Here is a 113,307-nt window from a genome sequence, read left to right on the forward strand (position 1 = left end):
GAACTGCGCAGCATCCGCGAATCGCTGCTCACGCTGGTGGACCGTTGCCACGGCGACGATCGACCGGACTGTCCCATCCTCGAATCGCTGGCGACACCCACGTCGGCGGAGCATTGCGCCTGACCCATGGCCTCTTCCAAGTCCAAACCGTCGAAACCGCGGCGCGCCCGGCCGAGATCCCTGCCCAGGGGAGTCGCGCTGAGGGCGCTCGGCGGCCGCATCAGGCCGGTGGCCCTGGCCGCCGCGGCGATCGCCGCCACGTTCGGAGCCGGCGCGATATTCGGCTTCGTGTACCGCCACGAGCCGGAGCGCCCCCCGGCACAGGTCGCGACCGTCCGTCCCGCGCCGGTGCGTCCGACCGCTCCGCGGATCGAGACGCCGCCGGTCGAACCTCCCCGTCTTTCCACGCCCGCGGAGGCCGTTCCGCCCGAGTCCCCGCCGCCGGCCCAGGCGGTCAAGCCGGTTCCGGCGCCGGCCATCCTGGCCTCCGTGCTGCCGCCGCCCATGGCGCCCGCCGTGCCGCCCGCCCAGGTGGCTCCCGGGACGCCCGCGTGGCTGAAGAACGCCCTGCCGTTCACGGTGCCCCATTCGGGTCCGATGATCGCGATCGTGATCGACGACATGGGGCTCGACCGCAAGAGGAGCGCCCGCGTCGTCGGGCTGCCGGGGCCGCTGACCCTGGCGTGGCTGCCCTATGCCAACGACCTGCCCCGGCAGACCCGGGCGGCCCGCGCGGCCGGGCACGAGTTGATGGTCCATATCCCGATGGAGCCCCAGGGCGGCGACATAGATCCCGGGCCGGGCGCCATGACGGTGAGCGCCGGCAGCGGAGAGCTGCTGCGGCGGCTCGAACAGGGCCTGAAGGCGTTCGACGGGTATATCGGCATCAACAACCACATGGGCAGCCGGTTCACCGAGGACCGGCCGGGCATGCGTACCGTCCTGTCGGAGCTTCACCGGCGCGGGCTGATGTTCCTGGACAGCCGCACCACGACGCGTAGCGTCGCCTCCGGCATCGCCCGCGAACTGCAGGTGCCGACCGTCGGCCGGGATGTCTTCCTGGACCACGACATGAGCCCCGCGTCGGTGCGGGCCAGCCTCGCGAAGGTCGAGGCCGTGGCCAGGCGGCAGGGCTACGCCGTCGCGATCGGCCACCCGCACGACGCCACGGTCGACGCGCTGGCGCAATGGCTTCCGGCCGTCGCTGCGCGCGGCTTCGCGCTGGTGCCCGTGAGCGCCGTCCTGAAGCACCGCCAGCCCAACGGCTGAAGCCCCACGGCTGAAGCGATGTCCACTATCCAACCAGAAGCACCGAGGAGAGAACCATGAGCACGACGTACAAGGTATCCGGAATGACCTGCGGCGGCTGCGCCCGGTCGGTCACCAATGCCATCATCGCCAAGGACGGGCAGGCGAAGGTCGAGGTCGACCTGGCGGCCGGTACCGTCGCGGTGGACGGCAGCCTGTCGGCGGACGCCGTCAAGGACGCTGTCGAAGGCGCCGGGTTCGATTTCGACGGCGTGGCGTCGGCGGCCTGACCGCCGTCGCCCGCTGCGCCGGGAGGAGCGGCCGGCTTCCCGCCGGCCGCGTCACCGCGATGGTCACCGCGACGAGGCGAACCTGACGGCCTCTTCCGCCGCACGGATCAGCGCGCGGGACTTGTTCACCGTTTCCTGGTACTCGGATTCCGGATCGCTGTCGGCGACCACGCCGCCGCCGGCCTGGACATGCATCACGCCGTCCTTCAGCACGGCGGTGCGCAGCGCGATGCAGGTATCCATGGCGCCGTTCGCGCCGAAATAGCCGACGCAGCCGCCATAGACCCCGCGCCGGGCCTTCTCCAGCTCGTCGATGATCTCCATGGCCCGCACCTTGGGCGCTCCCGATACCGTACCGGCGGGAAATCCTGCGAACAGCGCGTCCAGCGCGTCGTATTTCGGGTCGATCGTTCCTTCGACGTTCGAAACGATGTGCATGACGTGGGAGTAGTACTCGATCACCATGCGTTCCGTCACCGTCACGGAGCCGATCTCGGCCACGCGCCCGACATCGTTGCGGCCCAGGTCGAGCAGCATCAGGTGCTCCGACAGTTCCTTGGGATCGGACAGCAGGTCTGCCGCGAGGGCCTTGTCCTCCTCCGGCGTGGCGCCACGCTTGCGGGTGCCGGCGATCGGGCGGATCGTCACCTTGCCGTCCCGCAGCCGCACCAGGATCTCCGGGCTGGACCCGACGATGCTGAGATCCTCGAAATCCAGGTACAGCAGGAACGGCGACGGGTTCAGCCGCCGCAACGCCCGGTACAGGCTGAAGGGCGGCAGCTCGAACGGGACGCTGAACCGGTGCGAGGGCACGACCTGGAACACGTCGCCGGCCCGGATGTACTCCTTCGCCCGCTCGACGATCGCGTGATATTCCTCGCGCGTGGTGTTCGACACCGGCTCCGGCAGGGCCCGCGTCACCGCCGTCGCCTCGCGCCGGTAGGGCAGGTTGCGCTCCAGGTCCGAGATGGCGTCGCCCAGCCGCTCCAGGGCCAGGTCGTAGGCGGCCTCGGCATCCAGGCCGGCAGACGGCCAGACCGGCGTGACCAGGGTGATCTGGTTCTGGATCCCGTCGAACACCGCGATGATGGTCGGCCGCATCAGGATCGCGTCCGGAATGCCGAGCATGTCCGGGTTGTCGTCGGGTAGCCGCTCGATCAGCCGGACCATGTCGTAGCCCAGATAGCCGAACAGCCCGGCCGCCATGGGCGGCAGCTCGGCCGGCAGGTCGATCCGGCTTTCCGCCAGCAGTCCGCGCAAGGCCTGGAGCGGCGGCTCGCCGGTCGGCTCGAACGCCTGGGCGTCGAACCGGGCTCGCCGGTTGATCTCCACCTTGTCGCGCCGGCACCGCCAGATCAGGTCCGGTTTCAGCCCGATGAAGGAATATCGGCCGCGTACCTCGCCGCCGGTCACCGATTCCAGAAGGAAGCAGTTCTTCTGGCCATCGGCCAGCTTGATCATGGCCGAGACCGGGGTTTCGAGGTCGCTGACCAGCGTGGTCCAGACGACCTGGGGACGGCCGGCCCCGTAGGTTTCGACAAAGCCGGGACGGGCGGGCAGGGCCTTCATGGTGGATCAGTTCCGCTGGAACAGGGAGTCGACGGTGGACTGGTGGATCGACACCGCATGGCTCTGACGCAGCGCGTCGGTGAACTGGGCCAGAAGGTCGCCCGCGACGGCCTGCTGGACGCCCTGGCGGAGCTGCGCCACCTGCGGTTCCGACGCGGCCGGATCGGCCTGCTGGATGTCGCGGAGGCGGATAACCAGCTGCCCGTCCTGGGTCGGCGCCACCGCGACCTCCCCCTGGGCCATCTCGAAGAGCTGCTGGACGGAAGCGGGCGGCAGGCCGCCGGTTTCGCGGCCGGCCCGGGTCAGGGGCGGGGTCACGCCCTCGATGGCGCCCGGCACCAGGGATGCCGCCTCGGTGGCCGGCGTGCCGGCCCGCAGCCGCTCAGCCACTTCCTCGGCGCGCTGGGCCGCCAGCTTGGAGCGTTGCTCGGCCTGCCAGGCGGCGACCACCTCGTCGCGGATGGCGTCGAGCGGCCGGAGCGCCGCCGGGGTGATGGCGTCGACCCGGGCGATGAAATAGTCGCCGCCCTGGATCTCGGTCAGATTGCCGGTTCCGCCCTGCTGAAGCGCGAAAGCCGCCTGGGCGATCTGCTGGGCGCCGGGCAACCCTTCCACCGCGCCGCCGTCCGGCCGCCGGCCGGTCGCGTCGATCGCCTCGACCTGGGTCACGCGGAGGCCGAGCCGCTGGGCCGTGTCCTCGATGCTGGCACCGCCGGCCAGCTCGTCCTCGACCTTGTTGGCCAGTTCGTAGACCTGGTCCACCGCGCGGTCGCGCTTCAGCTCGGCCAGGAGAGTGTCCCGCACCTGCTCGAAGGTCTGCACGCTGCCCGGCTCGACATCCTTGACCCGCATGACATGCCAGCCGAGAGGGCTCTGGATCGGAGCGCTGACCGCCCCTTCCTGGAGGGCGAACACCGGTTCGGCCAGTTCGCCGAGCAGATCCTCGCGGGCGAGGCCGTTGAGCGTCAGCACCTCCGCACCGGCGCCCGCCGCCGCCTCCTCGAGGGTCTGGCCCTGGCCGAGGGACGTTTCGATCTTCCGCGCGGTCTCTTCGTCCTGGACCAGGACCTGGTCGACGGTCCGGCGCTCGGGCGTCTGGAACTCGGCGGCCCGGGCATCGTAGGCGGCCCGCAGGTCCTCGTCGGAAACGGCGATCTCGCCGGCGACGTCGTCGGCCGTCAGCAGGGCGACCGTCAGCTTGCGGTACTCCGGCGCGGTGAAGCGGACCGCCTTCTCCTGATGGAAGGCGGCCAGGGCGGCATCGTCGGGCACGCCGACGTCGCCCATGGTGGCGTTGGGCACCAGGATCGTCTCGGCGACCCGACGCTCGGCCTGCCGGCGGAACAGGTCCTCGACCAGCGGCGCCGGGGCCTGGGCGCCCGCGGCCACCGCGCCGACCAGCTGGGTCCGCTTGATCTCCGAGCGCAGGATCTGGACGTAGCCTTCCTCGGTCAGCTGATTGGCGGCCAGGATGCGGCGGAACTGGTCCGGATCGAACTGGCCGAGCTGGTTGCGGAACGCCGGCTCCTCGCGCAGTTCGCTCAGCACGAGCTGGTCGCTGACCCGCAGCCCGGCCTCGTCGGCCGCCTGGCTCAGCAGGGTCCGCTGGACGAGCTGCTCCAGCGTCTGGTCGACCAAGCCCAGCTGGCGGGCCTGCTCGGCGTCGATCTGGCCGCCCAACATCTGGCGCAGCCTGTTCAGCTCCTGGCGGAAGGCGTTGTCCAGTTCCTGGGTCGAGATCTTCACGTCCCCGACCTCGGCCACGGTGGTGTCGGTCCGGCCACGGAAGATGTCGCCGATGCCCCATACCGCGAAGCTGAGGATCAGGAGGACGAACAGGATCTTGACGACCCATGAACCGACGGTGCTGCGCAGGGCTTGAAGCATGTTCCAACGTCTTGAAAGCGGGGCCGGTCGGACCGGCAATTATGACTACGTTGCGACGGCGCCGCCGCGATGGCGCGGCATCATAGGTGCCGGTCCCCATAGCGGCAACAGAGGATTTCCCGGGGCACCCCCCCCCGCCGGGACCGCCGGCGGATGCGCGCCGGTGTGGAATTGCGCGCCCGCGCTTGCTAGACAGCGTCCCACATTCGCTGCAACCCACGACGAGATGGAGCCCATGCCCGCACGCCGCAAGCTGATCGCCGGAAACTGGAAGATGAACGGCCTCCACGCCGCCGGGCTGGAACTGGCGACCGACCTGGCCCGCCGGCTGGCCTCGGCCGGGACGGTCGGTTTCGACATGCTGGTCTGCCCGCCCGCCACCCTCGTCCATCCTGTCGCCGGCGCCGTCGCCGGTACGCCTCTCGCGGTCGGCGGCCAGGACTGCCACCCGAAGGAATCGGGCGCCCATACCGGCGACATCGGCGCCCCGATGCTGGCGGACGCGGGCGCCGGATTCGTCATCGTCGGGCATTCCGAGCGGCGGCAGAACCATGGCGAGGACGACGCCCTGGTCGCGGCCAAGGCGGCGGCCGCCCATGCCGCCGGTCTGGTCGCCATCGTCTGCGTCGGCGAGACGCTGGAGCAGCGGGAAGCGGGGCAGGCGCTGGCCGTCGTGGCCTCCCAGGTGGCGGGATCGCTCCCGGCGGGCGCCGACGCCGCGAACACGGTCATCGCCTACGAGCCGGTCTGGGCCATCGGCACGGGCAAGACCGCGACGGCCGCCGACGTGGCCGAGGTGCACGCCCATATCCGCGCCACCCTCGCCGGCCGGGCCGGGAAGCCCGACGCGGTGCGCATCCTGTACGGCGGTTCGGTGAAGCCGTCCAACGCCGCGGAACTGATGGCGGTCGAGGACGTGGACGGTGCCCTGGTCGGGGGCGCCAGCCTGGTGGCCGACGATTTTTGGGCGATCGCGGAAACTTGCCGCTAGCGAAACCGGCGACGAGTTAGTAAATATCGGCCGGAGGCGCGCCATGCCCATCCGAAAGGGGCGGCTGGCGCGCTTATCGGTTTTTGAGAATGGTTTTCTTTTCAGAGAAGGTTTCCGAACCATGGAAGCAGTGGTTCTGGTCGTGCACCTGCTGATCGCGATCTCGCTGATCGGCGTGGTGCTGGTGCAGAAATCGGAAGGCGGCGGGCTGGGCATCGGCGGCGGCGGTGGCGGCGGCATGATGTCGGCCCGCGGCACGGCGAACCTGCTGACCCGCACCACCGCGATCCTGGCGGGCTGCTTCATGCTGACGAGCCTTGTCCTGGCGGTGATGGCGGGCAGCCATTCCAGCCCGCGGTCGATTATCGATTCGATGCCGCCGGCGCCCCAGCAGTCGGCTCCCCCGGCGGACGCCCCGCCGGCACCTCCCGCCGCACCGTCGGCGCCCGTCTCCCAGTAGGCGGCAGGGGCCCGGAAGCAGGGCCGGGCATCAAGTGGTCGGGAGGCGGCTGGTCGGCCGCCTCTCTCATTTCAGGCACAGTGTTCACTCCCGGATCGGCAAGGCACCATGACTCGGTACATTTTCATTACCGGCGGCGTCGTCTCCTCGCTCGGCAAAGGCCTCGCCTCGGCGGCCCTCGGCGCGCTGCTCCAGGCGCGCGGCTTCAAGGTCCGCCTGCGCAAGCTCGACCCCTACCTCAACGTCGATCCGGGCACCATGAGCCCGTACCAGCACGGCGAGGTCTACGTCACCGACGACGGGGCGGAGACCGACCTCGATCTCGGCCATTATGAGCGATTCACCGGCGTCTCGGCCCGCCGGAGCGACAACGTCACCACCGGGCGGATCTATTCCACCGTGATTCAGCGCGAGCGGCGCGGCGACTATCTGGGCGCCACCGTCCAGGTCATCCCGCACGTGACCGACGCCATCAAGGAGTTCATCCGGGCAGACATCACGGACGAGGACTTCGTCCTGTGCGAGATCGGCGGCACCGTCGGCGACATCGAGAGCACGCCCTTCCTCGAGGCGATCCGCCAGTTCGGCAACGAGGTCGGGACCGACCGCGCGCTGTTCATCCACCTGACGCTGCTGCCTTACATCCCGTCGGCCGGCGAGCTGAAGACCAAGCCGACCCAGCACTCGGTGAAGGAACTGCTGAGCGTCGGGATCCAGCCGACGATACTGCTGTGCCGCGCCGACCGGCCGATCCCGGAGAGCGAGCGCCGGAAGATCGGCCTGTTCTGCAACATCCGGCAGGAGAGGGTGATCGCGGCGCTCGACGTGGACACGATCTACGCGGTTCCGATCAGCTACCACGAGCAGGGCTTCGACGTCCAGGTGCTGAGCTATTTCGGCCTGCCCCACGACGGCGAGCCGGACCTGAGCCGCTGGCGCCGGATCGTGCAGACGGTCCGCCAGCCCGAGGGCGAGGTGACCATCGCCGTGGTCGGCAAGTACACCAGCCTGCTCGACAGCTACAAGTCGCTGGCCGAGGCGCTGATCCACGGCGGCATCGCCAACAATGTCCGGGTCAAGCTGGACTGGATCGACGCGGAGATCTTCGAGTCCGACGACGCGGTCCAGCATCTGGAGCATGTCCACGGCATCCTGGTGCCCGGCGGTTTCGGCGAGCGCGGCTCGGAAGGCAAGATCCGGGCGGTGCAATTCGCCCGCGAGCACAAGGTGCCCTATTTCGGCATCTGCTTCGGCATGCAGATGGCGGTGATCGAGGCGGCGCGGCACATGGCAGACGTGCCGAACGCGGGCTCGACCGAGTTCGGCCGCGACGTCGTCCCCGTTGTCGGCCTGATGACCGAGTGGCAGCGCGGCAATCAGACCGAGTTCCGCACCGGCGGCGACGACCTGGGCGGCACCATGCGGCTGGGTGCCTATCCCTGCCGTCTGGTCGAGGGATCGAAGATCCGCGAGATCTATGAGTCGGAAACGATCAGCGAGCGGCACCGTCACCGCTACGAAGTCAACATCAACTTCCGTGGCCAGCTGGAATCGGCGGGCCTGCTGTTCTCTGGCCTGTCGCCCGACGGGACCCTGCCGGAGATCGTCGAGCTGCCGGGCCACCCCTGGTTCGTCGGCGTTCAGTTCCATCCCGAGCTGAAGTCGAAGCCGCTGAACCCGCACCCGCTGTTCACCGACTTCATCCGGGCCGCGATCGAGCAGAGCCGACTGGTCTGATCCGTCGTGTCGGAGCGGACGATCCGCGCGGGCAGCCTCACGGCTCCCGCAGGCTCTCGTCCAACAGCCGGAACACCGGGTAAAGCAGGTAGGAGAGGACGGTCCGGGTCCCGACTTTTATCTCCGCCTCGGCGACCATGCCCGGTCCCGGCCGCCGGTTTTCCGGTACGCCGCGAAGCTTGTGGGTCAGCAGGCGGATGCGGGCCCTGAAATAGGCGCCGCCCTGAACCCCTTCCACGCCGGCCCGCCCATGGAACGCGTCGGCGCTGATCGTGCGCACCTCGCCTTCCAGGGTGCCGTGGCGCTGGAACGGAAACGCCTCCAGCTTAACCCGCACGCGGGCGCCCGGTTCGACCATCCCGATGTCCCGGGCGGGAATATCGGCCTCCACCTCCAGCGGCACGCCGAGCGGGACCAGGGTCACCAGCGGTTCGGCGTCACGGACGACCGATCCGACGGACAGGCGCGCCAGTTCCAGCACCACCGCGTCGACGGGAGCGATCAGTGCGACGAGGCTGCTGCGCCGCTCGGCTTTCGCCAACCTTTCCGCGATGTCGGCGCGCTCGCGGCGGCTCTCGACCAGTTCCTCGGAGATATGGCGGTGCCATTCGCCGACATAGGCGATCCGCTCGGCCTCTATTTCGCGCTGCTCATGGAGCAGTTCGGCCTCGCGGTTCCGCAGGTCGTTGATCTGCCCGCGCAGCGCAAGCGCCTGGCTCGTCGCCTCCAGCAGCTGGAGCCGCGATCCGGTCTGCCTGTCGTACAGGTCGCGTCTCATGGCTTCGATCTCGGCGAAGACCGCGAGGCGGCCCGCGAGATCCTGCTGGCCGGCCCGGTTGGTCGCCAGCGCCGCCGCTATGCGGGATGCCCGCTGCTCGAAGGCGTCGAGCCTGGCTCGGCGCTCGGCCCGCTGGCGCTCCAGGATTTCCGCCTGGATCCGGCCTTCCGGCCCGGTCGGCGCCGTCGGTGCCGTGTCCGACGCCGCCGCTTCAAGGCGGCCGATCTGCGCTTCCAGGCTTGCGAGCCGGACGCGCAGGGTCGCGGCGTCGGCCTCCGCGAAGGTCGGGTCGAGCGTGGCGACCACGGTACCCGCCCGCACGACGTCGCCTGGGGAGACGTCGAGCGTGCGGATGATCGATGTTTCCAAGGGTTGTACGACGACCAGGGGCTGAGTCGTCACGAGGCGCCCGGGGGCCGCGACCACCCGGTCGATCCTGGCCCACGCGGCCCAGCCGATCCCTCCTGCGATGCAGGCGGCCAGGACATGGAGCATCAGCCGGGCCGGGAAGGGCGCGGGGCGCAGTTCGAGCGCCAATGCCGCCGGACGGGTGGTCGCGACCGCGTGCCTTGCCCCGGTACCGGTCATGCCGAGGCTATCCGGCTGGTCTGCTGGGTCCAGAGCTGCCGGTAAAGCGCGCACCTCTCGACCAGATCGTCATGCCGCCCGCTGTCGATGATCCGGCCGTGCTCGAACACCAGGATCAGGTCGGCGTCGCGAAGCGTGGTCAGCCGATGGGAAACCAGGAGTGTCGTCCGGCCGCGGGCGATCCGGTGAAGGTTGGCCTGGACCTCGGCCTCGCTGTCCGGGTCAAGCGCGCTGGTCGCCTCGTCCAGGATCAGGATGGGCGGCCGGCGGAGCAGGGCACGGGCTATCGACAGCCGTTGCTTCTGGCCGCCGGACAGGTTGACCGCCCCTTCCTCCAGCATCGTGTCGAACCCGTGCGGCAGCCGCTGGATGAATTCCGCCGCCCCGGCCAGCCCGGCCGCCTCCGCGACCTCGCCCGGGGGGGCATCCGGCCTGGAAAGCGCTATGTTCTCCCGGATGGTGCCGCGGAACAGGAAGGCGTCCTGCGGCACCACGCCGATGCTGCGGCGAAGGTGGGCCAGGTCGATCTCCCGGATGTCGTGGCCGTCCAGCAGGATCAGCCCAGCCTCGGCCGCGTGGAACCCCTGGATCAGCCGCGCGAAGGTGGTCTTGCCCGATCCGCTTCGGCCGACCACGCCGACGAACTGACCTGCCCGGATCGTCGCGGAGACGTCGGCGAGCGCCGGTTCCGGCGTTCCCGGATCCCGGCCCGGATAGCGGAAGGTGACTCCGCGGAACTCGATCCCTCCGGCGAGGTCCGGCCGCAGGCCTTCCGCCGAACCGCGCTCGGGCGGCGCGTCCATGATCTCTCCCAGCATGCGAACCGACAGGGCGGCCTCCTGGTACTCGTGTACCAGCGAAACGATCTGGACCAGCGGCGCGCTGACCCGGGAAGCCAGCATCTGGAAGGCGACCAATTCGCCCACCGTCATTCGCTGGTCGATCACCGCGAGCGCGCCCAGCCAGACGATGGCGACCGTCATCAGCTTCTCCAGCAGGGCTGACGCCGTGCGGGCGACCACGCCGATCCTTCCGACTTCGAAATGATGCGTGACGGCGTCCGCGGCGCCATCCTCCCAGGCGCGGCGGCGCTCCGGTTCGAGGCCCAGCGCCTTCACCGTCGCCATGCCGTGGATCGTCTCGACCAACAGGGCCTGCCGCTCGCCCTCGGCCCTGTAAAGCCGACGGAGGCGGCGCTGGTAGGGAACGATGAGCACGCCGACCGCCGCCGCCATGGTGGCGGAGAATCCAAGCACCACGGCGGTCAGGTGCGGGCTGTAGAAGGCGAGAACCGGCAGGAACACCATCAGCACGGAAGCATCCAGCAGCGTCAGCATCATCCGGCCCGTCAGGAACTCCCGGACGCGTTCGGCCTGCTGCATGTGCTTCGCGAGCACCCCGGCGGCCGATGTCTCGAAGAAGGCGGGCGACAGGGACAGCAGATGGGCGAAGGTCCTGGCCGCGACCCGGATATCCACTTTGGTCGTGGCGTGGAGCAGCAGCGTCCCGCGCAGGAATCCCAGTACGGCCTCCACCAGGATCGCCGCGACGATCCCGACGCCGAGCACCGCCAGGGTGGAGAAACCCTCGTGGACCAGCACCTTGTCGACGACGATCTGGAAGAAGACCGGCACAGCGAGCGCGATGGCATGAATCATCAGGGCGGCCAGGACAACGTCGCCCATGAGGGCGCGCTGCCGCAGCAGTTCGGGCACGAACCAGCCCAGTCCGAACCGGCGCTCTCCGTCACGGTCCGCCGGCGGGGACGGACGGGACGCCGCCGGCGGCAGTATCAGCACGGCCACGCCGGTCCATGCGGCTTCGAACCGTGCTCGCGGCAGCACCAGCGGCGCAGGGCGATCCGCCAGGGGGTCCAGCACCACGGCGGTACCGCCGTCCGCCGCGATGCCATGGACGACGACCGCATTGCCGTTCCGCAGCATCGCGATGACGGGTGCCGAGGAAGCAAGGGCGCGGAGGCGTTCCCAATCCAGCCCGACGTGCGATGAGGCTTCAAGACCGGCCGTCCGGGCGGCGCGGACGAGTTCTCCGGCCGAAGGCTCGCGACCCGGCATCAGGGTTCGAATGACCCGGTCGACATCGGCACCGGCCCCATGCAGGCGTGCCACCAACAGGAGGCACCGGACGGCGGTCGGGACTGGAACGTCCGTTCCGCCCTCCGCGCGTGCTGCCACCGGAGCTGTCATGGCACGGCGGCGGTGCGGATCAAGGGAAGTTTCTTGACGTGGCCGGCGGGGGCGCGATCCGGCCCTCCTCCATCAGCTTGCGGGTGGTTCGCTCCAACGGCCCCAGCGAGTGTACGAAGCCTTCGACGGGCATGACGATGCGCTGCCGGAACACCGGCACGGGCCGGCCGTCACCATCCTTCTCGGTCGGAGACAGGCTTACGAGGTCGATCCTCACGACGGAACCGGTCAGGGTGATCTCGCCGATGCCGTCGCAGAAGGTCTCTGGAGACACGATGCGGTTCCTTTGTTCGGGATGCTCCCAGGAAGCATTCCTCAGTTCCGTTATCGGCCGGTTAATGGTTGTGGAGGGAAGCGGTTCACGGTCAGTGCGGCATATTGCCTTGGACTCCGCTCCGGATTCGTGTGCGGCCATGATACCGTGATACTGGAGCATGATTTTCTGAGAGCGGTGCAATTTTTAATGCACCGTTGGCTGCCGGCACGAGGTAGTTCATGGCCTTGTTTGGCTCCGGGTGGGAAAGCGGCCCGTCCGACTCTCGGCTCCCGCCGGTCGGCGTGGATTTCGGTCCCGCAGCCGGTTCACCCTGCGGCTGCGCGATGTGCGACCCGTCTTCGGCCTGGTCCTCGGACGGGCAGGGGTCGGCTGGCTATCCGGTTCCGGCGGCGGCCGGAAGCTATCCGGTCTCGACCCTGCTGCCCTCGAACATGCCGCGCTGGAACAAGGATTCGCCGCTGGGTTCGCCGGTGACCGTCACCTTCAGTTTCACCGCGGCGGTGCCCTGGTACGCCGGATACGGGGAGCGCTATGGTTTCCAGGCAATGTCCGAAACCCAGAAAAGCGCAGCGCGCGCGGCCTTGTCGACTTGGGCCGAGGTCGCCGACATCCGCTTCGTGGAGGTCCCCGACGGAGGCAGCACGGAGGATGGCGCCCAGATCCGATTTGGAACAAACTATCAAGGCAGCAGCACCGCCTATGCCTACTACCCGGGTTCGCTGAGCGGAGGCGACATCTATGTCGCCAATAACGTTTCGGCGAACAGCAGCCCGGCGGCAGGCGACCACGGCTTCCTTGTCCTTGTGCACGAGATCGGCCACGCCATCGGGCTGAAGCACCCGGGGAACTACAATTCGACGGGCGGCGGGACGGAGGGACCCTACCTTTCGAACCTCGAGGACACCAACCGCTACTCGGTCATGTCCTACAACCATCAGAACTTCAGAGACTACAACACCTATGTCGCCGCACCCGCGCTTTACGACGTGGCTGCGGTCCAATACCTGTACGGCGCCAATCTGAACGTCCGGTCGGGCAACGACACCTATACGATGGACAACACTGACTCGCCATTCACCAGGGTGATCTGGGACGGCGGGGGCACCGACACCATCGATGCGGGCGCCCAGACCCGGCGCGTCGTCATCGACCTGCGCGGCGGCAAGTTCAGTTCGATCGGAACCAGCGGTTATCGGTCCAACACTTGGTGGTCCGGCTATTCCTACGGGGACGCCATCGACAACGTTTCCATCGCCATGGGCGCCGTCATCGAGAACGCCACCGGCGGCAGCGGCGCCGACATCCTGACCGGCAATGATTCAGCCAACCATCTGAGCGGCGGCAGCGGCGGCGACATCCTCAACGGCGGCGCGGGCGACGATACCCTGGTCGGTGGCACCGGCTCGGACACCCTCGACGGCGGGACCGGCACGGATGCCGCCGTCTGGTCCAGACCGCGCCGCGCCTGCACGGTCACCCTGAGACTGGATGGCGCCGACACCGTTTCGGACGGTTCGGGCACCGATACGCTGGTGGGCGACACCGTGGAGGTGCTCCGGTTCTCCGATGGGCACTACGTCACCGGATCGACCAGCGTTGCCGCCCAGGTCTATCGTCTTTACAACGCGGCGCTGGGCCGGACGCCCGATGCCGGCGGCATCAAGAACTGGACCGGCGCCCTCGAAGCTGGGCAGATCACCCTGACCACTGCGGCGGCGGGCTTCATCGGCTCGCCCGAGTTCATCCAGCGGTACGGGCAGCCGAGCAACGCCGGCTTCGTGACCTTGCTGTACCGCAACGTCCTTGACCGTACGCCGGACGCTTCCGGCCGTGCCGCCTGGCTCGGCGCCCTCGACGCCGGCATGACCCGGGCCGACGCGGTACTGGGATTCTCCGAATCTGCCGAGAATATCACGCGCCATCAGGCCACCATCGGGCAGGGGATCTGGATGCGCGACGATGATGCGGCGGCGGTGGCGCGGCTCTATTACGCGGCGCTGAACCGGATGCCGGATTCGGGGGGACTTTCCGTGTGGACGGGTGAGCTGAAAAGCGGCCGCACGGTCGTTGACGTGGCACAGGACTTCATCACCTCGGCCGAGTTCACCCAGCGCTATGGATCGACCAGCAACCGGCAGTTCGTGACGCTGCTCTATCGCAATGTCCTGAGCCGGGATCCGGACAGCGGCGGCCTCGACGCGTGGCTGGCGGCGCTGAATGCCGGGACCGCGCGCGCCGGAGTGGTCGCGGGCTTTTCCGAGTCCGAGGAACACCGGCTGAGACGGAGCGCCGCCGTCGACGACGGCATCCACCTGTCGGACGCGCCGTCGGCGTTCGCCCTGGCCGCGGCTCCGGAAACGGGAGTCGGGATGCTCGCCGCGGCGTCGGCGGGTGCGGGTCTCTTCACCCCCACCTGACCCACCGGCCTCACCCTGCCGCCTTGCTAACCCCCCGCATGGCCTTTATGACTTGCTCCGCAACGAAGCCCACAAAGCCACCTCGGGGTTAATCATGTCCGTCATCACCGACATCCACGCGCGCGAGATTCTCGACAGCCGCGGCAATCCGACCGTCGAGGTCGACGTCACCCTCGAATCCGGCGCTTTCGGCCGGGCGGCCGTCCCGTCGGGAGCCTCGACCGGCGCCCATGAGGCGGTCGAGCTGCGCGACGGCGACAAGGGCCGCTACGGCGGCAAGGGCGTGCTGAAGGCGGTCGATGCCGTCAACGGCGAGATCTTCGACGCGCTGGCGGGCATGGAAGCCAGCGAGCAGGGTGCCGTGGACGCGCTGATGCTCGACCTGGACGGCACGCCCAACAAGGGCAGGATCGGAGCCAACGCGATCCTGGGCGTCAGCCTGGCGGTCGCCAAGGCCTCCGCGCAGGAAGCCGACCTGCCGCTCTACCGCTATGTCGGCGGCGCCTTCGCCAACATGCTGCCGGTCCCGATGATGAACATCATCAACGGCGGCGCCCACGCGGACAACCCGATCGACATCCAGGAATTCATGATCATGCCGGTCGCGGCGGAGAGCTGCGCCGATGCGATCAGGATGGGCGCCGAGGTCTTCCAGTCCCTGAAGAAGAAGCTGAAGGACGCTGGCCACAACACCAATGTCGGCGACGAGGGCGGCTTCGCCCCCAACCTCGCCTCGACCGACGACGCGCTGGGCTTCGTGATGAAGGCGATCGAGGCCGCCGGCTACAAGCCCGGCGAGGACATCATGCTGGCGCTCGACGCCGCCTCGACCGAGTTCTTCAAGGACGGCAAGTACGACCTGGCGGGCGAGGGCAAGGTGCTCGACGCCGAGGCCATGGTCTCCTACTGGACCGACCTGATCGGCCGCTACCCGATCATCTCGATCGAGGACGGCATGGCCGAGGACGACTGGGACGGCTGGGCGGCGCTGACGGCGGCGATCGGCGGCAAGGTCCAGCTGGTCGGCGACGACCTGTTCGTGACCAACCCGGCCCGCCTGACCGACGGCATCGCCAGGGGCGTGGGCAACTCGATCCTGGTGAAGGTCAACCAGATCGGCAGCCTGTCGGAAACGCTCCACGCGGTGGAGATCGCCCATAAGGCCTCCTACACCGCCGTCATGTCCCACCGCTCGGGCGAGACCGAGGATGCGACCATCGCCGACCTTGCCGTGGCGACCAACTGCGGGCAGATCAAGACCGGATCCCTGTCCCGCTCGGACCGGCTGGCCAAATACAACCAGCTGATCCGGATCGAGGAACAGCTCGGCAGTTCGGCGCGGTTCGCGGGAAAGAGCGTCATTCGCGGGTAACGCTGCAACATTTGCGGCGCCCGTTGCCCAATCGATAGTTTTCGTTTGACGCGATGGAAATCTTCGTGATTCCATCGCGTCATGACTGCAATAGATCATGTAAAAGACGCCATGGGCCGCGCCCTGCGTCAGACGGTCGGCCCCGCGATCGGTGCCGCCATCGTCGGCTATTTCGCGTATCACGCGGTCCAGGGCGACCGCGGGCTGATCGCGCTTTCCCATCTCCAGAACGAAATCCAGCAGGCCCAGGCCACCCTGGCCCAGGTCAGCGAGCAGCGCATCGAGCTCGAGAAGCGCGCGTCGCTGCTGCGGCGTGATCATCTCGATCCGGACATGTTGGATGAACGCGCCCGGGCGGTGCTGAACTACAGCCACCCGGACGACGTTATCATTCTCGTACCGCGTAGCAGCGTTGCGCCGCCGGTAACCGCCGGTCAGCCCTGATCACCGAGGCGCTGAAAAGCATTGCATTGCCATGAGCTTAACTGAATCCAGGTTAAGGCCAAATTCACGTTAGATTACAAGGTATTGCGAGAAATGCTGTTGCGCTGTGAGCGGTACGGCGTTAGTTCTATCCCAAGCAAGAGCCTGGGCGGGAAGGGACGGACCCCTTCCGCCTAACATCGGGAGGAGCACTTGGCTACGTCCAGACGTCGCAAGCCGCAGGCTGACGAAACCCCTCAATATTCACCCGAGGAACTGCTCAAGTACTACCGCGAGATGCTGCTCATCCGCCGCTTCGAAGAGAAGGCCGGCCAGATGTACGGCATGGGCCTGATCGGTGGCTTCTGCCATCTGTATATCGGCCAGGAAGCGGTGGTCGTGGGCATGCAGAGCGCCCTGATCCCCGGCGACAGCGTCATCACCAGCTATCGCGACCACGGCCACATGCTCGCCACGGGCATGGACTCCAAGGGCGTCATGGCCGAGCTGACCGGACGCCGCGGCGGCTATTCCAAGGGCAAGGGCGGGTCGATGCACATGTTCAGCCGCGAGAAGAAGTTCTTCGGCGGCCACGGCATCGTCGGCGCCCAGGTGCCGATCGGCACCGGCCTCGCCTTCGGGCACAAGTATTCCCGGGACGGCAACATCAACGTCTGCTATCTCGGCGACGGCGCCATCAACCAGGGGCAGGTTTACGAGAGCTTCAACATGGCGGCTCTCTGGAAGCTCCCGGTCGTCTACGTGATCGAGAATAACAAGTACGCCATGGGCACGTCGCAGCATCGCGCGTCCGCCGGCGAGCTGTGCGAGCGCGGCAGCGCCTACGGCATCCCCGGCCATGTGGTCGACGGCATGAACGTGCTGGCCGTCAAGGAGGCGTCCGAGGACGCGGTCGCCCATGCGCGCGAGGGCAACGGTCCGGTAATCCTCGAGATGAAGACCTACCGCTACCGCGGCCACTCCATGTCCGACCCTGCGAAGTACCGCACCAAGGAAGAAGTCACCAAGATGCGGACGGAGATGGACCCGATCGACAACCTCAAGAAGCTGCTGCTGGAGAACGGCACGGCGGACGAGGATGCGCTCAAGGGGATCGACCGGGACATCAAGAACATCGTGGCCGAGGCCGCGGAGTTCGCGACGCAGAGCCCGGAACCCGACCCCGCGGAGCTTTGGACCGACGTCCTGGTCGACGCTTAAGCCGCAACATCAGCTTGAGGCCACCCCGGGGCGCCGCCGCCATGCCGGCGTCCCCCTCCCGTTGCCGCCCGAAGAAGGCGGTGCGAGGAACCGGTGCCGGAGGAACTGCAATGCCGATTGAAATTCTGATGCCAGCGCTGTCGCCGACCATGACGGAAGGCAAGCTGGCCAAATGGGTCAAGCAGGAAGGCGACGACATCAAGTCGGGCGACGTCCTGGCGGAGATCGAGACCGACAAGGCGACCATGGAGGTCGAGGCGGTTGAAGAAGGGAAGCTGGGCAAGATCCTGATCGCGGAAGGCACCGAGGGCGTCGCCGTCAACACCCCGATCGCCCTCCTGATGGGCGAGGACGAGGACGCCAGCAAGCTGGAGACGCCGGAAGTCTCGGACAACACCCCCCAGACCGTCGCGCTCCAGAAGGTCAAGGGCGAGGACGAGACCAAGCCGACCCTGCCGGTCTCCCCCCCGGCCGGCGCGAAGGCCGCTCCGCCTGCCAGCGATGAGGACAAGTACTTCGAGAAGACCGTCAAGCTGACGGTGCGCGAGGCGCTCCGCGACGCCATGGCCGAAGAGATGCGCCGTGACGACAAGGTCTTCGTCATGGGCGAGGAGGTCGCGGAGTACCAGGGCGCCTACAAGGTGACCCAGGGCCTGCTGGCGGAGTTCGGCGACCGCCGCGTGATCGACACCCCGATCACCGAGCACGGCTTCGCGGGCCTCGGCGTCGGCGCTGCCTTCCACGGGCTGAAGCCGATCGTCGAGTTCATGACGTTCAACTTCGCCATGCAGGCGATCGACCACATCATCAACTCCGCCGCCAAGACCCTCTACATGTCCGGCGGCCAGATGGGCTGCCCGATCGTGTTCCGCGGTCCGAACGGCGCCGCGTCGCGGGTCGCCGCCCAGCACTCGCAGGAATATTCCAGCTGGTACGCCCATGTGCCGGGCCTGAAGGTGGTGGCGCCCTATTCCGCGTCCGACGCCAAGGGCCTGCTGAAGTCCGCGATCCGCGACCCCAACCCGGTCGTGTTCCTCGAGCATGAAATCCTGTACGGCCACAGCTTCGACGTGCCGGAGGACCCCGAGTTCACCATCCCGATCGGCCGCGCCAAGATCCTGCGGGCCGGCAAGGACGTGACGATCACCGCCTTCTCGTTCATGGTCGGCCATGCGCTGGCCGCCGCCGAGCGTCTGGCGGAGCAGGGCATCGAGGCCGAGGTGATCAACCTCCGCACGATCCGGCCGCTCGATACGGAGACGATCGTCAACAGCGTCAAGAAGACCAACCGCCTGGTCTCGGTCGAGGAAGGCTGGCCCTTCGCCGGCATCGGCGCCGAGATGTCCGCCCTGATGATGGAGCAGGCGTTCGACTATCTGGATGCCCCGGTCTATCGGGTTCACGGCGTGGACGTGCCGATGCCGTACGCCGCCAATCTGGAGAAGCTCGCCCTGCCGCAGCCCGAGGACATCGAAAAGGCTGCCAAGGCCGTTCTGTACCGGAGCTGACGCGACAACAAGACGGCGCGCCGGCACTGCTTCCGGCGCGCCCTCGGGGGGACACTAGATGCCGATTGAAATCACCATGCCGGCGCTGTCGCCGACGATGACCGAGGGCAACCTCGCGAAATGGCTCAAGAAGGAAGGCGACAAGGTCGAGTCCGGCGACGTCATAGCCGAGATCGAGACCGATAAGGCCACGATGGAAGTCGAAGCGGTCGATGAAGGCACGCTGGGCAAGATCGTGGTCCCCGAAGGCACCCAGGGCGTCGCCGTCAACGAGGTGATCGCGTTGCTTCTGGAGGAGGGTGAGGACGCTTCCGCCCTGGACGGCGGCGGCAAGCCCGCGCCGAAGCCGACGGACAAGCCCGCCGACGGCGGCGCCCCCGCGGCGCCGGCTGCAAAGGCCGATGCCGCGCCGGCACCGGCCGCCCAGCCCGCCCCGGCCCATGGCGGCACCCCGGACGGCGCCCGCATCTTCGCCAGCCCGCTCGCCAAGCGCATGGCGGAGCAGGCCGGCCTGGACCTGGCGCAGATCCAGGGCAGCGGTCCCAACGGCAGGATCGTCAAGCACGACGTCGAGGCCGCGGTTTCCGGCGGCACGGCCAAGAAGGGCGCCAAGCCCGCCGCGGCGGAAGGCGCGAAGGTCGAGACTCCGAAGCCGGCTCCGTCCGCGGCAGCCGGGCAGGCGGCCAGCCAGTCTCCCGCAGCGGTCCAGTCGGCGCAGAAGCCCGCCGGCGTCGACGCCCGGGACTTCTCGACCAAGCTGGGCATGAAGTTCCGCGAGATCCCGAACTCGGGCATGCGCAAGGTCATCTCGCGCCGCCTGACCGAGGCCAAGCAGACCGTCCCGCACTTCTACCTCACGATCGACCTCCAGATCGACCAGCTCCTGAAGACCCGGGCCGAGCTGAACGGCCGGTCGGACGAGTACAAGCTGTCGGTCAACGACTTCGTCATCCGGGCCTCGGCGCTCGCGCTGAAGAAGGTGCCGGCCGCCAACTCCGCCTGGACCGACGACGCGATCCTCCAGTACGAGAACGCCGACATCTCGGTCGCGGTCGCGACGCCGACCGGCCTGATCACGCCGATCATCAAGGCGGCCGAGACCAAGGGCCTGGTCGAAATCTCGAACTCCATGAAGGACATGGCCAAGCGCGCCCGCGACGGCAAGCTGAAGCCCGAGGAGTTCCAGGGCGGGACCTTCTCGATCTCCAACTTGGGCATGTTCGGCATCCGCGAGTTCGGCGCGATCATCAACCCGCCGCAGGGCTGCATCCTGGCGGTCGGTGCCGGCGAGCAGCGGCCGATCGTCAAGGACGGGGCGCTCGCCGTCGCGACCATGATGAGCTGCACGCTGTCGGTCGACCACCGCGTGGTGGACGGCGCGGTCGGCGCCGAGTTCCTGGCCGCCTTCAAGAAGCTGATCGAAGATCCGCTGTCGATGCTGCTCTAAGGGGAGAACAAGCCTGTGGCTGATACTCAATTCGACCTCATCGTCATCGGCGGCGGACCCGGCGGCTACGTCGCCGCCATCCGGGCGGCCCAGCTCGGCATGAAGACCGCCGTCGTCGAGCGCGAGCACCTGGGCGGCATCTGCCTGAACTGGGGCTGCATCCCGACCAAGGCGCTGCTGCGCTCGGCCGAGGTGTCGCACCTGCTGCACCACCTGGACGAATACGGGTTCTCCGCCAAGGAGGTCAGCTTCGACCTCCAGAAGGTGGTCAAGCGGTCGCGCGGCGTCGCCTCCCAGCTCTCCGGCGGCGTCAAGCACCTGCTGAAGAAGAACAAGGTCACCGTCATCGACGGCCATGCCACCCTGCTCGGCAAGGGCAGGATCAAGGTCGAGAAGGACGGCACCACCACCGTCGGCGAGTTCCAGGCCAAGCACATCATCATCGCGACCGGTGCCCGCGCCCGCGAATTCCCGAACATGAAGGCCGACGGCAAGCTGGTCTGGACCTATCGCCACGCAATGGTCCCGGACACCATGCCCAAGTCGATCCTGGTGATCGGTTCGGGCGCCATCGGCATCGAGTTCGCCAGCTTCTACCTGAACATGGGCGCCAAGGTCACGGTCGCCGAGATGGTCGACCGCATCCTCCCCGCGGAGGACGAGGAAATCAGCGCCATGGCCCGCAAGTCGTTCGAGAAGCAGGGCATGAAGATCTACACCGGTGCCAAGGTCGGTGAGTTCCAGAAGGGCGCCGACAGCGTCACGACCACCATCGAGGCCAACGGCAAGACCGAGACCATCACGGTGGACCGGGTCATCCTGGCGGTCGGGATCGTCGGCAACGTCGAGAACATCGGCCTCGAGAACACCAAGGTGAAGACGGAGAAGTCGCACATCCTGGTGAACGAGTGGCTGGAGACCGACGAGCCCGGCCTCTACGCGATCGGCGACGTGGTCGGCGCTCCCTGGCTGGCCCACAAGGCGAGCCACGAGGGCGTGATCTGCGTCGAGCACATCGCCGGGATCAAGGAAGCCCACCCGATCGACGTCCGCAACATCCCGGGCTGCACCTACTCGCACCCGCAGGTGGCCAGCGTCGGCCTGAGCGAGGCGAAGGCGAAGGAAGCGGGCTACGAGGTCAAGGTCGGCCGCTTCCCGTTCATCGGCAACGGCAAGGCGATCGCTCTCGGCGAGCCCGAGGGAATGGTCAAGACGGTGTTCGACGCCAAGACGGGCGAGCTGCTGGGCGCCCACATGATCGGCGCCGAGGTGACCGAGCTGATCCAGGGTTACGGCATCGCCAAGACCATGGAGACGACCGAAGCCGAACTGATGCACACCATCTTCCCGCATCCGACGCTGTCGGAGATGATGCACGAGTCCGTCCTCGCCGCCTACGGCAGGGCGATCCACTACTGACGGCCCGTCGCCGTGCCGCGGCCCCGCGGTACGGCGCCTCCTTTCGAAGGAGTTGGGTCAATTTGCACCTTGATGTCCGTGCCGGTGCGTTACACTTCTGGCACAGGCATATGGAGCTTGAAGAAATCATGACCGCATCCCCCCCGATCGACCGCGTCCGCCATCCGGAAAAGGCCCACCGGCCGGACAACCCGGTGCAGCGCAAACCGGATTGGATCAGGGTCAAGGCACCCGTTTCCGCCGAGTATGCCGAGACGCGGCGCCTGATGCGCGGCCTGAAGCTGAACACCGTCTGCGAAGAGGCGGCCTGCCCGAACATCGGCGAGTGCTGGAAGAAGAAGCACGCGACCTTCATGATCCTGGGCGCCGTCTGCACCCGCGCCTGCGCCTTCTGCAACGTGGCGACCGGACGGCCGGACCTGCTCGACCCGCACGAACCGAATAACGTCGCCGAAGCGGTCGGTTCGCTGGGGCTGGAGCATGTGGTCATCACCTCGGTCGACCGCGACGACCTGGACGACGGCGGCGCCGACCATTTCGCCCGCACGATCCTGCGCATCCGCGAAACGGCACCGGGCACCACGATCGAAATCCTGACGCCCGACTTCATGCGCAAGAAGGGTGCCGTGGAGCATGTCGCCGGGGCCCGGCCGGACGTGTTCAACCACAATCTGGAGACCGTGCCCCGGCTCTATCCGACGATCCGTCCCGGTGCCCGTTACTTTACGTCCCTCAACCTGTTGTCCCGTGTGAAGGAGCTGGAACCCGGCATCTTCACGAAGTCCGGCATCATGGTCGGGCTTGGCGAGACCAAGGAAGAGGTGTTGCAGGTGATGGACGACCTCCGGGCAGCCGACGTGGATTTCCTCACCATCGGCCAGTATCTCCAGCCCACGCCCAAGCATGCCGCGGTGGACCGTTTCGTCACGCCGGACGAGTTCGCCAGCTACGCGGCGATCGCGCGCGGCAAGGGCTTCCTGATGGTTTCCAGTTCGCCGCTGACCCGCTCGTCCTACCATGCGGGCGACGATTTCCGACGGATGCGCGATGCGCGTGACGCCAAGCTTGCCGCGGCCGCCTCCTAAGGAAACCTGATGCCGACACACGCAGAGAAGCGGGTACTGCCGTACAAGCCTGAGCAGATGTACGACCTCGTGGCCGACATCGAGCGTTATCCGGAGTTCCTCCCCTGGTGCCTGGCGGCGCGGATCCGCAAGCGGGAAGGGGACGTGATCTACGCCGACCTGATCATCGGCTTCAAGATGATCCGGGAGCGCTTCACGTCCCGCGTGACGCTGAGCCCGCCCGACCGGATCGACGTCTCCTACACCGAAGGCCCGTTCAGCTACCTGAACAACCACTGGATCTTCCTACCCACGGAAGACGGCGGCTGTCTGATCGACTTCTACGTCGATTTCGAGTTCCGCTCCAAGATGCTCCAGAAGATCATCGGCGTGCTGTTCAACGAAGCCGTCCGCCGCATGGTCGCTGCCTTCGAGGGTCGGGCGCGCCAGCTCTACGGCGACGGCACGGCCACCGCGGGCACAACGACCTCGACGCCGGCCTGAGCGGCTGCGCTGGACTTAAAGTCAATCAGCTGCGGGTCCAGGCATGCCGAAAAGAATCTCACAGGCTCCCGCCTTGCGTCGCTTCGGTCCCTCCACTGGTCTTCAGCCTCAGCGCGTCGTGCAGACGCCCCGGCCGATCGAGGACTATGCCGGCCGCAGCGGGTATGACCCGTCGTTCGTGGATGCGGCGCAGCCGCTCCCCTTGCCCGGAACCGGAGCCTGGGAGGTCGCCGGCGTCGATCCCGCGGTCCTGTCGGACGGCGACGATCCCCACGAACTCAAATACACCCATTTTTCCGTCAAGGTCTCGACGCAGCGGCGGCTGCCGCTGTTCAGCGCCGTCAACATCGATGGCGCCAAGTCCGACCGGACGGTCAAGCGCACGAATGTCTGGCGGTTCGATCCCCGCATCGGGCGGGAGCTCCAGATCCTGGACGGCGTCTACGGCGGCGACAAGGAAGGATTCTTCAGCCGCGGGCACATGACGCGGCGGGAGGACCCGAACTGGGGGGACAAGAAGACCGCCAAGCAGGCCGACGCCGACACCTTCCATGCCACCAATGCCTGCCCACAGCGGCAATTCCAAGACTCGCAGGTGAGCATCGCCGGCCTCTCCGAGGATACCGGATTGGACTTCGGCGCCTACGTTCCCTTCGACGTGCTCGAAAAGGGCGATCCCGGCATGCAGATCGCCCTGTCCAGCGTCAAGGACCTCTACCTGTCGCCCTGAGACGCCGCCCCTGCCGCCAGTTCCAGGGCGACCATCACCGCCGCCCGCCGAACCGCGGACCGGTCGCCCTCGAACACCCGGCGCTCGTGGCGGAGTGCGCCGCCGCGCCGGGCGACCCCGAAATAGACCAGGCCGACCGGCTTGCCCGGGGTGGATCCTCCCGGCCCGGCGATGCCGGTGACGGCGACCGCCGCATCCGCCCGGGAATGGGCGACCGCGCCGGCCGCCATAGCCTCCGCCACCTCGGGGCTGACGGCGCCGACGCGGCCGATCAGGTCGGACGGCACGCCCAGCAGTTCCGTCTTCGCTTCGTTGGAGTAGGTCACGAAGCCTCGCTCAACCACGCTGGACGAGCCGGCGATCTCCGTCAGGGCGCCGGCGATCAGGCCGCCGGTGCAGGACTCCGCGGTCGCCAGCTTCAGCCCCGCCGCATCGTAGGCGGCGAGGACGGCTCGGGCGCGGTCCAGGACGTCGTCGGGAAACATCGGCGCGTCCTCCCCTCAGGTCGCCGGCAGGCGGATGGTGGCCACCGCCTGCGCCGCGATCCCTTCGCCCCGGCCGGTGAAACCCAGACGCTCGGTGGTGGTCGCCTTGACGCTGACCCGGTCGGGCGCGATCTCCAGCAGCTCGGCCATGCGGGCGACCATCGCCTCCCGGTGCGGGCCGATCTTCGGGCGCTCGCAGATCAGGGTCACGTCGGCGTGGGCGATCACGCCGCCGCGCGCGCGGACCATCCCGACCGCGTGGCGCAGGAACAGGGCGCTGTCGGCACCGCGCCACTGCGGGTCGCTGGGCGGAAAATGGCTGCCGATGTCGCCGGCGGCCAGCGCGCCCAAGATCGCGTCGGTCAGGGCATGGAGCCCCACGTCGGCGTCGGAATGGCCTTCCAGCCGCGCCTCGTGGGGCACCCTCGCCCCGCACAGCACCACATGGTCGCCGGGCGAGAACCGGTGGACGTCATAGCCCATACCGATCCGCACGTCCTGCGGCAGGGAGGGGAGGCAGGCGTTCATCAGCATGGCGGCCTGCGCCAGATCATCGCGATTGGTCACTTTGAGGTTTTCCGGGTTGCCTTCCACCAGAGCCACATCCAGTCCCGCCCGCTCCGCCACTGCCGCGTCGTCGGTCAGTTCCGCGCCGGCCAGTTCCCGATGCGCCCGCAGGATTTCGGGGAAGCGGAAGCCCTGCGGAGTCTGGGCCCGCCACAGGCCGGCACGCTCCACGGTGCCGCTGACCAGGCCGCCGGTGCCCCGCTTCAGCGTATCCGTCACGGGAACGGCGGCGATCGCGGCGGGGACCTCGTCCAGCCTGTCCCGGACCGCCTTGATCGTGGCCCCGCTCACCAGCGGCCGGGCGGCGTCGTGGATCAGCACGAAGTCAGGCGCCGGGTCGCGCGCAGCCAGCCGTTCCAGCCCTAGACGGACCGATTCCTGGCGGGTCGCGCCCCCGGCGACGGGTTCGGGCAGGTCGAGGCCGGCGACCGCGGCATCATAAAGCTCGCGGTGGCCCGGTTGGATCACCACCTGGACGTCATCCACGTCAGGGTGCTCCAGGAAGATGCCGACCGTATGGCGGAGCACGGCGCTCCCGCCCAGTGTCTGGTACTGTTTCGGCCGGTCGCCGCCGAAGCGCTCGCCAACGCCCGCGGCGACGATCAGCGCCACACATGAAGTCATATTCTGGTCCGGAATGTCTCGACAAGCATGCTGCTCAATGCCTGTCGCAGCCTAGCCCGTCGTGGCCGCTGCGCCAAGCGATCCTGATGGGGCAGGTCCGGTGCCGCCTGCCCCAGTCACGGCTGGCGGTCGTCCGCCACCCGTGTCACCTCGACCTGCTGGGGCATTCCACTGGTGCCGACAAAGGCTGCAACCTGGGCGTCGAGCGCGCCGGCTGCAGCGGCTTCCGCTGACAGGTTCAGGCGAAGCTTGGCGACCGGCGACTCGGACCACGTCCCCCAGGGCTCGGGCCGGGACCAGCCTTCGCGCAACGCCGCACCGCCACCGGCGGCCATGGTGAAGAACAGGGGCGCACCCCTCCCGACGAGCGGAGCCGGCCCGCCGTCTGGCAGCAGCGCCGAAAACTTGATCCGGTTTTCCGGCGATTCGCGAAACGGTGCGAGCACCGATTCAGGCAGGATGCCGGGCGCCGCGCCGGATTTTTCCAGCATCCAAACCAAGCTGTAAGCGGCCGTCCCACCGTGCACATGACCGTCCCAGACGACGGTGCGCGGCAGCATCAGGCTCAGCAGGAAGGCTGCGGAGGCCAGCCATGTCAACGACGGTGCCGCTCCGCGGCGGATTGCCAGAACCAGCAGGGTGACCAGCACCGGCCAGGAGAGCAGCCCGAAGACCCTGGTGGAATCGAGCGTTACTGCGGTCACGCCCATGCAGATCAAAGCCGCGATGACCAACCGGGGCAGGGGTCGGACGGTGACCCCGGTCTCCTCCAGGCTCCTGTGCCGGATCGCCATCGCGGCCGGCACGACCAGTAGCCAGCCGGCGCCGAAGAAGGACCAGAAGAGCATCTGCGGATTCCGCACCAACTGCGTCAGCTGGATGTCGATCCCGACCTGAAGCATGTAGTCGAGCCGGCTACGCTCCACCACGATCGCAGAACAGCGCGAAGGTATGGGAAGTCGCCGCTGCCCCGAACAGCCAAGCAAGCGACGGCGTCAGCCAGGAGGTCAGCAGCCAGTCGGCATCGGCGCTGGCGGGGAAAGGGTCGCGCGTGATGTCCGACGCGATCATCCAGACCGCGTTCAGGGCCGGCGTAGTCCATACTCCGCTGACCGCGACCGCCGCCCCAGCCGCGGCGAGGCACAGCCAGACATAGGGCAGGGCGGACAGGCTAGCCACCGAACGATCCAGCAGGCGACGCAAGGAAATCAGTGCGGCGGCGGCGGGGTCGGCCGGGCGAACAGGCTGGTCCATAAGATCGAGGCCGGATTCCGGAGAGGCGCGCAAGGCGGCGGGCTGCTTAAGTGAACGCGCATGATATCACCGGGTCGGCGGAATAGCAGGTAAAGTTCACGCTCAGGCGTGTGGGAGGTTGTATTAAGCGGATGCAGTCCTGAGTTTTATGGCCGTGGCGGAACGCCGGGCCTATCCTGCGGCCGGGCGGTCCGGATGCGAAGCCGGAGATGCAAGCCCGGAATGCCGTTCCGGGATAGTCCGGGGATGAAGATCGGAAGACAATGTTGCAGAACGTCCTATTCAGCCTCACCGCCCTGCTGGCCCTGATGCCGGCCTCGCTGCTGGCGTACGTGCGCGACGGGTTCCGGCAGGGCAGGGGGCCGGACGCCGTGTTCTGGGCGGTCCTGTTCGTGGCCGTCGCCGGCCCGCTCGCCTGGGCGGTGGTCCAGCTCGACGGTACATGGCGCACGGGACTGTCCACGACGCTGTGGGTCAGCATCGCCGCCTGCATGGTGCTGTATTCCGGCCTGTGCCTGACCACCCGCTCCGGCTGGCGGCTGATGCCGCTGCTGCTGCCTTATCTGTTGCTGGTCGGCCTGTTCGCGACCGCCGCCACCGAGGCGCCGGACCCGACGCTGAGCGCCTCCGCCCCGACGGTCTGGGTCGACCTGCATATCGGGGTTTCCGTCACGACCTACGCCCTGCTGACCCTGGCCGCGGTCTCGGCCCTGGCGGCCTTCCTGCAGGAGCGGGCGCTGAAAGCGAAGCGCCCGACGGCGCTGACCCGCATGCTGCCGCCCATGGCCGATAGCGAGCAGTTCCAGGGGCGGCTGCTGGTCGCGTCGGAGATCGTGCTCGGCCTCGGCCTGGCGACCGGCATGTCGGTCCTGTACTTCGAGCAGGGGGTCCTGTTTCGAGTCGACCACAAGACAGTCCTTTCTGTCGCCACCTTTATCGTCATCGGCGGGCTTCTGATCGCCCATGCCGCGACCGGCGTGCGGGGCAGGCGGGCCGCCCGCTTTGTACTTCTTGCTTTTCTTCTGCTCACATTGGGATATCCCGGCGTCAAATTCGTCACGGATATTTTAATTTCCTGAGGTAATCGGGATCAGGCGGCATCCGGCGGGTCGGTTCGCGCCCGGCCACGAGCCAAGCAATGGTTTCATCGGCATTCTTCGCGCTTGCGATATTTTCCGGATGCGTGCTAGCCTGCACAAAATGACAGCATTACAGGGAATTGCCCAAAAGATGGGCATCAACATCGGATCCATCAGGATTGACGACCCCGTTATCCTGGCCCCCATGTCGGGCGTTTCGGACATGCCGTTTCGCCGTCTGGTCAAGCGAGCCGGCGCCGGCCTCGTCGTGTCGGAGATGATCGCAAGCCAAGCGATGATCCGCGCGTCGCGCCAGACCATGAAGATGGCGACCAACTGCGCCGAGGAATTTCCCATGGCCGTGCAGCTCGCCGGATGCGAGCCGGCGGTCATGGCGGAAGCGGCCAGGCTGAACCAGGACCGGGGCGCCGCGCTGATCGACATCAATTTCGGCTGCCCGGTCAAGAAGATCGTCAACGGGCATGCCGGATCGTCGCTGATGCGGGACGAGGTCCATGCCGCCCGCATCCTGGAGGCGACGGTCAAGGCGGTCGACGTTCCGGTCACGCTGAAGATGCGGCTGGGCTGGGACGACACGAACCGCAACGCGCCCAATCTGGCGCGGATTGCACAAGAATGCGGCATCCGGATGGTCACGGTCCACGGGCGCACCAGGTGCCAGTTCTACACCGGCACCGCCGACTGGAAGGCAATCCGCCAGGTGAAGGAGGCCGTCTCGATCCCGGTGATCGCCAACGGCGACATGACCACCTTCGAGGACGTGACCCGCTGCCTGGCGGAGTCGGGCGCGGACGGCGTCATGATCGGGCGGGGGACCTATGGTCGCCCTTGGTTCATCGGGCAGGTCATCCATTACCTGCGCACCGGCGAGTGCCTGCCCGACCCACGGCTCGAAGTTCAGCTCGCCACGCTTCTCGAACATTACGAGGCCATGCTGGAACACTACGGCACCGATGCCGGCACCAAGATCGCCCGCAAGCATGTTTCCTGGTACAGCAAGGGTTTGCCGGGCTCGGCCGAGTTCCGCGCCGAGGTCAATCGCGTTTCCGATCCGGCCGTCGTGCTCGGCATGATCCGGTCCTTCTATTCCCCCGAGATCGAACGGATGGCAGCGTGATGGCGCGCGCGGTAACCCCCCTGCGGCGGAAGGCGATGCGGCAGGAAATCGACCCCTCCGGAATCCTCAATGCCCTGCCCGACCCGGTTCTGGTGATCGGCGAACGGAACGAGATCCGGTACGTCAACCTGGAAGCCCAGGAGTTCTTCGAATGCGGCGCAGCGGCCCTGATCGGGCAGCCGCTGACCGACCTGCTGCCGGCGGACAGCCCGGTCTTCTTCCTGATCGAGCAAGCGCTGGCCGGCGGGGCCAGCATGTCGGAATACGGCGTGACCCTCGACACGCCCCGGATCGGCATCCATCTGGTCACGGTCCGCGTGGCTCCGCTGGGCGAGCCCGCGGATTGCGTGGTGATGTCGCTTCACGAGAAGTCGATCACCCGCAAGATCGACAACCAGCTTACCCACCGGAACGCCGCCCGCTCGGTCACGGCCATGGCCGCGATGCTGGCCCACGAGGTCAAGAACCCGCTGTCCGGCATCCGCGGCGCCGCGCAGTTGCTGGAACAGAACGCGTCCGAACCCGACCGGGAGCTGACCCGGCTGATCTGCGATGAGTCCGACCGCATCGTGGCGCTGGTCGACCGGATGGAAGTGTTCTCCGACAAGCGGCCCCCGGAGCGGACGGCGGTCAACATCCACAGCGTGCTGGAGCATGTCCGCAAGGTCGCCCAGAGCGGCTTCGCCAGGACGGTGCGCTTTACCGAGCGCTACGACCCGTCCCTGCCGGACGTGTATGGCAACCGCGACCAGCTGATCCAGGTTTTCCTCAACCTGATTAAAAATGCGGCAGAAGCTGTTCCTGAACAGGGCGGTGAGATCATCTTGAGCACAGCCTACCAGCACGGTGTCCGCCTGGCGGTTCCCGGCACCGACAGCCGCGTTCACCTGCCGTTGCTGATCAGCGTGCAGGACAATGGCAACGGCATACCGGAGGATCTCCGTTCGCATCTGTTCGATCCGTTCGTCACGACCAAGCGGAACGGAACCGGCCTGGGTCTTGCATTGGTTGCGAAACTGATTGGCGACCATGGCGGGGTCATCGACTTCGAGACGCTGCCGCGCCGAACCGTATTCAAGGTATCGCTACCCATGTATGCCGATTTCGAACAGCCTCTGGAGCCGTCGTAATGCCGTCATCGACGATCCTGGTCGCCGATGACGACCGCGCGATCCGCACGGTGCTGAACCAGGCCCTGATCCGGCTGGGCCATGACGTGCGGACCACGGGAAACGCGTCGACCCTGTGGCGCTGGGTCGCCGACGGGCAGGGCGACCTCGTCATCACCGACGTGGTGATGCCGGACGAGAACGGGCTCGACCTGATCCCGCGCATAAAGAAGATCCGTCCCGAGCTGCGCGTCATCGTGATGAGCGCGCAGAACACGCTGATGACCGCGGTCAAGGCGGCCGAGCGGGGCGCCTTCGAGTACCTGCCGAAGCCGTTCGACCTGAAGGAACTGGTCAGCGTGGTGGAGCGCGCGCTCAGCGCGCCGCAGCCGCTCGCCCTCAACGGCAACAGCGTCCTCGACAATGCCGAGACCGAGGAGCAGCTCCCCCTGATCGGCCGCTCGGCGGCGATGCAGGAGATCTACCGGGTGCTGGCCCGGCTGATGGGCACCGACCTGACGGTGATGATCACCGGCGAGTCCGGGACCGGCAAGGAACTGGTCGCCCGCGCGCTCCACGAGTACGGCAAGCGCCGCAACGGCCCCTTCGTCGCGATCAACATGGCCGCGATTCCGCGCGAGCTGATCGAGTCGGAGCTGTTCGGCCACGAGAAGGGCGCCTTCACCGGCGCCACCACCCGCTCCACAGGCCGGTTCGAGCAGGCCCAGGGCGGCACCCTGTTCCTGGACGAGATCGGCGACATGCCGCTGGAAGCCCAGACCCGGCTGCTCCGCGTCCTGCAGGAGGGGGAGTACACGACGGTCGGCGGCCGCACGCCGATCAAGACCGACGTCCGAATCATCGCGGCGACCCACCGGGACCTCCGCACGCTGATCCGCCAGGGCCTGTTCCGCGAGGACCTGTTCTACCGGCTCAACGTCGTGCCGATCCGCCTGCCGCCGCTCCGGGAACGGAGCGAGGACATCCCGTCGCTCGTCCGCCACTTCCTGACCCTGACGTCCGCCCAGGGGCTGCCGATCAAGAGCATCGACGGCCCGGCCATGGACCGGCTCAAGCGCTACCGCTGGCCCGGCAACGTGCGCGAACTGGAGAACCTGGTGAGGCGCCTCGCGGCGCTCTACAGCCAGGAGGTCATCGGGCTCGACGTGATCGAGTCAGAACTGGCCGACGCCGCGCCCGCCACGCCCCAAGTCGAGGAGCACCAGAACGAGGGCCTCAGCTCGGCGGTGGAGCGGCACCTGAAAGATTATTTCGCGGCCCACAAGGACGGCATCCCGGCGGCGGGCCTTTACGATCGCGTTCTTCGGGAAATCGAGCGCCCGCTGATCTCCCTCAGCCTGTCGGCGACGCGCGGCAACCAGATCAAGGCTGCACAGATGTTGGGACTTAATCGGAACACCCTCAGAAAGAAGATTCGCGAACTGGATATTCAGGTCATCCGTGGGCTAAAATAACACACCCTGCATCGGTCTCGTGACATCCTGGTCACAGGACGGGTTCAGGGTGAGCCCGGTGCGACGAGACAGATGACCAGTGAACCCGCGGGTATGCCGCAATCCTTCTGGAATCAGTTCCTGATCTGGGCCAGCCGCGTCGGGCTGGCCGGCAAGCTCGCCGTCGCGCTGGCGGTAGCCGCCATCGGCGCCGGCTTCGCGACCTACGCGGCACTGACCGCGACGCCGCCGTTCGGGAACGATCCCAATACGGTCAGCCTGCTGCTGACGCTCGACCTGGCGCTGCTGCTGCTGCTCGGCGCCATCATCGCGCGGCGCATCGTCGGGCTGTGGATCGAGCGCCGCCGCGGCCTGGCCGGGTCACGCCTGCATGTCCGGGTGGTCGCGACCTTCAGCCTGCTGGCGGTCATGCCTGCGATCATCGTCGCAGCCTTCTCCGCCATCTTCTTCTATGTCGGCGTCCAATCCTGGTTCAGCGAGCGGGTGCGCACCGCGATCAACGAGTCGCGCGCCGTCGCCCAGGCCTACCTTCACGAACACCAACAGGTGATCCGGGCCGACGCGCTGGCCATGGCCAACGACCTGAACCGGGAGGCGGCGCGCCTGCTGACCGACCCGGGCCGGTTCGCCCAGGTGGTCGCGACCCAGGCCGCGCTGCGGGCCTTGACCGAGGCGATCGTGTTCGACGGCAGCGGCAGGATGCTGGCGCGTTCCGGCCTCTCCTTCACGCTGGAATTCGAGCCGATCCCGGAGAGCGCCCTGGAGCGCGCCCGGCAGGGCGAAGTCGTCCTGATGGTGACCGACACCGACGACCGGGTCAGGGCGCTGGTCCGGCTGGACCGCTTCGTCGATACTTTCCTGTTCGTCGGCCGGCTGGTCGAACCGCGTGTGCTGAACCACATGGAGTCGGCCCAGGAGGCGGCCAGCGCCTATGCCGAGCTGGAAGGCAAGCGCTCCAGCCTTCAGATCACGGTGACGCTGATCTTCGTCGTGGTGGCGCTGCTGCTGCTCCTGGCCGCGGTGTGGATCGGCCTCAATTTCGCGACGGCGCTGGTGGCGCCGATCGGCTCGCTGATCGGCGCCGCCGAGCGGGTGAGGGCAGGGGATCTGGGGGCCCGCGTCCCCGAGTTGCTGCCGGAGGACGAGCTTGGCACCCTGAGCCGGGCCTTCAACCGCATGACCAGCCAGCTGGAGAGCCAACGCCGGGAGCTGATCGAGGCGAACCGCCAGCTCGACCTGCGCCGGCGCTTCACGGAGACCGTGCTGGCCGGCGTCTCCGCCGGAGTCGTCGGCCTAGACCACGAGGGCCGCATCAACCTGCCCAACCTGTCGGGCGCCCATCTGCTGGGCGTGGACGACCCGGAGATCCTGATCGGACGCAAGCTGGTCGACGTGGCGCCGGAGATGGGGGAGCTGATGGGCATGATCCGTCGCCGCCCGGCCAAGCTGATGGAAGCCCAGGTCCAGCTCCGCCGCGCCGGGACCACGCGGACGCTGCTGGTCCGGGTCGCCGCCGAGTCGGTCGGAAGCGACATCCGGGGCTTCGTAGTGACGTTCGACGATGTCACCGAACTGCTCTCGGCGCAACGCAAGGCTGCCTGGGCCGACGTGGCGCGTCGCATCGCGCACGAGATCAAGAACCCGCTGACCCCGATCCAGCTCTCGGCCGAGCGATTGCGCCGAAAATACCTCAAGGAAATCACCAGCGATCCCGAGACGTTCCAGATGTGTACCGATACCATCGTACGCCAGGTGGACGATATCGGCCGGATGGTTGACGAGTTCTCCGCCTTCGCGCGGATGCCGAGCCCGGTGATGAAGCCACAGAACATCAACGAGCTGTGCCGCCAAGCCGTGTTCCTCCAGTCCAGCGCCCATCCCGCCATCAAGTTCACGGCCGACCTGCCGCCGGGGCCGCTCACCGTGCCGTGCGACGGCCGGCAGATCTCCCAGGCGCTGACCAACCTGCTCCAGAACGCGGTGGACGCGATCGACGGCCGCCCCGCTCCCGACATCGGGACGCTGCCACCGGGGCAGGTGGATCTCGGCCTCGAAGTCCACGACGACCGCGTGTCGATCGTGATCGCCGACAATGGCAAGGGACTGCCGCACGAGGAGCGCGACAGGCTGACCGAACCCTACGTCACCACGCGGGCCAAGGGCACCGGGCTGGGGCTCGCCATCGTCAAGAAGATCATGGAGGACCATGGCGGCGAGCTGGTGCTCGAAGACAGGGCTTCCGGCCCAGGCGCCCAGGTCCGCCTCGTGATCCCCAAGACCGAAATCGCCGCGCCGGCCGTGGCCGCCGAAGAAACGCAGCAGAAACAGAGTCGCTATGGCGCATGACATTCTGATCGTCGATGACGAAGCGGACATCCGCATGCTGATTGCGGGTATCCTTGAGGACGAAGGCATGAAGACCCGGCAGGCCGGCGATGCCGACCAGGCCATCGCCGCGGTCGGCGCCCGAAGGCCGAGCCTGGTGATCCTCGACATCTGGCTCCAGGGCAGCCGGCTCGACGGCATCCAGATCCTCGCCGAGCTCAAGCGCGAGCATCCGAACCTGCCGGTCATCATGATCAGCGGCCACGGGACGATCGAGACCGCCGTGTCCGCGATCAAGCAGGGCGCCTACGACTTCATCGAGAAACCGTTCAAGGCCGACCGCCTGCTGGTCCTGGTCGAGCGCGCGATCGAGGCCGCCCGGCTCAGGCGCGAGAACGAGGAGCTGAAGCTCCGGACCGGCGGCCAGATCGAGCTGATCGGCAAGTCGTCGGCGATCAACCATGTGCGCCACTCGATCGAGAAGGTGGCGCCGACCGGCAGCCGCGTCCTGATCACCGGACCGGCCGGGTCCGGCAAGGAGGTCGTCGCCCGCCTTCTCCACGCCCGCTCCCGCCGCGCCGACGGCCCCTTCGTCGGGCTCAACTGCGCCACCATGCGTCCCGACCGGCTGGAGGTCGAGCTGTTCGGCACCGAACATGGCCAGGACGGCCTGCCGCGCAAGGTCGGCACCTTCGAGCAGGCCCATGGCGGCACCCTGCTGCTGGACGAGGTGGCGGACATGCCGCTGGAGACCCAGGGCAAGATCGTCCGCGTGCTCCAGGAGCAGACCTTCGAGCGGGTCGGCGGCAGCGCCAGGGTCGAGGTCGACGTCCGCGTGATCGCGTCGAGCAACCGCGACCTGCCGTCGGAGATCGAGGCCGGGCGGTTCCGGCAGGACCTGTTCTACCGCCTCAGCGTCGTGCCGATCCGGGTTCCGCCGCTGACCGAGCGTCGCGAGGACATCCCCCTCCTGGCCCGCCACTTCATGATCCGCTCGTCCGAGACGGCGGGCCTGCCGGCCCGCGACTACGGCGAGGACGCGATGGCGGCGCTCCAGGCCTATGACTGGCCGGGCAACGTGCGCCAGCTGCGTAACGTGGTGGACTGGCTGCTGATCATGTCGACCGGCGACCCGCGCGAGCCGATCCGCGCCGACATGCTGCCGCCCGAGATCGGCGCCATCACCCCGACGGTCCTGAAGTGGGACAAGGGCGGCGAGATCATGGGCCTGCCGCTGCGCGAGGCCCGCGAAGTGTTCGAGCGCGAGTATCTGCTTGCCCAGGTGACCCGGTTCGGTGGCAACATATCCCGCACGGCCGCGTTCGTGGGAATGGAGCGTTCCGCCTTGCACCGCAAGCTGAAATCCTTGGGCGTGCACGGTAACGACAAGCCTCCCCACAAGCTGGCCGGGGATTGAGCTCATGAAGGTCACCGGTCCATGAAGGTCATCGTCTGCGGCGCCGGCCAGGTCGGCTCCAACATCGCGCGCTATCTCGCGACCGAGAACAACGACGTCACCGTGATCGACCAGTCTCCGGAGCTGATCCAGAAGATCAGCGACACGCTGGACGTCCAGGCCATGGTCGGGTTCGCCTCCCACCCGAACGTGCTGGAGCAGGCGGGTGCCGCCGACGCCGACATGATCATCGCGGTCACCTTGGCCGACGAGGTCAACATGGTGGCCTGCCAGGTGGCGCACTCGCTGTTCAACGTGCCGACCAAGATCGCCCGCGTCCGAAACCAGAGCTACCTGGCGCCGATCTGGGCGGACCTGTTCTCGCGCGAGCACATGCCGATCGACGTGATCATCTCGCCCGAGATCGAGGTGGCCCGGGCGGTCGCCCGCCGGCTCCAGGTGCCGGGCGCGTTCGACATGATCCCGCTGGCCGACGGCAAAGTCCGCGTCATCGGCGTCATTTGCACCGACAATTGCCCGATCCTGCACACGCCGCTGCGCCAGCTGACCGGCCTGTTCCCCGACCTGAACCTCGAGGTCGTGGCGATCGTCCGCAACGACAAGCCGATCATCCCCGGCGGCGACGACCAGATGCTGCCGGGCGACGAGGTCTACTTCGTCGCCGACACCCGGCACCTGGGGCGGGCCATGGCGGCCTTCGGCCACGAGGAGACCGAGGCCCGCCGGATCATCATCCTGGGTGGCGGCAATATCGGCCTGTGCCTCGCCGAGGAACTGGAGGCGAAGCACCCGCAGGTCAGCGCGCGGATCGTCGAGGTGGATCGCGGCCGGGCCCAGTACATCGCCCAGCGGCTGAACCGGACCATGGTGCTGCACGGCGACGGCCTTGATCCGGAGATCCTGGAGGAAGCCAACGTCCGGGCGGCCGAGACGGTGGTCGCCGTGACGAACGACGACGAGGGCAACATCCTCGCCTCGCTCCTCGCCAAGCGCTACGGGTGCCAGCGCGCCATCACCCTGATCAACAAGACGACCTACTCGCCGCTGGTCACCACTCTCGGCATCGACGCCGTGGTCAGCCCGCGCACCATCACGGTCTCGACCATCCTCCAGCATGTCCGGCGCGGCCGGATCCGTGCGGTCCACAGCCTGCGCGAAGGCTTCGCCGAGGTGATCGAGGCGGAGGCGCTGGAGACCTCCAGCCTGATCAACACGCCGCTCCGGGAGATCAAGCTGCCGACCGGCGTGATCGTCGGCGCCATCGTGCGCGGCGAGGAGGTGATCATCCCCAGGCCCTCCACGGTGATCAAGCCGCACGACCGGGTCATCATCCTGGCCGCGGTCGGGCAGGTGAAGAAGGTCGAGAAGATGTTCGCGGTGCGGCTCGAGTTCTTCTGAGCCCCCCGCTGTCCCGTCCCGTCCCACGATCCCGAAAAGCTCATCCAAAGAAGCGGAAAGCATGGCTCGATACGCATATGTCAACGGCCGGTTCGTTCCCCACGGCGAGGCCATGGTCCATGTCGAGGACCGCGGCTTCCAGTTCGCCGACGGTGTCTACGAAGTCGTCACGATCATCGGCGGCAGGCTCGTCGACGAGCAGGGGCACCTGGATCGCCTGGCACGGTCGCTGAACGAACTGCGGATCGCGTGGCCGGTGGCCCCCCATGTGCTCAAGCTGCTGATGCGCCGGCTTATCGCCCGCAACCACGTGACACAGGGGACCATCTATCTCCAGATCACGCGCGGCGTCGCCCCGCGCGACTTCAAGTTCCCCAAACACTCCCGCAGCAGTCTGGTCATGACGACAAAGCGCGCGACCGCCTTCGCGACTCCGGAACAGTTGGAGAACGGGGTCAAGGTGATCTCGATTCCCGACATCCGCTGGCTGCGCCGGGATATCAAGTCGGTAGCATTGCTGCCGCAGGTGTTGGGCAAGCAGCAGGCGGTGGAGGCCGGTGCGTTCGAGGCGTGGCAGCTCGACCCCGACGGCAACGTGACCGAGGGCTGCTCCAGCAACGCCTGGATCGTCACCGCGGACGGCACCCTGGTGACCCGCTACGCCAACAACCTGATCCTGAACGGCGTGACGCGGCTCTCGATCGTCCGGCTGGCCAAGGAAGCCGGCATCCCGTTCGAGGAACGCGCCTTCTCGCTGGAGGAAGCCTACCGGGCGCGGGAGGCCTTCGTTTCCAGCGCCAGCACCTTCGTGATGCCGGTCACCCGGATCGACGACCGCACCGTCGGGAACGGCAAGCCGGGCTCCCTGGGTGAGCGCCTGCGGCAGGCCTATCTGGAATACGCCCGGACGGCGGGCGCCTCGTGATGCCGGAACACGACCTTGCCACCCCCGGTCCCGGCGACGGGAAGCCGTCGCGGCTGCCGCGCGCGGTCCTGTTCGATTGGGACAATACCCTGGTGGACAACTGGGGCTGCATCCATGCCGCGTTGAACGCTGCCCTGGTCGCCCACGGCCTGCCGCCCTGGACCCTGGAGGAGACCCGCATCCGCGTCCGGCAGAGCCTGCGCGACAGCTTCCCGCGCCTGTTCGGCGACCGCTGGACCGACGCGCGCGACATCTTCTACGACCATTTCGGCCGCCACCATCTCGATTACCTGAAGCCGCTCCCGGGTGCCGAGGGGCTGCTGTCGGCGCTGGCCGGGCAGGGCGTCTATCTCGGGGTGGTCAGCAACAAGACGGGCCGCTTCCTGCGGGCCGAGTCGGCCCAACTCGGTTGGGACCGCTACTTCGGCAAGCTGGTCGGAGCGGGAGACGCGCCACAAGATAAACCTGCGGTTGACCCCATCCACATGGCCCTTGAGCCCGGCGGGTTGATTGCCGGTCCCGACGTCTGGTTCATCGGCGACGCAGACGTGGATATGCAGTGCGCCCATGCCGGGGGATGCGTTCCGATGCTGATCGGGAACAGTCCGGACGACTTCGGGAATTTTCCGCCTGCGCACCGGTTTGACACTTGCGATATAGTATCCGACTTGGTGCGGCGCCTCGGCGCCCCCATATCGCTGGAGACTCCAGTCGAACAACGAAAATAGCCCAACAAAAGGGTTATGGAATGTTATCCGGGCTCTGGGATGGGGCCCCAAGAACCATCACAACGGGGCGATTGCATATGTCCGAAAAAAGTCAAAATGTTCAGGACGTTTTCTTAAACCACGTCCGAAAGAACAAGACCCCGGTCACCGTGTTCCTGGTGAACGGTGTCAAACTCCAAGGCATCATAACGTGGTTCGACAACTTCTCCGTCCTGCTGCGACGCGATGCGCATAGCCAACTGGTCTACAAGCACGCAATCTCGACCGTGATGCCTGCCCATCCTATTCAACTTTTCGAGCCGCCCAAGGAAGGTGAAGGTACCTAACGCACCCGATCAGGGCACCGGCCGGTCCGCCATGGGCACCGGCCGCGCCCTCGTGATCCATCCGATCCTGCGCGAGTCCAAGATCGACGACGGCATGCGCAGCCCCGAAGCGCGCCTGGACGAAGCCGTCGGACTGGCCGCCGCGATCGAACTGGACGTCGCCCACGCCGAAGCCGTCAAGGTCAACCGGCCACAGCCTTCGACCCTGCTCGGGTCGGGCACGGTGGAGCATTTCGCCGACCTGATCCGCGACGCGGAAGAGAGGGGTGAACCGATCGATCTTGTCGTGATGGACCACGCCCTGTCGCCCGTCCAGCAGCGCAACCTGGAACGCGGTCTTCATGCCAAGGTCATCGACCGCACCGGCCTGATCCTGGAGATCTTCGGCGCCCGGGCACGCACCCGCGAAGGACAGTTGCAGGTGGAACTTGCCGCGCTGAGCTACCAGCGCTCGCGGCTGGTCCGGTCCTGGACCCACCTGGAGCGCCAGCGCGGCGGTTTCGGCTTTCTCGGCGGTCCCGGCGAAAGCCAGCTCGAGATCGACCGCCGCCTGATCGGCGACCGGATCATCAAGCTGAAGCGGGAGCTGGACGAGGTCCGGCGCACCCGCGACCTGCACCGCAAGGCGCGGGACCGGGTGCCCTATCCTGTGGTGGCCTTGGTCGGCTACACCAACGCCGGCAAGTCGTCGCTGTTCAACCGGATGGCCGGCGCCGACGTGTTCGCCAAGAACCTGCTGTTCGCGACGCTCGACCCGACCATGCGCGGGATCGAGCTGCCGACCGGCCGCAAGGTGATCCTGTCCGACACGGTGGGCTTCATCTCCGACCTGCCGACCCACCTCGTGGCCGCCTTCCGGGCGACCCTGGAGGAGGTCCAGGCGGCCGACATCGTCCTGCACGTTCGGGACATCGCCCATCCCGACACGGAGGCCCAGAAGGCCGACGTCGAGGCGGTGCTGCGCGACCTCGACATCGATCCGTCCCAGGACGGCCGCGTCGTCGAGGTGCTGAACAAGATCGACCTGCTCGACGTCGCCACGCGGGACGCCCTGCTCGCCCAGGCGGCACGCAACGACCACATGCAGGCGGTCTCGGCCCTGACCGGCGAGGGCCTGCCCGAACTGTTCGGGCTGCTCGACCGCCACATGACGATGGACCGCCAGACGGTCGATCTCACGGTGCGGATCGACGACGGCGCGGCGCTGGCCTGGCTCTACCAGCGGGGCGACGTACTGGAGCGGCGGGACGACGAGTCATTCGCCCATCTCCAGATCGCCTTGGATCCCGCCGACCTCGCCCGTTTCGAACGGCGCTACGACTACCATCCCGCCAGCTGACGCGGATCCGTCCGCATTGCGCACGCTCCGGGCCGGTACCCTCCAGGGTGCCGGCCTTCCTTTTGCCTCCGGGAAAATGAACCGCTACCCCTGGTGTAAATTGGGCGAGGCCCCATCTGCCGGGGTGAAATGCTTGACGGCCGGGAAATCTGCCGTTATACGGCTGGCACTCCCTGGCCTTGAGTGCTAACACCCAGCGCTGACACCACAGCCGGCACCAAGGCCGGCGACAGACATCTCGGAGAGATCCCATGAAGTTCAGGCCTTTGCATGATCGCGTCGTCGTGAAGCCGACCGAGCAGGAGAACAAGACTGCCGGCGGCATCATCATTCCGGACACCGCCAAGGAAAAGCCGATGCAGGGCGAAGTCATCGCCGTCGGCCCCGGTGCCCGCGGCGAGGACGGCAAGGTCACCGCGCTCGACGTCAAGGCGGGCGACAAGGTGCTGTACGGCAAGTGGTCCGGTACCGAGGTCAAGATCGAGGGCGACACGCTTCTGATCATGCGTGAGTCCGACCTGATGGGCGTCCTCGAGTAAAAACCCCGCGTCAACCGCCATATAGGAGATCCAGGGCATGGCTGCCAAGGAAGTTAAGTTTTCGGTCGACGCCCGCACCCGCATGCTGCGCGGCGTGGACATTCTGGCCGACGCCGTCAAGGTGACGCTGGGCCCGAAGGGCCGCAACGTGGTGCTGGAGAAGAGCTTCGGCGCGCCGCGCATCACCAAGGACGGCGTGACGGTCGCCAAGGACATCGAGCTGTCCGACAAGTTCGAGAACATGGGCGCGCAGATGGTGCGCGAGGTCGCCAGCAAGACCAACGACCTGGCGGGTGACGGCACCACCACCGCGACCGTCCTGGCCCAGGCGATCGTCCGCGAGGGCGTCAAGTCGGTCGCGGCCGGCATGAACCCGATGGACCTGAAGCGCGGCATCGACCTCGCGGTCGAAGCCGTCGTCAATTCCGTCAAGGCCTCCTCCAAGAAGATCAACACCAACGCGGAGATCGCCCAGGTCGGCACGATCTCGGCCAACGGTGAGCGCGAGATCGGCGAGATGATCGCCCGCGCCATGGAGAAGGTCGGCAACGAGGGTGTCATCACCGTCGAAGAGGCGAAGTCGCTTGAGACCGAACTGGAAGTGGTCGAGGGCATGCAGTTCGACCGCGGCTACCTCAGCCCCTACTTCGTCACCAACGCCGAGAAGATGACCACCGAGCTGGAGAACCCCTTCATTCTCCTGCACGAGAAGAAGCTCTCCGGCCTGCAGGCCATGCTGCCGGTCCTCGAGGCCGTCGTCCAGAGCGGTCGTCCGCTGCTGATCGTCGCCGAGGACGTCGAGGGCGAGGTCCTGGCCACCCTGGTGGTCAACAAGCTGCGCGGCGGCCTGAAGGTCGCTGCCGTCAAGGCCCCCGGCTTCGGTGACCGCCGCAAGGCGATGCTGGAGGACATGGCCATCCTGACCGGCGGCCAGGTCGTCAGCGAGGATCTCGGCATCAAGCTCGAGAACGTCAGCCTGGAGATGCTCGGCACGGCCAAGCGCGTCCTGATCACCAAGGAAGAGACCACGATCGTCGACGGCGCCGGTGCAGGTGCCGACATCGAGGCCCGCTGCACCCAGATCCGTCGCCAGATCGACGAGACCACCAGCGACTACGACCGTGAGAAGCTGCAGGAGCGGCTGGCCAAGCTGGCCGGCGGCGTCGCGGTGATCCGCGTCGGCGGCGCCACCGAGGTCGAGGTGAAGGAGCGCAAGGATCGCGTCGACGACGCGATGCACGCGACCCGCGCCGCGGTCGAGGAAGGCGTGGTTTCGGGCGGCGGTGCGGCCCTGCTGTACGCCATCAAGTCCCTGGACAACGTGCAGGTGACCAACGACGACCAGCGGGTCGGCGTCGAGATCATCCGTCGCGCCCTGAAGGCTCCGGCCCGTCAGATCGCCGACAACGCCGGTGCCGATGGCGCCGTGGTGGTCGGAAAGCTGCTCGAGTCGACCGATCCGTCCTACGGCTACGATGCCCAGAACGGCGTCTTCGGCGACATGTTCAAGGCCGGCATCATCGACCCGACCAAGGTCGTGCGCACCGCCCTGCAGGATGCGGCCTCGGTCGCCGGCCTGCTGATCACCACCGAGGCGATGATCGCCGACAAGCCGGAGCCCAAGGGTGGCCCGGCCATGCCGCCGGGCGGCATGGGCGGCATGGGCGGCATGGGCGACATGGGCTTCTAAGCACCGGTCGTCCGGCCGATCCGGCTGGAAGTGGAGAAGGGAAGGGGCCGCAGCTTCGCGCTGCGGCCCTTTTTCCGTTCCCGGGTCCGAGAGGCATCGATGGGCAGACAACCCGTCTCATCCGAAGGTCATATGGGGAACGTCGATCAGATTGCCCCAATGGATGCATGCAACGGCGCCTAGAAGCCCGTGCGACGGGTCTGCCGACAAAGACCGAACCGGAGGAACGACAATGTTGATGCGTACTGCCCTTTCCCTGCTCGTGATGTTTCTGCTGGTGAACGCGGTGCTGGAACTGTTCCCCGAAAGCTGAAGGCGGGTCCGGTCCAGCGGCAGGGCAGGGGAATTCCGGTGCCGGCAATCAGGTTTTGCAAAATCGTGACGGCTTCCAATATATCCGTTAGAAGCACTCCGCAGAGCTGACCTGGATTTTCCCTGTATGCTGCCAGATACCGACCGCGTTTCGACCATCATCCGAGAGGTGGCCGAAGCCGAGATCCTGCCGCGATTCCGCCGTTTGGCGACTTCCGATATCCGTGAGAAAGGCCCCGGCGACCTCGTCACCATCGCCGACGAGTCGAGCGAACGGGAGCTGGCCCGCCGCTTGCGCGACCTGCTTCCCGGCTCGGTGGTGATCGGCGAGGAGGCCGCAGCCGCCGACCAAGCGGTGCTGCAGCGGATCTTCAACGAGGAGCCGGTCTGGATCATCGATCCCGTGGACGGCACGTCCAATTTCGCTTCCGGCAAGCCCCAGTTCGGCGTGATCGTAGCATTGGCCGGCGGAGGCGAGACGCTCGCGGGCTGGATCCACGATCCGCTCGGCCGACGCACGGCCGTCGCCGTGAAAGGCGAGGGGGCCTGGCTGGACTCCACCCGTCTGCGGACCGCTGGGACGGCCCCCCTGGCCGACATGACCGGCGTGCTGTCGTCGCGCTATTTCGATCCGTCGATCCGGGAACGGCTGGAGGATCGCCGCCACCGGTTCGCCCACACCTTCTCGCTCCGCTGCGCGGCCCACGAATATCTGAGCCTGACCAGCGGCGAGACCCATTTCTCCCTCTACCGCCGCATCATGCCGTGGGACCATGCCGCCGGGACCCTGATGCATGCCGAGGCGGGCGGTTACCATGCCCGGCTCGACGGCAGCCCCTATGCTCCGACCGAGCAGACCGGGGGCCTCCTGTTGGCCCCCGACCGCCGGAGCTGGGCGGAACTGCGCGACCTCCTGTTCCAGGACTGATCCGGAAGCGTCACTTCGAGCGGTGGATCGCCAAAGGCCCGAAAGCCTGGGTGGTCGGCATGATCTCCAGTCGGTTGACGTTGAAATGGGGCGGCAGCGTCGCGGCCCAGAAGACTGCCTCGGCTACGTCGTCGGCGGTCAGCGGCGTCGTGTCCGCATAGACCTTGCCCGCCTTCTCGGCATCCCCCTTGAAGCGCACCAGGGAGAAGTCGGTCTCGACCATGCCGGGCTCCACGTTGGTGACCCGCACGCCGGTGCCCTGGAGGTCCGCCCGCAGGGCCAGCGAGAATTGCTTCACGAAAGCCTTCGAGGCGCAGTAGACATTGCCGCCGGGGTAGGGATAGTTGCCCGCGGTAGACCCGATGTTCACCACATGGCCGCGCCCGCGCTCGATCATGCCCGGCAGCAGCGCTCGGGTGCAGAAAACCAGCCCCTTGTCGTTGGTGTCGATCATGGTTTCCCAGTCGTCCGGATCGGCCTTCTGGGCGGGATCGGCGCCCAGCGCCAAGCCGGCATTGTTGATCAACGTCTCGACCTCTTTAAAGCCGGCGGGCAGGGAGCCGAAAGCCTGCTCGATGGCGGAGCGGTCGCGCACGTCAACTTCGACGGTATGGACCTCCGTCTTCAGCTCGTCGCGGAGCGCCTTGAGCCGGTCAGCCCGGCGCCCGGCCAGCACCAGCTTCGACCCGATCGCGGCGAATCGGCGCGCGAAGGCGCTGCCGAACCCGCCGGTGGCTCCGGTGATCAGCACTAGGCCGGGCTTGTGCGGGGCGTTGTTGGCATAGGTCATCGTCTCACTCCTCGTTCTTGTTGTTCCTGCAGTCCGGCAGGCCGTCCGGTCCCAGCGCCGTCTCCTCGCGCTTGGCCCGTTGCCAAAGCGTTTCCATCTCGGCCAGGTCCGACTGCTCGGGCCCGCGGCCGGCCTCGGCCAGCCAAGTTTCGATCCGGCGGAAGCGGCGCTCGAACTTGGCGTTCGTGCCGCGCAGGGCTGTCTCGGGATCGATGTCCAGCCGCCGCGCCAGGTTGGTGACGGCGAACAGCAGGTCGCCCAGTTCGTCCTGAAGCCGGGCGCGGTCGGCTTCCCGCAGTTCCGCCCTGAGCTCGCCGATCTCCTCCTCGATCTTGTCGAGGATGTCGGCCGTCTCCGCCCAGTCGAAACCGACGCGGGCCGCCCGCTTCTGGAGCTTGATCGACCGGGTCAGCGCCGGCAGGCCGCCGGTCACGCCGTCCAGCACGCTAGGAACCCTGCCTTCGGCGGCGGCCTTGGCCTCGCGCTCGGCCGCCTTCTGGTCCTCCCAGCGGACGACCATGGCATCGGCGCTCTCCACCGTCACGTCTCCGAAGACATGGGGGTGCCGCCGGATCATCTTGTCCGAGATGGCCCCCGCGATCGCCTCGAAGTCGAATTGGCCGGCCTCGCGGGCCATCTGGGCATAGAAGACCACCTGGAACAGCAGGTCGCCCAATTCGTCCTTGAGCGCCGGCATGTCGTCCTGCTCGATCGCGTCGGCGACCTCATAGGCCTCCTCGATCGTGTGGGGCGCGATGGTTCGGAAGGTCTGCTCCAGGTCCCACGGGCAGCCGGCGTCGCGGTCGCGCAGCCGGGCCATGATGTCGAGCAGGCGGTCGATGTTTCGGGACATGGGGATACGATCTGTCACGGAGAGAGAAAGCCAGACTTTAACCCAGGGGATGGATGGAGCAAGCGGGCAGGGGACGGTTTTCCGGCAGACGGCTCATGTGCAGCGATTGACTTCCACGCTGAGATGCCTGATGCCGAGGTCGTCGGGAATCAGCTCCCGGTAATATTCCGGCGGATGCGGGTCGTGCGTCACGATGCTGACGATCGCGGCATGGACGCCCGGTCCGACCGACCAGACATGCAGGTCGGCGATCCGGTCGCCGTCGCCGCGCTCCAGGATGCCGCGCAGCCGCCGGCGCAGCGATTCCGGCGCCTGGTGGTCCAGCAGGACGCCGGTCGTGCTGCGCAGAAGCCCGCGCGACCAATTGGCGACCAGCACGGCGCCGACGATGCCCATCACCGGATCGAGCCAGCCCGCGTCGAGATACTTCGCCCCGAGAAGCGCCAGGATCGCCAGCCCCGAAGTCAGGGCATCGGCAAGGACATGCAGGTAGGCCGAACGCAGGTTATGGTCCTCACGGTGGTGCCCATGACCGTGATGATGATGCTCATGGTCATGGTCGTGACTACGCTTGTGGTCGTGACCATGCCGGTGGCCGCCGAGAATCACGACGCTCGCCGCATTCACGACCAGCCCCAGAATCGCGACCATGATCGCCTCGTCGAACGCGATTTCCCCGGGGGCGAGCAGGCGGCCGGCGCTTTCCCACGCCATTCCCAACGCCACCACGGCCAGCAGCAGCGCACCGGTGAAGCCGGCCAAGGCATTGACCTTGCCGGTCCCGAAGCTGAAGCGGGGATCATGGGCATGCCGGCGCGCATAGACATAGGCGAAGACCGTGATGCCCAGCGCCAGCACATGGGACGCCATGTGGACGCCGTCGGCCAGCAGCGCCATCGACCCGGTCCACAGGCCGGCGACGACCTCGATCACCATGGTCACGGCCGTGATCAGGACCACCAGGATCGTGCGCCGTTCGCCGGCCGCCGCGCGATCCTGGCCGAAGCTGTGGTCGTGCTGCCAACGATGAAGGGAGTCACTGTGCATTCCGGGGATCCTCCTGGAATCATGAACAGGCGGGCAGGGCCGTCGGCACCGTACGGGAAAACGAACACCGCGGGCGCAAGGATCGCTCCCGCTCCATACCACGACAAGAACGTCATAATTTATATTATGGAAATGATACTCCGTATACAACGGTATGTGGGTTGACGATAACCCTCATATCGCTTAGCTTCACCGCATTCGGAATTCTGAATTCCGAAAAACCATGCCCGAGCGACGGACCCATGAAGCCGATATCCTCCCAGCCGGTTCTGATCGACCAGGTTTACGAATCCCTCGTCAAGGCGATCGCCGACGGCAGTTTGCCGGCCGGCAGCCGAATCCGCCAGGAGGAACTTGCCGAACGGCTCGGCGTCTCCCGCCAGCCGGTCAGCCACGCTCTCCAGCTCCTCAAGCGCCAGGGCCTGCTCGTGGAAAGCGGCAAGCGCGGCCTGACGGTGGCGCCGCTGGATTCCGCCCGCATCCTGGACCTGTACCAGGTCAGGACATCGCTCGACGCCCTCGCCGCCCGTCTGGCCGCCCAGCGGATCGCCGCCGGCACCGCCGGTCCCGCGGCACGCCGCGAGCTCGAAGACGCGCTTCAGCGCGGCGCATCGCTGGACCCGGACCGGCCTGCCGCCGCCTTCATCCAGGCCGACGTCGAGTTCCATACCGCGATCTACCGCCTGTCGGGCAACACGGCGATCGAGGAAACCGTGGCACCGCAATGGCCGCATCTCAAACGGTCCATGGGCGTCGTCCTCAATGATCCCGGGCACCGTCCCAAGGTCTGGAACGAACACGCCGTCATCGCCGGCTTCATACTGGCCGGCGATGCCGCCGGTGCCGAAGCCGCGGCGCTCAAGCACACCGACCGCGCCGGCACCGAGACGTCCCAAAGGCTGGCTGCCATAAACCAGGCCGCCTGAACCACGACAAAGGAGGAAGCGACCCATGAAACTGACCCCGGAACAGCTCGCCGAATTCGCCGATCAGGGCTACATCTTCCTGCCGGAAGCCTTCACGCCCGAGGAGGTCGAGGTCCTGCGCCGCGAGGCCGAGCAGATCTACCGCTCCGACCGGCCGGAGGTCTGGCGCGAGAAAAGCGGCGCGCCGCGCACCGCCTTCGCCGCGCACACCTACAACGAGGCCTTCCGCATCCTCGGCGCCCATCCCCGCCTGATCGAGCCGGTGGAGCAGTTCTTCGGCGAAAAGCTCTACATGCACCAGTACAAGATCAACGCCAAGGCGGCCTTTGACGGCGAGGTCTGGCAGTGGCACCAGGATTATGGAACCTGGGCGCGCGACGACGGCATGCCGGAACCCCGCGCCATGAACATCTCGGTCTTCATCGACGAAGTCATGCCGATCAACGGTCCCCTGATGCTGATCCCGCGCAGCCACACGCACGGCACGCTGCCAGCCGGCCACGACAAGCAGACCACCTCCTATCCGCTCTGGACGCTGGATCACGATACCGTCGCCAAACTGGTGGACGAAGGCGGGATCGTCGCACCGACCGGCAAGCCCGGCTCGGTGCTGATGTTCCACGGCAACCTTGTCCATGGTTCGGCTGGCAACATCACCCCCTACCCTCGCAAGATCGTGTATCTGACCCTGTGCGCGGTCTCCAACCACATCCGCAAGCCGACCCGGCCGGAATGGATCGCCCATCAGGATTTCACGCCGATCGAGACGGTCGCCGACGACGCCCTGACCGCCTATGCCCGGTCCGGCCGGCTGGCCGCGGAGTAAGGGACCGATGAACCTGCATCATCTGCTCCAGGCGCGGGTCGCCGCCGGCAGGCCGGTCCGGGTCGGCCTGATCGGCGCCGGCAAGTTCGGCTCCATGTTCCTGTCCCAGGTCCCCACGACGCCGGGCCTGGAGGTCGCCGTCATCGCCGACCTCGACCCGGAACGGGCCCGCGCCGCGTGCCGGCAGGTCGGCTGGGACGAGGCCCGGATCGCCCGGACGGAGTTCGTCACCTCCGGTGCCGAGGCCTGCGGCCATGACGCGGTCGAGGTCGTCGTGGAGGCGACCGGAGCGCCAGCGGCGGGCATTGCCCATGCCCGCGCCGCCATCGCGGCCGGCAAGCATATCGTCATGGTGAACGTCGAGGCCGACGTGCTCGCCGGTCCCCTGCTGGCCGAGGAGGCCCGCGCCAAGGGCGTCGTCTACTCCATGGCCTATGGCGACCAGCCCGCCCTCACCGCCGAGATGGTGGACTGGGGCCGCTCCTGCGGGTTCCAGGTGGTCGCGGCCGGCAAGGGGACCAAGTACCTGCCGCTGTTCCACGCGGTGACGCCGCACGATGTCTGGACCCATTACGGTCTGACACCGGAGGAAGCGCGCAAGGCCGGCATGAACGCCCAGATGTTCAATTCCTTCCTGGACGGGACCAAGTCGGCGCTCGAGATGGCTGCCATCGCGAACGCCTGCGATCTCGCCGTGCCGTCCGACGGCCTGCTCTTTCCGCCCTGCGGCGTGGACGACCTACCCCACGTCCTGCGTCCCGCTTCGGTAGGCGGCGTGCTGGAGCGCGAGGGCATGGTCGAGACCGTCTCCTCCTTGGAGCGTGACGGCAGGCCGGTCTTCCGGGATCTGCGCTGGGGAGTGTACGTGGTCCTGAAGGCGCCGAACGACTACGCCCGAGCCTGCTTCAAGCAGTACGGGCTGAAGACGGACGACACCGGCAGCTATGCCGCCATGTACAAGCCGTATCATCTGATCGGGCTGGAACTCGGCATATCGGTGCTCTCGGCCGCTCTACGGGGCGAGCCGACCGGCCAGACCCGCGGTTTCCGCGGCGACGTGGCGGCCGTTGCCAAGCGGCCGCTCAAGGCCGGGGAGATGTTAGACGGCGAGGGCGGCTACACCGTCTGGGGCAAGCTGGTCCCGGCCGAGCGGAGCCTCGCCGAAGGGGCGCTTCCGATCGGACTCGCGCACAAGGTCAAGTTGCTGAAGGACGTCCCGGCGGGCCGGATCGTCACCTGGGCGGACATCAGCGTACCCGACACCGAAGCCGTCCGGGTCCGCCGCGACATGGAGCGGCGGTTCGCGCTCAAGGAGACCAGCGCCGCCGCCGAGTGACGGAGTTATGGGCGACCCCAGCTCAATCCGGGATGTCGATCACCAGGCCGTCATAGGCCGGCTCGACTCCCGGAGGGAGCATCGCCAGCACCGTCTCATAGTCCATGCTCTGGTTCATGTGCGTCAGGTAGGCCCGGCGCGGGCGGAGCCGTTCGATCCAACGCAGCGTCAGCTCCAGGTGGGCATGCACGGGATGGGCTGGCGCCACGCGGACGCAGTCGACCACCCAGGTGTCGATGCCCTCCAGCGCCTCGAAGGCGGCATCCTCCATCCTGACCACATCCGTGGAATAGCCGAACCGGCCGAACCGGAAGCCCAGCGTCTTCATCCAGCCATGGTCCTGCTCGAACGGCACGATCTCCAGTCCGCCCACGCTGAACGGGCCGGTGATCTCGTGGGCGACCAGCGCCGGCTTGTAATAGATTCCTCCCGGCTTGATCGGCGTGAAGCAGTATCCGAACCGGTGCATCAGGTCGTCCAGGGTGCCCCTGTCCGCATAGACGTCCAGGGGCGCGTCCATCGCGTGGTTGATCCCCCGGAGGTCGTCCAACCCATGGGTATGGTCTGCATGACCATGGGTGAAGACCACGCCGCTCAGCCATGTCGTCCGGGTGGCGATCAGCTGTTCGCGCAGGTCGGGACTGCTGTCGACCAGCACACGGGCACCCCGGTCCTCCACTAGGATCGACGGGCGGCTCCGCCGGTTCTTCGGGTTGGCGGGGTCGCAGGCCCCCCAGTCGCCTCCGATCAGCGGAACCCCTCCGGAGCCTCCCGAGCCGAGTATCGTGATCCTCATGGTGCCGGCGTCGCCCCGGCGGCCGGTGCCGGCATGCGGTTGAACAGCCTCAGGAAATTCTCGGTCGTCCGCGCCGCGAGCTCTTCCGGGCTGACACCCTTGACCTCCGCGACGGCCGCCGCGGTATGCGCCACGAAGGCGGGCTCGTTGCGCTTGCCGCGCTTGGGGATGGGCGCCAGGAACGGCGCGTCGGTTTCCACCAGGATACGGTCGAGCGGCACCGAACGGACGATGTCGCGCAGCTCCTCCGACCGCTTGAAGGTCACGATCCCCGACAACGAGATGTAGAATCCGAACTCCAGTGCCTGCTCGGCCAGATCGCGGCCCGAGCTGAAGCAGTGCAGGACGCCGCGCAGCCCCTGCCCCGCCCCTTCGTCCCTGAGGATCCGGGCGGTGTCCGCGTCGGCATCCCGGGTATGGACCACGATGGGCAGGTCGGTCTCGCGGCAGGCCTGGGCGTGTATGCGGAATCCCGCCTGCTGGATGTCGCGCGGGCTGTTGTCGTAGAAATAGTCGAGGCCGCTCTCGCCGATCCCGACCACCTTGGGATGCCGAGACAGCTCGACCAGCCTCTCCACCGAGGTGACCGCCTGTTCCTCGGCCGCCTGGTGCGGGTGGACGCCGACGGTGCAGTAGACCTCGTCATAGGCCTCCGCGATCTCCCGGATCTGGTCGAACCGGCTGATCCGGGTCGAGATCGTGACCATGCGGGCGACCCCTGCCCGCTTGGCCCGTGCGATCACCTCGTCCCGCTCCTCCGCGAAGTCCGGGAAATCCAAGTGGCAATGGCTGTCGATCAGCATCCTACTCTCAGCTTCCAGCTTCCTCTACGAACCGCGGGAACACGCCCTCGGGACGGGGCAGCGGGGTTCCCGACGCCAGCGCCTGCCCTTCGGCGAGCCTGTCGAACCCGCGTTCCCCGGCCGGAACGGCGAGCTGGTCCAGGATCTTCGCCGACGCGTCGGGCATCAGCGGCTGGGTCAGGATCGCCAGCCGGCGGATCGTCTCGGCCAACACATACAGGACCGTTCCCATACGCGCCGGATCGGTCTTGCGCAATGCCCAGGGTGCCTGCTCGTCCACATAGCGATTGGCATCGCCGATGACGGCCCAGACCGCCTCGATGGCCTTGTGGAAGGCCTGCACCGACAGCTCCCGCCGGACGGTGCCGAGCAGTGCGGCGGCGGCCCCCAGGAGCTTGTCGTCCGCCTCGCCGAAGGCGCCGGCATCGGGCACCTTGGCCCCGCAGTTCTTCTGGATCATGGACAGGACGCGCTGGACGAGGTTGCCGTAGTCGTTCGCCAAGTCGCCGTTCAGCCGGTTGACCATCGCCCGGTGCGAGAAGTCCCCATCGTTGCCGAACGGCACTTCGCGCAGCAGGAAATAGCGGGTCGGGTCGAGCCCGTAGGTCGAGACCAGCGTCTCGGGCGCGATCACGTTGCCCAGGGACTTGGACATCTTCTGGCCTTCGATGGTCCACCAGCCATGGGCGAACACCCGCTTGGGCGGCTCCAGGCCGGCCGCCATCAGGAAGGCCGGCCAATAGACCGCGTGGAACCGCAGGATGTCCTTGCCGACCATGTGCAGGTCGGCAGGCCAGTACTTGGCGTAGGGCGTGCCGGGCGCCGTGTCGGGATAGCCCAGCGCGGTGATGTAGTTGGTCAGCGCGTCGAGCCAGACATACATGATGTGCTGCTCGTCGCCCGGCACCGGAACGCCCCAGTTGAAGGTGGTCCGGCTGACCGACAGGTCGCGCAGGCCCGATTTGACGAAAGCCATGACCTCGTTGCGCTTGCCCGGCGGCAGGATGAAGTCGGGGTTCTCGTCGTAGAACTTCAGTAGCCGGTCCTGCCAGGCCGACAGGCGGAAGAAATAGCTGGGTTCCTCGACCCACTCGCACTCCGCCCCGCTGGGCGCCAGCTTCTTGCCGGTCGGCGTGGTGGTCAGTTCGTCCTCGCCATAGAACGCCTCGTCCCGGACGGCGTACCAGCCGGCGTAGGAACCCAGGTAGATCTCGCCCTTGTCGGCCAGCGTCCGCCACAGGGCCTGGCAGGCCTCGATATGGCGCGGCTCGGTCGTGCGGATGAAGTCGTCGTTGGAATAGTTCATGGCGCCGACGAGATCGCGGAAGTTCTGCGACACCCGGTCGGTGAAGGTCTGCGGATCGACGCCGGCCACCTGGGCCGACTTCTCGACCTTCTGGCCGTGCTCGTCGGTGCCGGTCAGGAACTTCACGTCGCGGCCGTCCAGCCGCATGAACCGGGCCAGGACATCGCACGCCAGCGTGGTATAGGCGTGGCCGATATGGGGCACGTCGTTGACGTAATAGATCGGCGTCGTGATGTAGAAGGGCTGTGGCCCGGCCATTTCTCGGCTCTCCTGCGCGGCGTGACTTCTTGAATTCCGGTGCCGCCCTGAATCGTCAGGCCGAAGCGGCGGCCTCCACCGTCAGCAAGGCGTTCAGGACGACCTGTTTGCGATCGAGATTGGCACTCTCGGCCCGTGCGAAAAGGCGGTTGACCTTTTCCCATACCTCCACCCACCGATCAAGGCCGCGATCCCGCGCGAGGCGCTGCATCAGGGCTGCCTCTCCGGGGACCACCTCCGGCGGGATCGCGCCGCGGGCCAGCGAGCGGGCGAAGCGGGCCAGCCACCAGACCAGCAGGTCGGTCACGGCATAATATGCGGTATCCGCCCCCTTGCGCGCCAGCTTGTCCCCCAGCCCGTGGGCCGCGACCACGTCGAGCCGCGGCAGCGTGCCCAGCAGGCCCATCAGGTCGCGGTACAGCGCCAATCCTCCCGCCTCGGCCAGATCGAGCGCCCGGCCGATGCTGCCCTCGGCCAGCCGGGCCAGCGCCGCCCGGTCGGCGTCGGCGAGATCCGGCCGCATCCGGGCCAGCAGGTCTGCCACGACTTCCTCGGGCAGCGGGTTGAGCAGCAGCTTGCGGCAGCGCGACCGGATGGTCGGGAGCAGGCCGCCGGGATTCTCCGTCACCACCAGCAGCACGGTCCGGGCCGGCGGCTCCTCCAGGATCTTCAGGATCGCGTTCTGGCCGTTCATGTTGAGCCGCTCGGCCCCGTCCAGCACGACCACGCGCCAGCCGCCTTCCGCGGCCGTCAGGCGCAGGAAAGGCGCTATGCGTCGGACCTGGTCGACCGGGATGTCCGACTTCAGGCGGCCTTTCTTGTCGTCGAAGGGCCGTTCGATGGTCAGCAGGTCGGCATGCCCGCCGGACGCGACACGCGTGAAAACAGGGTGTTCGGGACCGATCCCCAGGCTCGTCGCGGCCGGCGGGTCGCCGAACAGCCCGCCCGCCTCCTCGCCCTGGGCCAGCAGGAACCGGGCGAACCGGTACGCCAGGGTCGCCTTGCCGATGCCCGGCACGCCGCCGATCAGCCAAGCGTGCGGCAGCCGGCCCGAGTTCCAGGCGTCGAGCAGGATCCGCTCCGCCTGGTCGTGGGCAAGAAGCTCCGGATTGTGGCGGGGGTCCGGGATCTCGGTGCTCATGACGGGCACCGCCGGGTGACGGCCGCCAGGACGGCGGCATGCACCTGCTCGATCGTCCCGCCGGCATCGATCACGACGCAGCGGCCGGGCTCGCGGGAAGCTATGTCCAGGAACCCGTCGCGGAGCCGCCGGTGGAAGCTAAGGTCCATCCGCTCATATCGGTCCTCGCCGTCATGCCGGGCGTGGGCGCGTGCGACTCCCGTACCCGGCGGAATGTCGAGGATCAGGGTCAGGTCTGGAGCGAAGTCGCCGACCGCGACGGCGTAGAGTTGTTCGATCGTCTCCCGTCCCAGCCCGTGGCCATAGCCCTGATAGGCCATGGTGCTGTCGGCGAAGCGGTCCGAGACGACCCAGCGGCCGGCGTCCAGCGCCGGCCAGACCGTCCGCGTCAGGTGGTCCCGGCGGGCCGCGAAATGGAGCAGGGCCTCCGTCACCCCGTCCCACCGGCCCGGTTCCCCGGAAACCAGGAGCCTGCGGATCTCCTCGGCCCCCGTGGCGCCGCCGGGCTCGCGGGTCGGCAGGACATCCCTGCCCTGCCCGGCCAGCGCCGCCACCAGCAGCTTGAGCTGGGTACTCTTGCCGGCGCCCTCGCCGCCCTCGAACGTGATGAATCGGCCGCGCGCCACCGGTCAACTGCCTCCGCCCGAGATCAGGTGCATCGCTGCGGCGCCGATCCGGCCGACGAAGCCAAGCCGGTCGACGCTCTGCCCGGCCACCAACGGCACTTCCTTCCTGCTGAAGCCCGGCGCCTCCATGACGATCTTGCCCAGCGGCGTGCCCTGGGCGACCGGAGCCGGCACCGGCTCCTCCAGCACGACCGAGACCTTGAGGTTGCGGCGCTCATCCCGGTTCATGGTGACCCGCAGGTCCTCCTCGACCACCAGCGGGACGGTGTCGGCATCGCCCAGCCACACGGCGGCCTGGTCGACCGGCTCGCCCTTCTTGAACAGGGCGTAGGACTCGAATTCCCGGAAGCCCCATTCCAGCAGGCGGGCGGATTCGTCGGCCCGCGCCTGCATGCTGGGCAGCCCGTTGACCACCAGGACCAGCCGCCGCCCGTTGCGCTGGGCGGATGCCGTCAGGCCGTATCCCGCCGTTTCGGTATGGCCGGTCTTCAGCCCGTCCACGTCCATGTTGCGATACAACAGCGGGTTGCGGTTACCCTGCTTGATGCCGTGATAGGTGAACTCGGTCTGCGAGTAGTAGTGATAGTATTCCGGGTAGTCCTTGATCAGGTGCTGGGCCAGCAGCGCCAAGTCGGAGGCGGTCGAGTAGTGGTTCTCGTCCGGCCAGCCGGTGGCGTTCCTGAAGTTGCTCTCGTTCAGGCCGATCTCCCGCGCGCGCCGCGTCATTTCCTCCGCGAACCGCTCCTCCGAGCCGGACAGCCCTTCCGCCAGGACGACCGAGGCATCGTTGCCGGACTGGATGATCACGCCCTTGATGAGATCCTCGACCCGGATCTGCGCGTTCAACTCGGTGAACATCTTCGAGCCCTGCATGCGCCAGGCCCGCTCGCTGACCGGAAGCGTGTCGTCCAGCGACAGGCGGCCCGCCCTGAGCCGATCGAAGACCATGTACATGGTCATGATCTTGCTCATCGAGGAGGTCGGCATGCGCTGGTGGGCGTTCTTCTCGAACAGGGTTGTCCCCGTCGACATGTCGATCAGGATCGCCTGCTTCGCGATGGTGTCGATCGACGCAGCCGACGAGACGCTCGCGATGCAGGAAACGATGATCCCTGCGATCCAGGCGATCGGTTTGCGCGGATGGGCGACGGACATCTCTCTTGCTACCCTCATTTTACAGATACCTGCGCGGCATGGACGCCAGCCGCGCGCTCCAGGGGGCCGATCCTCGCGGAAGTCCCCTCATCGCCTCTAGTCGACGACGACCCTTGCACCGTTGCTGCCGGCCTCAATCACCTGTGTCAGCACCTGGTCCGCCGCCTCGACGGTCGGGAGCGGACCGACACGGACCCGGAAATACTGGGTGTCGCCGACCATCGCCGGGTCGATCCGGGAAGCCCCCAGGCCCGACAGCCGCGCCCGAAGCCTGTTGGCGTTCTCATACACCGTGAAGGCCCCGGCCTGCACGTAGATCCTGCCCGGAGAGCGCACCGGAAGCTCGGCGACGACGGGAGCCGGCATGAACCTGCCGTCCACCGTGGCGCCCGGAAGCGTCTGCGCCGGATCGAACGGCCGCCGCTCCGCGACCTGGATCGGGGCCTGCGCTCCTTCGACCTGCACGACCGCCCGCGGGGCCGCGACCGGCACGGGAGCTCCGTCCGGGGACACCTGCGCGATGTCGACGCCCGCCTGCCCTGCCCGCGCGGCGGCGGCGACCGCCCTGCTCTCGTCAGGCAGGATCGCTACGCGGACCTTCGCGCTGCCCTGCGCCTCGAATCCGAGCAGCTGGGCGCCTCTCCGCGACAGGTCGACGATGCGGCCCGGCACGAAGGGACCCCGATCATTGATGCGGACGATGATGGACCGGCCGTTCTCCAGGTTCGTCACCCGCACGAGGCTCGGCATCGGCAGCGTCTTGTGCGCGCCGGTCAGCTCGTTCTGGTCGAATCGCTCGCCGTTCGCCGTGGTCTCGGCGTGGAAGCCGGGACCGTACCACGACGCGATCCCGGTCTCGTCGTAGCCGAAATCCTCCTTGGGGTAGTACCAGACCCCCTTGATCTGATATGGCTCCCCGACCTTGTAGCCACCCATCGCCGACCGCGTCCCGCCCTGGCCGGCCACCTTGGACGGCGTCGTCTGGGTCGAGCATGCCGACAGGGCGATGATGGCGGTGGCCACCAGAAGAGCATTCACCGAATTGCTGGCCACAGCTTTCCCGGCCATCCTGACTTCCTCGATAGGTGGGGCGAACCTACCCCATCTAAGCCAAAGCTCCAACAAAAATGGTTAACCGATTCGAGTAATCAGGCCGGTCCGGGAAACAGGCTGTCTGTCCTTCCCATGATCCTGTAGGCAACCAGCCCGATCCATTCGCGCATGGCTTCGTTCAGCGCATCCAGGCCGGCCAGCAGGTCCGGCGCCCACATCAGTTCGCCGGCGCTGCGGTAATCGACCGGGTAGGCCAGCACGGGCCAGCCCGCCTTGCGGAAGATGCCGACCGACCGCGGCATGTGGGCGGCGGACGTGATGATGAGCCAGGTCCCGCCGGAGGCAGGGCCGAGCAGCGCCTTGGTGAAGACCGCGTTCTCGTAGGTGTTGCGCGAGTCGCGTTCGAACAGGATTCGGGAAATGTCGAAGCCCAGCCCGTCCAGCACCTCGGCGATCACGTCGGTTTCCCGCAGGTCGCCGGAAAAGACGAAGCCGGACCCGCCGGTGAACACCAGTTGGGCGTCGGGGTAACGGCGGGCGAGCTTGACGAACTCGGTGATCCGCTCGGCGGCACCGTTCAGGACCGGCTGCCCCCGGTCGGCGGTCATCTCGGTATGGACGGAACCGCCGAGCAGGATGATCCCGTCCACCGCCTCGGGCAGGTCCGGCCGGGGGAACCGCTCTTCCAGAGGCCGGAGAGCAAGCTGCCCGACCGGCAGCAGCGTGATGAGAACCACCGCGAGAATGCCCGTCGTGGTCATCCACCACCCTGCCCGCCTAAGGCCGGAGCGGCCGGTGACCTGCAAAAGCTGCCCGACGACCAGCAAAGCCGCCAGGACGTTGCCGGGCTTCACGAGCGCCCAGACCAGCTTCGACAGGACGAAGGACATGGGTCGAAGCCGATCCGGGACTTATGCCGTGCCGTCAGATGTCAGCGTAGCAGTGGGTCTCGGCCGCACCGCCCGGGTGCGTGACCGCGCCCTTCTCGGCGTCGCCGACGAGCTGCGCATACTTCCACAGCGTACCGGACTGGAAGTCGTGGCGGCGCGGCGTCCATGCCTTGCGGCGCTCCGCCAGCTCCTCGTCCGACAGCTCGACCGTGATGGTCCCGGCCTCGGCGTCGATCGAGATGATGTCTCCGTCCCTGATCAGGCCGATCGGGCCGCCGACCGCCGCTTCCGGCCCGACATGGCCGATGCAGAAGCCGCGCGTGGCGCCGGAGAATCGGCCGTCGGTGATCAGGGCCACCTTGTCGCCCATGCCCTGGCCGTAGATGGCCGAGGTGGTCGACAGCATCTCGCGCATGCCGGGTCCGCCGCGCGGTCCCTCGTAGCGGATGACGATGACCTCGCCTTCCTTGTACTCGCGGCGCTCGACGGCCGCGAAGGCGTCCTCCTCGCAGTCGAACACGCGGGCCGGGCCGCTGAACTGAAGCTTCTTCATGCCGGCGACCTTCACGATCGCTCCGCCCGGCGCCAGATTGCCGCGCAGGCCCACGACGCCGCCGGTCGGGGTGATCGGATCGCTGGTCGGACGGATGACGTCCTGGTCGGTCGGGAACACCACGTCGGCGAGGTTCTCGGCGATGGTCTTGCCGGTCACGGTCATGCAGTCGCCGTGCAGGTACCCGCCGTCAAGTAGCGCCTTCATCAGGACCGGCACGCCGCCGATCTCGAACAGGTCCTTGGCGACGTAGCGCCCGCCCGGCTTCAGGTCGGCGATGTAGGGGGTGCGCTTGAACACCTCGGCGACGTCGTGCAGGTCGAACTCGATGCCGCACTCGTGCGCGATGGCCGGCAGGTGCAGGCCGGCATTGGTCGATCCGCCGGAGGCGGCGACGACGACGCAGGCGTTTTCCAGCGCCTTCCGGGTCACGATGTCCCGCGGGCGGATGTTGCGCTTGACCAGTTCCATGACGGCGCGGCCCGACGCCTCGGCATAGGCGTCGCGGCTTTCGTAGGGCGCCGGGGCACCGGCGGAACCCGGGATCGCCAAGCCCATCGCCTCGGACACGCAGGCCATGGTGTTGGCGGTGAACTGGCCGCCGCAGGAACCCGCCGACGGGCAGGCGACGCATTCCAGTTCATGCAGGTCGCTGTCGCTCATCCGGCCGGCCGAGTGTGCGCCGACCGCCTCGAACACGTCCTGAACGGTGACGTCCCTGCCCTTGTACTTGCCCGGGAGGATCGAGCCGCCATACATGAAGACGCTGGGCACGTTCAGCCGCACCATGGCCATCATCATGCCGGGCAGCGACTTGTCGCATCCTGCGAGCCCGACCAGCCCGTCATAGCAGTGGCCGCGCATGGTTACCTCGACGGAGTCCGCGATGACCTCGCGGCTGACCAGCGACGACTTCATGCCGGCATGGCCCATGGCGATGCCGTCGGTGACGGTGATGGTGGTGAATTCGCGCGGGGTTCCCGCCCCCGCCTTGACGCCGATCTTGACCGCCTGTGCCTGCCGGTTCAGCGCGATGTTGCAGGGAGCCGCCTCGTTCCAGCAGGTCGCGACGCCGATGAAGGGCTGCGCGATCTCCTCCTCCGTCATCCCCATGGCGTAGTAATAGGAGCGATGCGGCGCCCGCTCGGGCCCAACGGACACATGCCGGCTCGGCAGGTTCGATTTGTCCCAGGTGGTGGGTTTGTTGTCGCCGTAGGGCATGACCGATTACCTCTTGTTGCCATTTGGCCCGCGGAGGGCTGCTCTTATTGCGCCGGAACATAGCGCCGCAGGTTCCCGAAGCCTAGTGCGCTTTGGGCGTCAAAGGTGAATGGTGGGACGGGATGCTCGGATGCGAAAGGCGCCCGCTGGTCTCGATGCCATCTCGCCCCTCCGCCGTAGGGTTAACACACAAGATTATAGATACCCCGCCTGGTTGATCGAGAACCGATCCGATCCAGGCTATCGGATATTTTCAGACGAAGATTCGCGCAAAGCCCCGTCTATAGGAAAATATGCTGGAAACATCTGATGATGTATACATCGACCCAGGCCAATGGCCGCAAGCCCTTGTATCACCGCAGGAAGTGTGGTGAATTCTCTATTTGTTCGCGATATGTTCTTTTTAAGGCAATATAGGTGGTCCGAGCCGCGTCATCATCGGCGGACCACCATTTCCCTTCAAGCTTAGCGTCAGGAAAGCTTGTGGGAAACGGTGGTCCGTCGCCGCCCTACGCCGAAGTCAGCCGAGCGAGCGCCTCGGCCAGCTTCTGCTTCGCCGACTCCGCCGCGGCACGGCGGTCCCGCTGCTCCTCGATCACTTCCTCGGGTGCGCGGGCGACGAAGTTGGCGTTGTTCAGCTTCTGGTCGATCTTCGCGACCTCGCCGGAGAGCTTGTCGATCTCCTTCGTCAGGCGGGCCTTCTCCTGGTCGATGTCGATCACGCCGGCCAGGGGCAGCACCACGGTCGCCTCGTCCAGCACCGCCTGCACGGCACCCTTGGGCGCCGGATCGCCGGTCGTCTCGGCGGAGGACAGCCGGGCCAAGCGCAGGATGATGTCGCGGTGGGTGTCCAACCGCCGGACCGTCTCCGCCGAGGCGTCCTTGAGCAGCATCGGGATCTGGGCGCCCGCCGGCACGTTCATCTCGTTCCGGACGGTACGGATCGCCGAGATCAGGCGGACCACCCAATCCATCTCGGCCTGAGCGGCAGCATTTTCCATCTCCGGGCCGAACTCCGGCCAGGCAGCGCGGATCAGGCCGGACGCCCGGTCGGCGCCGATCTGCTCCCAGAGCTCCTCCGTGATGAAGGGCATGAAGGGATGCAGCAGGTGGAGGATCTCGTCGAGCACCCAGGCGGTCGTCGCCCGAGTCTCGGCCTTGGCCGCCGCGTCGTCGCCGTTGAGGATCGGCTTGGTGAACTCCAGGTACCAGTCGCAGAAGGTGCCCCAGGTGAACTGGTACAGCGTGTTGGCCGCATCGTTGAAGCGATAGGCCTCGATCGCCTCGGCCGAGCGGGCGGATGTCTTCGCCACCTCACCGACGATCCAGCGGTTGACCGTCTGGCTGGCGGAGCCGGGATCGAAGCCCGGCTGCGGCAGGCACTCGTTCATCTGGCAGTAGCGCGCGGCGTTCCACAGCTTCGTCGCGAAGTTGCGGTATCCCTCGACCCGGCCGACCGCCAGCTTGATGTCGCGCCCCTGGGCCGCCATGGCCGCCAGCGTGAAGCGCAGGGCGTCGCAGCCATATTCGTCGATCAGGTTCAGCGGATCGATGACGTTGCCCTTGGACTTCGACATCTTCTGCCCGCGCTCGTCGCGCACCAGGGCATGGATGTAGACGTGGCGGAACGGCACGTCCCCCATGAAGTGAAGCCCCATCATCATCATCCGGGCGACCCAGAAAAAGATGATGTCGAACCCGGTGATCAGCACGTCGCCCGGGTAGTAGCGCTCCAGCTCCTTGGTCTGCTGCGGCCAGCCCAAGGTCGAGAACGGCCACAGCGCCGACGAGAACCAGGTGTCCAGCACGTCCGGGTCGCGCGTCAGTTCCGTTTCCGAACCGTAATGGGCCGCGGCGGCGGCCCGGGCCGCCTCCTCGGTCTCCTCGACGAAGACGGCCCCGTCCGGGCCGTACCAGGCCGGGATCTGATGGCCCCACCAGATCTGGCGGCTGATGCACCAGGGCTGGATGTTGCGCATCCACTCGAAATAGGTGTTCTCCCATTGCTTGGGAACGAACACCGTCCTGCCCTCCTCGACCGCCTTGATCGCGGGCTGGGCCAGGGTGACCGCGTCGCAGTACCACTGGTCGGTCAGCCACGGCTCGATCACCATGCCGGACCGGTCGCCGTGGGGCAGCATGTGGGTGTGCGGCTCGATCTTCTCGACCAGGCCCTGCTCTTCCAGGTCGGCGACGATCCGCTTGCGCGCCTCGTACCGGTCCAGGCCGCGGTAGGCTTCGGGAATGATCGCGTCGTCGATGATCCGGGCGTCCCGGTCCAGGACGTTGATCATCTCCAGGCCGTGCCGCCGCCCGACCTCGAAGTCGTTGAAGTCGTGCGCCGGCGTGATCTTGACGGCGCCGCTGCCGGTTTCCGGGTCGGCATACTCGTCGCCGACGATCCTGATGCGGCGCCCCACCAGCGGCAGCACCGCGAAGCCGCCGATCAGGTCGCGGTAGCGCTCGTCTTCGGGATGCACCGCGATGGCGGTGTCGCCCAGCATGGTTTCCGGCCGGGTGGTCGCGACGGTGATGAAGCGGTCGGGCTGGTTCTCCAGCGGGTACTTGAAATGCCAGAGGTGCCCCTTGACCTCCCGCGACTCCACTTCAAGGTCGGAGATCGCGGTGTGCAGCTTCGGATCCCAGTTGACCAGGCGCTTGTCGCGGTAGATGAGCTTCTGTCTGTGGAGCGTCACGAAGACCTTGGCGACCGCCTCCGACAGGCCCTCGTCCATGGTGAATCGTTCGCGCTCCCAATCGGGCGAGGCGCCCAGGCGCCGGAGCTGGCGCGTGATCGTGCCGCCCGATTCCGCCTTCCACTGCCAGACCTTGTCGATGAAAGCGGCGCGGCCCAGGTCGTGGCGGGTCTTGCCTTCGGCGGCCAGCTGGCGCTCGACCACCATCTGCGTCGCGATGCCGGCGTGGTCGGTTCCCGGCTGCCACAGGGCGTCGTCACCGCGCATGCGGTGGTACCGGATCAGGATATCCTGGAGAGTGAAGGTGAGCGCGTGCCCCATGTGCAGGCTGCCGGTCACGTTGGGCGGCGGCATCATGATCGTATAGGAACGGGCGTTCGACTCGGCATTGGCGGCGAAGGCGCCCGACTTCTCCCACGCGTCGTAGTGCTTCGCTTCGACGTCGGCGGGGCGATATGTCTTGTCCAGCATCGCTGAATCTTTCAACTCTTCGGGTCCCGGGCTCTGGTTGTCCTGGACCGCGGAAATGGATTTGGCGGACCCTGCCTTCAGCACGGCCCGCCCCGATCAGTTCTTCCGCCCAAGGCTTTCGGCTGGATCGCTCGTCAGCCGCCCTGGGCGCGGCGTACCATCTTCTCGATCTCGCGCTGGACCATTCGCTCGACCATGGGCGGCAGGTTCTGGTCCAGCCAGTCGCGGAGCAGCGGGCGCATGACGTCCTTCAGGATGTCCTCGACGGTCGGACCGCCGCCATAAGCCTGCATGCTGCCGGAGAAGCGGTTGCCGCCGATGCTGCTGGCGAGCTGGGCGAAGGCGGCGCTGGTCGCGGCCGCCGTCGGCGCCGACACCAGATCGTCGTCGTCATAGCTGGAGACCGGCTGACGGCGCGGGGCCGGCTTGTCGAACAGGTCGTCCAGCGTGTCGAGGGACAGCGGCGGCTCGGGCTCCTCGGGTTCGGGGTCCGGTTCCGGATCCATCGCCCGTGCCCAGGGATCGTCCTGCGGCTCCTCGACGTCGACGACGGAACCGTCGTCCTGCACCATCTGGGTGAGTTCCAGCACATCCTCGTCCATCGGCTCCTCGGGGGGAGGCGGCGGAGGCGGAGCGACATAGGCCGAGACGGGAGCCGGCGCGGGAGGCGGCGGGGCTGGTTCAGGCTTGCTCGGCTCCGCGGGCTCGGTGTCTTCGGATATGATTCGCCGGATGGAGGCTAGGATTTCCTCCATCGATGGTTCTTGCTGGGACTTGGTATCACTCATCAGCGCAACCCCAGGAGCCTGATCCGGAACCCGGAGCCTATGTCACAACAAGTTAAATTACCACCAAGTCGTTCAACCGGTCTGGCGAGAGCCGAAAGGTCATTCATCGATGTCGGTTCCCCACCATTTGTCGCGAACCTGCCTGTAGTGCTTCTCGTGGTCGTAATAGTTGACCTGCAGCCCGAGCTGGCGGGCGGTGAGCTGCCCGGTGGATTCGAGCACGGCGAAGGCGGCGACGGTCTCGTCGCGCTGCGCCCGCACCAGTTCGACGCGCGCGTCCAGCAGCTCCTGCTCGGAATCCAGCGTGTCCAGGGTCGTGCGCGATCCGACCAGGGCTTCCTGACGGACCCCTTCCAGCGCGATCTCGGACGCCCGGACCTGGGATTGGCGCGACTGGATCGTGGCGCGGGCTGTAGTCAGCCCTTCCCAGGCGCGGATGGCGTTCTCCACCACTTGGCGGCGCGCCTCCTCGATCTGGATGCGCCGCTGGCTGGCGGTCTGCCGGGCCTCGCGGACCCGCGCCGCGGTCGAGCCGGCCTGGTAGAGCGGGATCGTGACGGAGGCGGTGACCGAGGCGCCGTCGGACCGGTCGGCCTGGCTGCTCGGCTCGTAGACGCGCGACACAGTGCCGCGCAAGTTGGCCGACGGCAGCATTTCGCCCCGGACCTGGTCCACGGCGTTCCGGGCCGCCGTCTCCGAATACTCCGCCGCGACGATCCCGGGATTGTTGCTCTCGGCCAGCGAGATCGTCTCCTCGCGGGTCGCCGGCAGGTCGAAGCGCAGGCGCGGCGCGGTCAGCCGGCCGGGAGGCGCTCCGATCAGGCGGGCATAGACGGCGCGGCTGGCGCTCAGCAGCCCTTCGGCCTGGATGCGGTCGGAGACCGCCCGGGCCAGCCGCGACTCCGCCTGGCTGACGTCGGTCCGGGTGATCTCGCCGACATTGAACCTGTCCTGCGACGCGTCGAGCTGCCGCCGCAGTACCTGCTCGTTGTTGATGTTCAGGTCCACCACGGCTTGGTCGCGCACCACGTCGAGGTAGGCGGTGGCCGCGTCGAGCAGGACCGTCTGCTCGGTGGACAGCAGGTCCGCCCGTTGGGCCTGGACCAACGCTTCGGCGCGCTTGGTGCTCGCCGCCGTCCTGCCGCCGGTATAGAGCGGCTGCACGACGCTGAGGTCCACGCCGCGCTGCTGAAGGTTGCTGTTCCGGGTGGTGCCGGCCGCGCGGAGTCGCTGGCGGCTGTAGCCGGCGTCCGCGCTGGCTTCCACCGACGGCCGGTATCCCGAAAGCGCCTGCGGCACCAGTTCGTCGGTCGCGCGCAACTGGGCACGCTGCGAGTCGATCGTCGGATTGGTCGCATAGGCGTTCGCCAGCGCTTCCTCGAGGCTCTGCGCCGAGGCCGGTTGGCTCGCCACCAGGGCCAGCAGGACGCCGCCCAGGGAAGCACCGAGGGCGGTGCCGGTCCGCCGTGAAATCCGTCTCATCAATACACCTTCATCGTCGGGTCGATACGGCGAGCCCAGGCATCCACGCCGCCCGTCAGGTTGGTCGCCTTGTCGAACCCGTTGTGACGCAGCCAGGCGGTCGCCTGGGCGCTCCGCCCGCCGTGATGGCACACGAGGACCACCTGACGATCCTTGGGCAGCTCTCCGGCCCGCCGGGCCAGCGTGCCCAGGGGAATGCTGGTGCTCCCCTCGATCGCGCAGAGCTCGAACTCCCACGGTTCCCGCACGTCCACCAGGGCGAGGTCGGCGCCGGACTGGCGCAGACTCTGAAGAGCATCGACATCTATCTGCAGCGGCACTGTGTCGGTCATCACTCGCTCCTGGTCACTTGATGCTCCGGGCCCGCATCCGTCGGACTTCGCGGCAGGTCGTCAGAACTGGAAGACCGGCTTGGGCTCGAAGCCCGGAAGCAGGGGCGTGGCGGCATCGAACAGGATGCGGCCGGTCTCGACCTCGCCGGTGCGCTGGAACAGGCGCGCCTGCCCCATCCGCGCGTCCGGCGCCACCACGGTCACCAGCCGGCCGCCGTCGGCCAGCTGCTCCAGGATCGCCTTGGGCACCTCCGACACGGCGCCGTGGATCAGGATCGCGTCGTAGGGCGCCTGCTTGGCGTAGCCTTCGGTCAGCGGACCCTGGACCAGGACGACGTTATCGACGCCCAACTCGCGCAGCGTCTCCTCCGCGCGGGCCGCCAGTTCCGGATTCTCCTCGAGCGCCACCACGGTCGCCGCCATGCGCGACATGAGGGCGCTGGCGTAACCGGTGCCGCAGCCGATGTCGAGCACGATGTCCGTCGGCCTGATCCGCGCCTCCTGGAGGAGGCGGGCGATCACCATGGGCTCGATCAGGTACCGGCCCTTGGCGACCGGAATGTCCTCGTCCACATAGGCGAAGCTGCGCGACGCCTTGGGCACGAACAGTTCGCGGGGAATGTTCGACATCGCGTCGACCAGCGCGTGGTCGGTTACTTTGTTGGGGCGGACCTGCCCTTCGACCATGTTGTAGCGGGCTGCGGAATAATCGGGCATGGCAACCGTTTTCTGATCTTGTTTCATCCGGCGCGCCAGTCTTCCGCGGCGGAGCGGCGCTGTATCGCCTTATATCCGTCAACGCGTTCAAACACAACGGAGAGCCATCGAAGCGTCCGACGACGCAGACGGTCTGTCGCATGTATGCCTCATTGGTGGGCACGCCGACCGCCGCTTGACCGGCGATCCCGGGCCGGCTATATCAGGACACCTCTCCGGAGCCGGCGCGATCAAGGGCCGGTACCGGCACCTGGCGCGGTGGCAGAGTGGTGATGCAGCGGACTGCAAATCCGTATATCCGGGTTCGATTCCCGGCCGTGCCTCCATATCCCCATGTTTCCTGAAATATGACCCAAGTCGTGGCAGCGCGGCCGTAGTCGCGGCCGGCGGCCGAGCTTGCGTCCTGGCGCTTGGCCTTTTCCACCGGAAAAGCAATCCCCTCCCCCGCCCTCCCCTCCCCTCCCCTGCTGTAAAACATATACCTAAATCGATTTTTCTTTGTTTTCAGTAAAGACGAAATTCTTCGAGGCGCTGGCCTTTGTTTACCTGACTATGGAATGGGTCGATATTGCTGACGCATTTTTACTACACCTGCCAAACTATTCAGACGGACCTCTTTGAAAGACTGGCGGAGGCCCGCGGGATTCGTGCATCATACTTTCCGAAAGCGAATTAATGGCCTGGAGCGACGGTCCGGTGTGATCCGGCGCTTCGGTCGGAGAGCGGGTCGGCCCGAGCGGAGCCCTGGAGGATCGGGGGATTTGAGGCAGGCCTGCCAGTCAGTACGAGGAGCGGACCATGCATATTGCGGCAGGACATACAGCATCGTTCACCCGTAACTACGCCGTGGCGGCTTTGGCCGCATTGGCGCTGACCGTCGCGGTGGCCGGCGGCGTCGCCTTCACGGCGTGGCAGGGTCCGTCCGACCTCCTGGCCGTCCCGGGCGCTTCGCTGCCGGAGAACACCCGGCCGATGATCCTGGTTCCCTTGCCCCGCTGAGCCGCGGGCCCTTCATCCCCTTCGCACCTCTCCTTCGCTGGCGCGACTGAAGCGGGGGCAGGCCTTACCGCGCTGCCTGCCCCCGCCATTTTTTGTCCGGCCGCTCCCCCGGGCAGGCGCTTGATGAAGCCTCCGTTCCCGCACATGTGAATGGAAAGACGCGCGGCGATCGCGCGGATCCGAGGGAGGCTTGCGATGCTTTCGCCTATCCGGCTGCTGGACCGACCGCTGGCCCGCCTGGGCCGGCTTGGATTGATCGCCGCACTGGCCGCGGCCCCGTGGGTCGCCCCCTGGGTCGCGGGGCCGGTTCCCGCCGCCGCCCAGCGGGTCGAGGCGCCGGACGTCGCCGCGATGATGCAGTCGGTCGTCGGGGTCAAGGCGACAGTCCCGTCCGATGCCCGTTCGGCCGACAGCCTCGGCACGGAAAGGCTGGGCAGCGGCATCGTGATCGACGGCAGCGGCCTCATCGTCACGATCGGCTACCTGGTCATGGAAGCCAGCGCGGTCGAGGTCCGGACCGCGGAAGGCAAGGTCCATCCCGCGGAGATCGTGGCCTACGACCATGTCAGCGGCTTCGGCCTGCTCAGGGGACAGTACGGGTTCCGCGCCAAGCCGATGCGGCTCGGCCGCTCCGGGGAGGCCAAGGTCGGCGACCCGATGCTTGCCCTCGCCCATGGCGGTCCCGACGCGGTCCACGCGACGCTGGTCGTCAGCAAGCGGGAGTTCGCCGGATACTGGGAATACCTGCTGGACGAGGCGATCTTCACCTCGCCGGCCATCGCCGAGTTCGGGGGAGCGGCGCTGGTCTCGCCCCGGGGCGAGCTGATGGGCGTCGGCTCCCTGTTCGTCCACGACGCGGCGCCGCCGCTGGCGGCTCCCGGCAACATGTTCATCCCGGTGGACGTGCTCCGCCCCATTCTCGGCGACCTGCTGGCGCTCGGCCGCTCCGCCGAGTCGCCGCGCCCCTGGCTCGGTGTCACCACCCAGCAGGCGGGGGACCGGCTCGTGATCCAACGGGTCACGCCCGACAGCCCGGCGGCGGCGGCCGGCCTGCGCCCGGACGACGCGATCGTCGCCGTCGGCGGGCAGCCGGTCAACCGGCTTGCGGATCTCTATCGGAAGATCTGGGCTTTGGGCGAAGCCGGCGTCAGCGTCCCGCTCGGCATCCAGCGGGCTGGCCGGGTCGAGACGGTGTCGGTCCGATCGATCGATCGGCTCCGCCATCTCCGGCTCAAACCCACGTTCTGAGGCCCTGTCATCATATCTTCTCGTATAGGCGGCGTTATCCAGAAGGATCTATCGCCTTCTAGTGGTATTTACATTTATTTGGATATAGCATGCCCCGGCTGGCGCGGCGGTGCCTCCTCGGGGAGACGATCCGCCCGCGCTTGCTTTGTCGGATCGTCCGAGGCGCGGATGTTTTCACGCCAGGCATCCGATATGCAGCCGCAGACGGGCGTGGAGAATGATGCGCAAGCCGAAGAATGTCGCCAACGAGATCGACGCGCACGTGGGCGCCAGGCTCCGCCTGCGCCGATTGCTGCTGGGAATCAGCCAGGAAAAGCTGGGGGACGCCCTGGGGTTGACCTTCCAGCAGATCCAGAAGTACGAGCGGGGCGCCAACCGGGTCGGCGCAAGCCGGCTCTACGACATGTCCAGGGTCCTGGACGTTCCGGTGGCCTACTTCTTCGACGATATGCCTGACGAGACCGCGGCCGTGATGTCGACCCGGCTACCCGGCGGCTCCCGCGCGATCGGCGAATCGTCCCTGGGCTCCGACATCCTGCTCAACCGCGAGACCACGGAGCTCGTGCGGGCCTACTACAGCATCACGGACGTCGATGTCCGCCGGCGGGCGCTCGATTTTTTGCGCACCGTGAGCGAGAGCGCCGTGATCAACCGGGGCCGCCACGGGCAGGAGGGTGGGGAGGCCAGACCCGAAAGCGTTCCCGAAGAGGTGTAGCGGGCAGGGTGGCGTTCGACGCATTCGGGTTGTCCGGCGGGGTCCTCGCACCGGGCGGCGGCATGGGATAAGAGATTTCCTGTTGCCGCCTTTGTCCGTGGCCCTTTTTTCCGATGCGATCGAGCGACACCATGAACGATGAGCAGGATATCGAGATCCTCGCTAAGGAAACCCTGCATGACGGCTTCTTCCGGATGGACCGCTATCGGCTCCGCCACCGGAAGTTCGACGGAACCTGGACCGAGGAGCTCTCGCGGGAGATCTTCGAGCGCGGCAACTCGGTCGCGGCCCTGCTCTACGATCCGAAGGCCGACGCCGTGGTGATGGTCGAGCAGTTCCGCCTGCCGGCACGCCTGGCCGGCCGGTCCGCCTGGAGCTTCGAAGTTCCCGCGGGAGTGGTCAAGCCCGGCGAGGAGCTTGCCGACGTCGCCCGGCGCGAGGCGTTCGAGGAGACCGGCTGCCGGATCGACGGCGACCTCGCGCGGATCGGCGAGTTCATGGCCAGCATCGGCGGCAGCACGGAAGTCGTGACGGTTTTCCTGGGGTTGGTGGACGCCTCCGGCACCGGGGGAATCCACGGCTTGTCCGACGAGCACGAGGACATCCGCGTCCATGTCGTCCCCTCCGCCGAGGCGATCCGGCGGGTCGACGACGGCAGGATCGACAATGCCGCCAGCATCATCGCCCTGAATTGGCTGGCCCGGCACCGCGACGCGCTGAGGCGGGAGCGGGCCTGATCCCGCCCGCTTGATCCGGTGACGGGCGAAAGCTAGTCTGTCAGCCATCCGACAGGCCAGAGGGAAGAACGCTCACCGTGGACGTACGCGAAGGATTCATCGGAAGCATCGGCGAAACGCCCCTGATCCGGCTGGAAGGCCCCTCCAAGGCGACCGGCTGCGACATCCTGGGCAAGGCCGAGTTTCTCAATCCCGGCGGCTCCGTCAAGGACCGCGCCGCCATTGCGATCGTCCGGGACGCCGAGCGCCGGGGCCTCCTCAAGCCCGGCGGAGTCATCGTCGAGGGCACCGCCGGCAACACCGGCATCGGGCTGGCCCTTGTCGGCAACGCCCTGGGTTACCGCACCGTCATCGTCATGCCGGAGACCCAGAGCCAGGAGAAGAAGGACATGCTTCGCCTGGTCGGCGCCGACCTGCGCCTGGTCCCTGCCCTGCCCTACAAGGACCCCGGCAACTATGTCCGCTACTCCGAGACGCTGGCGACCGAATTGGCCGCGTCCGAGCCGAACGGCGCGATCTGGGCCAACCAGTTCGACAACGTCGCCAACCGCGAAGGGCACAGGGCGACCACCGGCCCGGAGATCTGGCGCCAGACCGACGGGCGGGTGGACGCCTTCACCTGCGCGGTCGGCACCGGCGGCACCCTGGCGGGGGTCGGGATGGCGCTGAAGGAGAAGAACCCGGACGTCCGCATCGTGCTGGCCGATCCCATGGGGTCGGCGCTCTACAACCACTTCGCCCACGGCGAACTGAAGGCCGAAGGGAACTCGATCACGGAGGGGATCGGCCAGGGCCGCATCACCCGCAACCTGGAAGGCGCGCCGATCGACGGCTGGCACCGCGTGACCGACGAGGAGGCTCTGCCCCTGCTGTTCGAGTTGCTGAAGGACGAAGGACTGTGCCTCGGCGGCTCCAGCGGGATCAACGTCGCCGCGGCAATGAAGGTCGCGCGGGACCTGGGTCCGGGCCATACCGTCGTGACGATCCTGTGCGACTTCGGGACGCGCTACCAGTCGAAGCTGTTCAACCCCGCCTTTCTCCGGCAGAAGAACCTGCCGGTGCCGGCCTGGCTGGACGATTGAGGACTCAGCAGCGCATGGAAACGATCTTCCGCCACGACTCCTACGCGGCCCGCTGCGACGCGACCGTCGTCTCGTGCGACGCCCGCGGCATCGTCCTGGACCGGACCGTCTGCTATCCGACCGGCGGCGGCCAGCCCGGCGACACCGGCGTGCTCCGCCATGACGGGGCCGAGTTCCGGATCGCCGACACGATCAAGGGCGACGGCCCCGATACGGTGATCCACGTGCTTGAACCGGGTGTGCCCGCGCCGGAGCCGGGCGCTCCGGTCGTGGTCGAGCTCGACTGGGGCCGGCGATTCGCCCATATGCGCATGCATACCTGCCTGCACCTGCTGTGCGCGGTGGTGCCGGGGGCCGTGACCGGCGGCCAGATCGGGGCGAACCGGAGCCGGCTGGACTTCAACGTCCCGTCCGGCAGCCTGGACAAGGACGAACTGACGGTGGCGCTGAACCGGCTGGTAGACGGCGACCATGCCGTGCGGTACCGCTGGATCGACGATGCCGAGTTGGAGGCGAATCCCGACCTGGTCCGCACCATGTCGGTCAAGCCTCCGACCGGCACCGGCAAGGTCCGGCTGGTCGAGATCGACGGCGTGGACCTCCAGCCCTGCGGCGGCACGCACGTCGCCCGCACCGGCGAGATCGGCCCGGTCGAGGTCGTCAAGATCGAGAATAAGGGCAAACAGAACCGGCGCGTGGTCGTCGCGCTCGCAACTTGACGGCCGGCTGAGGCCGCACCGATCTTTCGAGGGGAAACGATGCCTTACTCCAAGCCCGACGCGCTGGTCAGCACCGACTGGCTCGCCCAGCACCTCAGCGCTCCCGATGTCCGGGTGGTCGATGCGACCTATTTCCTGCCGGGCGCCGACCGCGACGCCCGCGCCGAATACAACGAGCGCCACATTCCCGGCGCGGTGTTCTTCGACATCGACGAGATCGCCGACGTTTCCAGCGACCTGCCGCACATGCTGCCGGCGCCGGAGAAGTTCACGTCGCGGGTCCGCAAGCTCGGCCTGGGCGACGGCGTCCGCATCGTCGTCTACGATACCCACGGCCTGATGAGCGCCGCGCGCGTCTGGTGGATGTTCCGCGTATTCGGCCACCGGGATGTCGCGGTGCTGGACGGCGGCCTGCCGAAATGGATCGCCGAGGGGCGGCCGGTCGAGGATCTGCCGCCGATGCCGCGCGAGCGTCATTTCACCGCGCGCCTCAACACTTTCCTGGTCCGCGACGCCGGGCAGGTCAGGGACACCATCGACAGCGGGCGCGAACAGATCGTGGACGCCCGCGCCGCCGGCCGTTTCACCGGGGCCGAGCCCGATTTCTGGCCTGGCCGCAGGGCCGGGCACATCCCCGGCAGCCTCAACCTGCCATTCGCCGACTTGCTGAACGCCGGGGACCGCACCTTCAAGTCGGCGGAAGAGCTCCGGTCGCTGGTCGACAAGGCCGGGATCGACATGAAGCGCCCGGTCGTCACCAGCTGCGGCAGCGGCATCACCGCCTGCGTCGCGGCGCTGGGGCTCTACCTCCTGGGCAAGGAGGACGTCGCGGTCTACGACGGCTCCTGGGCGGAATGGGGCCGGCGCGAGGATCTGCCGGTCGAGACCGGTCCTTCGAAGGCAAGCTCCTGATAGCGGCGAAGGAGGCCTGATGCCGACCCCACCCGATCTTCGCGTCGTGCCGGGTCTGCCTCCGGGCAAGCTCCGCGTGGTCATAACCTTCCTGGAGATGACCAGCCCGCCCAACGCGCCGAAGCTTCGTCCGCCGGTCGAAAAACTGGCGCTGCTTCGGGCGGAGCGGCCGACGGTCTCCTTCTATCGTTATCTCTACAATACGGTCGGAGAGCCCTGGCTCTGGGTCGACCGGCGCAAGCTGGACGACGACGCGCTGGCCGCGATCATCCATGATCCCAAGGTCGAGATAACGGTGCTGTATGTCGGCGGCGTTCCGGCCGGCTTCGCGGAACTGGACCGGCGCGGCAAGGACGGTACCGTGGACCTGCGGTATTTCGGCATGATCCCGGAATTCGTGGGCATCAGGCTCGGCCCCTTCCTGCTGGGCTGCGCGATCGACGCGGCCTGGACGGGAGGGGCCCGGAAGCTGACCGTCAATACCTGCACGCTGGACCACCCCAAGGCCCTTCGCCTGTACCAGCGCGCCGGGTTCGTCCCGGTCCGGCAGGAAGTCCGCATCGCCGACGACCCCCGCGTTACAGGCGTGATCCCGCCTAATGCGGCCCCTCAGCATCCGATCGTAACTTCTTGAATTCTTAAGTGCTGCCTCCTATGGTCCCGCCCTGATACGAGCACCCCAGACAGCAACGGACGATACAGTCATGCGTGCCTTCGAAGGCCAACACTCGGACAACGTCGCGATCAAGCGTAGCCGCGACCAGAAGGTCGTGCTGCTGAAGCAGCTCCGCGAGCAGTTCGCCGCCCTCAAACCTACCGTCGCGCCCGGCATCCGCACCGCCATGGCGAAGCGGATCTCCGACCTGGAAAAAGAAGTCGGCGGGCGGTAACGACCGCTGCACGATGGTTTCGATCATTCCCGCACAGGTCGGGCTTCGACCGGCGGGGCGAACGCCGGCACCCGGCATCGACGCTGCCGCCTCCGCCGGGGACCACCTGCCGCGAACCCTGACCGGAACCCATCGAAGGCGCTGCGCGGCACTCCTAGCCGGTATGGAACACGGCCAGCCAGACTGTGGGCTGGTCGGGATCCGTCCAGGCGACGCGGTGACGCTGGCGGGGCGGAATGTTCATGTGATCGCCAGGCCCTAGCAGCCTGGTTTCCGCCTCGCCCTCGATCTCCAGCACGGCGGACCCGGTGAGTACAAGCACCCACTCGGCTTCCTCCTGATCATACCAGAATCCTGGCGGTGACGCCTGACCGTGGGATACGATGCGCTCGATCCGCACGGCCCGCGCCGACAGCAACGGGGTATGGATTTCTTCCGTTTTCGCTTCAGGAATTTCTTTCAACACGTTGATCATGAACGAAATTGCCCTTCCGATAGCCCCAACGATTGCTGCAGCGCACCATTAGGGTCATACCCAATTGCTTCGTCACCGCCCCGGCATTCGTGGAGACTTTATGTCACAAGTGGTTTTATCGTCGGACGGATCGCTTACGTTCGTACGATCATGGACCAGGCGTGCAGCCCAGGAATAGGATGTCGTGTATGGATCAGGCGTTGACGGCGACCCGGATGCGAAACTTGACCGTAGAAAAGGCGTCCCGCTGGATCAAGGAATGGGACCGGCAGCAGGAAGGCTATGTCGGTCACCGGGAGACCCGATTCGAGATCATCGCGGACGCCCTGACGGCCGCCGGCCTCGTCGCCCCCGTCATCCTGGACCTCGGATGCGGCCCCGGCAGCCTGGGCGACCGCCTGGCGGAACGCTTGCCCGGTGCGGAGGTCGTCGGCCTCGACTATGATCCCGTCCTCCTCACCCTCGCCCGCGCCGTCCACGCCGAAAGCCCCGACCGGAGTTGGATCGAACTGGACATGCGGCGGCAGGACTGGGTCGACTATCTGGACGGCCGGCGGTTCGACGCCGTCGTCAGCACCACCGCCCTGCACTGGCTGGGCGCTCCGAACCTGATGCGCGTATACCAGGATCTCACGCAGGTGCTGGCGCCCGGCGGCGTCTTCGTAAATGGAGACATCTGTTCCTACGACCAGACCCAGCCGACCCTCAGGCGCATGACGGCGGCGTCGATCAAGGCGAACCGGGCGGCGGCGAAGGCGGATGGCGCCCACGACTGGGTCGGCTGGTGGGAAGCCGTCGCGGCCGAACCCGCGCTGCAGGCTGCCGTGGCCGAACGCCACCGCCGATTCTCCAATCTTCCGCGCAAGCAGGAGATGACCATGGAGTTCCATCTGGCCGCCCTGCGCCAGGTCGGGTTCCGCGAAGTCGGCTGCGTTTGGCGCCATCTCGGCGACTATCTAGCCCTGGCATTGCTGTAGCCCGGCGCTTTTTTGACTCCCCGGCCAAAAATCCGGATCTGTAACAAAAATACTCTTGCATCTGTGCACAGAAAGAGTATCTCAACGGTCGTTGACGCACCCGCACGTGCCGCTGGCCCTTTGAGGTTATGTAACGACGTACCGCGTCCTTTTTGGCAGAATCGGTCATCCGTGGGCCGATCCCGAGAGGGAGGTAAGTATGTTAGATTTCGGCCAGAAGGCTTTAGTACCGTAAGGTAGCGGGCAAATCCGCCGGCGCTGAGAAGGTCCGCACACCGCATGTTCAGCGGTGCCGGAGCGTCGCCCGATTTGCCACCCACATCCCCGCTCAATTCGTCCATTCCCGCGGCTTTCAAGCCGTTGGGGTCGTTTTGTCTTCATGGGTCTGCCGGCGCGGCCGCGGCCCACGAGAGGATGCGTCATGGCTCAAGTCCGCTACCGTTCCGCCGTCTCGCCGCTGCGCCGAGGCACCACGCTCAACCGCCGCGGTTCGCCGTCGGTCCGCCGTCCGGTCACCTGCGTCGACAACCTGGTGGAGGCGCTGCGCCCGTCCGACCCGATCCATTGCCTTCGCCCCGCCGTCCTGTCGGCGACTGCCGCCCGTTTCGTCTCCGCGTTTCCCGGTGACGTGCTGTATGCCGTGAAGTGCAATCCGGAACCGGCCGTGTTGCGTGCGCTCCACGAAGGCGGCGTGCGCCATTTCGATGCCGCATCTCCGGGTGAGGTCCGTCTGGTCCGCCAGATGTTCCCGAACGCCGAGATCCACTACATGCACCCGGTCAAGTCGCCGGACGCCATCCGCCAGGCCTATTTCGACTTCGGCGTGCGCGATTTCTCGCTCGACAGCGCCGAGGAACTGGAGAAGCTGGTCGAGCAGACCGATGGTGCCGACGACCTGGGATTGTTCATCCGCCTCGCCTTGCCGAAGGGCACGGCCGTTTACGACCTGTCGGGCAAGTTCGGAGCCGCTCCGGACGAGGCTGCCAGGCTGCTGCGCAGCGCCCGCGCCATCGGCCGCAAGGTCGGCATCTGCTTCCATGTCGGATCGCAGTGCCTGGATCCCGCCGCCTACGAGCGGGCGCTCGAACTGGCCGGCACGGTGATCGCGCAGGCCGGCGTCGAGATCGACGTGATGGATGTGGGCGGCGGCTTCCCGGTCAGCTATCCCGGCGTCACCCCGCCTCCGCTCGACGACTTCATGGAAGCCATCGCGCGCGGCTTCGCGCGCCTGGGCCTGCCGTCCCGCACCCGCCTGTGGTGCGAGCCCGGCCGCGCCCTGGTCGCACCGGGCGTCTCGCTGCTTGTCCAGGTGATCAAGCGGCGCGGCAACGAACTGTTCATCAACGACGGCGTCTACGGAAGCCTGTCCGATGCCGGCGTCCCCGCGTTCCGTTTCCCGGCGCGCATGATCCGTCCCGATGCCGGAACCTCGGACGCAGCGGAAGAGGCGTTCGCCTTCTACGGCCCGACCTGCGACAGCGCCGATTACATGGCGGGCCCCTTCATGCTGCCGGCCGACATCCGGACCGGCGACTGGATCGAGCTGGGACAGCTCGGTGCCTATGGCTCCTGCCTGCGGACCGCGTTCAACGGGTTCGACAATGCCCGCCTCGTCGACGTGACCGATCGGCCCCTCCTGGAAACTCCGGGTTACCTGGATCTGGCCGATGAACAGGCCGATCTGTCCGATCGGAGCGGCGAAGCTGCAATTTCGGTCGGCTACATCACGGAACAGGCTGCCTGAACGCAGCCTCTCCTCTACTCTCTCACCCGTCAACCCATCCACCCAGCGGGGCCCCGACATTCGTCAGCCACCTCCAGCCTGTTCGGAAAATGCCATGACCACGACCAATCCCATCGTCAAGTTTGCCGGCCGCATCGTCATCGTCGGTTTCGGCAGCATCGGCCAGGGCATCTTGCCTCTCCTGCTGCGCCACATCGACATGAAGCCCGAGCAGATCTCGATCGTGACGGCCGAGGACCGCGGCAATGCCGAGGCGGAGGAATATGGCGTCAAGTTCCACCGCGTGGCGCTGACCCGCGACAACTTCCGGACCGTGCTCGACCCCATGGTCGGCGAGGGCGACTTCATCCTGAACCTGTCGGTCGACGTATCCAGCCTGTCGCTGATCAAGTTCTGCCATACCCGGGGCGCCCTCTATCTCGACACCTGCATCGAGCCATGGGCCGGTGGCTACACCGACACGAGCCTGTCGCCCTCGCTGCGCTCGAACTATGCGCTGCGTGAATCGGTACTCCAGCACAAGGGCGGCTTCGCCAACGGTCCGACCGCGGTGATCACCCACGGCGCCAATCCGGGACTGGTCTCCCATTTCATGAAGCAGGCGCTGCTCAACATCGCCCGCGACACCGGCCTGGAAGTGAAGGAACCCCGGACCCGCAACGGCTGGGCCGAGCTCGCCCAGACGCTGGGCATCAAGGCCATCCACGTTGCCGAGCGCGATACCCAGGTGGCCAACATCCCCAAGAAGCGCGGAGAGTTCGTCAACACCTGGTCGATCGACGGCTTCGTCGGCGAGGGCGCCCAGCCGGCCGAGTTGGGCTGGGGCACCCATGAGAAGGGCCTTCCGCCCGACGGCCGGCGCCACGAGTTCGGCTGCGATGCCGCGATCTACCTTATGCGCCCCGGCGCCGGCACCCGGGTGCGGACCTGGACGCCGAAGGAGGGCCCGTTCCACGGCTTCCTGATCACCCACAGCGAAGCGATCTCGATCGCCGACTACCTGACCGTCTGGGACCGCACGTCCGTCCGCTACCGGCCTACGGTCCACTATGCCTACCACCCGTGCGACGACGCGATCCTGTCGCTGCACGAGTTCGCCGGCAAGACCTGGGCGCTGCAGCCGGAAAAGCGCCTGATGATGGACGAGATCATCGGCGGCATCGACGAGTTGGGCGTGCTGCTGATGGGTCATAAGAACGGCGCCTACTGGTTCGGGTCGCAGCTCTCGATCAAGGAAGCCCGCGAGCTCTGTCCGCACAACAACGCGACCAGCCTCCAGGTGACCGCCGCCGCCCTGGCCGGCGTGATCTGGGCGATCGAAAACCCGCGGGCCGGTATCGTCGAGCCGGAGGAGTTGAACCACAACCGCGTCCTGGAAATCGCGGCTCCCTATCTGGGCAAGCTGACTGGCGCCTACACCGACTGGACTCCGCTCCACAACCGAGGCGTCCTGTTCCCGGAGGACGTGGACACCTCGGACCCTTGGCAGTTCAAGAACTTCCGAGTGGTCTGATCAGGACGGCCCCTGGCCCTGCGGCACCCGCCATCGCGTCGGGTGCCGCTTTGCCCTGCCCGATCTGCGGCTCGTCAACGCTGGAAGGGCCACTGTAGTTTACCGCCCGTCCGGTCCCATACGCCGACAGCATATCAGCAGCCCGTCCGACCCATGCCTTGACGCCCGCACTGTCCTTGAACCGCCAAGGAACGGGTCGATATGTTAGCATCCTAATAATAAGTTCGCTTGGTTCTGTATCATGAGTGCAAAGACCGCCAATCTCCGGGCGACCTTCGGGTTCCGCTTGGCGCGGATCGCGCGCCACTGGCGCCGGGAGATCGACGACGGCCTCCGTCCCTACGGCCTGACCGAGGCCACCTGGCTGCCGCTGCTGCATCTGTCCCACATGGGCAACGAAGCGAAGCAGAAGGATCTCGCCGCCTCGCTCGACATCGAGGGCGCGTCCCTGGTCCGCCTGCTGGACGCGCTGGAATCGTCCGGCTTGATCGAGCGGTTCGACCACGAGACCGACCGCCGGGCGAAGGTGGTCCGGCTGACCGCCCGCGGCCTCGACCTGCTGGACGGCGTCAACGGCGTCGCCGCCGGCATCCGCCGCCGCCTGCTGCTCGGCGTGCTCGACGACGAGATCGCCTCGACGCTCCGGATCTTCGACCGGATCGAGCAGAGCTACCGCCTCGATCATCCGGACGACGAGCCCCAGGAACTCAAGCGGGCGGCTGGCTGAAGCACCGTCCATGTTCCTGCTCGATCCCCGCAACCTGCTGTTCGCGGCCAAGGCGTACGGTGCCGCGATGCTGGCGCTCTACATCGCCTTCGCGATGGACCTGCCCCACCCGTCCTGGTCCATGCTGACGGTGTTCGTCGTGGCGCAGCCGCTGGCGGGCATGGTCCAGTCCAAGGCCGCGTACCGCGTGCTCGGCACCATCGTCGGATCGAGCTTCGCGGTCTTCGCGATCACCGCCTTCAACGGTTCGCCGGAGTTGCTGAGCCTGGTTCTGGCGCTGTGGGTCGGCGTCTGCGTCTATGCGACCGTGCTGGAGAAGACGCCGCGCAGCTACGCTTTCATGCTGGCCGGCTACACCGCGGGCTTCGTGGCCTTCCCCATCGTGGACACCCCCGCCATCATCTTCGAGACGGCCATCGCCCGCTGCCAGGAGATCATCCTGGGAATCCTCTGCATGGTTCTGGTCAGCCAAGTCGTCTTTCCCCAGCGGGTCGGCCCCCAGCTCATGGGACGGCTGGACGCCTGGCTCGCCGATGCCGGCCGCTGGTCGTCGGACGTGCTGACGGAACGGACGGCCGGAACCGCGGGCGAGGCAGACCGGCACAGGCTGATCGTCAACGCCGCGGCCCTCGATGCCCTCCGCGTCCACGCCAGTTACGACACTCCCGAGCTTCGGGGAGCCGAAGCAGGCATCCGCCGGCTCCAGCGCCGGCTCCAGATGCTGCTGTCCAACGCCGTGTCGATCCAGGACCGGCTGCGCACCCTGCACCGGACCCGTCCCGACCTGGCCGAGGCATGGCACCCGCTGCTTGCCGACGCGGCGTCCTGGATCGACGGCTCCGCCGGCTCGGACCGCCCGGGCCGGCAGGTGGCCCGTGACGCCCTTCTCTCCCGGATCGATGCCGCGGCCCCCTCCGACGCGGAGATCCGCCGCGATGCCGACGCCCTGCTGGCGCGCTCGCTGGCGGCCCGGGTTCGCGACCTGATCCTCTACTGGGACGAAAGCCTGACCCTGCGGGAAGCGATCGGATCCGGCGAGCGGGTCGCCTCCCGCGAGGACGCGCCGTCCCTGCACCGCGACCACCTGCCCGCCGCCCTGTCCGGCGCCGCGGCGTCGGTCGCCGTCCTGCTCTGCACCGGCTTCTGGATCGCTACCGGGTGGTCGCACGGTTATCTCGCCGCGATGATGGCGGGCGTCGGCGCCAGCCTGTTCGCGACGCTCGACAATCCCGCCGGAGCCGCCGCCAAGTTCCTGAACCTCGCGATCGTCGCCATGCTGCTCGCCGGCGGCTACCTGCTGTTCGTCCTGCCGGCGGTCACCAGCTTCCCGATGCTGGTCGTAGCGCTGGCGCCCGTCTTCATCCCGCTGGCCGCCGCCATCGCCGTGCCGATCCACATACCGGTGGCCCTGCCGGTCCTCCTGACGACCGCCGCCACCCTGGCGCTCCAGAACACCTACACCATCGACTTCGCCGAGTTCCTGAACGGCGGTATCGCCCAGGTGGTCGGCCTCGGCTCGGCGGTCGTGGCGCTGTCGCTGACCCGCTCGCTGGGTGCGGACTGGACCGTCGGCAGGCTGATGCAGGCCGTCCGGCGCGACCTGGCCCGGCTGGCGGGAGGCGACGCCACGCTCGACCGCCGCCGGTTCGAAGGCCGCATGTACGACCGCCTGAGCGGCCTCGTGCCCCGGCTGGCCCTGGTCTCGGCCAAGCCGGAGGGGCAGCACCTGATGCGCGACGCGCTGGCCGGGCTGCGCGTCGGCCTCAATCTGCTGGCGCTGCGCCGCGACCGCGACCTGCTCCCGGCGGAGGCGGCGGCCGAACTGTCGCGCGTGCTGGCCGCACTCCGCGGCCACTTCGCCGAGGCCAGCGGCGACCGGTCGATGGACGACCTCCGCACGGGCCTGGACGGTGCCTTGACCCGCCTGTCCGCGATGGAGACGGGACCGGCCGGGACCGAAGTGCTGCTTTCGCTGTTTGGCATCCGACAGGCGCTCGTCCATTTCCAGCGGCCGGCGTGATTCAAGGATACGCCATGAAGGAACTCGATATCGCCGGCGTCTATGTCGCGCCGATCCTCGGCTGGGCGCTGGTTGCCCTCGTGGTCTGGACTATGCTCCGCCGCCTGATCGACGGCCTCGGCGCATCGCGCTGGATCTGGCATCGCGGCCTGTTCGACGCGGCGCTGTTCGTCATCGTCCTGGGCGGCGTGGCGGCGGTCGCCGGATAACGGAACCATACGAAGATGAAACTCACCATTCCCCTCGCCCGCATCGCCGTCACGCTGGTCACGGTGGCCGTCGCAGCCGTCGTCGGCTGGTACCTGTGGGACTATTACATGGCCCGGCCCTGGACCCGCGACGGGCGCGTCCGCGCCGACGTCATCCAGGTGTCGCCCGACGTCTCCGGCATCGTCGCCCGCGTCCAGGTCCGCGACAACCAGCATGTCCGGCGCGGCGACCTGCTGTTCACGATCGACCAGGACCGCTACCGGCTGGCGGTGGAGCAGGCCCAGGCGCTGGTCGAAAGCCGCCGCGCCGACATGGTGCAGCACGAGCGCGACATGGACCGGCAGCACCGCCTGAGCGGCGGCGTGGTGTCCGTCGCCGACCGGGAAGCGGCCGAATCCGCCTTCGCCATCACCCGCGCCAGCTTCCGGCAGGCCCAGTCCGACCTCGACATGGCGAAGCTGAACCTGGAGCGCACCGACGTGCGCGCGGTCGCCGATGGCTACGTCACCAACCTGGAGCTTCATGTCGGCGATTACGTGCAGTCCGGCAGCCCGGCCCTGGCCCTGGTGGACAGCAACTCCTTCCATGTCGTGGGCTATTTCGAGGAGACGAAGCTGCCGCGCATCCGAGAGGGTGCCCGCGCCTCGGTGGCCCTGATGGGCCTCGGCCAGACCTTCCGGGGGCACGTGGACAGCATCGCGAGCGGCATCGTGGACCGCGAGCGCAGCCAGAGCCCCGATCTGCTGGCGAACATCAATCCGACCTTCACCTGGGTCCGCCTCGCCCAGCGCATCCCGGTCCGCATCACGCTGGACGACGTCCCGGACGGATGGCAGCCGAGGGCCGGCCTGACCGCGACCGTGACCATCCTTCCGGACCCGGATCCCGTGGAACGATGATTTTCCTCGCCGATGATCCGCACGATCATTTGGCACGATCATTTGAAGGTGTTTCGGGCAGAAGGCGGATTGCCTGCCCGATCCAACGCACGGACTATTCCCCGGCAAGTTCCACGCGAGGCATCCATAAGACAACAAGAGCCTCGATCAGAAGCCGGGAGGGAACGTGACAGCCGAGACCCTGACCAAGAGCGTCGAGATCGACGCCGCCGCCGATCCGGAACGGGGCGACCGCTCCGCCGACATCGACTACATGCCGCCCCTGACCCAGGCGGTCCCGCTGGGAATCCAGCACGTCCTCGCCATGTTCGTCGGCAACGTGACGGTCCCCATCATCCTGGCCAAGGCCGTGGGCGCCACGCCGGACCATATCGTGTTCCTGGTCCAGGCGGCCATGTTCGTCGCCGGGGTGGCGACGCTGGTCCAGACGCTGGGTATCGGCCCGGTGGGCGCCAGGCTGCCGATCGTCATGGGCACCAGCTTCGGTTTCGTCCCCGTCATGATCCCGATCGCCCAGGTCTACGGCCTGCCCGCCGTCATGGGCGGCGCGCTGGTCGGCGGCCTGCTGATGGCCGGCGCCGGCCTGTATATCCGCCGGATCAATTTCCTGTTCCCGCCGGTCGTGACCGGAACCTTCGTCGTCATGATCGGCATGATCCTGCTGCCGGTCGGGTTCGCCTATGTCGGCGGCGGCTTCGGCGCCGCCGATTTCGGGGCGCCCCGCCACCTGCTGCTCGCCGCCCTGGTGTTCGGCGTCACCCTGGTGTTCCACCAGTTCTTCAAGGGCTTCCTTGCCATGGCGGCCGTGCTGATCGGGCTGCTGGTCGGTTACGTCGCCGCCATCCCGCTCGGCCTGGTCGATTTCTCCAAGGTGGGCGACGCCGGCTGGTTCCAGCTGCCGCAACCCTTCGCGGTCGGGATCGAGTTCCACGCCGCCGCCATCGTCGCGATCGGCCTGATGGCCGTCGTCACGGTGGCCGAGTCCATCGGCGACATCGCCGGCACCGCGATCGGCGGCGCCAACCGCGAGCCGACCCGGCGCGAGCTGTCCGGCGGCGTCATGGCCGACGGGCTGATGAGCAGCTTCGCCGCCGTCTTCAACGCCTTCCCGCAGATCAGCTTCAGCCAGAATGTCGGGCTGGTCGCGCTGACCGGCGTCGCCAGCCGCTTCGTGGTGGCGATCGGCGGGCTGTTCCTGATCGTGGCCGGCCTGCTGCCCAAGCTGGGCGCCCTGGTGTCGACCGTGCCCAACGCGGTGCTGGGCGGGGCCGTCGTGATCATGTTCGGCCTGATCACCAGCGCCGGCATGAAGATGCTGAGCCGGATCGAGTTCAACAAGCGCAACATGCTGATCATCGGCGTCTCGCTCGCCGTCGCGATCGGCCTGCCGGCCCAGAAGGGCCTGATCGCGGTGGCCCCGGACGGCTTGCAGACGATCCTGGAATCCGGCCTGATCCCCGGCGCGATCGCCGCGATCCTGCTCAACCTCCTGCTGCCCCAGGGCGGCAGCGAGGAAGAGCACCACTGATCGGCCCTGCCCACTGACCCGCACCTGAAAGGACCGGCCCGATGCGGCTCTGGATCAAGGACCCCCTCGCCATCCTCGCCGACGGCGCCGACCGGGGAATCGTCGTGGAACAGGGCCGCATCGTCGAACGGGTGGCGGCGGGCCGGGAGCCCGCCGTCCCGGCCGACGCGGTGTTCGACGCGGGCAGCCACGTCGTCCTTCCCGGCCTGATCAACACCCACCATCATTTCTACCAGACGCTGACCCGCGCCCTGCCCGCCGCGCTGGACAAGGAGCTGTTCCCCTGGCTCAAGGCTCTCTATCCCGTCTGGGCCCGGCTCGACGCGCGGGCCCTGGAATCGGCGGTCACGGTGGCGATGGCTGAACTGATGCTGTCCGGCTGCACCACGACCACCGACCACCACTACGTCTTCCCCACAGGGCTGGAGAACGCGATCGACATCGAGGTCGGCGTAGCCCGCCGGCTGGGCATGCGCGCCGTGCTGACCCGGGGCTCCATGAACCTGTCCGAGCGCGACGGCGGCCTGCCGCCCGACGGCGTCGTCCAGGACGAGGACACCATCCTGGAGGACAGCCGGCGCCTGATCGAGACGCACCACCAGCGGGGCGACGGGGCCATGGTCCAGATCGCGCTGGCGCCCTGCTCGCCCTTCTCCGTCACCCGCTCCCTCATGACCCGGACGGCGGAGCTGGCGGAACGGCACGACGTCCGCCTGCACACCCACCTTGCCGAGACGGAGGACGAGAACGCCTTCTGCCTGGAGACCCTGGGCCGGCGGCCGCTCGATTACCTGGAAGACTGCGGCTGGCTCAGCGATCGCGTCTGGCTGGCGCACGGCATCCACTTCACCCCCGCGGAGATCGACCGCCTGGCCGCCGCCGGGACCTCGGTCACCCACTGCGCGTGCAGCAACCAGGTTCTGGCGTCCGGCATGTGTCCCGTCCACGGCATGGAGCGCGCTGGCGTCAAGGTGGGCCTCGGCGTGGACGGCTCCGCCTCGGCCGACAGCTCCAACCTGATCCAGGAGGTCCGGGCCGCCTTCCTGCTCCAGCGTCTCCAGTACGGCGTGACGGCGGTCAGCCACCGCGACGCGCTGCGCTGGGCGACCGTCGGTTCGGCGGCCTGCATCGGCCGGTCGGATCTCGGCACCATCGCGGAAGGGCTCCAGGCCGACCTCGCCCTGTTCAAGCTGGACGAGCTGCGTTTCGCCGGACACGGCGACCCGCTGGCGGCGCTGGTCCTGTGCGGCGCCCACCGGGCGGACCGCGTCATGGTGGCCGGCCGCTGGACCGTCGAGGACGGCCGGATCCCGGACCTGGACACGGCGGAGCTGGCGCGTGCCCACCAGTCGATCGCCCGCCGGATGACGGCGGACGCCTGAACCTCAGCCCTCCAGAGACGCCCCGACCGGCCCGAATCCCCGCAGCGGCATCTCGGCCGGCCGTTGCAGCCAATTGTCCTCGGGATAATGGCAGGCCCCGTCGATCACATGGAGGGCATAGGCGCCGCGCGGGTGAGGCGACCGGTTGGGTCCGCTCCGATGAGGCGTCAGCCCGTGCATCAGGACCAGCGTCCCGGCCTCGGCTTCGACCGGCACGAAGTCGGCGGTCGAGAAGTCGTCAAGTCCGCCCAGGCGCTCCAGGGCTGCACCGCCCCCGGGCCGGCGCCGGAACCGGGACAGCAGTCCGCGCCGCTGTCCTCCGGGCTCGACCCAGAGGCAGCCGTTCTCCGTCGTCGCATCCTCCAGTGCGAACCAGAACCCCAGGACGCTCTGGGGCTCGGTATAGAGCCAGGTCGCATCCTGGTGGTTGCCGATCTCGCCGCCGGTGTGCGCCTGTTTGAAGATCACCATCGACTGGAGCAGACGGGGATCGGCCATGCCGACCTGGTTGCAGATGCGCCCGAGGCGCGGGTCGCGCGAAAAGCCGTCGAACAGCGGATCCAGGTCGTGCAAGGCATGGCCGATCTTGTCGACCCCCTGCCAGGCGGGAGCGTGCGACCCGGCCGCCGCGGGCTGTTCATGGTCGAAGAAGATCCTGATCTTGTCGCCGGAGGTCAGGAAATAGCCCTCGTGCTCGGCATCCCCCAGCTTCGGCAGGAATGCCATCCGCTTCACCTCCCAGGCGAGTTGCGCGGCCAGTGCCCGTGAATAGTCGAGAAGTGCCTGGCATTCGGTGCGGGATACGAAACCAGGCAGTACCAGATAACCAGCCGATCGAAATTCGGCAATCTGTTCCTTACTCAACACGGGATCGTTCCTTGTCTGAGGATCAGGCTGCGGCGGTGGGCTTGCTCCCGACTTCCGCGGCTCTCGCCTGAGCCGTGTCCTACATACTAAGTAATATTCCGATTGACGGTGCCGAATCGTTGTTTAGGCCACCAAAGTCAGGAGTTAGGGAACGGACCATGTATCCATGCCCCCGAATGACCTGTGCAAAACTTCATAGGTTCACCCCTAATTCATGCCCTCAAATCCGGGCATGCCGGGACTCCTTCGGAACCATTTTGCAACGTTCGACAGTCTCATGTTTCATGTGCAGCCAAGAAGTGATTTTGCGAGGTATGACGCCTTATGGACAGGCACCTGTCCATAAGGCGTCCCCGCCCGCCGACGGACCGATACGCCGGTCCCGCCGTTGCCGGTCCGCAGGTCGCCTATCCGTCCTGATTGTAGGTCGTGACGGCGATTTCGACCATCCGCTCCAGGACCCGGTCGATGTCGATGTCGGAACTGGCTTCGTCCACCAGCACTTCCTCCAGGTAGGTGCGGAGGCTGAAAGGCTCGACCTCGCCGATCTCGTGCTTCGCCATCAGCGGCATCTCGCCCAGCGCCTTGGCGGCGCGCTTCAGTCTTGCTTCCTGCATTTCCTGTTCCTGTAGTCGTTGCAATCCAATAACGTCCGGTATGGGAGTATGACGCCGGGTATTCCCCGATTGCGGACGATAAAGGGCCGTACGGGCCAGGAAGGTATGGGATGTTCCTTTCGACCGTGGAAGGTCGTTACTGGGTCGAATTGATCGATCAGGCGACCGCGGATTGGGAAAGTTTCCGTATGAACCATGCAGTATCCAAGTATTTTGCCAAACATGTCGCCGATCGGCGCGCGGTGCCGCCCGGCGACTTCGCCGAGGCGCGCTTCTTTTCCCTCCGGAACAGGAATGCCGATCCGGTATCGACGGCGATGATCCGGCCGAAGCGGATCGATGTCGGCGTCGCCTACGCGAACAAGTCGCCGTTTCCGGATTTCATGGAGGATTACTCGATCCTGGCGCGGCATATGCGCGTCGCCTTCGATACGCGGTGCTATCCTTACGGCCGCTGACGGCCGCCGGTCGACCGTCGGCACGCGGTTTGCTCGAGCCTCGGACCCATCCACGATTCTGTCGGAAACCCGCCAGGATCGCAGCCGAGAGGAGCAATCGATGGTACCGATGCTGACATTGGCCCTGCGGCTCGCCCGCCGGTTTCCCGGCGACGCGGCCCTTCTTGCGGAACTGCGGGAGGACAAGCTGGTCCGCAGGACGATCGACGCCTGCGAGTTCCTGGCCCTGGTGGCGCGCGAACGGCGGACGGTCACCATCGCCGAACTGGCCGCAGCGGTGAAGCTGCCGCTTTCCGGTTCGGCCCAGGCGGCCAACGCGAGGTCGGTCGCCACCATCCTGGCGGCGCTGACCACGTCCGACTTCGAGAGTGCCCGCCCGCTGCTGACCGCCCTGGTCCGCCGCCGGGACGGCAAGCGCCCGCCGCCCGCCTTCTTCGCTCTGGTCGACGATTTCGGCCTGCTCGCCCCCTACGACGACGAGGATGCCTTCCTGGCGGACGAGACCGCCCGGGTGCACAGCGCCTGGGCAGCCTGAGGGGGAAACCCGGAATATTCCGGACCGGCGCGACTTCCCGATTATCGGCCGAGCTGAAAATAGATCATGATGCGGCTGATGCTGGGGGAGCTTGCCGATGTTCGACATGACCATGCTCACGGCGGAAGCGTTCGGGCAGGAGATTTCCAAGGCCTACCGGAACACTTTCGGCGTGCGGGAACCCCACAGGGCGGATTTCCTCGCGTGCGCCGCCCGGCTCGCGGTGGAGCGGATCGCCAACAGCGACGCGCTCTATCACGACGTCCACCATACGATCATGGTGACGCTGGTCGGGCAGGACATCCTGCGCGGCCGGATCATCTCGCACCGGGTCACGCCGTGCGACTGGGTTCATTTCCTGCTGGCGCTGATGACCCACGACATCGGCTATGTCCGCGGCGTCTGTCCCGGCGACGAAGCGGACACCTGCGTGATCGACGAAACCGGCAATTCCGTCCGGCTGCCCAGGGGATCGACCGACGCCTTCCTCGCCCCGTACCATATCGAGCGCTCCAAGCTGTTCGTGCGCGCCCGGTTCGGCGACGATCCGGACATCGACGTGGACCGGGTCACCCGGAGCATCGAGCTGACCCGCTTTCCCGTACCCGACGACGGCGACCACGACGCGACGGATACCGAGGCAGGCCTGGTCAGGGCCGCCGACCTGGTCGGCCAGCTCGCCGACCCGATGTACCTGCGCAAGATCTCGGGGCTCTACTACGAATTCCTGGAAACCGGCGTGGCGGACCGGCTTGGCTACGAGTCGCCCGCCGATCTGGTCGACTATTACCCGGAGTTCTTCTGGACCCGGATCGAGCCCTATGTCGGTCCCGGCCTCCGCTACCTCCAGATGACCAGCTCGGGCAAGCGCTGGATCGCCAACCTGTACAGCCACGTCTTCGCGGTCGAGCACCGGCGCCGCAGCCTCGGGCCCCACATCCCGCAGCAGAGTGCGGACGTGCGAAGCGGGCCGCCGCCGGGCCGCGCGGACGCCGGCTAGGAAGGTCCCGGTCCCTCGGCGCCTCCGGCCGGGCCTCACCGCCGGGCGGTGGCCGGCAGACGGAAGGGCGGTACCGGCGCGGACGGCGCAGACAGCGCGGTGGACCCGAACAGCGCCGCGGAGGCGGTCGAGGTCACTATCGGAAGGCCCGAAAGGTCACTATTCCGCTTGGTGCCCCGCTTGCCGACCGGTGCGGGAGCCGCCGCGACGCGGATCGGCGTGGGGGCCTTCGCCTTGGCGGCGGAGACCGGGGCCGGCGCGGCGGCGGCGCCATGGGCGACTTCCTCCACCTCCGGATCGAAGTCCAGGTTCTCCAGGTCGGCGTCGGGGTGCGGCCTGTCGCCGAGGAAGTGGTGCGGTATGCGCTTGTCCTGGATCACGCCGCGCAGCTTCAGCCACAGCTCGATCGCGCGCAGGCCCAGCCCGAGGCTCTTGCGCTCCACCGCCTCGTCCATGATCGTCTGGACCAGGGCGGCCGCCTCCTCCAGGTCGGCTTGGTGGCCGGCGCGGCGGTCGGCGCGGAGCTGGGCCACGCGAACCCGGATCTCCGGCTTGTCCATCAGGACGGCGCCGCGCTGCTTCGCGCCCTTGGGCGAATAGCCCGCCCGGCGCGCCGCCTCGGCCCCGCCGACGTTACAGGCCATGGCCTGGCAGAAGGCTTCCTGGCGGGGCGGCAGCACGATCACGGGCGGGGAGGACTGGGCGGAGGTCGGGGGCTGATGGTCGAGCATGGCTGGGGCGCCTTGGCCGGATGAGAACAATACATGAACATTAGATCGAATTCGCTGATGATGCAAGGCATCTCGGGCGAAGTGCGGACAAGCTGCAAACCGGGCGCCAGGGCATCCGTGCCAGCTCGGAGTTCCGGTGTTTGCCTCCGCTTGGGCCGTCCTGTTCAACGCCCACTCTCGTCCTGCGCGGGCTTGACCCGCGTATCCACGCGGTGCCACCAACGCTTTCCCGGTTCGCGCGCGGATGCGCGGGTCAAGCCTGCGCATGATGGAATGGTTGCAGGGGCAAGAGGAGGGTTGGGAATCCGTGCAGGCCGTGCCCGGCGCGGCTCATGCCGGCGCGGTCGTCGCTGCTCCCGGCGGCGGGGGAGCGTGCCGCCGGGAGCGTCGAGGCGGTCCCCGGAGGGACCCGGACTCAGGCGCTGGCCATGCCCCCGCCGGGGCCGGTCAGCAGGTCCATGAGTTCGCGCGCGATGCCGGCCTTCTCCTCGCTCAGCCGGGTGATGTCCCGGTCGAGGGGAGCGAGGCCGAGGCGGTCGAGCCAGTCCTTCTGACGGGACCGACGTTCCTCGTAGGCATCGAGACGGGCCTTGTGCCGCCGCTTCAGCTCTTCCCGGTTCTCGGGATGCCGGCGTACCGCGCGCAGGTGGTGATCCTCCAGATCGGCCTGCGAGAAACGCGCCGGCGTGCCGGGCGGCAGCCCGAGCTTCCTGATCTCCTCCGCCGTCCATTCCGGCCGGCGGACCATCGGCTTGCCGCCGGACGGGCCGGGCCGGTACATGGCCGGGATCGTCCGGTACGCCGCCGCCCGGGTGGCTTCCGCCGCGCGGAGCCGGAGGCCGGCGTCGCGGTAGCGGGCCAGCACGGCGGCCACCTCGGCGGAGAACGCCGCCGGGGTGAGCGTCGGTATCGATCCGGGCGTGAACCCGGCCGACGCCAGGGTGACCGGCGCGGCGGTGGCGACGGAGAACAAGAAACGGCGCGAAACCGCGCCGGGTGTGCTAAGGCTGGTTCCAGCCATGATGTGGTTCCTTAACATGAGCATCGTGGTCAGGCCGGGCTGGGGAGGTGCAAACTCCCCGGACCGGCCGCCTGCGCGGGTGCGAAGGTGCGGGGAGACTGGACCGAATACGAGAGAAGGTCAAGATTAATGGACGTCGAACGAGTGGTGTCGGTTGGGTGCGACAGCTGAACAGTTTCAAAGGAGATGATTTGACATTTAGCAGGCTTACAGAACCTCCTTGATCGTTTTGAAGTTGTGCTGCGTACTGCCGACACGCTTGGTAGCGATTCGGCACCCTCGAAAACTTCGGACCCGCTCGCAAGCCGCTCAGTACCAAATCCCCTCTCGGGACCCGCTCGAACTCGAATAGAAATCACCTTTGACATCAGCATGTCACAGTGGGAAGTCCCTCCTGGTGGAAATGCCCGGGCCGTAATAAACCCATGCATTTCATATTGACAACTATCGTACCTCTGAACGCCAATTTGCTTCACTCCTTGCCCAGTGTGGCGCGTAACACTGTGTTGACTGTACCTCTATGGCCGAATGGCTGAGGGGCCGGAGGCATCCGCCTGATCAGCGGGTAAACCGGAAACGGTGTCGCGGCCTGCTTCCCCCTCTTTTCGCGGACGCCCGCTCCGGTGATTCTATTCAACGAGCGTTCGCACTTAAACCAACACTTTTTAGGAGAAACTGCTAACGCCGTACTAAGCTTTGTGCAACATAAAGGACGGTATGTGATATAAAATTGGGCGGGTATGGCAGGCGAGTTAGTGCAGGTGGCGGGGCAATCGATGACGGTGGCCGGAATGGGCGCGCGGGTGCCGGTCGTGATCGCCGCTGAGGGCGAGCGCGCCGCCTTGCGCTACGTGAAGTTCTTTACCTTCACCATTCGCAGCCCGAATACCCGCGCCGCCTATGCCCGCGCCTGCTTGCAATTCCTCGCCTGGTGCGACGGCCACGACCTCGCCTTCCCCGCCATTCAGCCGGTGCATGCCGCGGCGTGGATCGAGGGCTTAAGACGGACGCTCGCCGGACCGACGGTCAAGCAGCAACTCGCCGCCGTTCGGATGCTGTTAGACTGGCTGGTGGTCGGCCAGATTGTGCCGGGAAATCTCGCCGCGCATGTGCGCGGTCCTTCCCATATCGTCAGCACCGGCAAAGGTGCTGTTGGCGGGCATTCCTACAGATACGCTGGTCGGGTTGCGGGATCGAGCGATGATCGCCACCCTGTTCTATACCTTCTCCCGCGTCTCCACCGTCCTGGGCATGCGCGTCGACGACCATTATCCGGTCGGCAAACAGTGGTGGCTCCGGCGCAGGGAGAAAGGCGCCAAGGAACACGCTATGCCCGCTAATCTGGTGCTGCAAGGCCACCTGGACGACTACCTCGATTCGGCAGGCATCGCCGGGGATCGGAAAAGCCCCCTATTCCGCTCTGGTTCCGGGCGCACCAGCCAGCTCACCGACGAGCCCATGCAGTGTGAAAACGTTTACCACATGATCCAGCCCCGCGCCGAGGCGGCAGGACTGGAGGTCAAGATCGGTTACCATTCTTGGCGTGCGCGCGGTATCACCGCCTATTTGGAGAACGGCGGGTTGCTCGAAAACGCGCACCAGATGGCGGCGCATTCCAGCGCAGGGACAACAAAGCTTTATGACCGGCGAGGGAAACTGTGTCAGTCAAAGGGGCTGGGAAGATTTGCCTGTGATTGTAACTTCTTGCTAAAACTCAAAAGATATGTGACGAAATGATTTCCTGGTTTTACACAATGCTAGATCAAAGTGCTGCCATGATGGAAGTAATTAAAGATTTTTTTAATTCAACTTTTTTTACATCAATAGCTGGAGCCTTCGCAGGAGCTTATGGGGCTCAGGTAATAGCAGAACGTGTGAAGTACCGTGCTGAATTGATAAACCAAATTAGAAGTGTCAATACAGCAATAATGATTTCGTTTGGAATATGCAACTCTCTCATTTCTTTAAAGAAGCAGCATGTCAAAGTTATGAGGGACACATTTAATACTCAGAAAATAGAAATTTTGGAGCACTATCAAAATGTACGTTCGGGGAAAATCCCACCCGATACTGAGTTACAATACAATGCTGATTATCAAACTTTGTCTCTTCCAAATCTGCCAGTTAACATTCTCCAAAGCACCATCTTAGAGAAGGTTTCTATTAATGGTAGACCAATAAGTTTAGTAAGTGTCCTTGCGCAGACAATCAACGATTTAGGCTTGTCTTTAGAATTTCGCAACAAGATTATTGAACATAGGAAAGCTAATGAACTTTCACATTCTGAGCAAGTCGCTGTGTACTTTGGATTTCCATTTAATGGAAAGATCAATGCGGAGTATTCTACATCTATAGAAGCGATCTACAACCAGACTGAAGATGGAATTTGGTTCTCACGCAAGCTCTGTCAGGATTTAGAAGATTATGGAAATACAGTCCTTAGGAAATTTGAAAAAAATTTTCGAGATGGAGCACCAAGAGTTAACAGTCCTGACTTTTCTAAGGCAGATAAATTGAATTTAATGCCTTCAGACCAAAATTACGAAGACTGGATTTCTTCTCATCAGAAAGTTGACCTTAAAAATCCAGAGAAAAAAAGAAGTATGGGCAGATATATTCTTATGATCATTCTTGTTTCGATTTCATTGTTTTTGATAGGTGTCATAGTCAGAATTGAGAATCAAAACTATGCAATGACTACTGCGTTATGTCGCCCAAATGATTATGAGTGTCTATCTACAGTGAGAAGTCGTACTTCTTGGGTGTGGCACTTTTACTATGCTATTTTAGATTCGCGTTAAATTCAATTGCTTTATGATTTAGCAAAAGCGTTCCATCGAAGCTGAGACTGCTGCCTGCGCTATCTCAATCCTTGTCCACTTTTAAATAGTGACTTGAGAGTCGACAGGGTTATGATCCTGCCAAGTGTGCTGTTATGGCCGTCCGCTACGGATTGTGCAATGTCAGTAGCCCTTCGTGGCTAACCGGACAGGGCACACAAGATCAGGGCACACAACGTGTTAGTTCCGAAAGCTGTACCAGCAACAGAACCCATTCTCCCCTTCATTCAGAGCCTTCACAACCAGCGAGTCTTGTAGCGACAATCAACGGTCTAGTGGATCATCTCCGGGAGCAGCCCCTCGCCGGGGGCTAACGGCAGGCCGGACGCCGTGCGCATAGTCGCAGCGCTACATCCGGCCACCACCGGCCCCGACTCCGTCGCCGCCTCAGCTCTTGAAGACGACGCCCAGTTCCGCGACCTGCTCCGGGGTCAGCGGACGGGTTTGGTGCCCGTGGAGCAGGAAGTGGAGCTTGGCGGTCTCCTCCAGCTCCTCCAGCGCGTAGAGCGCGTCGTTCAGGGACTTGCCGGCGATCACGGGGCCGTGGTTCGCCAGCAGGACCGCCGCGTGCTTGACCGCCACCTCCTTCACCGCCAGGGCCAGCCGCTCGTCGCCCGGGCGGTAATAGGGCACCAGGGCGAGGTCGCCGACGCGCATCACGTAGTACGCGGTCAGCGGCGGCAGGACCGGCGCCCCGGGCTTGTGGTCCAGGCACGACACCGCGACCGAATGGGTCGAGTGGGTGTGGACGATGGCGCCCGCGTCCGGCCGCACGTCGTAGACGCAGGTGTGCAGGAAGGCTTCCTTGGACGGCGGGTCGCCGCCGACATGACGGCCGGAGGCGTCCAGCCGGGCCAGCCGCGCCGGGTCGAGCAGGCCCAGCGAGCTGTTGGTGGGCGTCACCAGCCAGCCGTCGTCCAGCCGGACGCTGAGATTGCCCGAGGATCCGTGGACCAGCCCGCGCCGGTACAGCAGGTCGCCCATCCGGCACAGGATCTCGCGGGCTTCGTTTTCCCTCGTCATCCGGCTTCTCCCCTCCCCTTCCTTGTTCGGCCGATCAGGCTCAGCCCATCACGGCGTTGACGACCAGCAGGGTCACCATGGCGGTGGCCCAGCATAGCGTGGTCGGAACCGACCAGACGAGCATCTGGTGCTTCGCGTTCTTGACGCCCAGCATCCGGTTGATCACCCAGAAGTAACTGTCGTTGAAATAACCGAACACCATCGAGCCGATCGCCGCCGCCTGGGCCGCGAACACCATGTTGACGTCCGGGATCTGCATCAGGATCGGGGCCGAGATCGAGGCGCCGGTGATCATGGCGACCGTGCCGCTGCCCTGGATCAGCCGCACCAGGGAGGAGATCACGAACGGGATCAGCACGGCCGGCAGCGGCAGGGTCGCCACCAGCTCGCCCATGTACTGGCCGGTGCCGCTGTCGCGCAGGACCGCTCCCAGGGCGCCGCCGGCGCCAGTGACCAGCAGGATGATGCCGGCGCTTTCGACGCCCTTCTCCATCTCCATGATGACTTCGCTGCGCGGCCGGCGCGACGCCAAGCCGTAGACCGCCACGACGACGCCCAATCCGACCGCGATGACCGGGTTGCCGATGAAGGCCGCGATCTGGACCGGCAGCGAGGCCGCCAGGGCGGCGTCGCCGCTCGCCTTGACGATGCCGGCGACCAAGGTGTTGGCGAAGATCAGCACGATCGGGACGACGATCGGCAGGACGGACAGCCACAGCGGCGGCAGCTCGGCCGACCGGGCCTGCTCGGCGTCCTTGAACTGGCGGTAGGCGGCGCTCAGGTCCTCGCCGGTGTCGCGCTGGATCATCGCCTCGATCCGGGGCCCCATGAAGCGGGCGTACCAGATCAGCACGACGGTGCTGGGCAGGGTCAGCACGACGCCCCAGAAGATCATCAGGCCGATGTCGATGCCGAAGATGCCGGCGACGCCCAGGGGACCCGGGGTCGGCGGGACCGCGTGGTGGGTCAGCATCAGGCCGCCGGCCAGCGAGATGCCGAGAGTCAGCAGCGACTTGCCGGTGTTCTGGGACAGCGCCCGGACCAGCGGACTGAGGATGACGAAGGCGCTGTCGCAGAAGATCGGGATCGAGACGATGTAGCCGGTGGCCGTCATCGCCCATTCCTCCCGCTTCTCGCCCAGCGTGCGGACGAAGCTGAGCGCCATGCGTTCGGCGGCGCCGGAGATTTCCAGGATCCGGCCCATCATGACGCCGAAGCCGATGACGAGGCCGATGGTCGAGAGCGTCGCGCCGAAGCCGGTCGTGATCGACTTGACGACCGCTTCCGGCGCCATGCCGGCCGACAGGCCGGAGATGGAGGCGGCGACGACCAGCGCCAGGACGGGATGGATCTTCGTGCGCAGGACCAGCACGATCAGGATGAAGATGGCGAACGCCAGGCCGAAGATGGCCGTGGGACCGACCGCGGAGACCGCGCCGTTCATTGGGGTGCTTCCTTGAGATTCTTGATTGCTTGATGGCTGGCGGGCGGCGGGTTACAGGCCGTGGTCGCCCTTGTGGCCGCGGACCACGGAGTCGAAGTCGCCGTCCTGCTTGAAGCCGAGCGACAGGCTGCGGGAGACGTCGAAATCACCGGGCCAGCTCAGGACGATGGCCTTGATGCGGTCGTCCTCCCGGAAGCTGACGCGGGCGCGGGCCTCCTTGCCGCCGACCCGTTCCAGGCTCTCCAGCATTTCGGCGACGGTGACGGACAGGCCGGGCAGGTTGACGGTGCGGTGGCCGCCGAACCGCGAGCCTTCGACCGAGCCGGCATGGATCAGGTTCGCGATCACGGTGGACGGCGAGGAGATCCACAGGCGCGTGCCGGCCGGCACCGGGCAGACGCTTTCGACCCCGGCCAGGGGCTCGCGGATGATGCCGCTGGCGAAGGACGAGGCGGCGGCGTTCGGCTTGCCCGGGCGCACCACGATGGTCGGCAGGCGGCAGACCCGGCCGTCCACGAAGCCCTTCCGGGAGAAGTCGTTGACCAGCAGTTCGCCGATCGCCTTCTGTGCGCCATAGGACGACTGCGGCATCACCGCGATGTCGTCGGGAACCAGGTCGGGCAGCGTGCCGCCGAAGACCGCCAGCGAGCTGGCGAAGACGAAGCGGGGCGGCGCGGGCAGCCGACGGCAGGCTTCCAGCAGCGTGCGGGTGCCGTCCAGGTTGACCGCCATGCCGAGGTCGAAGTCGGCCTCCGCCTGCCCGCTGACCACGGCGGCGAGATGGTAGACCGCGGCGACGTCCGGGGTGACGACGCCCTCGACGAAGTCCTTGTCGGCGATGTTGCCGATGATCGACTGGACGCGCGGGTCGGTGACCGGACAGGGCGCCAGATCGACCGAGACGATCGAGGAGAATTCCGGGAAGCCGGGTGCGGCGCCTTGCGACAGCAGCGTGCCGATCAGGCGGGCGCCGAGGAAGCCGGCCCCGCCGGTGACGACGAGTTTCATGGGTGCTCGATTCTCTTTGGGATCGTAATGGTTTTCACGAGGCCGGAGGTCAGAGGGTTCCGGTCTCCGCGAACTGGTCCGCGATATGGACGGTTATGCCCATCCTCGCGATGGCGTCGCGCACGTTGGGCGCCAGCCCGTCGTCGGTCACGACGGCGCTGAGGGCGTCCAGAGGCACGGCGTTGAAGGTCCCGACCTTGCCGTACTTGCTGGAATCGGTGACCAGCACGGCCTTCACCGCGCTCTGCACGATCGCCTGCTTGACCGGGACCTTGTTCTCCGCCGGCGTCGAGACCCCGCGCATGCCCCACGACGAGGTGGACAGGAACGCGACGTCGAAATTGTAGCGCCGGACCGCCTGGGCCGCCGTGTCGCCGACGCAGGACTGGTTCTCGCGCTCCACCTCGCCGCCGGTATGATAGAGCCGGCAGGCGGAGTGGCGGGCCAGATATCCCGCGACGACGAAGTCGTTGGTGACGACGGTGATGTCCGAGCGCTCCGGCAACCGCCGGGCGATCTCCAGCGTGGTAGTCCCCGCATCCAGGTAGACGACGGCGCCTTCCGGCACCAGGGCCGCCGCGGCGCGGCCGATGGCGGCCTTCTGCTCGTGCTGGAGGCGCGACTTGACCACGTGCGACGGCTCCACCGAGATCCGCTCCGGAAGCCGCACGCCGCCCGGCACGGTCATGACGTGCCCGTCGCGCTCCAGCTGCTGGATGTCGCGGCGGACGGTCATGTGGGAGACGCCCAGCAGCTCGGTCAGTTCCGCGATGCTGATGATACCCCGTCCGGCAAGGCTGGACGTGATGAAGTGCTGGCGCTCGGCCGGGATCATCTGAGCCTTGGCCATGGCGCGCATGCCTCAGCCCTGCCGTTCCTGCGCATCGAAGAAGAAGCGCGGCCCGCCGAAATTGCCCGACTTGAGCGCCAGCGAGATCGGCCGGTCCACCGCCCGAACCCAGGGAACCCCCGGCGCGATCTGCGGACCGATGTGGAATCCGGTCACGCCGAGCGACTGCACGACCACGCCCGAGGTCTCGCCCCCGGCGACGATGAAGGTGTCGGTGCCGTCCTCGGCCAGCAGCTTGGCGAGCCGGCCGAAGGTCCGTTCCACCGCGGCGCTGGCCTGCTCGGCGCCGTACTGCTGCTGGATGCGGCCCAGCGTGTCCGGATCGGTCGTCGCGTAGACCAGCGGCGCCAGGTCGCCGCCCTGCTGGTCCCTGACCCAGGCGAACAGCTCGTCGGCATAGTCGTCGTCGGTCAGGCAGCGAACGACATCCACCGGACAGGCCGGAGCCTCTTCCTTGTAGGCCGCCACCTGGGCGTTGGTCATCTGGGAGCAGGAGCCGGACAGCACGACCGGGCGCTCGCCCGACGGACGCCCGGCCGCCGCGGCCTGCTCCGGGTCGCTGAGCCGCTCGGTCCAGGCCTTCGCCATGCCGTCGGCCAGGCCGGAGCCGCCGGTCACCAGCTTCATGCCGGCGACGGCCTGGCCGACCGTCGCCACGTCCTGGGAATTCAGCACGTCGAGGACGGCGTAGCGCATGCCCTGCGCCCGCAGGGCTTCCAGGGCGGCCTTGACCGCCTCGGGTCCGCGGGCGACGTCGTCGCTGCGGACATTGCCGCACTTGCCCCTGGACTGCGCCTCCATCAGGCGCATCAGGTTGCTGTCGGTCATGGGCGTCACGGGATGGTGGCGCATGCCGGATTCCGCCAGCGGCACGCCGTTGACGAACAGGTAGCCGTTGTAGATCGTCCGGCCGTTGACCGGCAGGGCCGGGCAGATGACCGTCAGGTCCTCGCCGAGCGCATCCAGCAGGGCGTCCGTGACCGGGCCGATATTGCCGCGCGCGGTGCTGTCGAAGGTCGAGCAATATTTGAAGAAGAACTGCTCGCAGTTCCGCTCGCGCAGCCAGTCCAGCGCCTGGAGGCTCATGGCGACCGCCTCGTCCGGCGGGTTGGAGCGCGACTTGAGGCTGATCACGACGGCGTCGGCCTGGACCTGGAGGTCCTTGTCCGGCACGCCGTTGAGCTGGATGGTGCTGAGCCCGTTGGCGACCAGGAAGCCCGCGATATCGGTCGCTCCGGTGAAGTCGTCGGCGATGATCCCGAGGCGCATCACTTGGTCTCCTTTTCCGGCAGGGTGATCCCGGCGAAGGTCTTGATCACGGCGCTGTCGTCAAGCTTGCCGTAGCCGGCGTTGCTGGCGTTGGCGAACATGGTGAAGGCCGTGGAGGCCAGCGGCAGCGGGAACTTGAGCGCGCGCCCGGTCTCGGTCACGAGGCCGAGGTCCTTGACGAAGATGTCCACCGACGAGGTCGGCGTATAGTCGCCGTCGACCACATGCTTCATCCGGTTCTGGAACATCCAGGAATTGCCGGCCGCGTTGGTCACGACGTCATACATCAGGTCGAGCGGGATGCCGGCGCGGGCCGCCAGCGCCATCGCCTCGGCCCCGGCGGCGATGTGGACGCCGGCCAGGAGCTGGTGGATGATCTTGACGGTGGCGCCCTGCCCGATCTCCGGCCCGATCTCGTAGACCTTGCCGGCGACGGCGTCCAGCAGGGGGCGAAGCTTGGCGAAGGCTTCGGCGCTGCCGGAGGCCATCACCGTCATCTCGCCGGCCGCGGCCTTGGCGGCACCGCCGGAAACCGGCGCGTCCAGCATCAGCAGGCCGTGTTCGGCGAGCCCCGCCCCGATCGACCGGGCGTCGTCGGCGGAGATCGTCGCGGAGACCATCACGCCGGTTCCCGGCCGCAGCTTGCCGGCGAGCCCGTCGTCGCCGAACAGGACCGCCCGGCACTGCGCGGCGTTGACGACCAGCAGGAGCACGGCGTCGAGCCGGTCGGCGAAGGCCGAGCCGTTGGTGGCGACTTCGGCGGCACCCGCGCCCTTCAGATCCGCCCGGGCGGCTTCGTTGAGATCGATGCCGTAGGTCTGGAGACCGACGCGGATGCACGACTTCGCCGCCCCCATACCCATGGAACCGAGCCCGACTACGCAGACATGGTACGCGTTGGCTGCCGCCACGACGATCCTCCGAATGTTATGTTTTGTGCCTGAATGTTTGCTGACCTACCAAGTATCACAAATCTTAAAACTGTAAAGCCGAACTTCACATATTTTCACATTCGCGGTCGGGCGCGAACGGGCTGCACCTTCCGCGACCGCGCGAGGGCATCCGCGGAATGGATTGCTATCGCGACTCAGTCGCATTATCAAAGAGTGTGCCGGACCTGGTCCCGAGGCCGGGTGCCGGCCGGCAGTCCCAGGCAATCCCGAACCGGAGAAGGGTATCCCATGTTCACATCGGTCTCCCACGTCGCGACCGACAAGGCGGAGCGGTTCATGACCCAGCTCTGCAAGCATTTCGCCCACAAGATTCCCGCGTCGTCGGAGAATGGCAGCGGCCGGATCCAGTTCGAGGCGGGCACGTGCCTGCTGGAATCCGGTCCCGAGTTCCTGACCCTGAGGGTCGAGGCCGGCAGCGATGACCAGAGGACCATCGTCGAGGACGTGGTGAAGAGCCATCTGGAACGATTCATGTGGAAGGAGCCGGCGGAGATCACCTGGAACAGGGGGTAACGCACCCCGTTGTCAGGTGAGAATGATTTGCATCCGCACATGGAACCTGTATCATGACCGGGCTTCCGGGATCGATTGATGCGAGGACACATGTGCGAGCAGTGCGAAGCTGGACCGGTGGAACTGCCTGACGCGGCCAAGGGGCGGCGCAAGCTCTGGGAAATCGCCCAGCACCTGCACTGTTCGATCATCGGCACATGCCTGTCGATGGACGACCTGCGCAAGCTGACCCGCAAGGGGGGCATGCGGGTTTCCGACGACGCGACGGACTACTGCATCCACAGCTACTATGTCCGGGAAGCCGGGTCGAACGGGAAGCTCGGCCGTCTGCTCCACAAGATGCTGGACGACAAGCATGCCGTGGATATCCGCCGGTTCTCCGCCGCCGGCGATGCCGCCCAGGTCGAGGCCTTGTGGAACAAGGCGTTCGACAGCGGCCGGGTGGCCGGCGCCTACTGGGCCGTCATGAGCCTCCGCTTGGTGCCGCAGGAGCTGGTGACGACCGCCTATGGGCAGGTCCACATGCTTTCCCACGTACTGGGCAGCTACAACCGCAACGCCATCCAGCGCGTCGCCGCGGCCGAGAAGCAGATCGTCGAGCTGACGCGGCAGCGGGACGCCGCCCAGGCCGCGAAGCTGGAGCTGGAGCGCTCCAAGGAGAAACAGATCCGCGACCTGGAAGCGGAACTGCTCCGGGCGCGCTGCAACGCCCCGGCGCAGCCGGCGCCGTCGGATCCGCGCGAAGCCGCCGCCCTGAAGGCGCGCTTGGCCCGGGCCGAGCAGCGCCTCTCGGCAGAGCGGGAGCGCCGCCGCGCCGCCGAGGCCCGGATTGCCCGGCTCGAACTGCTGGATGACGGGGAAGCGCCCCAGCAGGCGCCCGCCGCCGCGGCCCGGCCCGCCAAGACGCCGGCCACGATCAACGTCGCCGGCCAATGCGTGCTCTATGTCGGCGGCAGGCAGGCCCTGGTTCCCCATATCCGCTCCGCGGTCGAGCGGCGGCAGGGCCGCCTGCTGCACCACGACGGCGGCCTGGAGCAGGCGCCCAGGATGCTGGAGAACCTGGTGACCCAGGCGGACATGGTGTTCTGCCCGCTGGACTGCGTCAGCCATGCCGCCTGCCTCCGGGTCAAGCGCCTGTGCCAGCGACTGGACAAGCCCTTCCTCCTCCTGCGCAGCAGCGGGGCCAGCTCGCTGGTCCGGGCGCTGCGGTCGGATGCCCATCCCTGATTTCCGGAGAGACGAGACGATGACGTCCCATATCGAGCAGCTCTGCATCGAAAAAGGATTGAAGATGACCGACCAGCGCCGGGTGGTCGCCCGCGTGCTGTCGGAAGCGACCGACCATCCCGACGTGGAGCAGGTCCATCTCCGGGCGATGCGGATCGACCCGAACATCAGCATCGCCACCGTCTACCGGTCCCTTCGGCTCCTTGAGGAAGCCAGCATCATCGAGCGGCTCGATTTCGGCGACGGCCGCGCCCGCTTCGAGGAAGCCTGCGAGCGCCATCACCATCACCTGATCGACATCCAGACCGGCGAGGTGATCGAGTTCATCAACGAGGAGATCGAGGAGCTGAAGAAGAAGATCGCCCAGGACCTGAACTACCGCCTGATCGGCCACCGGCTGGAGCTGTACGGGATCAAGCGCCGTCCGGAGCCGGAGGAGTCCTGAGGGATCTCACCAGTAAACCCGTTTCGATCGCGGCAGGTCGGCCGCGGCCGGAGGACGACAGGGTTCGCTTGTACCGGCCACGGAGTTTGATTATAGCAGTGCCTATGGGCGACCGCTTCTTCGGAAGTATCGACCCCGCGAGCGGGGCGCCCTTGTGCTGCCCGGCTCTAACCTTCCCGAAAAATTCAGGTAGCTCGCCCCACTTACGCCGGAATGGCGTAGGTCTGGACCCAGGCGATTCCGTTCGCGGTGGACTCGGCCCGGTAGCTGAACGGCTGCGTGATGGATCCGATGGTCAGGGAGCCCTGGAAGTTCGCCGGGCCGCCCCAGTTGATGCCGAGCACCACCAGGGTGTTCAGGCCCTGGATGAGGTAGTCGTCCAGCGCGACCACGTCGTTGACGGCCGGATCGCCTTCGGTCCTTCGGTCGTAAACAGAGCTGAATTCCCAATGGAGAGTTAAGACATAAATTACATTATATTATCAGACGTGAAGACTTTAAAATATTGACGAATACTGTGCGTTCGTTTCATTGCATATAGGAACGATGCGGGCCGGGCGCACCGATGCGCCCGGCCCCATTGCGTCAGACGACGGTGGTCTTCACGTCGATGTTGCCGCGGGTCGCGTTGGAGTAGGGGCACACCTGGTGGGCCTTCTCCACGATCGTCTCGGCCTGGGCATGGTCGAGGCCCGGCAGGGAAACCCGCAGCGCCACGGCGAGCCCGAAGCCGCCTTCCGACCGCGGGCCGATGCCGACCGAGGCGGTGACCGAGGTGTCCGCCGGCATCTTCACCTTCTCCTGACCGGCCACCACCTTCATGGCGCCGATGAAGCAGGCGGCGTATCCGGCGGCGAAGAGCTGCTCGGGGTTGTTGCCGTCGCCGCCCGCGCCGCCCAGCTCCTTCGGCGTCGCGAGCTTGACTTCGAACGTTCCGTCCGTCGTCGCGGCCCGGCCGTCCCGGCCGCCGGTGGCTGTCGCCTCTGCGGTGTATTTCACATCAACTGGCATGTTCTATCCTCCCAATTTGGTCCCGAATTGACTGTTCGGCGGGACCGGCATGCTAGCAGCCGTCGCCGTCCCTGTCTCGGCCCAGGTGGCATACGGGATGTCAGAATGTTTTCATGCCTTGTTCTTGTAATAGACGTCCAGGAACACAGCGGCCGGCAGCACGAGGCCTTTGATCACCTGCTGCCAGTCGATGCCGACTCCCATGATCGACATGCCTTTGTCCACGAAGGCCCCGATCAACGCCGTCGGCGATCCGGCACGGCCGCGAACAGGGCGAGCGTCATTACCCCCTGGGGTTCCCCTTGGGAAACCTTCCGGCGTAAGACGACCGGACACTGCCGGGGCCGGCTTGACGCTGGCAGGAATTCGGCTTAGCGTTAGTTTGACATGCGAATTAATTAAGTCAAGCACATGTCGCGGGCCTGGCGAGCAGGTCGGCATTAAGCTGTCTGCAAGAAGAACAGCTTCGGAGGAAACGTTGATGAAGACCAGGATCGCACTCGCCGCGGTGGTCGCGGCAGCCTGCCTGTCCGCTACCTGCCTGACCGGGCCGGCTTTCGCCGACACGTCATCGAAGAAGATTGCTCTATCAAATAATTACGCCGGGAACTCCTGGCGGCAGGCCATGCTGAAGAGCTGGGCGACCGTGACGTCCAAGGCGGTCGCCGACGGAGTCGTCGCCGATGCGGCCGCCTTCACCACGGCGGAAAACCAGGCGACCGAGCAGGCGGCCCAGATCCAGAACCTCATCCTCCAGGGGTACGACGCCATCGTCGTCAACGCCGCCTCGCCCACCGCGCTGAACGGCGCGGTCAAGGAGGCCTGCGATGCCGGCGTGACGGTCGTCTCGTTCGACGGCATCGTGACCGAACCCTGCGCGTGGCGGGTCGCCGTCGATTTCCGGAAAATGGGGGAGATCCAGGTCGATTACCTGGCCAAGCGCTTCCCGGAGGGCGGGAACCTGCTGGAGATCCGCGGCTTGGCCGGCGTCTTCGTGGACGACGAGATCCACAAGGGCATCGAGGACGGCGTCAAGAAGCACCCGCAGTTCAGGATCGTCTCCTCGGTGCACGGCGACTGGGCCCAGGAAGTGGCGCAGAAGGCGGTTGCGGGCGTCCTGCCGACCCTGCCGGAGATCAAGGCCGTGGTGACCCAGGGCGGCGACGGCTACGGGGCGGCCCAGGCATTCAAGGGGGCGGGCCGCGAGGTGCCGACCATCATCATGGGCAACCGGCACGACGAGTTGCTGTGGTGGAAGGACCAGAAGGAAGCGACGGGCTACGAGACCATGTCCGTCTCCATCGCGCCCGGCGTCGGCACCCTCGCCTTCTGGGTCGCCCAGCAGATCCTCGACGGGAAGGAGGTTCCCAAGGACCTGATCGTGCCTTTCCTGTCGGTGGAGCAGGACACCCTGGACGAGCGGCTGGCCCAGACCGAGAAGGGCGGCGTCACCAACGTCGAGTACAGCCTGACCGACGCCCAGGCGGTGATCTCGGGCGCCAAGTAGGTTCGGATCGCGCGACTTGGACACATTGATGAAGACCGGCACCGAAGCGGCCCTGCGGCTCGAAGATGTCCGCAAGAGCTTCGGCGCCGTCCGCGCGCTGGCCGGCGTGAGCCTCGCGATCGCGCCGGGCGAGCGCCTGGGCCTGGTCGGCCACAACGGGGCCGGCAAATCGACGCTGATGCATGTCCTGGCCGGGGTGCTTCGCCCCGATGCGGGAACCATCGTCGCCGACGGACGGGAGGTCGCCGACTACGGCACCGCCGTCGCCGGCAGGATGGGCGTGCGCTGCGTCTTCCAGGAGCTTTCCCTCTGCCCCAACCTCAGCGTCGCGGAAAATGTCCGGGTGCTTCACCCGAAGCTCCGCGGCTGGGGCTGGCGCCGGCGGGCGGCCGGGCTGATCCTCGGCCAGCTCGACGCGATCTTCCCCGGCCACGGCGTCGATCCGGCGGCGACGGTGGCCGACCTGACGCTGGGCCGCCGGCAGATGGTGGAGATCGCGCGGGCCTTCACGGTCACCGACACGCCGCTGCGGCTGGTGATCCTGGACGAGCCGACCTCGTCGCTGGACGCCACGGCGGCGGAACAGCTGCTGACCTTCCTGCGCCACGCCGACCAGCGGGGCGTGGCCACCGTCTTCATCTCCCATATCCTGCCGGAGATCCTGGCCGCCGCCGAGCGGGTCGTGGTGATGCGCGAGGGTCTGGTCGTGCTGGACCGGCCGGCATCCGGCCTCAACCGGAAGGCCATCGTCGAGAGCATGGGCGCCGAGGAACAGCAGCCGGGCGGGCCGGGAACCGCGCGCCCGGTTCGGCCGGCCGGCAGGCCGCGCGCGGTGCTGGCCGGATCGCCCGTCCCCGGCGGCATCGACCTGACGGCCGACAGGGGCGACATCGTGGGCCTCGCCGGGCTGGCGGGACACGGGCAGACGGCCATGCTGCTCCGCCTGTTCGATGCCTGGGGCCGCAGGGATCCTTCGACCGTGGTCGAGAGCCCGGTCGCCCTGGTGCCGGGCGACCGCCAGTCCGACGGGGTCTTCCCGCTCTGGTCCATCGCCCGCAACATTTCCGTCCGCTCGCTGGCGAACCTGCGCCGGGCCGGCCTGATCGACCCGGCGCGCGAAGCGGCGCTGGCCCGGACCTGGCGGGAGCGGATCGGCATCCGGACGCCCGACCTGGACCTGGGCATCCTGTCGCTGTCGGGCGGCAACCAGCAGAAGGCCCTGTTCGCCCGCGCGCTGGCGTCGGATGCCGGGATCATCCTGATGGACGATCCCATGCGCGGCGTCGACATCTCGACCAAGTCGGAGGTCTACCGCTTCATCCGGGCGGAGGCCGAGCGCGGCCGGACCTTCCTCTGGTACTCGACCGAGATGGAGGAGTTGTTCCACTGCGACCGCGTCTATGTGTTCCACCAGGGCCGGATCGTCGCCCACCTGCCGCGTGACCGGATGACCGAAGCCTCGATCCTGCGCGCCTCCTACGCCGAAGGGGAGGACGCCGCATGAGCGCCCCGGCCGCTCCCGCCACCCGACGCGGCACCCGGATCGACCCGGTCAGGCTGCTGCGGACCTTGCTGCCCGCGATCGCCCTGGCGCTGATGCTGACGGTGATCTTCTCCCAGCAACCGCGCGCCATGAGCTATGTCGGCCTGACGCTTCTGCTGAACCTGGCGATCCCGGTGATCCTGGCGACCCTGGCCCAGCTCTGCGTCATCACCGTCGGCGACCTGGACCTGTCGATCGGCAGCTTCGTCGGCCTGTGCGCCTGCATCGCGGCGACCCTGCTCGACCAGACGCCTTTCCTGGGCGTGCTGGCGCTGGCCGCCGCCGTCGCGGCCTATGGGCTGGTCGGCGCCCTGATCCACTGGCGCAACCTGCCCTCGATCGTGGTGACCCTGGGGCTGTCCTTCATCTGGACCGGGCTCGCCGTCCTGATCCTGCCGACCCCGGGCGGACGCGCGCCGGAGTACCTGACCGCCGTCATGAAGTGGAAGCCCGACTACGTGCCGCTGCCGATCCTCTACGCGGCGCTGCTGGCGGTCGCCGTCCACCTGCTGATGCGGTCCTCCTTCGGCACCATCCTGCGGGGCGCCGGCGGCAACCCCAAGGCCCTGGCGAACGCGGGATGGTCGCTGCTGCGGGCGCGGGTGACGCTGTACCTGATCGCCGGCGGCCTGGGCACCCTGTCCGGCCTCGCCCTGGTCGGCCTGACCACCTCGGGCGACGCCAACATGGCGCTGCGCTACACGCTGATGTCGATCGCCGGGGTGATCCTGGGAGGGGGCGAGTTCACCGGCGGCCGGGTCAACCCCGTCGGCGCCGTCCTGGGCGCCATGACGCTGACGCTGGCCGGTTCGTTCCTGACCTTCATGCACATCCCGCCGGACTGGCAGATCGGCGCCCAGGGGGCGATCCTCATCATCGTGCTGGCGCTCCGCGCCGTGCTGAACCGGGCGGACGAACGGGCATGACCGCCCTGTCGCCGAAACACCGGATGGCGGTGCCGGTCTGGGTCTGGCCGCTGGCGGCCGCCGCGGCGATCCTGGCGATCACCCTGGCCTATTCCGGCGGACGCGGCGCCGCGGAGATCGCGGCGGCGGCGGTGACCTTTTCAGCATTGTTCGTGATCGTCGGGCTGGGCCAGATGCTGGTGATCACCTCCGGCCCCGGCAACGTGGACCTGTCGATCCCGGCCGCGATCTCGCTGTCCGGCGCCATCGCCATGAAGGTGATGGACGGCAGCGACGCCCTGATCGCCGCCGGGCTCGCGGCGGCGCTGGGCGCTGCCATGCTGCTGGGCGTCGCGAACTACCTGCTGATCCGGCTGCTGCGGATCCCGCCGATCATCGCGACGCTGTCCAGCTCGCTGATCGTCCAGTCGGTCGCGATCGCCTACGGCCGCGGGCTGAAGATCAAGCCGCCGCCCGTGTTCGCCGATTTCTGCACCGGCCGCACCCTGGGCGTCCCGAACCTGGCGCTGGTGGCCGCGGCGCTGACCGCCCTGGTGCTGCTGGTCCTGTCGCGCACCGTCTATGGCCGCACTCTCCTGGCGCTGGGCCAGAACCCGCGGGCGGCACGGCTGGCGGGCACTCCGGTGGCGCGGACGCGGCTGACCACCTCCGTCGCGTCGGCCACCCTGGCAGGCCTGTGCGGAACCCTGCTGGCGGGGTTCTCCGGCGGGTCGTCGCTGAACATGGGGGAGGAGTACCTGCTCGCCTCCATCGCGGTCACCGTGATCGGCGGGACCAGCGTGGCCGGCGGACGCGCCGAACCTCTGGGAATCTGGGGTGCCGCGCTGCTGCTGTTCCTGATCGTGACGATGCTGAACACCTTCGGCCTGAGCGCCGGAGTGCGCCTCGTCGCGACCGGTATCATCATCGTCGCCGTGATCGCGATCGGCGGCGGAGCGAAGCGGATCTGACCCGACCAAGGTACAGGCATGAGAAAAAGCGCGAAAAACGATTTCCGCGCCATTTTTTCAGTGAACCAAATCTGCCTTGGCCCGTTTTTGCAGTGCGGTAGTGATACCGCATACGCCTTCTTGGGCGTTTCCTCCCTAGACTTCAGGCCGTCCGCCAGGACGGCCTATTTTTTTGCATGTTTTCGAGAGAATTGACAAATAGTCTTAAGGATATGCACTTTGGTTGAAGGCGATGATTGGAGATCCACCTATCTGACAGGGACAGGCCTGTCGGAGAAAGGAGCTTTCCATGCGGAAGACATTGATTGCCGGAACCGCCCTGATGATGCTCATGGGCGTCGGACCCGCCTTCGCCGAATTGACGATGCAGGAGTACCAGGTTCCGTCGGGTTCCCGCCCGCACGACGTGGCGCCCGCTCCCGACGGCGCGGTGTGGTACACCGCCCAGCGGCACGGCGCCCTCGGCCGGCTCGATCCCTCGACCGGCAAGGTCGAGCAGATCCCCCTGGGCGACGGCTCGGCGCCGCACGGTGTCATCGTCGGTCCGGACGGCGCGCCCTGGATCACCGACGGCGGCCTGAACGCGATCGTCCGGGTCGATCCAGCCACCCGCGAGGTGACGCGCTTTCCCTTACCCACCGACGCCGAGGACGCCAACCTGAACACCGCCGCCTTCGACGGCAAGGGCGTGCTCTGGTTCACCGGCCAGAACGGCATCTATGGGCGGCTGGACCCGGCGACGCGGAAGATGGAAGTTTTCGAGGCGCCGGAGGGCCGCGGACCCTACGGCATCACCGCGACGCCCGGCGGCGACATTTATTACGCCTCGCTCGCCGGCAGCCACATCGCGCGCATCGACACGGAAACCGGCAAGGCGACGGTGATCGAGCCGCCGACCGAGGACCAGGGCGCCCGGCGGGTCTGGTCGGACAGCCGCGGGCGCATCTGGGTCAGCGAATGGAACAGCGGCCAGGTCAGCGTCTACGACCCCGGCGCGCGGACCTGGGAAAGCTGGAAGCTGCCCGGCGAAGACCCGCTGACCTATGCCGTCTATGTCGACGAGGACGACAAGGTCTGGCTCAGCGATTTCGGCGGCAACGCCCTGGTGCGGTTCGATCCGGAGACCGAACGCTTCGACGTCCAGCGGCACCCCCGGCCGGAAGCCAACGTCCGCCAGATCCTGGGCCGGAGCGGCGAGGTCTGGGCGCCGGAATCCGGCACGGACACCCTGGTGGTGGTCCGCACCGGCCGGGACTGACGCAGGACGGGTCCTACGGAGTCGGGTTTCCGCCGGTCACGCCGTACACTTCGCCGGTGACGAAGCTCGACTCCTGGGAGGCGAGCAGGACATAGGTCGGCGCCACCTCGGCCGGCTGCCCGGGCCGGCCGAACGGCGATCCCTCGCCGAAGCTCGTGATCTTTTCGGGCGGCTGCCCGCCGCTCGGCTGGAGCGGCGTCCAGAACGGGCCGGGCGCCACCGCGTTCACGCGGATCCCCTTCTGAACGAGCTGCTTCGCCAAGGACTTGGTGAAGGAGACGATGCAAGCCTTGGTCTGGGCATAATCGAACAGGTTCGCCGAGGGCTCGTACGCCTGGATCGACGACGTGTTGATGATCGTCGCCCCTTCGGCGAGGTGCGGCAGGGCCGCCTTGGTGATCCAGAACATCGCGTAGACGTTGGTCTTGAACGTCGAATCGAACTGCTCGGTGGTGATGTCCAGGATCGACTGCTGCGACGCTTGCTTGGCCGCGTTGTTCACCAGGATGTCCAGCCCGCCCAGTCCTTCGACGGCCCTGGCGACGAGCTGGCCGCAGAATCCCTCGTCCCGGATGTCGCCGGGGATCGCGACCGCCTTCCGGCCTTCCGCCTCGATCAACTGTACGACCTCGCGGGCGTCCGGCTCCTCCACCGGCAGGTAGTTGATCGCGACGTCGGCTCCCTCGCGGGCGAACGCGATGGCCGCGGCGCGGCCGATGCCGCTGTCCCCGCCGGTGATCAGCGCCTTGCGGCCAATCAGCTTGCCGGCGCCCCTGTAGCTCTTCTCGCCATGGTCGGGCCGGGGCTCCATCTTCGAGGCGAGCCCCGGCGGCTCCTGGCGCTGCTGAGGAAAGGGCGGTTTCGGATACTGGGTCAGCGGATTCTGCTTGGCTGCCTGGGGAGGAACCGCGGCGGTGCTCCCGGCCTGCTGCGCGGCGGCCGGGGAGACTCCCGGCAGGGCGGCCGCGGCGACCATACCGGCGCTCATCCCGCCGAGGACGGTGCGGCGGGACGGCGAAGTGGTGGTGTCTTTCGGATCCATGGCCTTGCTTCTACGACTGTTCGACAGGGTGGACCGGATGCGTCCACGCGCCGACCAACAGCGGATCCCTAACCGCCATGCGCCGTTTCGATCGTGGTATCCCGCCTGCCCGGAAGACTCCAATTCGCGGGCGACGGCTCCTCCCGGCCGGTTGATGTGTTCCACGGGGGACGTTCCGTCCCGAGACGGATCGGCACGACGACCCGGCACAGGAGACCGAAGCCAGATGACCGCAAACCCGCACCGCGAATGTCCCAGCGACGAAGCCAACAGCAAGCAGCTCGCCATCGCCCGGCGCGAGGGAGCGGCGTACCAGGAAGGCCTGCGGGTCATGGCGACCGAAGTCGCCGACACCGGCGGCACCCAGCAGGCCGGCGATTATATCGTCGGGTTCGCGCAGGAACGCGCCGAAGGCATGTACCACCTGCGCGGCGAGGGCAAGCTGGAATGGATGGAGCCCGGGGAGGAGAACTGCCACCTGGAGGTCTCGGTTTCCGACGCGGGCGATGGACGCTTCATCCCCTACCTGACGATCTACGCGACCCTGACCAAGGACAGCGGCGAGGTGGTCGGGCCGATCCGGATGCCGTTCGTCTGGCACCCGGGCCTGTATCACTACGGCGCCAACCTCAAGGTGCCGGGAGACGGTACCTACGACCTCGCCGTCAGGATCGAACCGCCCGACTTCATGCGGCACGACGAGGTCAACGGGAAGCGCTACGCCGAAACCGTCGAGGTCTCGTTCCCCGGGGTGTCGATCACGACCGGGCGCGAGTAGCGCCCGGCGGCAGATTCCCGGCCCGTACCGCGGGCCGGGAACCTCTTGGGTCAGACGAAGAAGTAATCCACCCCGAGGACGAGGTCGGGGGCGTCCACCGTCAGCACCGCGTCGGTATCGTCGTCCAGGAAGTCGAAGGTCGTGGAGCCGGCGCTCTCCGTGACCTTGATCCTGTCGGGAGTGGCGGGCAGCTGCAGTTCGAGCGCGTCTCCGCCCGCCCTGCCCGCCCCTTCGAAGCGGGTGATCGTCTCCCCCAGCATGTCGGGCAGGTAATCGCTGAACACGTCGTCGCCGGACCCGCCGACCATCCAGTCCAAGCCGGTGCCGCCGCTGATCCGGTCCTTACCGGCGCCGCCATACAGCTCGTCGTTGCCGTCGCCGCCGCCGATGATGTCGGCGCCGTTCCTGCCGAAAAGCACCTGGTCGCCGGCGCCGGCCACCAGGAAGTCGTCGTGCGGGGTCGCGAGGACGGTGTAGTCGATCTCCTGCTCGCCCCGCGTCTCGATCACGACGGGACCCAGGCTGGAGATCTCGAAACGTTCGATGCCGTCGACCGGGGCGAAGATGTACGGCGCATCTTCCGGCGTGGAATTGCCGACCAGCAGGCTCAGGGTTCCCTCCTCGGCGAGGATTCCGACCTCGCCCCGGAACGGGCCGTCCCATCCCCCGTCGAAATCATCGATGTAGTAACGCACCTCGCTGTCGACGCGCAGCGTGTCCCGGCCGGCGCCGCCGTCCAGCTCGGGGCCGGGAACGAACTGGTCCCGCAGGTCGATCGGTCCGGTCTTCCAGACCAGGGTGTCGTTCCCCTCGTCGCCGTGGACCTTGTCGGCACCGGTCCCGCCGTCGAGATAATCGCTGCCCGCTCCGCCGAAGAGCCTGTCGGCGCCGCTCTCCCCGTAAAGGCTGTCGCTCCCGGCCCCGCCCCGTACGACATCGTTGCCGGTTCCTGCCCGGATCTCGTCCCTGCCGATCCCCCCGTTCAGAACGTCCGATCCGGCCAGCCCCTTGACGATATCGTTGCCTGCCAGTCCGTTGAGGACATCGCTTTTCGGCGTCCCGACCAGAATGTCCGGACCGTTCGTTCCATCCTTCCGCATCGTCCGCTCCCGTTCCGTTTCTTCTTTGGCCTGGCTGCGAAGACCGATGGTGGCCAAAAACCAAGGATACGATCAAGTATACAAATCAGACATTGCAGTACCGTGTTCATGCAAACACAAACCGTCAACTCTATCATTGGAGATTGCCGGATCGTGTCCTATTTGAGTACCTATCTTCCTTATCATTATACAATTCCGCACGGGGCCGCAGAGCCATTGGTATATGGGCAGCCATCACCTGATTTGATATCCGCAGGGTCCTGCATTGGTCCGCGATGGGACGACCGCGCGACCTGCATCCAGGCGCAAGGATCGGAATGCGGCAGGCGCGTATCCGGCATAGATGTAGCGTCATAGTTTCCTCATCATCGCCGCCCGGTCGTCTTCCGATCCGGGCTGGGAAAGGAGATCAGCATGCCCGCTCCCGACGCCAGCGCAGCCTTGCCCCACGAACCGGAAGCCGACTTGCGGTGGACGATGCTGCTCGCGCGCGACAGGTCCGCCGACGGCACCTTCGTCTATGCGGTAAGGACGACCGGCGTATTCTGCCGCCCGTCCTGCCCGTCGCGCCTGCCGAAGCGGGAAAACGTCGACTTCTTCGCGACCGCGTCGGAAGCGGAAGCGGCGGGATACCGCGCCTGCCGGCGCTGCCGTCCGCCGGCGGCGGCAGGCTTGGCTCCGCCGGGTGGCTGAGCCGCCGCAGGTCCTCCATCCAGCATGGAACCCCCTGCTCCCTCCGGCGTTGTCAAGCCACGTCCTAGTCCAAAGGGCTAAAACCGGGGGAGGGGAAATGATGCCTATGCTTTTCACAACAAAGTTCCTTTGCCTGCTTCGGCATAGGTGACGGGATGTCGGGAACCTATCTGATCCTGGTCGCCGCGGCCGGCATTTCCGCCCTGCTTTATCTGGTCATCAGGGTAAGGCTCCACGCCTTCGTCACGCTGCTGCTGGTCAGCCTCCTGGTCGGCGTCGCCGCCGGGATGCCGCTCGGAGACGTGATCAAGTCGGTCGAACGGGGCATGGGCGGCACGCTCGGCTTTGTCGCGGTGGTGGTCGGCCTTGGCGCCATGTTCGGCCAGATGCTTGAAGTCTCCGGCGGCGCGGAACGGCTGGCCCGCACATTGGTGCGGCGGTTCGGCGACGACAAGGTGCAGTGGGCGCTCGGCCTGACCGGCTTCATCGTCTCGATCCCAGTGTTCCTGGACGTGGCGATCGTCATCCTGGTGCCGATCCTCTACAGGCTGGCTCGCGACAGCGGCCGGCCGCTGCTCTATTACGGCATTCCGCTGGTGGCCGGCGGCGCCGTGACCCACGCCTTCATCCCGCCGACGCCGGGCCCGATCGCGGTGGCCGACCTGCTGGGCGCCGACCTGGGATGGGTGATCCTTTACGGCACGATCTGCGGCCTGCCCGCCATGGTCCTGGCCGGGCCGATCTGGGGCAGCTACATCTCCAAGCGGATCACCAAGGGCGTGCCCGACTACGTCATCCTGAAGGACATCGACGAGAGCCGCGAGCTTCCCAGCTTCGGCGAGGTGCTGGCGATCATCCTGACGCCGCTGCTCCTGATCCTGGTCAGCACCACGTCGGCCATCCTGCTGGAGGAAGGGAACGTCGTGCGCTCGTTCCTGGGCTTCATCGGCCATCCCTATTCGGCGCTGCTCATCGCGACGCTGCTGGCGATGGTGCTGCTCGGCTCCCGCCGGGGCTACGGCAAGGAGGAGATCCAGGACATCGTCAACAAGGCCCTGGA

At 67.1% G+C, this 113,307-nt stretch carries 108 protein-coding genes, 1 tRNA gene and 1 pseudogene (2 of these 110 cut by a window edge); 69 read left to right on the forward strand and 41 right to left on the reverse strand.

All coding sequences use genetic code 11. The features are described from left to right. The 3 genes in view from cueR to JL101_RS12185 are tightly spaced (at most 56 nt apart) and all read left to right on the forward strand, a layout consistent with a single transcriptional unit that may run on beyond the window. On the forward strand, positions 1-123 hold the 3' portion of the coding sequence (gene cueR, locus JL101_RS12175; protein ID WP_203095299.1) for a Cu(I)-responsive transcriptional regulator. 288 nt of this gene lie to the left of the window's left edge; only the last 123 of its 411 coding nucleotides appear in the window; the start codon falls outside the window, past its left edge; its stop codon occupies positions 121-123. Between the two features lie 3 nt (positions 124-126). Then, on the forward strand, positions 127-1,269 hold the full coding sequence (locus JL101_RS12180; RefSeq protein ID WP_203095300.1) for a divergent polysaccharide deacetylase family protein: 1,143 nt from the start codon (positions 127-129) through the stop codon (positions 1,267-1,269). A gap of 56 nt (positions 1,270-1,325) precedes the next feature. Then, positions 1,326-1,538, forward strand: coding sequence for a heavy-metal-associated domain-containing protein (locus tag JL101_RS12185; protein WP_203095301.1), 213 nt, complete (start codon positions 1,326-1,328; stop codon positions 1,536-1,538). Between the two features lie 63 nt (positions 1,539-1,601). Here the strand turns inward: JL101_RS12185 and trpE are convergent, their stop codons facing one another. Beyond that, positions 1,602-3,107: an anthranilate synthase component I gene (gene trpE / locus JL101_RS12190; RefSeq protein WP_203095302.1), complete on the reverse strand. Its 1,506-nt coding sequence runs from the start codon at positions 3,105-3,107 to the stop codon at positions 1,602-1,604. Between the two features lie 6 nt (positions 3,108-3,113). Next, a complete protein-coding gene (locus tag JL101_RS12195) occupies positions 3,114-4,994 on the reverse strand; it encodes a peptidylprolyl isomerase (RefSeq protein ID WP_203095303.1) in 1,881 nt (626 codons plus the stop codon). A gap of 235 nt (positions 4,995-5,229) precedes the next feature. Between JL101_RS12195 and tpiA the strand changes: the two genes are divergently transcribed. The 3 genes from tpiA to JL101_RS12210 all read left to right on the forward strand — a co-directional run bounded on the left by tpiA (position 5,230) and on the right by JL101_RS12210 (position 8,182). Then, on the forward strand, positions 5,230-5,985 hold the full coding sequence (gene tpiA / locus JL101_RS12200; protein ID WP_203095304.1) for a triose-phosphate isomerase: 756 nt from the start codon (positions 5,230-5,232) through the stop codon (positions 5,983-5,985). A 121-nt stretch (positions 5,986-6,106) separates the two neighbouring features. Further along, positions 6,107-6,445, forward strand: coding sequence for a preprotein translocase subunit SecG (gene secG, locus JL101_RS12205; RefSeq protein WP_203095305.1), 339 nt, complete (start codon positions 6,107-6,109; stop codon positions 6,443-6,445). A gap of 108 nt (positions 6,446-6,553) precedes the next feature. Next, entirely contained in the window at positions 6,554-8,182 is a 1,629-nt protein-coding gene (locus JL101_RS12210) for a CTP synthase (RefSeq protein ID WP_203095306.1), read from the forward strand. A 37-nt stretch (positions 8,183-8,219) separates the two neighbouring features. On the opposite strand, the gene JL101_RS12215 is transcribed toward JL101_RS12210, so the two are convergent. The 3 genes from JL101_RS12215 to JL101_RS12225 all read right to left on the reverse strand — a co-directional run bounded on the left by JL101_RS12215 (position 8,220) and on the right by JL101_RS12225 (position 12,029). Next, positions 8,220-9,548 carry an HlyD family type I secretion periplasmic adaptor subunit gene (locus JL101_RS12215; RefSeq protein WP_203095307.1) on the reverse strand — a complete coding sequence of 443 codons (1,329 nt, stop codon included), beginning with the start codon at positions 9,546-9,548 and terminating at the stop codon, positions 8,220-8,222. Beyond that, a complete protein-coding gene (locus JL101_RS12220) occupies positions 9,545-11,677 on the reverse strand; it encodes a peptidase domain-containing ABC transporter (RefSeq protein ID WP_203095308.1) in 2,133 nt (710 codons plus the stop codon). The genes JL101_RS12215 and JL101_RS12220 overlap by 4 nt, the downstream gene beginning before the upstream one ends. A gap of 97 nt (positions 11,678-11,774) precedes the next feature. After that, on the reverse strand, positions 11,775-12,029 hold the full coding sequence (locus JL101_RS12225) for a hypothetical protein (RefSeq protein ID WP_203095309.1): 255 nt from the start codon (positions 12,027-12,029) through the stop codon (positions 11,775-11,777). A gap of 326 nt (positions 12,030-12,355) precedes the next feature. Here JL101_RS12225 and JL101_RS36770 point away from each other — a divergent pair, with 326 nt between their 5' ends. From JL101_RS36770 to JL101_RS12285, 10 genes are all read left to right on the forward strand, one after another. Continuing rightward, complete coding sequence (locus JL101_RS36770) at positions 12,356-14,449, forward strand: DUF4214 domain-containing protein (RefSeq protein ID WP_203095310.1); 2,094 nt, start codon at positions 12,356-12,358, stop codon at positions 14,447-14,449. Positions 14,450-14,543: 94 nt separating this feature from the next. Then, positions 14,544-15,821 carry a phosphopyruvate hydratase gene (gene eno / locus JL101_RS12245; RefSeq protein ID WP_203095311.1) on the forward strand — a complete coding sequence of 426 codons (1,278 nt, stop codon included), beginning with the start codon at positions 14,544-14,546 and terminating at the stop codon, positions 15,819-15,821. Between the two features lie 111 nt (positions 15,822-15,932). Then, entirely contained in the window at positions 15,933-16,265 is a 333-nt protein-coding gene (locus JL101_RS12250) for an FtsB family cell division protein (protein WP_228435424.1), read from the forward strand. Positions 16,266-16,457: 192 nt separating this feature from the next. Further along, on the forward strand, positions 16,458-17,465 hold the full coding sequence (gene pdhA, locus JL101_RS12255) for a pyruvate dehydrogenase (acetyl-transferring) E1 component subunit alpha (protein WP_203095313.1): 1,008 nt from the start codon (positions 16,458-16,460) through the stop codon (positions 17,463-17,465). Positions 17,466-17,575: 110 nt separating this feature from the next. Beyond that, entirely contained in the window at positions 17,576-18,973 is a 1,398-nt protein-coding gene (locus JL101_RS12260) for a pyruvate dehydrogenase complex E1 component subunit beta (protein WP_203095314.1), read from the forward strand. Positions 18,974-19,031: 58 nt separating this feature from the next. Beyond that, positions 19,032-20,420, forward strand: a complete 1,389-nt coding sequence (locus JL101_RS12265; RefSeq protein ID WP_203095315.1) for a pyruvate dehydrogenase complex dihydrolipoamide acetyltransferase — start codon at positions 19,032-19,034, stop codon at positions 20,418-20,420. 15 nt (positions 20,421-20,435) lie between these two features. Next, positions 20,436-21,839 carry a dihydrolipoyl dehydrogenase gene (lpdA, locus tag JL101_RS12270; protein WP_203095316.1) on the forward strand — a complete coding sequence of 468 codons (1,404 nt, stop codon included), beginning with the start codon at positions 20,436-20,438 and terminating at the stop codon, positions 21,837-21,839. Between the two features lie 128 nt (positions 21,840-21,967). Continuing rightward, positions 21,968-22,924, forward strand: a complete 957-nt coding sequence (lipA, locus tag JL101_RS12275) for a lipoyl synthase (protein WP_203095317.1) — start codon at positions 21,968-21,970, stop codon at positions 22,922-22,924. Positions 22,925-22,933: 9 nt separating this feature from the next. Continuing rightward, on the forward strand, positions 22,934-23,407 hold the full coding sequence (locus tag JL101_RS12280; RefSeq protein WP_203095318.1) for a type II toxin-antitoxin system RatA family toxin: 474 nt from the start codon (positions 22,934-22,936) through the stop codon (positions 23,405-23,407). 118 nt (positions 23,408-23,525) lie between these two features. Next, a complete protein-coding gene (locus JL101_RS12285; RefSeq protein ID WP_203095319.1) occupies positions 23,526-24,137 on the forward strand; it encodes a DNA/RNA non-specific endonuclease in 612 nt (203 codons plus the stop codon). On the opposite strand, the gene JL101_RS12290 is transcribed toward JL101_RS12285, so the two are convergent. The 4 genes from JL101_RS12290 to JL101_RS12305 form a co-directional block, all read right to left on the reverse strand. Beyond that, complete coding sequence (locus tag JL101_RS12290; RefSeq protein ID WP_203095320.1) at positions 24,122-24,622, reverse strand: CinA family protein; 501 nt, start codon at positions 24,620-24,622, stop codon at positions 24,122-24,124. The two genes, JL101_RS12285 and JL101_RS12290, sit on opposite strands and share 16 nt — an antisense overlap. Before the next feature lie 15 nt (positions 24,623-24,637). Beyond that, positions 24,638-25,813: a bifunctional 2-C-methyl-D-erythritol 4-phosphate cytidylyltransferase/2-C-methyl-D-erythritol 2,4-cyclodiphosphate synthase gene (locus tag JL101_RS12295; RefSeq protein ID WP_203095321.1), complete on the reverse strand. Its 1,176-nt coding sequence runs from the start codon at positions 25,811-25,813 to the stop codon at positions 24,638-24,640. A gap of 116 nt (positions 25,814-25,929) precedes the next feature. Then, complete coding sequence (locus JL101_RS12300; protein WP_203095322.1) at positions 25,930-26,715, reverse strand: hypothetical protein; 786 nt, start codon at positions 26,713-26,715, stop codon at positions 25,930-25,932. A 13-nt stretch (positions 26,716-26,728) separates the two neighbouring features. After that, entirely contained in the window at positions 26,729-26,992 is a 264-nt protein-coding gene (locus JL101_RS12305) for a hypothetical protein (protein ID WP_203095323.1), read from the reverse strand. Between the two features lie 338 nt (positions 26,993-27,330). Between JL101_RS12305 and JL101_RS12310 the strand changes: the two genes are divergently transcribed. The 14 genes from JL101_RS12310 (at position 27,331) to JL101_RS12375 (ending at position 43,795) form a co-directional block, all read left to right on the forward strand. Then, positions 27,331-28,146 (forward strand): cytochrome C assembly family protein, encoded by an 816-nt coding sequence (locus tag JL101_RS12310; protein WP_203095324.1) that lies wholly within the window; start codon positions 27,331-27,333, stop codon positions 28,144-28,146. Between the two features lie 151 nt (positions 28,147-28,297). Further along, positions 28,298-29,284 carry a tRNA dihydrouridine synthase DusB gene (dusB, locus tag JL101_RS12315; RefSeq protein WP_203095325.1) on the forward strand — a complete coding sequence of 329 codons (987 nt, stop codon included), beginning with the start codon at positions 28,298-28,300 and terminating at the stop codon, positions 29,282-29,284. Continuing rightward, positions 29,284-30,414 carry a two-component system sensor histidine kinase NtrB gene (locus JL101_RS12320; protein WP_203095326.1) on the forward strand — a complete coding sequence of 377 codons (1,131 nt, stop codon included), beginning with the start codon at positions 29,284-29,286 and terminating at the stop codon, positions 30,412-30,414. The genes dusB and JL101_RS12320 overlap by 1 nt, the downstream gene beginning before the upstream one ends. Continuing rightward, positions 30,414-31,868 (forward strand): nitrogen regulation protein NR(I), encoded by a 1,455-nt coding sequence (gene ntrC / locus JL101_RS12325; RefSeq protein WP_203095327.1) that lies wholly within the window; start codon positions 30,414-30,416, stop codon positions 31,866-31,868. The genes JL101_RS12320 and ntrC overlap by 1 nt, the downstream gene beginning before the upstream one ends. Before the next feature lie 72 nt (positions 31,869-31,940). Further along, entirely contained in the window at positions 31,941-34,214 is a 2,274-nt protein-coding gene (locus tag JL101_RS12330; RefSeq protein ID WP_203095328.1) for a sensor histidine kinase NtrY-like, read from the forward strand. Then, the gene (ntrX, locus tag JL101_RS12335) at positions 34,204-35,610 is read left to right on the forward strand and encodes a nitrogen assimilation response regulator NtrX (protein ID WP_203095329.1); all 1,407 of its coding nucleotides are present in this window, start codon (positions 34,204-34,206) and stop codon (positions 35,608-35,610) included. Before JL101_RS12330 ends, ntrX begins: the two co-directional genes overlap by 11 nt. 21 nt (positions 35,611-35,631) lie before the next feature. Next, positions 35,632-37,008 (forward strand): Trk system potassium transporter TrkA, encoded by a 1,377-nt coding sequence (gene trkA / locus JL101_RS12340; RefSeq protein WP_201080457.1) that lies wholly within the window; start codon positions 35,632-35,634, stop codon positions 37,006-37,008. A gap of 61 nt (positions 37,009-37,069) precedes the next feature. Continuing rightward, positions 37,070-37,933, forward strand: a complete 864-nt coding sequence (locus JL101_RS12345; RefSeq protein WP_203095330.1) for a D-amino-acid transaminase — start codon at positions 37,070-37,072, stop codon at positions 37,931-37,933. Beyond that, positions 37,933-38,661 (forward strand): HAD family hydrolase, encoded by a 729-nt coding sequence (locus tag JL101_RS12350; protein WP_203095331.1) that lies wholly within the window; start codon positions 37,933-37,935, stop codon positions 38,659-38,661. The genes JL101_RS12345 and JL101_RS12350 overlap by 1 nt, the downstream gene beginning before the upstream one ends. 77 nt (positions 38,662-38,738) lie before the next feature. Next, on the forward strand, positions 38,739-38,987 hold the full coding sequence (hfq, locus tag JL101_RS12355; RefSeq protein WP_158045550.1) for an RNA chaperone Hfq: 249 nt from the start codon (positions 38,739-38,741) through the stop codon (positions 38,985-38,987). A gap of 31 nt (positions 38,988-39,018) precedes the next feature. After that, positions 39,019-40,326: a GTPase HflX gene (gene hflX / locus JL101_RS12360; RefSeq protein WP_407697435.1), complete on the forward strand. Its 1,308-nt coding sequence runs from the start codon at positions 39,019-39,021 to the stop codon at positions 40,324-40,326. Positions 40,327-40,577: 251 nt separating this feature from the next. Further along, positions 40,578-40,865: a co-chaperone GroES gene (locus JL101_RS12365; protein WP_158045551.1), complete on the forward strand. Its 288-nt coding sequence runs from the start codon at positions 40,578-40,580 to the stop codon at positions 40,863-40,865. Between the two features lie 37 nt (positions 40,866-40,902). Beyond that, positions 40,903-42,555 carry a chaperonin GroEL gene (gene groL / locus JL101_RS12370; protein WP_203095332.1) on the forward strand — a complete coding sequence of 551 codons (1,653 nt, stop codon included), beginning with the start codon at positions 40,903-40,905 and terminating at the stop codon, positions 42,553-42,555. Between the two features lie 439 nt (positions 42,556-42,994). Next, on the forward strand, positions 42,995-43,795 hold the full coding sequence (locus JL101_RS12375) for an inositol monophosphatase family protein (RefSeq protein ID WP_203095333.1): 801 nt from the start codon (positions 42,995-42,997) through the stop codon (positions 43,793-43,795). Between the two features lie 10 nt (positions 43,796-43,805). On the opposite strand, the gene JL101_RS12380 is transcribed toward JL101_RS12375, so the two are convergent. The 3 genes from JL101_RS12380 to dmeF form a co-directional block, all read right to left on the reverse strand. Continuing rightward, positions 43,806-44,585, reverse strand: coding sequence for an SDR family oxidoreductase (locus JL101_RS12380; protein ID WP_203095334.1), 780 nt, complete (start codon positions 44,583-44,585; stop codon positions 43,806-43,808). Between the two features lie 4 nt (positions 44,586-44,589). Further along, the gene (gene mazG, locus JL101_RS12385; protein ID WP_203095335.1) at positions 44,590-45,438 is read right to left on the reverse strand and encodes a nucleoside triphosphate pyrophosphohydrolase; all 849 of its coding nucleotides are present in this window, start codon (positions 45,436-45,438) and stop codon (positions 44,590-44,592) included. Between the two features lie 93 nt (positions 45,439-45,531). Continuing rightward, a complete protein-coding gene (dmeF, locus tag JL101_RS12390; protein ID WP_203095336.1) occupies positions 45,532-46,485 on the reverse strand; it encodes a CDF family Co(II)/Ni(II) efflux transporter DmeF in 954 nt (317 codons plus the stop codon). Between the two features lie 242 nt (positions 46,486-46,727). On the opposite strand from dmeF, the gene JL101_RS12395 reads away from it, so the two are divergent. From JL101_RS12395 to JL101_RS12405, 3 genes are read left to right on the forward strand one after another with little or no spacing between them, the layout of a single operon-like run. After that, complete coding sequence (locus JL101_RS12395; protein WP_203095337.1) at positions 46,728-47,411, forward strand: GntR family transcriptional regulator; 684 nt, start codon at positions 46,728-46,730, stop codon at positions 47,409-47,411. Positions 47,412-47,436: 25 nt separating this feature from the next. Continuing rightward, positions 47,437-48,237 (forward strand): phytanoyl-CoA dioxygenase family protein, encoded by an 801-nt coding sequence (locus tag JL101_RS12400; protein ID WP_203095338.1) that lies wholly within the window; start codon positions 47,437-47,439, stop codon positions 48,235-48,237. Between the two features lie 7 nt (positions 48,238-48,244). Continuing rightward, positions 48,245-49,573 carry an NAD(P)H-dependent oxidoreductase gene (locus tag JL101_RS12405; RefSeq protein ID WP_203095339.1) on the forward strand — a complete coding sequence of 443 codons (1,329 nt, stop codon included), beginning with the start codon at positions 48,245-48,247 and terminating at the stop codon, positions 49,571-49,573. 22 nt (positions 49,574-49,595) lie between these two features. Here the strand turns inward: JL101_RS12405 and JL101_RS12410 are convergent, their stop codons facing one another. The 14 genes from JL101_RS12410 to JL101_RS12475 all read right to left on the reverse strand — a co-directional run bounded on the left by JL101_RS12410 (position 49,596) and on the right by JL101_RS12475 (position 65,861). Then, positions 49,596-50,369 carry an MBL fold metallo-hydrolase gene (locus tag JL101_RS12410; RefSeq protein ID WP_203095340.1) on the reverse strand — a complete coding sequence of 258 codons (774 nt, stop codon included), beginning with the start codon at positions 50,367-50,369 and terminating at the stop codon, positions 49,596-49,598. Next, complete coding sequence (locus JL101_RS12415) at positions 50,366-51,172, reverse strand: TatD family hydrolase (RefSeq protein ID WP_203095341.1); 807 nt, start codon at positions 51,170-51,172, stop codon at positions 50,366-50,368. Before JL101_RS12415 ends, JL101_RS12410 begins: the two co-directional genes overlap by 4 nt. A gap of 7 nt (positions 51,173-51,179) precedes the next feature. Then, positions 51,180-52,736, reverse strand: coding sequence for a methionine--tRNA ligase (gene metG, locus JL101_RS12420; protein WP_203095342.1), 1,557 nt, complete (start codon positions 52,734-52,736; stop codon positions 51,180-51,182). Between the two features lie 55 nt (positions 52,737-52,791). Continuing rightward, positions 52,792-53,877, reverse strand: coding sequence for a DNA polymerase III subunit delta' (locus tag JL101_RS12425; protein WP_203095343.1), 1,086 nt, complete (start codon positions 53,875-53,877; stop codon positions 52,792-52,794). Next, on the reverse strand, positions 53,874-54,503 hold the full coding sequence (gene tmk / locus JL101_RS12430; protein WP_203095344.1) for a dTMP kinase: 630 nt from the start codon (positions 54,501-54,503) through the stop codon (positions 53,874-53,876). Before tmk ends, JL101_RS12425 begins: the two co-directional genes overlap by 4 nt. Before the next feature lie 3 nt (positions 54,504-54,506). After that, positions 54,507-55,676, reverse strand: a complete 1,170-nt coding sequence (locus tag JL101_RS12435; RefSeq protein ID WP_228435425.1) for a D-alanyl-D-alanine carboxypeptidase family protein — start codon at positions 55,674-55,676, stop codon at positions 54,507-54,509. Positions 55,677-55,754: 78 nt separating this feature from the next. Continuing rightward, entirely contained in the window at positions 55,755-56,726 is a 972-nt protein-coding gene (locus tag JL101_RS12440; protein ID WP_203095345.1) for a septal ring lytic transglycosylase RlpA family protein, read from the reverse strand. An 80-nt stretch (positions 56,727-56,806) separates the two neighbouring features. Continuing rightward, positions 56,807-57,601: a YdcF family protein gene (locus tag JL101_RS12445; protein WP_203095346.1), complete on the reverse strand. Its 795-nt coding sequence runs from the start codon at positions 57,599-57,601 to the stop codon at positions 56,807-56,809. 34 nt (positions 57,602-57,635) lie between these two features. Beyond that, positions 57,636-59,375, reverse strand: coding sequence for a dihydroxy-acid dehydratase (ilvD, locus tag JL101_RS12450; protein ID WP_203095347.1), 1,740 nt, complete (start codon positions 59,373-59,375; stop codon positions 57,636-57,638). 509 nt (positions 59,376-59,884) lie between these two features. After that, entirely contained in the window at positions 59,885-62,542 is a 2,658-nt protein-coding gene (locus JL101_RS12455; RefSeq protein ID WP_203095348.1) for a valine--tRNA ligase, read from the reverse strand. A 134-nt stretch (positions 62,543-62,676) separates the two neighbouring features. Beyond that, positions 62,677-63,144 carry a DUF2497 domain-containing protein gene (locus JL101_RS12460; RefSeq protein WP_228435426.1) on the reverse strand — a complete coding sequence of 156 codons (468 nt, stop codon included), beginning with the start codon at positions 63,142-63,144 and terminating at the stop codon, positions 62,677-62,679. A gap of 285 nt (positions 63,145-63,429) precedes the next feature. After that, positions 63,430-64,812: a TolC family outer membrane protein gene (locus tag JL101_RS12465; protein WP_203095350.1), complete on the reverse strand. Its 1,383-nt coding sequence runs from the start codon at positions 64,810-64,812 to the stop codon at positions 63,430-63,432. Beyond that, positions 64,812-65,144, reverse strand: coding sequence for a rhodanese-like domain-containing protein (locus JL101_RS12470; RefSeq protein ID WP_203095351.1), 333 nt, complete (start codon positions 65,142-65,144; stop codon positions 64,812-64,814). Before JL101_RS12470 ends, JL101_RS12465 begins: the two co-directional genes overlap by 1 nt. A 60-nt stretch (positions 65,145-65,204) precedes the next feature. Then, positions 65,205-65,861: a protein-L-isoaspartate O-methyltransferase family protein gene (locus JL101_RS12475; protein ID WP_203095352.1), complete on the reverse strand. Its 657-nt coding sequence runs from the start codon at positions 65,859-65,861 to the stop codon at positions 65,205-65,207. A gap of 252 nt (positions 65,862-66,113) precedes the next feature. On the opposite strand from JL101_RS12475, the gene JL101_RS12480 reads away from it, so the two are divergent. The 10 genes from JL101_RS12480 (at position 66,114) to JL101_RS12525 (ending at position 73,163) form a co-directional block, all read left to right on the forward strand. Beyond that, positions 66,114-66,187, forward strand: a tRNA-Cys gene (locus JL101_RS12480). A gap of 472 nt (positions 66,188-66,659) precedes the next feature. Continuing rightward, positions 66,660-66,860 carry a hypothetical protein gene (locus JL101_RS12485; protein ID WP_203095353.1) on the forward strand — a complete coding sequence of 67 codons (201 nt, stop codon included), beginning with the start codon at positions 66,660-66,662 and terminating at the stop codon, positions 66,858-66,860. Between the two features lie 195 nt (positions 66,861-67,055). Next, entirely contained in the window at positions 67,056-68,108 is a 1,053-nt protein-coding gene (locus tag JL101_RS12490; RefSeq protein ID WP_203095354.1) for a S1C family serine protease, read from the forward strand. Positions 68,109-68,325: 217 nt separating this feature from the next. After that, a complete protein-coding gene (locus JL101_RS12495; protein WP_203095356.1) occupies positions 68,326-68,823 on the forward strand; it encodes a helix-turn-helix domain-containing protein in 498 nt (165 codons plus the stop codon). Between the two features lie 131 nt (positions 68,824-68,954). Continuing rightward, on the forward strand, positions 68,955-69,560 hold the full coding sequence (locus tag JL101_RS12500; RefSeq protein WP_203095358.1) for an NUDIX domain-containing protein: 606 nt from the start codon (positions 68,955-68,957) through the stop codon (positions 69,558-69,560). A gap of 77 nt (positions 69,561-69,637) precedes the next feature. Continuing rightward, the gene (locus JL101_RS12505) at positions 69,638-70,642 is read left to right on the forward strand and encodes a cysteine synthase A (RefSeq protein WP_203095360.1); all 1,005 of its coding nucleotides are present in this window, start codon (positions 69,638-69,640) and stop codon (positions 70,640-70,642) included. A 14-nt stretch (positions 70,643-70,656) separates the two neighbouring features. Then, entirely contained in the window at positions 70,657-71,361 is a 705-nt protein-coding gene (locus tag JL101_RS12510) for an alanyl-tRNA editing protein (RefSeq protein WP_203095362.1), read from the forward strand. Positions 71,362-71,400: 39 nt separating this feature from the next. Then, entirely contained in the window at positions 71,401-72,273 is an 873-nt protein-coding gene (gene sseA, locus JL101_RS12515) for a 3-mercaptopyruvate sulfurtransferase (RefSeq protein ID WP_203095363.1), read from the forward strand. A 19-nt stretch (positions 72,274-72,292) separates the two neighbouring features. Then, positions 72,293-72,907: a GNAT family N-acetyltransferase gene (locus tag JL101_RS12520; RefSeq protein ID WP_203095364.1), complete on the forward strand. Its 615-nt coding sequence runs from the start codon at positions 72,293-72,295 to the stop codon at positions 72,905-72,907. 70 nt (positions 72,908-72,977) lie between these two features. Then, the gene (locus JL101_RS12525) at positions 72,978-73,163 is read left to right on the forward strand and encodes a hypothetical protein (protein ID WP_201080522.1); all 186 of its coding nucleotides are present in this window, start codon (positions 72,978-72,980) and stop codon (positions 73,161-73,163) included. A gap of 154 nt (positions 73,164-73,317) precedes the next feature. Here JL101_RS12525 and JL101_RS12530 read toward each other — a convergent pair whose 3' ends face one another. Next, a complete protein-coding gene (locus JL101_RS12530) occupies positions 73,318-73,638 on the reverse strand; it encodes a cupin domain-containing protein (RefSeq protein ID WP_203095365.1) in 321 nt (106 codons plus the stop codon). Positions 73,639-73,862: 224 nt separating this feature from the next. Between JL101_RS12530 and JL101_RS12535 the strand changes: the two genes are divergently transcribed. From JL101_RS12535 to JL101_RS12575, 9 genes are all read left to right on the forward strand, one after another. Further along, positions 73,863-74,615, forward strand: coding sequence for a class I SAM-dependent methyltransferase (locus JL101_RS12535; protein WP_203095366.1), 753 nt, complete (start codon positions 73,863-73,865; stop codon positions 74,613-74,615). A gap of 421 nt (positions 74,616-75,036) precedes the next feature. After that, the gene (locus JL101_RS12540; protein WP_203095368.1) at positions 75,037-76,359 is read left to right on the forward strand and encodes a type III PLP-dependent enzyme; all 1,323 of its coding nucleotides are present in this window, start codon (positions 75,037-75,039) and stop codon (positions 76,357-76,359) included. A 94-nt stretch (positions 76,360-76,453) separates the two neighbouring features. Next, on the forward strand, positions 76,454-77,872 hold the full coding sequence (locus JL101_RS12545) for a homospermidine synthase (protein ID WP_203095370.1): 1,419 nt from the start codon (positions 76,454-76,456) through the stop codon (positions 77,870-77,872). Positions 77,873-78,113: 241 nt separating this feature from the next. Continuing rightward, entirely contained in the window at positions 78,114-78,599 is a 486-nt protein-coding gene (locus tag JL101_RS12550; RefSeq protein WP_203095371.1) for a MarR family transcriptional regulator, read from the forward strand. Positions 78,600-78,609: 10 nt separating this feature from the next. Continuing rightward, positions 78,610-80,619, forward strand: a complete 2,010-nt coding sequence (locus JL101_RS12555; protein ID WP_203095372.1) for an FUSC family protein — start codon at positions 78,610-78,612, stop codon at positions 80,617-80,619. A 14-nt stretch (positions 80,620-80,633) separates the two neighbouring features. Further along, a complete protein-coding gene (locus tag JL101_RS12560) occupies positions 80,634-80,828 on the forward strand; it encodes a DUF1656 domain-containing protein (protein ID WP_203095373.1) in 195 nt (64 codons plus the stop codon). Between the two features lie 15 nt (positions 80,829-80,843). Beyond that, positions 80,844-81,728, forward strand: a complete 885-nt coding sequence (locus tag JL101_RS12565) for an efflux RND transporter periplasmic adaptor subunit (protein ID WP_203095374.1) — start codon at positions 80,844-80,846, stop codon at positions 81,726-81,728. Positions 81,729-81,894: 166 nt separating this feature from the next. Then, the gene (locus tag JL101_RS12570) at positions 81,895-83,256 is read left to right on the forward strand and encodes a uracil-xanthine permease family protein (protein ID WP_203095375.1); all 1,362 of its coding nucleotides are present in this window, start codon (positions 81,895-81,897) and stop codon (positions 83,254-83,256) included. Positions 83,257-83,297: 41 nt separating this feature from the next. After that, complete coding sequence (locus tag JL101_RS12575) at positions 83,298-84,638, forward strand: 8-oxoguanine deaminase (RefSeq protein ID WP_203095376.1); 1,341 nt, start codon at positions 83,298-83,300, stop codon at positions 84,636-84,638. Between the two features lie 3 nt (positions 84,639-84,641). Here the strand turns inward: JL101_RS12575 and JL101_RS12580 are convergent, their stop codons facing one another. Both JL101_RS12580 and JL101_RS12585 read right to left on the reverse strand, forming a co-directional pair. Then, entirely contained in the window at positions 84,642-85,505 is an 864-nt protein-coding gene (locus JL101_RS12580; RefSeq protein WP_228435427.1) for a phytanoyl-CoA dioxygenase family protein, read from the reverse strand. Between the two features lie 407 nt (positions 85,506-85,912). Further along, complete coding sequence (locus tag JL101_RS12585; protein ID WP_203095378.1) at positions 85,913-86,122, reverse strand: hypothetical protein; 210 nt, start codon at positions 86,120-86,122, stop codon at positions 85,913-85,915. 110 nt (positions 86,123-86,232) lie between these two features. On the opposite strand from JL101_RS12585, the gene JL101_RS12590 reads away from it, so the two are divergent. The 3 genes from JL101_RS12590 (at position 86,233) to JL101_RS12600 (ending at position 88,115) form a co-directional block, all read left to right on the forward strand. Then, positions 86,233-86,580, forward strand: a complete 348-nt coding sequence (locus JL101_RS12590) for a hypothetical protein (protein ID WP_203095379.1) — start codon at positions 86,233-86,235, stop codon at positions 86,578-86,580. A 100-nt stretch (positions 86,581-86,680) separates the two neighbouring features. Continuing rightward, positions 86,681-87,115 (forward strand): hypothetical protein, encoded by a 435-nt coding sequence (locus tag JL101_RS12595; RefSeq protein WP_203095380.1) that lies wholly within the window; start codon positions 86,681-86,683, stop codon positions 87,113-87,115. Positions 87,116-87,212: 97 nt separating this feature from the next. Next, positions 87,213-88,115, forward strand: a complete 903-nt coding sequence (locus JL101_RS12600) for a hypothetical protein (RefSeq protein ID WP_203095381.1) — start codon at positions 87,213-87,215, stop codon at positions 88,113-88,115. 35 nt (positions 88,116-88,150) lie between these two features. On the opposite strand, the gene JL101_RS12605 is transcribed toward JL101_RS12600, so the two are convergent. Further along, a complete protein-coding gene (locus JL101_RS12605; protein WP_203095382.1) occupies positions 88,151-88,846 on the reverse strand; it encodes a terminase small subunit in 696 nt (231 codons plus the stop codon). 415 nt (positions 88,847-89,261) lie between these two features. Then, positions 89,262-89,867 (reverse strand): hypothetical protein, encoded by a 606-nt coding sequence (locus tag JL101_RS12610; protein WP_203095383.1) that lies wholly within the window; start codon positions 89,865-89,867, stop codon positions 89,262-89,264. A 791-nt stretch (positions 89,868-90,658) separates the two neighbouring features. Here JL101_RS12610 and JL101_RS36890 point away from each other — a divergent pair. From JL101_RS36890 to JL101_RS12620, 3 genes and pseudogenes are all read left to right on the forward strand, one after another. Next, positions 90,659-90,880 (forward strand): annotated as a pseudogene (locus JL101_RS36890) (hypothetical protein); the annotation flags it as partial. 187 nt (positions 90,881-91,067) lie between these two features. Further along, positions 91,068-91,604, forward strand: a complete 537-nt coding sequence (locus tag JL101_RS12615) for a tyrosine-type recombinase/integrase (protein ID WP_267133556.1) — start codon at positions 91,068-91,070, stop codon at positions 91,602-91,604. Further along, positions 91,601-92,668, forward strand: a complete 1,068-nt coding sequence (locus JL101_RS12620) for a hypothetical protein (protein WP_203095386.1) — start codon at positions 91,601-91,603, stop codon at positions 92,666-92,668. The genes JL101_RS12615 and JL101_RS12620 overlap by 4 nt, the downstream gene beginning before the upstream one ends. Positions 92,669-93,094: 426 nt before the next feature. Here JL101_RS12620 and otnC read toward each other — a convergent pair whose 3' ends face one another. Genes otnC through ltnD form a run of 6 tightly spaced genes read right to left on the reverse strand, consistent with a single transcriptional unit; the run spans position 93,095 to position 99,212 of the window. Then, positions 93,095-93,730 (reverse strand): 3-oxo-tetronate 4-phosphate decarboxylase, encoded by a 636-nt coding sequence (otnC, locus tag JL101_RS12625; RefSeq protein WP_203095387.1) that lies wholly within the window; start codon positions 93,728-93,730, stop codon positions 93,095-93,097. Between the two features lie 40 nt (positions 93,731-93,770). Further along, positions 93,771-95,174 (reverse strand): GntP family permease, encoded by a 1,404-nt coding sequence (locus tag JL101_RS12630; RefSeq protein ID WP_203095388.1) that lies wholly within the window; start codon positions 95,172-95,174, stop codon positions 93,771-93,773. A gap of 51 nt (positions 95,175-95,225) precedes the next feature. Further along, entirely contained in the window at positions 95,226-96,182 is a 957-nt protein-coding gene (denD, locus tag JL101_RS12635; protein ID WP_203095389.1) for a D-erythronate dehydrogenase, read from the reverse strand. A gap of 49 nt (positions 96,183-96,231) precedes the next feature. Further along, positions 96,232-97,032 (reverse strand): DeoR/GlpR family DNA-binding transcription regulator, encoded by an 801-nt coding sequence (locus tag JL101_RS12640; protein ID WP_228435429.1) that lies wholly within the window; start codon positions 97,030-97,032, stop codon positions 96,232-96,234. Between the two features lie 12 nt (positions 97,033-97,044). Continuing rightward, the gene (gene otnK, locus JL101_RS12645) at positions 97,045-98,301 is read right to left on the reverse strand and encodes a 3-oxo-tetronate kinase (RefSeq protein WP_211111078.1); all 1,257 of its coding nucleotides are present in this window, start codon (positions 98,299-98,301) and stop codon (positions 97,045-97,047) included. Then, positions 98,301-99,212 (reverse strand): L-threonate dehydrogenase, encoded by a 912-nt coding sequence (gene ltnD, locus JL101_RS12650; protein WP_203095391.1) that lies wholly within the window; start codon positions 99,210-99,212, stop codon positions 98,301-98,303. Before ltnD ends, otnK begins: the two co-directional genes overlap by 1 nt. Positions 99,213-99,482: 270 nt before the next feature. On the opposite strand from ltnD, the gene JL101_RS12655 reads away from it, so the two are divergent. The 3 genes from JL101_RS12655 (at position 99,483) to JL101_RS12665 (ending at position 101,439) form a co-directional block, all read left to right on the forward strand. After that, complete coding sequence (locus tag JL101_RS12655) at positions 99,483-99,767, forward strand: DUF2218 domain-containing protein (protein WP_203095392.1); 285 nt, start codon at positions 99,483-99,485, stop codon at positions 99,765-99,767. Between the two features lie 117 nt (positions 99,768-99,884). Further along, positions 99,885-100,994 carry a DUF2325 domain-containing protein gene (locus JL101_RS12660; RefSeq protein WP_228435430.1) on the forward strand — a complete coding sequence of 370 codons (1,110 nt, stop codon included), beginning with the start codon at positions 99,885-99,887 and terminating at the stop codon, positions 100,992-100,994. Positions 100,995-101,013: 19 nt separating this feature from the next. Next, entirely contained in the window at positions 101,014-101,439 is a 426-nt protein-coding gene (locus JL101_RS12665) for a Fur family transcriptional regulator (protein WP_203095393.1), read from the forward strand. A 203-nt stretch (positions 101,440-101,642) separates the two neighbouring features. Here the strand turns inward: JL101_RS12665 and JL101_RS12670 are convergent, their stop codons facing one another. Both JL101_RS12670 and JL101_RS12675 read right to left on the reverse strand, forming a co-directional pair. After that, the gene (locus JL101_RS12670; protein ID WP_203095394.1) at positions 101,643-101,831 is read right to left on the reverse strand and encodes a hypothetical protein; all 189 of its coding nucleotides are present in this window, start codon (positions 101,829-101,831) and stop codon (positions 101,643-101,645) included. 193 nt (positions 101,832-102,024) lie between these two features. Continuing rightward, positions 102,025-102,450, reverse strand: a complete 426-nt coding sequence (locus tag JL101_RS12675; protein ID WP_203095395.1) for an organic hydroperoxide resistance protein — start codon at positions 102,448-102,450, stop codon at positions 102,025-102,027. Between the two features lie 481 nt (positions 102,451-102,931). Here JL101_RS12675 and JL101_RS12685 point away from each other — a divergent pair, with 481 nt between their 5' ends. The 5 genes from JL101_RS12685 to JL101_RS12705 all read left to right on the forward strand — a co-directional run bounded on the left by JL101_RS12685 (position 102,932) and on the right by JL101_RS12705 (position 108,634). Then, entirely contained in the window at positions 102,932-103,957 is a 1,026-nt protein-coding gene (locus tag JL101_RS12685; RefSeq protein ID WP_203095396.1) for an ABC transporter substrate-binding protein, read from the forward strand. A gap of 28 nt (positions 103,958-103,985) precedes the next feature. Next, complete coding sequence (locus JL101_RS12690; protein ID WP_203095397.1) at positions 103,986-105,461, forward strand: sugar ABC transporter ATP-binding protein; 1,476 nt, start codon at positions 103,986-103,988, stop codon at positions 105,459-105,461. Next, complete coding sequence (locus JL101_RS12695; RefSeq protein WP_203095398.1) at positions 105,458-106,426, forward strand: ABC transporter permease; 969 nt, start codon at positions 105,458-105,460, stop codon at positions 106,424-106,426. The genes JL101_RS12690 and JL101_RS12695 overlap by 4 nt, the downstream gene beginning before the upstream one ends. Next, complete coding sequence (locus JL101_RS12700; protein WP_203095399.1) at positions 106,423-107,376, forward strand: ABC transporter permease; 954 nt, start codon at positions 106,423-106,425, stop codon at positions 107,374-107,376. Before JL101_RS12695 ends, JL101_RS12700 begins: the two co-directional genes overlap by 4 nt. A 289-nt stretch (positions 107,377-107,665) precedes the next feature. Beyond that, positions 107,666-108,634, forward strand: a complete 969-nt coding sequence (locus JL101_RS12705) for a Vgb family protein (RefSeq protein WP_203095400.1) — start codon at positions 107,666-107,668, stop codon at positions 108,632-108,634. A gap of 13 nt (positions 108,635-108,647) precedes the next feature. Here JL101_RS12705 and JL101_RS12710 read toward each other — a convergent pair whose 3' ends face one another. Further along, positions 108,648-109,676: an SDR family oxidoreductase gene (locus JL101_RS12710; RefSeq protein WP_203095401.1), complete on the reverse strand. Its 1,029-nt coding sequence runs from the start codon at positions 109,674-109,676 to the stop codon at positions 108,648-108,650. 226 nt (positions 109,677-109,902) lie between these two features. Between JL101_RS12710 and JL101_RS12715 the strand changes: the two genes are divergently transcribed. Beyond that, positions 109,903-110,454: an iron transporter gene (locus JL101_RS12715; protein WP_203095402.1), complete on the forward strand. Its 552-nt coding sequence runs from the start codon at positions 109,903-109,905 to the stop codon at positions 110,452-110,454. A 50-nt stretch (positions 110,455-110,504) separates the two neighbouring features. On the opposite strand, the gene JL101_RS12720 is transcribed toward JL101_RS12715, so the two are convergent. Then, positions 110,505-111,554, reverse strand: coding sequence for a calcium-binding protein (locus JL101_RS12720; RefSeq protein ID WP_203095403.1), 1,050 nt, complete (start codon positions 111,552-111,554; stop codon positions 110,505-110,507). 414 nt (positions 111,555-111,968) lie between these two features. On the opposite strand from JL101_RS12720, the gene JL101_RS36775 reads away from it, so the two are divergent. Further along, complete coding sequence (locus tag JL101_RS36775) at positions 111,969-112,247, forward strand: Ada metal-binding domain-containing protein (RefSeq protein WP_203095404.1); 279 nt, start codon at positions 111,969-111,971, stop codon at positions 112,245-112,247. Positions 112,248-112,402: 155 nt separating this feature from the next. Further along, positions 112,403-113,307: the 5' portion of a GntT/GntP/DsdX family permease gene (locus JL101_RS12730; protein ID WP_203095405.1), read on the forward strand. 439 nt of this gene lie beyond the right edge of the window; only the first 905 of its 1,344 coding nucleotides appear in the window; its start codon is at positions 112,403-112,405; its stop codon lies off the right edge, out of view.

Source organism: Skermanella rosea, assembly GCF_016806835.2.
Taxonomy (GTDB): Bacteria; Pseudomonadota; Alphaproteobacteria; order Azospirillales; family Azospirillaceae; genus Skermanella; species Skermanella rosea.

Bases quoted from the DNA above. Each gene is read 5' to 3' on its own strand.
- JL101_RS12705 (WP_203095400.1), top strand. From the start codon at position 107,666: ATGCGGAAGACATTGATTGCCGGAACCGCCCTGATGATGCTCATGGGC.
- JL101_RS12485 (WP_203095353.1), top strand. From the start codon at position 66,660: ATGCATATTGCGGCAGGACATACAGCATCGTTCACCCGTAACTACGCC.
- JL101_RS12675 (WP_203095395.1), bottom strand. From the start codon at position 102,450: ATGCCAGTTGATGTGAAATACACCGCAGAGGCGACAGCCACCGGCGGC.
- JL101_RS12560 (WP_203095373.1), top strand. From the start codon at position 80,634: ATGAAGGAACTCGATATCGCCGGCGTCTATGTCGCGCCGATCCTCGGC.
- JL101_RS12710 (WP_203095401.1), bottom strand. From the start codon at position 109,676: ATGGATCCGAAAGACACCACCACTTCGCCGTCCCGCCGCACCGTCCTC.
- JL101_RS12510 (WP_203095362.1), top strand. From the start codon at position 70,657: ATGGAAACGATCTTCCGCCACGACTCCTACGCGGCCCGCTGCGACGCG.
- sseA (WP_203095363.1), top strand. From the start codon at position 71,401: ATGCCTTACTCCAAGCCCGACGCGCTGGTCAGCACCGACTGGCTCGCC.
- JL101_RS12565 (WP_203095374.1), top strand. From the start codon at position 80,844: ATGAAACTCACCATTCCCCTCGCCCGCATCGCCGTCACGCTGGTCACG.
- eno (WP_203095311.1), top strand. From the start codon at position 14,544: ATGTCCGTCATCACCGACATCCACGCGCGCGAGATTCTCGACAGCCGC.
- JL101_RS12300 (WP_203095322.1), bottom strand. From the start codon at position 26,715: ATGCTTCAGGTCGGGATCGACATCCAGCTGACGCAGTTGGTGCGGAAT.
- JL101_RS12350 (WP_203095331.1), top strand. From the start codon at position 37,933: ATGCCGGAACACGACCTTGCCACCCCCGGTCCCGGCGACGGGAAGCCG.
- JL101_RS12210 (WP_203095306.1), top strand. From the start codon at position 6,554: ATGACTCGGTACATTTTCATTACCGGCGGCGTCGTCTCCTCGCTCGGC.
- mazG (WP_203095335.1), bottom strand. From the start codon at position 45,438: ATGTCCCGAAACATCGACCGCCTGCTCGACATCATGGCCCGGCTGCGC.
- JL101_RS12655 (WP_203095392.1), top strand. From the start codon at position 99,483: ATGTTCACATCGGTCTCCCACGTCGCGACCGACAAGGCGGAGCGGTTC.
- JL101_RS12405 (WP_203095339.1), top strand. From the start codon at position 48,245: ATGAACCTGCATCATCTGCTCCAGGCGCGGGTCGCCGCCGGCAGGCCG.
- JL101_RS12495 (WP_203095356.1), top strand. From the start codon at position 68,326: ATGATGCGCAAGCCGAAGAATGTCGCCAACGAGATCGACGCGCACGTG.
- JL101_RS12525 (WP_201080522.1), top strand. From the start codon at position 72,978: ATGCGTGCCTTCGAAGGCCAACACTCGGACAACGTCGCGATCAAGCGT.
- JL101_RS12595 (WP_203095380.1), top strand. From the start codon at position 86,681: ATGGTACCGATGCTGACATTGGCCCTGCGGCTCGCCCGCCGGTTTCCC.
- JL101_RS12310 (WP_203095324.1), top strand. From the start codon at position 27,331: ATGTTGCAGAACGTCCTATTCAGCCTCACCGCCCTGCTGGCCCTGATG.
- JL101_RS12345 (WP_203095330.1), top strand. From the start codon at position 37,070: ATGGCTCGATACGCATATGTCAACGGCCGGTTCGTTCCCCACGGCGAG.
- dusB (WP_203095325.1), top strand. From the start codon at position 28,298: ATGGGCATCAACATCGGATCCATCAGGATTGACGACCCCGTTATCCTG.
- JL101_RS12380 (WP_203095334.1), bottom strand. From the start codon at position 44,585: ATGACCTATGCCAACAACGCCCCGCACAAGCCCGGCCTAGTGCTGATC.
- JL101_RS12600 (WP_203095381.1), top strand. From the start codon at position 87,213: ATGTTCGACATGACCATGCTCACGGCGGAAGCGTTCGGGCAGGAGATT.
- ntrX (WP_203095329.1), top strand. From the start codon at position 34,204: ATGGCGCATGACATTCTGATCGTCGATGACGAAGCGGACATCCGCATG.
- JL101_RS12185 (WP_203095301.1), top strand. From the start codon at position 1,326: ATGAGCACGACGTACAAGGTATCCGGAATGACCTGCGGCGGCTGCGCC.
- JL101_RS36770 (WP_203095310.1), top strand. From the start codon at position 12,356: ATGTGCGACCCGTCTTCGGCCTGGTCCTCGGACGGGCAGGGGTCGGCT.
- hflX (WP_407697435.1), top strand. From the start codon at position 39,019: ATGGGCACCGGCCGCGCCCTCGTGATCCATCCGATCCTGCGCGAGTCC.
- JL101_RS12265 (WP_203095315.1), top strand. From the start codon at position 19,032: ATGCCGATTGAAATCACCATGCCGGCGCTGTCGCCGACGATGACCGAG.
- JL101_RS12520 (WP_203095364.1), top strand. From the start codon at position 72,293: ATGCCGACCCCACCCGATCTTCGCGTCGTGCCGGGTCTGCCTCCGGGC.
- JL101_RS12295 (WP_203095321.1), bottom strand. From the start codon at position 25,813: ATGACTTCATGTGTGGCGCTGATCGTCGCCGCGGGCGTTGGCGAGCGC.
- JL101_RS12375 (WP_203095333.1), top strand. From the start codon at position 42,995: ATGCTGCCAGATACCGACCGCGTTTCGACCATCATCCGAGAGGTGGCC.
- JL101_RS12720 (WP_203095403.1), bottom strand. From the start codon at position 111,554: ATGCGGAAGGATGGAACGAACGGTCCGGACATTCTGGTCGGGACGCCG.
- JL101_RS12585 (WP_203095378.1), bottom strand. From the start codon at position 86,122: ATGCAGGAAGCAAGACTGAAGCGCGCCGCCAAGGCGCTGGGCGAGATG.
- JL101_RS12260 (WP_203095314.1), top strand. From the start codon at position 17,576: ATGCCGATTGAAATTCTGATGCCAGCGCTGTCGCCGACCATGACGGAA.
- JL101_RS12290 (WP_203095320.1), bottom strand. From the start codon at position 24,622: ATGTTTCCCGACGACGTCCTGGACCGCGCCCGAGCCGTCCTCGCCGCC.
- metG (WP_203095342.1), bottom strand. From the start codon at position 52,736: ATGGCCGGGCCACAGCCCTTCTACATCACGACGCCGATCTATTACGTC.
- dmeF (WP_203095336.1), bottom strand. From the start codon at position 46,485: ATGCACAGTGACTCCCTTCATCGTTGGCAGCACGACCACAGCTTCGGC.
- otnC (WP_203095387.1), bottom strand. From the start codon at position 93,730: ATGACGAGGGAAAACGAAGCCCGCGAGATCCTGTGCCGGATGGGCGAC.
- JL101_RS12320 (WP_203095326.1), top strand. From the start codon at position 29,284: ATGGCGCGCGCGGTAACCCCCCTGCGGCGGAAGGCGATGCGGCAGGAA.
- JL101_RS12530 (WP_203095365.1), bottom strand. From the start codon at position 73,638: ATGATCAACGTGTTGAAAGAAATTCCTGAAGCGAAAACGGAAGAAATC.
- JL101_RS12575 (WP_203095376.1), top strand. From the start codon at position 83,298: ATGCGGCTCTGGATCAAGGACCCCCTCGCCATCCTCGCCGACGGCGCC.
- JL101_RS12215 (WP_203095307.1), bottom strand. From the start codon at position 9,548: ATGACCGGTACCGGGGCAAGGCACGCGGTCGCGACCACCCGTCCGGCG.
- JL101_RS12330 (WP_203095328.1), top strand. From the start codon at position 31,941: ATGACCAGTGAACCCGCGGGTATGCCGCAATCCTTCTGGAATCAGTTC.
- tpiA (WP_203095304.1), top strand. From the start codon at position 5,230: ATGCCCGCACGCCGCAAGCTGATCGCCGGAAACTGGAAGATGAACGGC.
- JL101_RS12460 (WP_228435426.1), bottom strand. From the start codon at position 63,144: ATGGACGAGGATGTGCTGGAACTCACCCAGATGGTGCAGGACGACGGT.
- JL101_RS12415 (WP_203095341.1), bottom strand. From the start codon at position 51,172: ATGCTGATCGACAGCCATTGCCACTTGGATTTCCCGGACTTCGCGGAG.
- ilvD (WP_203095347.1), bottom strand. From the start codon at position 59,375: ATGCCCTACGGCGACAACAAACCCACCACCTGGGACAAATCGAACCTG.
- JL101_RS12395 (WP_203095337.1), top strand. From the start codon at position 46,728: ATGAAGCCGATATCCTCCCAGCCGGTTCTGATCGACCAGGTTTACGAA.
- JL101_RS12620 (WP_203095386.1), top strand. From the start codon at position 91,601: ATGATTTCCTGGTTTTACACAATGCTAGATCAAAGTGCTGCCATGATG.
- JL101_RS12455 (WP_203095348.1), bottom strand. From the start codon at position 62,542: ATGCTGGACAAGACATATCGCCCCGCCGACGTCGAAGCGAAGCACTAC.
- lipA (WP_203095317.1), top strand. From the start codon at position 21,968: ATGACCGCATCCCCCCCGATCGACCGCGTCCGCCATCCGGAAAAGGCC.
- JL101_RS12545 (WP_203095370.1), top strand. From the start codon at position 76,454: ATGACCACGACCAATCCCATCGTCAAGTTTGCCGGCCGCATCGTCATC.
- JL101_RS12665 (WP_203095393.1), top strand. From the start codon at position 101,014: ATGACGTCCCATATCGAGCAGCTCTGCATCGAAAAAGGATTGAAGATG.
- JL101_RS12250 (WP_228435424.1), top strand. From the start codon at position 15,933: ATGGGCCGCGCCCTGCGTCAGACGGTCGGCCCCGCGATCGGTGCCGCC.
- otnK (WP_211111078.1), bottom strand. From the start codon at position 98,301: ATGCGCCTCGGGATCATCGCCGACGACTTCACCGGAGCGACCGATATC.
- JL101_RS12540 (WP_203095368.1), top strand. From the start codon at position 75,037: ATGGCTCAAGTCCGCTACCGTTCCGCCGTCTCGCCGCTGCGCCGAGGC.
- secG (WP_203095305.1), top strand. From the start codon at position 6,107: ATGGAAGCAGTGGTTCTGGTCGTGCACCTGCTGATCGCGATCTCGCTG.
- JL101_RS12605 (WP_203095382.1), bottom strand. From the start codon at position 88,846: ATGCTCGACCATCAGCCCCCGACCTCCGCCCAGTCCTCCCCGCCCGTG.
- JL101_RS12180 (WP_203095300.1), top strand. From the start codon at position 127: ATGGCCTCTTCCAAGTCCAAACCGTCGAAACCGCGGCGCGCCCGGCCG.
- trpE (WP_203095302.1), bottom strand. From the start codon at position 3,107: ATGAAGGCCCTGCCCGCCCGTCCCGGCTTTGTCGAAACCTACGGGGCC.
- JL101_RS12470 (WP_203095351.1), bottom strand. From the start codon at position 65,144: ATGACCGACACAGTGCCGCTGCAGATAGATGTCGATGCTCTTCAGAGT.
- JL101_RS12690 (WP_203095397.1), top strand. From the start codon at position 103,986: ATGAAGACCGGCACCGAAGCGGCCCTGCGGCTCGAAGATGTCCGCAAG.
- JL101_RS12715 (WP_203095402.1), top strand. From the start codon at position 109,903: ATGACCGCAAACCCGCACCGCGAATGTCCCAGCGACGAAGCCAACAGC.
- JL101_RS12280 (WP_203095318.1), top strand. From the start codon at position 22,934: ATGCCGACACACGCAGAGAAGCGGGTACTGCCGTACAAGCCTGAGCAG.
- JL101_RS12610 (WP_203095383.1), bottom strand. From the start codon at position 89,867: ATGGCTGGAACCAGCCTTAGCACACCCGGCGCGGTTTCGCGCCGTTTC.
- JL101_RS12630 (WP_203095388.1), bottom strand. From the start codon at position 95,174: ATGAACGGCGCGGTCTCCGCGGTCGGTCCCACGGCCATCTTCGGCCTG.
- JL101_RS12640 (WP_228435429.1), bottom strand. From the start codon at position 97,032: ATGGCCAAGGCTCAGATGATCCCGGCCGAGCGCCAGCACTTCATCACG.
- JL101_RS12490 (WP_203095354.1), top strand. From the start codon at position 67,056: ATGCTTTCGCCTATCCGGCTGCTGGACCGACCGCTGGCCCGCCTGGGC.
- JL101_RS12500 (WP_203095358.1), top strand. From the start codon at position 68,955: ATGAACGATGAGCAGGATATCGAGATCCTCGCTAAGGAAACCCTGCAT.
- groL (WP_203095332.1), top strand. From the start codon at position 40,903: ATGGCTGCCAAGGAAGTTAAGTTTTCGGTCGACGCCCGCACCCGCATG.
- JL101_RS12440 (WP_203095345.1), bottom strand. From the start codon at position 56,726: ATGGCCGGGAAAGCTGTGGCCAGCAATTCGGTGAATGCTCTTCTGGTG.
- JL101_RS12685 (WP_203095396.1), top strand. From the start codon at position 102,932: ATGAAGACCAGGATCGCACTCGCCGCGGTGGTCGCGGCAGCCTGCCTG.
- JL101_RS12695 (WP_203095398.1), top strand. From the start codon at position 105,458: ATGAGCGCCCCGGCCGCTCCCGCCACCCGACGCGGCACCCGGATCGAC.
- JL101_RS12465 (WP_203095350.1), bottom strand. From the start codon at position 64,812: ATGAGACGGATTTCACGGCGGACCGGCACCGCCCTCGGTGCTTCCCTG.
- JL101_RS12550 (WP_203095371.1), top strand. From the start codon at position 78,114: ATGAGTGCAAAGACCGCCAATCTCCGGGCGACCTTCGGGTTCCGCTTG.
- hfq (WP_158045550.1), top strand. From the start codon at position 38,739: ATGTCCGAAAAAAGTCAAAATGTTCAGGACGTTTTCTTAAACCACGTC.
- JL101_RS12400 (WP_203095338.1), top strand. From the start codon at position 47,437: ATGAAACTGACCCCGGAACAGCTCGCCGAATTCGCCGATCAGGGCTAC.
- JL101_RS12590 (WP_203095379.1), top strand. From the start codon at position 86,233: ATGTTCCTTTCGACCGTGGAAGGTCGTTACTGGGTCGAATTGATCGAT.
- trkA (WP_201080457.1), top strand. From the start codon at position 35,632: ATGAAGGTCATCGTCTGCGGCGCCGGCCAGGTCGGCTCCAACATCGCG.
- JL101_RS12195 (WP_203095303.1), bottom strand. From the start codon at position 4,994: ATGCTTCAAGCCCTGCGCAGCACCGTCGGTTCATGGGTCGTCAAGATC.
- JL101_RS12410 (WP_203095340.1), bottom strand. From the start codon at position 50,369: ATGAGGATCACGATACTCGGCTCGGGAGGCTCCGGAGGGGTTCCGCTG.
- JL101_RS12475 (WP_203095352.1), bottom strand. From the start codon at position 65,861: ATGCCCGATTATTCCGCAGCCCGCTACAACATGGTCGAAGGGCAGGTC.
- JL101_RS36775 (WP_203095404.1), top strand. From the start codon at position 111,969: ATGCCCGCTCCCGACGCCAGCGCAGCCTTGCCCCACGAACCGGAAGCC.
- JL101_RS12365 (WP_158045551.1), top strand. From the start codon at position 40,578: ATGAAGTTCAGGCCTTTGCATGATCGCGTCGTCGTGAAGCCGACCGAG.
- JL101_RS12435 (WP_228435425.1), bottom strand. From the start codon at position 55,676: ATGAGGGTAGCAAGAGAGATGTCCGTCGCCCATCCGCGCAAACCGATC.
- JL101_RS12700 (WP_203095399.1), top strand. From the start codon at position 106,423: ATGACCGCCCTGTCGCCGAAACACCGGATGGCGGTGCCGGTCTGGGTC.
- denD (WP_203095389.1), bottom strand. From the start codon at position 96,182: ATGAAACTCGTCGTCACCGGCGGGGCCGGCTTCCTCGGCGCCCGCCTG.
- JL101_RS12555 (WP_203095372.1), top strand. From the start codon at position 78,610: ATGTTCCTGCTCGATCCCCGCAACCTGCTGTTCGCGGCCAAGGCGTAC.
- JL101_RS12425 (WP_203095343.1), bottom strand. From the start codon at position 53,877: ATGAGCACCGAGATCCCGGACCCCCGCCACAATCCGGAGCTTCTTGCC.
- JL101_RS12615 (WP_267133556.1), top strand. From the start codon at position 91,068: ATGATCGCCACCCTGTTCTATACCTTCTCCCGCGTCTCCACCGTCCTG.
- JL101_RS12445 (WP_203095346.1), bottom strand. From the start codon at position 57,601: ATGTCCTTCGTCCTGTCGAAGCTGGTCTGGGCGCTCGTGAAGCCCGGC.
- ntrC (WP_203095327.1), top strand. From the start codon at position 30,414: ATGCCGTCATCGACGATCCTGGTCGCCGATGACGACCGCGCGATCCGC.